Annotated in this window: 89 protein-coding genes, 1 pseudogene and 1 riboswitch; of the genes and pseudogenes, 57 read left to right on the plus strand and 33 right to left on the minus strand. The window is 72.0% G+C overall.

Going from position 1 to position 106,700, the window contains the following annotated elements; translation table 11 throughout:
- Positions 1-93 precede the first annotated feature (93 nt).
- The 3 genes and pseudogenes from AB0O21_RS26105 to AB0O21_RS26115 all read left to right on the plus strand — a co-directional run.
- A pseudogene (locus AB0O21_RS26105) lies at positions 94-609 on the plus strand (DNA-processing protein DprA); the annotation flags it as partial.
- A gap of 209 nt (positions 610-818) precedes the next feature.
- Entirely contained in the window at positions 819-1,655 is an 837-nt protein-coding gene (whiG, locus tag AB0O21_RS26110; protein WP_365174636.1) for an RNA polymerase sigma factor WhiG, read from the plus strand.
- Between the two features lie 70 nt (positions 1,656-1,725).
- The gene (locus tag AB0O21_RS26115) at positions 1,726-2,265 is read left to right on the plus strand and encodes a helix-turn-helix domain-containing protein (protein WP_365174824.1); all 540 of its coding nucleotides are present in this window, start codon (positions 1,726-1,728) and stop codon (positions 2,263-2,265) included.
- 97 nt (positions 2,266-2,362) lie between these two features.
- Here the strand turns inward: AB0O21_RS26115 and AB0O21_RS26120 are convergent, their stop codons facing one another.
- Positions 2,363-2,839 carry a M23 family metallopeptidase gene (locus AB0O21_RS26120; RefSeq protein WP_365174638.1) on the minus strand — a complete coding sequence of 159 codons (477 nt, stop codon included), beginning with the start codon at positions 2,837-2,839 and terminating at the stop codon, positions 2,363-2,365.
- A 250-nt stretch (positions 2,840-3,089) separates the two neighbouring features.
- On the opposite strand from AB0O21_RS26120, the gene rpsB reads away from it, so the two are divergent.
- The 9 genes from rpsB to AB0O21_RS26165 all read left to right on the plus strand — a co-directional run bounded on the left by rpsB (position 3,090) and on the right by AB0O21_RS26165 (position 13,026).
- A complete protein-coding gene (gene rpsB, locus AB0O21_RS26125; RefSeq protein ID WP_365174640.1) occupies positions 3,090-3,968 on the plus strand; it encodes a 30S ribosomal protein S2 in 879 nt (292 codons plus the stop codon).
- 135 nt (positions 3,969-4,103) lie between these two features.
- On the plus strand, positions 4,104-4,940 hold the full coding sequence (tsf, locus tag AB0O21_RS26130; protein ID WP_365174642.1) for a translation elongation factor Ts: 837 nt from the start codon (positions 4,104-4,106) through the stop codon (positions 4,938-4,940).
- Between the two features lie 163 nt (positions 4,941-5,103).
- Positions 5,104-5,883 carry a UMP kinase gene (pyrH, locus tag AB0O21_RS26135; RefSeq protein ID WP_365174645.1) on the plus strand — a complete coding sequence of 260 codons (780 nt, stop codon included), beginning with the start codon at positions 5,104-5,106 and terminating at the stop codon, positions 5,881-5,883.
- A 49-nt stretch (positions 5,884-5,932) separates the two neighbouring features.
- Positions 5,933-6,490 carry a ribosome recycling factor gene (frr, locus tag AB0O21_RS26140; RefSeq protein WP_243630638.1) on the plus strand — a complete coding sequence of 186 codons (558 nt, stop codon included), beginning with the start codon at positions 5,933-5,935 and terminating at the stop codon, positions 6,488-6,490.
- Entirely contained in the window at positions 6,490-7,566 is a 1,077-nt protein-coding gene (locus tag AB0O21_RS26145) for a phosphatidate cytidylyltransferase (RefSeq protein WP_365174649.1), read from the plus strand. Before frr ends, AB0O21_RS26145 begins: the two co-directional genes overlap by 1 nt.
- A 209-nt stretch (positions 7,567-7,775) precedes the next feature.
- The gene (rlmN, locus tag AB0O21_RS26150) at positions 7,776-8,888 is read left to right on the plus strand and encodes a 23S rRNA (adenine(2503)-C(2))-methyltransferase RlmN (protein WP_365174651.1); all 1,113 of its coding nucleotides are present in this window, start codon (positions 7,776-7,778) and stop codon (positions 8,886-8,888) included.
- Positions 8,889-8,946: 58 nt separating this feature from the next.
- Positions 8,947-9,056: riboswitch (TPP riboswitch) on the plus strand.
- Between the two features lie 84 nt (positions 9,057-9,140).
- Positions 9,141-10,238: a thiamine ABC transporter substrate-binding protein gene (locus AB0O21_RS26155; RefSeq protein ID WP_365174653.1), complete on the plus strand. Its 1,098-nt coding sequence runs from the start codon at positions 9,141-9,143 to the stop codon at positions 10,236-10,238.
- Positions 10,239-10,381: 143 nt separating this feature from the next.
- Positions 10,382-11,998, plus strand: a complete 1,617-nt coding sequence (locus AB0O21_RS26160) for an iron ABC transporter permease (RefSeq protein WP_365174827.1) — start codon at positions 10,382-10,384, stop codon at positions 11,996-11,998.
- Entirely contained in the window at positions 11,998-13,026 is a 1,029-nt protein-coding gene (locus AB0O21_RS26165) for an ABC transporter ATP-binding protein (RefSeq protein WP_365174656.1), read from the plus strand. The genes AB0O21_RS26160 and AB0O21_RS26165 overlap by 1 nt, the downstream gene beginning before the upstream one ends.
- On the opposite strand, the gene AB0O21_RS26170 is transcribed toward AB0O21_RS26165, so the two are convergent.
- From AB0O21_RS26170 to AB0O21_RS26215, 10 genes are all read right to left on the minus strand, one after another.
- Positions 13,023-14,282 (minus strand): cytochrome P450, encoded by a 1,260-nt coding sequence (locus AB0O21_RS26170; protein WP_365174659.1) that lies wholly within the window; start codon positions 14,280-14,282, stop codon positions 13,023-13,025. The genes AB0O21_RS26165 and AB0O21_RS26170 overlap by 4 nt on opposite strands.
- A gap of 15 nt (positions 14,283-14,297) precedes the next feature.
- Positions 14,298-15,692, minus strand: coding sequence for an FAD-dependent oxidoreductase (locus AB0O21_RS26175; protein WP_365174661.1), 1,395 nt, complete (start codon positions 15,690-15,692; stop codon positions 14,298-14,300).
- Entirely contained in the window at positions 15,682-15,912 is a 231-nt protein-coding gene (locus AB0O21_RS26180; RefSeq protein ID WP_365174663.1) for a ferredoxin, read from the minus strand. Before AB0O21_RS26180 ends, AB0O21_RS26175 begins: the two co-directional genes overlap by 11 nt.
- 160 nt (positions 15,913-16,072) lie before the next feature.
- A complete protein-coding gene (locus AB0O21_RS26185) occupies positions 16,073-16,687 on the minus strand; it encodes a hypothetical protein (RefSeq protein WP_365174666.1) in 615 nt (204 codons plus the stop codon).
- 98 nt (positions 16,688-16,785) lie between these two features.
- Positions 16,786-17,691 (minus strand): hypothetical protein, encoded by a 906-nt coding sequence (locus AB0O21_RS26190; protein ID WP_365174668.1) that lies wholly within the window; start codon positions 17,689-17,691, stop codon positions 16,786-16,788.
- A gap of 85 nt (positions 17,692-17,776) precedes the next feature.
- Positions 17,777-18,877, minus strand: coding sequence for a Rossmann fold nucleotide-binding protein (locus tag AB0O21_RS26195; protein ID WP_365174671.1), 1,101 nt, complete (start codon positions 18,875-18,877; stop codon positions 17,777-17,779).
- A gap of 26 nt (positions 18,878-18,903) precedes the next feature.
- On the minus strand, positions 18,904-19,977 hold the full coding sequence (locus AB0O21_RS26200; protein ID WP_365174674.1) for a hypothetical protein: 1,074 nt from the start codon (positions 19,975-19,977) through the stop codon (positions 18,904-18,906).
- Complete coding sequence (locus AB0O21_RS26205) at positions 19,959-20,735, minus strand: ATP-binding cassette domain-containing protein (RefSeq protein WP_365174676.1); 777 nt, start codon at positions 20,733-20,735, stop codon at positions 19,959-19,961. Before AB0O21_RS26205 ends, AB0O21_RS26200 begins: the two co-directional genes overlap by 19 nt.
- 159 nt (positions 20,736-20,894) lie before the next feature.
- On the minus strand, positions 20,895-22,256 hold the full coding sequence (locus AB0O21_RS26210; RefSeq protein WP_365174679.1) for an aspartate aminotransferase family protein: 1,362 nt from the start codon (positions 22,254-22,256) through the stop codon (positions 20,895-20,897).
- Between the two features lie 3 nt (positions 22,257-22,259).
- Positions 22,260-22,763, minus strand: a complete 504-nt coding sequence (locus tag AB0O21_RS26215; RefSeq protein ID WP_007266859.1) for an Lrp/AsnC family transcriptional regulator — start codon at positions 22,761-22,763, stop codon at positions 22,260-22,262.
- Positions 22,764-22,931: 168 nt separating this feature from the next.
- On the opposite strand from AB0O21_RS26215, the gene AB0O21_RS26220 reads away from it, so the two are divergent.
- From AB0O21_RS26220 to AB0O21_RS26230, 3 genes are all read left to right on the plus strand, one after another.
- Positions 22,932-24,371 carry a gamma-aminobutyraldehyde dehydrogenase gene (locus AB0O21_RS26220; protein ID WP_365174681.1) on the plus strand — a complete coding sequence of 480 codons (1,440 nt, stop codon included), beginning with the start codon at positions 22,932-22,934 and terminating at the stop codon, positions 24,369-24,371.
- A gap of 123 nt (positions 24,372-24,494) precedes the next feature.
- A complete protein-coding gene (locus tag AB0O21_RS26225; RefSeq protein ID WP_365174683.1) occupies positions 24,495-25,673 on the plus strand; it encodes a spermidine/putrescine ABC transporter substrate-binding protein in 1,179 nt (392 codons plus the stop codon).
- 77 nt (positions 25,674-25,750) lie between these two features.
- Positions 25,751-26,215, plus strand: a complete 465-nt coding sequence (locus AB0O21_RS26230) for a hypothetical protein (protein WP_365174686.1) — start codon at positions 25,751-25,753, stop codon at positions 26,213-26,215.
- Here AB0O21_RS26230 and AB0O21_RS26235 read toward each other — a convergent pair whose 3' ends face one another.
- The 5 genes from AB0O21_RS26235 to AB0O21_RS26255 form a co-directional block, all read right to left on the minus strand.
- On the minus strand, positions 26,216-27,403 hold the full coding sequence (locus AB0O21_RS26235; protein ID WP_365174688.1) for a serine hydrolase domain-containing protein: 1,188 nt from the start codon (positions 27,401-27,403) through the stop codon (positions 26,216-26,218).
- 146 nt (positions 27,404-27,549) lie between these two features.
- Positions 27,550-28,221 carry a response regulator transcription factor gene (locus AB0O21_RS26240; RefSeq protein WP_365174690.1) on the minus strand — a complete coding sequence of 224 codons (672 nt, stop codon included), beginning with the start codon at positions 28,219-28,221 and terminating at the stop codon, positions 27,550-27,552.
- On the minus strand, positions 28,218-29,297 hold the full coding sequence (locus AB0O21_RS26245; RefSeq protein ID WP_365174830.1) for a histidine kinase: 1,080 nt from the start codon (positions 29,295-29,297) through the stop codon (positions 28,218-28,220). The genes AB0O21_RS26240 and AB0O21_RS26245 overlap by 4 nt, the downstream gene beginning before the upstream one ends.
- An 86-nt stretch (positions 29,298-29,383) precedes the next feature.
- On the minus strand, positions 29,384-30,073 hold the full coding sequence (locus AB0O21_RS26250) for a glycerophosphodiester phosphodiesterase (RefSeq protein ID WP_365174693.1): 690 nt from the start codon (positions 30,071-30,073) through the stop codon (positions 29,384-29,386).
- A 21-nt stretch (positions 30,074-30,094) separates the two neighbouring features.
- Positions 30,095-31,120, minus strand: a complete 1,026-nt coding sequence (locus AB0O21_RS26255) for an adenosine deaminase (RefSeq protein WP_365174695.1) — start codon at positions 31,118-31,120, stop codon at positions 30,095-30,097.
- Positions 31,121-31,229: 109 nt separating this feature from the next.
- On the opposite strand from AB0O21_RS26255, the gene AB0O21_RS26260 reads away from it, so the two are divergent.
- Entirely contained in the window at positions 31,230-31,895 is a 666-nt protein-coding gene (locus AB0O21_RS26260) for a hypothetical protein (RefSeq protein ID WP_365174697.1), read from the plus strand.
- A 7-nt stretch (positions 31,896-31,902) separates the two neighbouring features.
- Here the strand turns inward: AB0O21_RS26260 and AB0O21_RS26265 are convergent, their stop codons facing one another.
- The 3 genes from AB0O21_RS26265 to AB0O21_RS26275 all read right to left on the minus strand — a co-directional run bounded on the left by AB0O21_RS26265 (position 31,903) and on the right by AB0O21_RS26275 (position 34,899).
- Positions 31,903-33,492: a TROVE domain-containing protein gene (locus AB0O21_RS26265; protein WP_365174699.1), complete on the minus strand. Its 1,590-nt coding sequence runs from the start codon at positions 33,490-33,492 to the stop codon at positions 31,903-31,905.
- A 424-nt stretch (positions 33,493-33,916) separates the two neighbouring features.
- A complete protein-coding gene (locus AB0O21_RS26270) occupies positions 33,917-34,348 on the minus strand; it encodes an NUDIX hydrolase (protein ID WP_365174702.1) in 432 nt (143 codons plus the stop codon).
- Positions 34,345-34,899: an NADAR family protein gene (locus tag AB0O21_RS26275; protein ID WP_365174704.1), complete on the minus strand. Its 555-nt coding sequence runs from the start codon at positions 34,897-34,899 to the stop codon at positions 34,345-34,347. The genes AB0O21_RS26270 and AB0O21_RS26275 overlap by 4 nt, the downstream gene beginning before the upstream one ends.
- A 194-nt stretch (positions 34,900-35,093) precedes the next feature.
- Here AB0O21_RS26275 and AB0O21_RS26280 point away from each other — a divergent pair, with 194 nt between their 5' ends.
- From AB0O21_RS26280 to AB0O21_RS26315, 8 genes are all read left to right on the plus strand, one after another.
- Complete coding sequence (locus AB0O21_RS26280) at positions 35,094-36,608, plus strand: gamma-aminobutyraldehyde dehydrogenase (RefSeq protein WP_365174832.1); 1,515 nt, start codon at positions 35,094-35,096, stop codon at positions 36,606-36,608.
- A gap of 47 nt (positions 36,609-36,655) precedes the next feature.
- Positions 36,656-37,906, plus strand: coding sequence for a spermidine/putrescine ABC transporter substrate-binding protein (locus tag AB0O21_RS26285; RefSeq protein ID WP_365174706.1), 1,251 nt, complete (start codon positions 36,656-36,658; stop codon positions 37,904-37,906).
- A 63-nt stretch (positions 37,907-37,969) separates the two neighbouring features.
- The gene (locus tag AB0O21_RS26290) at positions 37,970-39,118 is read left to right on the plus strand and encodes an ABC transporter ATP-binding protein (RefSeq protein WP_365174708.1); all 1,149 of its coding nucleotides are present in this window, start codon (positions 37,970-37,972) and stop codon (positions 39,116-39,118) included.
- Positions 39,115-40,044 carry an ABC transporter permease gene (locus tag AB0O21_RS26295; protein ID WP_365174710.1) on the plus strand — a complete coding sequence of 310 codons (930 nt, stop codon included), beginning with the start codon at positions 39,115-39,117 and terminating at the stop codon, positions 40,042-40,044. Before AB0O21_RS26290 ends, AB0O21_RS26295 begins: the two co-directional genes overlap by 4 nt.
- Positions 40,044-40,850, plus strand: a complete 807-nt coding sequence (locus AB0O21_RS26300; protein ID WP_365174713.1) for an ABC transporter permease — start codon at positions 40,044-40,046, stop codon at positions 40,848-40,850. Before AB0O21_RS26295 ends, AB0O21_RS26300 begins: the two co-directional genes overlap by 1 nt.
- 23 nt (positions 40,851-40,873) lie before the next feature.
- Positions 40,874-42,292 carry an FAD-dependent oxidoreductase gene (locus AB0O21_RS26305; protein ID WP_365174715.1) on the plus strand — a complete coding sequence of 473 codons (1,419 nt, stop codon included), beginning with the start codon at positions 40,874-40,876 and terminating at the stop codon, positions 42,290-42,292.
- 148 nt (positions 42,293-42,440) lie between these two features.
- On the plus strand, positions 42,441-42,905 hold the full coding sequence (locus AB0O21_RS26310) for a hypothetical protein (RefSeq protein ID WP_365174717.1): 465 nt from the start codon (positions 42,441-42,443) through the stop codon (positions 42,903-42,905).
- Between the two features lie 82 nt (positions 42,906-42,987).
- On the plus strand, positions 42,988-44,775 hold the full coding sequence (locus tag AB0O21_RS26315) for a glycoside hydrolase family 18 protein (protein WP_365174833.1): 1,788 nt from the start codon (positions 42,988-42,990) through the stop codon (positions 44,773-44,775).
- Here the strand turns inward: AB0O21_RS26315 and AB0O21_RS26320 are convergent.
- On the minus strand, positions 44,741-45,319 hold the full coding sequence (locus tag AB0O21_RS26320) for a phosphatase PAP2 family protein (RefSeq protein WP_365174720.1): 579 nt from the start codon (positions 45,317-45,319) through the stop codon (positions 44,741-44,743). The two genes, AB0O21_RS26315 and AB0O21_RS26320, sit on opposite strands and share 35 nt — an antisense overlap.
- Before the next feature lie 346 nt (positions 45,320-45,665).
- Entirely contained in the window at positions 45,666-47,012 is a 1,347-nt protein-coding gene (gene gabT, locus AB0O21_RS26325; protein ID WP_365174722.1) for a 4-aminobutyrate--2-oxoglutarate transaminase, read from the minus strand.
- Between the two features lie 236 nt (positions 47,013-47,248).
- On the opposite strand from gabT, the gene AB0O21_RS26330 reads away from it, so the two are divergent.
- The 3 genes from AB0O21_RS26330 (at position 47,249) to AB0O21_RS26340 (ending at position 53,113) form a co-directional block, all read left to right on the plus strand.
- Positions 47,249-49,582: an ATP/GTP-binding protein gene (locus AB0O21_RS26330; RefSeq protein ID WP_365174724.1), complete on the plus strand. Its 2,334-nt coding sequence runs from the start codon at positions 47,249-47,251 to the stop codon at positions 49,580-49,582.
- A gap of 184 nt (positions 49,583-49,766) precedes the next feature.
- Positions 49,767-51,347 carry a PucR family transcriptional regulator gene (locus AB0O21_RS26335; RefSeq protein WP_365174727.1) on the plus strand — a complete coding sequence of 527 codons (1,581 nt, stop codon included), beginning with the start codon at positions 49,767-49,769 and terminating at the stop codon, positions 51,345-51,347.
- Between the two features lie 320 nt (positions 51,348-51,667).
- Positions 51,668-53,113: an aldehyde dehydrogenase family protein gene (locus AB0O21_RS26340; RefSeq protein ID WP_365174729.1), complete on the plus strand. Its 1,446-nt coding sequence runs from the start codon at positions 51,668-51,670 to the stop codon at positions 53,111-53,113.
- Between the two features lie 144 nt (positions 53,114-53,257).
- Here AB0O21_RS26340 and AB0O21_RS26345 read toward each other — a convergent pair whose 3' ends face one another.
- Complete coding sequence (locus tag AB0O21_RS26345) at positions 53,258-54,625, minus strand: hypothetical protein (protein ID WP_365174732.1); 1,368 nt, start codon at positions 54,623-54,625, stop codon at positions 53,258-53,260.
- Between the two features lie 324 nt (positions 54,626-54,949).
- Between AB0O21_RS26345 and AB0O21_RS26350 the strand changes: the two genes are divergently transcribed.
- From AB0O21_RS26350 to AB0O21_RS26385, 8 genes are all read left to right on the plus strand, one after another.
- Positions 54,950-56,902, plus strand: a complete 1,953-nt coding sequence (locus tag AB0O21_RS26350) for an acyl-CoA dehydrogenase family protein (RefSeq protein ID WP_365174735.1) — start codon at positions 54,950-54,952, stop codon at positions 56,900-56,902.
- Between the two features lie 38 nt (positions 56,903-56,940).
- Positions 56,941-58,311 carry a hypothetical protein gene (locus AB0O21_RS26355; RefSeq protein ID WP_365174737.1) on the plus strand — a complete coding sequence of 457 codons (1,371 nt, stop codon included), beginning with the start codon at positions 56,941-56,943 and terminating at the stop codon, positions 58,309-58,311.
- Positions 58,312-58,331: 20 nt separating this feature from the next.
- Positions 58,332-59,585, plus strand: a complete 1,254-nt coding sequence (dxr, locus tag AB0O21_RS26360; protein ID WP_365174739.1) for a 1-deoxy-D-xylulose-5-phosphate reductoisomerase — start codon at positions 58,332-58,334, stop codon at positions 59,583-59,585.
- Entirely contained in the window at positions 59,582-60,883 is a 1,302-nt protein-coding gene (locus AB0O21_RS26365) for a site-2 protease family protein (protein WP_365174741.1), read from the plus strand. Before dxr ends, AB0O21_RS26365 begins: the two co-directional genes overlap by 4 nt.
- Before the next feature lie 175 nt (positions 60,884-61,058).
- Entirely contained in the window at positions 61,059-62,216 is a 1,158-nt protein-coding gene (gene ispG / locus AB0O21_RS26370; RefSeq protein ID WP_365174744.1) for a flavodoxin-dependent (E)-4-hydroxy-3-methylbut-2-enyl-diphosphate synthase, read from the plus strand.
- Positions 62,217-62,363: 147 nt separating this feature from the next.
- Positions 62,364-63,206 (plus strand): GNAT family N-acetyltransferase, encoded by an 843-nt coding sequence (locus AB0O21_RS26375; RefSeq protein WP_365174835.1) that lies wholly within the window; start codon positions 62,364-62,366, stop codon positions 63,204-63,206.
- Between the two features lie 82 nt (positions 63,207-63,288).
- Positions 63,289-63,831 (plus strand): GNAT family N-acetyltransferase, encoded by a 543-nt coding sequence (locus AB0O21_RS26380; RefSeq protein ID WP_365174747.1) that lies wholly within the window; start codon positions 63,289-63,291, stop codon positions 63,829-63,831.
- A gap of 42 nt (positions 63,832-63,873) precedes the next feature.
- A complete protein-coding gene (locus AB0O21_RS26385; RefSeq protein WP_365174749.1) occupies positions 63,874-65,571 on the plus strand; it encodes a proline--tRNA ligase in 1,698 nt (565 codons plus the stop codon).
- A 196-nt stretch (positions 65,572-65,767) separates the two neighbouring features.
- Here the strand turns inward: AB0O21_RS26385 and AB0O21_RS26390 are convergent, their stop codons facing one another.
- From AB0O21_RS26390 to AB0O21_RS26405, 4 genes are read right to left on the minus strand one after another with little or no spacing between them, the layout of a single operon-like run.
- Positions 65,768-66,793, minus strand: a complete 1,026-nt coding sequence (locus tag AB0O21_RS26390; RefSeq protein ID WP_365174751.1) for a slipin family protein — start codon at positions 66,791-66,793, stop codon at positions 65,768-65,770.
- A gap of 59 nt (positions 66,794-66,852) precedes the next feature.
- A complete protein-coding gene (locus AB0O21_RS26395; protein ID WP_365174753.1) occupies positions 66,853-67,755 on the minus strand; it encodes an aminoglycoside phosphotransferase family protein in 903 nt (300 codons plus the stop codon).
- 16 nt (positions 67,756-67,771) lie between these two features.
- Entirely contained in the window at positions 67,772-68,230 is a 459-nt protein-coding gene (locus AB0O21_RS26400) for a ferritin-like domain-containing protein (RefSeq protein ID WP_365174755.1), read from the minus strand.
- The gene (locus AB0O21_RS26405; protein WP_365174757.1) at positions 68,227-68,814 is read right to left on the minus strand and encodes a hypothetical protein; all 588 of its coding nucleotides are present in this window, start codon (positions 68,812-68,814) and stop codon (positions 68,227-68,229) included. The genes AB0O21_RS26400 and AB0O21_RS26405 overlap by 4 nt, the downstream gene beginning before the upstream one ends.
- Before the next feature lie 114 nt (positions 68,815-68,928).
- Between AB0O21_RS26405 and rimP the strand changes: the two genes are divergently transcribed.
- The 9 genes from rimP (at position 68,929) to AB0O21_RS26450 (ending at position 80,873) form a co-directional block, all read left to right on the plus strand.
- A complete protein-coding gene (gene rimP, locus AB0O21_RS26410) occupies positions 68,929-69,426 on the plus strand; it encodes a ribosome maturation factor RimP (protein WP_365174760.1) in 498 nt (165 codons plus the stop codon).
- 2 nt (positions 69,427-69,428) lie between these two features.
- Positions 69,429-70,454, plus strand: coding sequence for a transcription termination factor NusA (gene nusA, locus AB0O21_RS26415; protein WP_365174762.1), 1,026 nt, complete (start codon positions 69,429-69,431; stop codon positions 70,452-70,454).
- 109 nt (positions 70,455-70,563) lie between these two features.
- On the plus strand, positions 70,564-70,851 hold the full coding sequence (locus tag AB0O21_RS26420) for a YlxR family protein (protein ID WP_365174764.1): 288 nt from the start codon (positions 70,564-70,566) through the stop codon (positions 70,849-70,851).
- A gap of 148 nt (positions 70,852-70,999) precedes the next feature.
- Positions 71,000-74,131, plus strand: coding sequence for a translation initiation factor IF-2 (infB, locus tag AB0O21_RS26425; RefSeq protein ID WP_365174766.1), 3,132 nt, complete (start codon positions 71,000-71,002; stop codon positions 74,129-74,131).
- A 153-nt stretch (positions 74,132-74,284) separates the two neighbouring features.
- A complete protein-coding gene (locus tag AB0O21_RS26430; RefSeq protein ID WP_030651158.1) occupies positions 74,285-74,578 on the plus strand; it encodes a DUF503 domain-containing protein in 294 nt (97 codons plus the stop codon).
- A gap of 28 nt (positions 74,579-74,606) precedes the next feature.
- A complete protein-coding gene (gene rbfA, locus AB0O21_RS26435; RefSeq protein WP_362057031.1) occupies positions 74,607-75,056 on the plus strand; it encodes a 30S ribosome-binding factor RbfA in 450 nt (149 codons plus the stop codon).
- The gene (gene truB, locus AB0O21_RS26440) at positions 75,053-75,961 is read left to right on the plus strand and encodes a tRNA pseudouridine(55) synthase TruB (RefSeq protein WP_365174769.1); all 909 of its coding nucleotides are present in this window, start codon (positions 75,053-75,055) and stop codon (positions 75,959-75,961) included. Before rbfA ends, truB begins: the two co-directional genes overlap by 4 nt.
- A 189-nt stretch (positions 75,962-76,150) precedes the next feature.
- Positions 76,151-79,789: a serine protease gene (locus AB0O21_RS26445; RefSeq protein WP_365174771.1), complete on the plus strand. Its 3,639-nt coding sequence runs from the start codon at positions 76,151-76,153 to the stop codon at positions 79,787-79,789.
- 127 nt (positions 79,790-79,916) lie between these two features.
- Positions 79,917-80,873: a bifunctional riboflavin kinase/FAD synthetase gene (locus AB0O21_RS26450; RefSeq protein ID WP_365174774.1), complete on the plus strand. Its 957-nt coding sequence runs from the start codon at positions 79,917-79,919 to the stop codon at positions 80,871-80,873.
- Between the two features lie 78 nt (positions 80,874-80,951).
- Here AB0O21_RS26450 and AB0O21_RS26455 read toward each other — a convergent pair whose 3' ends face one another.
- The 3 genes from AB0O21_RS26455 to eccE form a co-directional block, all read right to left on the minus strand.
- Positions 80,952-83,915, minus strand: coding sequence for an SCO5717 family growth-regulating ATPase (locus AB0O21_RS26455; protein ID WP_365174777.1), 2,964 nt, complete (start codon positions 83,913-83,915; stop codon positions 80,952-80,954).
- A gap of 188 nt (positions 83,916-84,103) precedes the next feature.
- Positions 84,104-84,802 carry a hypothetical protein gene (locus AB0O21_RS26460; protein ID WP_365174779.1) on the minus strand — a complete coding sequence of 233 codons (699 nt, stop codon included), beginning with the start codon at positions 84,800-84,802 and terminating at the stop codon, positions 84,104-84,106.
- Complete coding sequence (eccE, locus tag AB0O21_RS26465) at positions 84,799-86,070, minus strand: type VII secretion protein EccE (protein ID WP_365174782.1); 1,272 nt, start codon at positions 86,068-86,070, stop codon at positions 84,799-84,801. The genes AB0O21_RS26460 and eccE overlap by 4 nt, the downstream gene beginning before the upstream one ends.
- 179 nt (positions 86,071-86,249) lie before the next feature.
- On the opposite strand from eccE, the gene eccB reads away from it, so the two are divergent.
- The 4 genes from eccB to AB0O21_RS26485 all read left to right on the plus strand — a co-directional run bounded on the left by eccB (position 86,250) and on the right by AB0O21_RS26485 (position 89,882).
- Positions 86,250-87,848 carry a type VII secretion protein EccB gene (eccB, locus tag AB0O21_RS26470; RefSeq protein WP_365174785.1) on the plus strand — a complete coding sequence of 533 codons (1,599 nt, stop codon included), beginning with the start codon at positions 86,250-86,252 and terminating at the stop codon, positions 87,846-87,848.
- Positions 87,849-87,859: 11 nt separating this feature from the next.
- Positions 87,860-89,116: a type VII secretion-associated serine protease mycosin gene (gene mycP, locus AB0O21_RS26475; protein WP_365174787.1), complete on the plus strand. Its 1,257-nt coding sequence runs from the start codon at positions 87,860-87,862 to the stop codon at positions 89,114-89,116.
- 73 nt (positions 89,117-89,189) lie between these two features.
- Positions 89,190-89,528: a WXG100 family type VII secretion target gene (locus tag AB0O21_RS26480; protein WP_365174789.1), complete on the plus strand. Its 339-nt coding sequence runs from the start codon at positions 89,190-89,192 to the stop codon at positions 89,526-89,528.
- Between the two features lie 45 nt (positions 89,529-89,573).
- On the plus strand, positions 89,574-89,882 hold the full coding sequence (locus AB0O21_RS26485; RefSeq protein ID WP_365174791.1) for a WXG100 family type VII secretion target: 309 nt from the start codon (positions 89,574-89,576) through the stop codon (positions 89,880-89,882).
- Positions 89,883-89,956: 74 nt separating this feature from the next.
- Here AB0O21_RS26485 and AB0O21_RS26490 read toward each other — a convergent pair whose 3' ends face one another.
- Positions 89,957-90,202 carry a DUF397 domain-containing protein gene (locus tag AB0O21_RS26490; protein ID WP_365174794.1) on the minus strand — a complete coding sequence of 82 codons (246 nt, stop codon included), beginning with the start codon at positions 90,200-90,202 and terminating at the stop codon, positions 89,957-89,959.
- 76 nt (positions 90,203-90,278) lie between these two features.
- Entirely contained in the window at positions 90,279-94,247 is a 3,969-nt protein-coding gene (gene eccCa, locus AB0O21_RS26495) for a type VII secretion protein EccCa (protein ID WP_365174796.1), read from the minus strand.
- 210 nt (positions 94,248-94,457) lie between these two features.
- Between eccCa and eccD the strand changes: the two genes are divergently transcribed.
- The 6 genes from eccD to AB0O21_RS26525 all read left to right on the plus strand — a co-directional run bounded on the left by eccD (position 94,458) and on the right by AB0O21_RS26525 (position 101,586).
- Positions 94,458-95,975, plus strand: coding sequence for a type VII secretion integral membrane protein EccD (eccD, locus tag AB0O21_RS26500; protein ID WP_365174798.1), 1,518 nt, complete (start codon positions 94,458-94,460; stop codon positions 95,973-95,975).
- A 171-nt stretch (positions 95,976-96,146) separates the two neighbouring features.
- The gene (gene rpsO / locus AB0O21_RS26505) at positions 96,147-96,434 is read left to right on the plus strand and encodes a 30S ribosomal protein S15 (protein WP_365174801.1); all 288 of its coding nucleotides are present in this window, start codon (positions 96,147-96,149) and stop codon (positions 96,432-96,434) included.
- Positions 96,435-96,739: 305 nt separating this feature from the next.
- Entirely contained in the window at positions 96,740-98,962 is a 2,223-nt protein-coding gene (locus AB0O21_RS26510) for a polyribonucleotide nucleotidyltransferase (RefSeq protein WP_365174837.1), read from the plus strand.
- Entirely contained in the window at positions 98,959-100,338 is a 1,380-nt protein-coding gene (locus AB0O21_RS26515) for a pitrilysin family protein (protein ID WP_365174804.1), read from the plus strand. The genes AB0O21_RS26510 and AB0O21_RS26515 overlap by 4 nt, the downstream gene beginning before the upstream one ends.
- A 26-nt stretch (positions 100,339-100,364) precedes the next feature.
- Positions 100,365-101,117, plus strand: a complete 753-nt coding sequence (gene dapB, locus AB0O21_RS26520; RefSeq protein WP_365174806.1) for a 4-hydroxy-tetrahydrodipicolinate reductase — start codon at positions 100,365-100,367, stop codon at positions 101,115-101,117.
- A gap of 16 nt (positions 101,118-101,133) precedes the next feature.
- Entirely contained in the window at positions 101,134-101,586 is a 453-nt protein-coding gene (locus AB0O21_RS26525; protein ID WP_365174809.1) for a hypothetical protein, read from the plus strand.
- Positions 101,587-101,622: 36 nt separating this feature from the next.
- Here the strand turns inward: AB0O21_RS26525 and AB0O21_RS26530 are convergent, their stop codons facing one another.
- Both AB0O21_RS26530 and AB0O21_RS26535 read right to left on the minus strand, forming a co-directional pair.
- Entirely contained in the window at positions 101,623-102,183 is a 561-nt protein-coding gene (locus AB0O21_RS26530; protein ID WP_365174811.1) for a PH domain-containing protein, read from the minus strand.
- A gap of 48 nt (positions 102,184-102,231) precedes the next feature.
- Positions 102,232-102,471: a hypothetical protein gene (locus tag AB0O21_RS26535; protein WP_365174814.1), complete on the minus strand. Its 240-nt coding sequence runs from the start codon at positions 102,469-102,471 to the stop codon at positions 102,232-102,234.
- Between the two features lie 214 nt (positions 102,472-102,685).
- Between AB0O21_RS26535 and thyX the strand changes: the two genes are divergently transcribed.
- From thyX to AB0O21_RS26550, 3 genes are all read left to right on the plus strand, one after another.
- Positions 102,686-103,426, plus strand: a complete 741-nt coding sequence (gene thyX / locus AB0O21_RS26540; protein ID WP_365174817.1) for an FAD-dependent thymidylate synthase — start codon at positions 102,686-102,688, stop codon at positions 103,424-103,426.
- A gap of 200 nt (positions 103,427-103,626) precedes the next feature.
- Positions 103,627-104,526, plus strand: a complete 900-nt coding sequence (gene dapA, locus AB0O21_RS26545) for a 4-hydroxy-tetrahydrodipicolinate synthase (RefSeq protein ID WP_365174819.1) — start codon at positions 103,627-103,629, stop codon at positions 104,524-104,526.
- A 114-nt stretch (positions 104,527-104,640) separates the two neighbouring features.
- The gene (locus AB0O21_RS26550; RefSeq protein WP_365174822.1) at positions 104,641-106,326 is read left to right on the plus strand and encodes a ribonuclease J; all 1,686 of its coding nucleotides are present in this window, start codon (positions 104,641-104,643) and stop codon (positions 106,324-106,326) included.
- Positions 106,327-106,700: the final 374 nt, after the last annotated feature.

The raw sequence follows: 106,700 nt of genomic DNA on the forward strand, positions 1-106,700 counted from the left end.
CCGGCCTTCGCCGCATCTCAGTGATTGCTCTCTCGACTAGTTCCGGCACCAAGCGAGACCTCGAAGGGTTCCCTGCTTGATTTGGTGCAGAGAAGGTTCGTGCTGCGCAACCGGGTCATCGCCGCCCTCACCCGGGGCACCGTCGTCGTGGAGGCCGCCCTCCGCAGCGGGTCACTGGTCACCGCCCGGCAGGCCCAGAAGCTCGGCCGGTTCACCATGGGGGTTCCCGGGCCCGCCACCAGCGGGCTCTCCGCCGGGGTGCACGAGCTGCTGCGCGGGGAGGCCGAGCTGGTCACCGACGCGGCGGAGGTGGCCGAGCTGGTCGGCGCCATGGGCGAGTTGGCCCCCGAGCGGCGCGGACCCCTGCTCGCCCGGGACCTGCTCGACCGCGACACCGCGAGGGTGCTCGAAGCGCTCCCGGCCGGCCGCCCGGTGCGGGTGGCGGAGTTGGCACTTGCCTCCGGCACCGGCACCGATGAAGTCATCGGCAGACTGTACGAACTTCACTCTCTGGGGTTCGTCGAACGGCAGGGCGACGACTGGCAGTTGAGCAGACAAACGGCTGGAGGAGGCACGCAAACCGGTGCCGCTCGGCGAGGCGGTCGTTGACCTGGGGCGTTCCGGTGAAAGAGTGAAAGCGATGAGAGACGCGGTCTTCCCGATGGCAGCTCCCGGGACCGAGTGCCAGGCGCCGGTCCCGGGTCGTCCGCGCGAGTCGGGCCGCGCCTGCGCCCCCGCCCGATCCCGTACTCTTCGCGCACCGCGACACTTCCGTCACGCTACGCTCCCAAGGAATCCCGCTCCGGCAAAGGCGAAGCATGCCCCAGCACACCTCAGGGTCTGACCGCGCTGCGGTGCCCCCCGCTGCCCGCGGCAGCGAGCGGTCCACCGCGCCCTCGTCCCTGGAGGTGCTGTGGCGCTCGTACAAGGCCTCGGGTGACGAGCGGCTGCGGGAGCAGCTGATCCTGCACTACTCGCCGCTGGTCAAGTACGTCGCCGGCCGGGTGAGCGTGGGCCTGCCGCCCAATGTGGAACAGGCCGATTTCGTCTCCTCCGGGGTCTTCGGACTGATCGACGCCATCGAGAAGTTCGACATCGACCGGTCCATCAAGTTCGAGACGTACGCGATCACCCGGATCCGCGGCGCGATGATCGACGAACTCCGGGCCCTGGACTGGATCCCCCGCTCGGTGCGGCAGAAGGCGCGGGCCGTGGAGCGGGCGTACGCCACCCTGGAGGCCCAGCTGCGCCGCACCCCCACGGAGAGCGAGGTCGCGGGGGAGATGGGCATCGGCGTGGAGGACCTCCATGCCGTCTTCAGCCAGTTGTCGCTGGCGAACGTGGTCGCCCTGGAGGAGCTCCTGCACGTCGGGGGCGAGGGCGGTGACCGCCTCTCCCTCATGGACACCCTGGAGGACACCGCCGCCGACAACCCGGTGGAAGTGGCGGAGGACCGCGAGCTCAGGCGCCTGCTGGCACGGGCCATCAACACGCTGCCCGAGCGGGAGAAGACCGTGGTGACCCTCTACTACTACGAGGGCCTCACGCTGGCCGAGATCGGCAACGTGCTGGGAGTCACCGAGAGCCGGGTCAGCCAGATCCACACCAAGTCGGTGCTGCAACTGCGGGCGAAGCTGGCGGACGTGGGTCGGTGAGCTTGCGCCACCTCCGTAGAGTGGACGTGTGCCCAGGATTCGAGCGGCCTCCGTGGCCGAGCACCGGTCGATGCAGCGCGGCGCCCTACTGGACGCCGCGCGCACCCTGTTGTCCGAAGGCGGAACGGAGGCGCTGACCTTCCCCGCCCTCGCGGAGCGGACCGGGCTCGCCCGGTCGTCCGTGTACGAGTACTTCCGCTCCCGTGCGGCCGTGGTCGAAGAGCTGTGCGCGGTGGACTTCCCCGTGTGGGCCGCCGAGATCGAGGCGGCGATGGAGGCCGCCGAGGCGCCGGAGGCGAAGATCGAGGCCTACGTGCGGAGCCAGCTGGGGCTGGTGGGGGACCGGCGCCACCGGGCGGTGGTGGCCATCTCCGCGAGCGAGCTGGACGCCGGGGCGCGGGAGAAGATCCGCGCGGCGCACGGGGGGCTCGTCGCGATGATCGTCGAGGCCTTGGCCGCCCTCGGGCAGCAGGAGCCGAAGCTGGCCGCGATGCTGCTGCAGGGGGTCGTGGATGCGGCTGTGCGGCGGATCGAGCTCGGTGCGGCCGAGGATCCGGCCGTGGTGACGGAGACGGCCGTGGCCATGGCCCTGCGGGGCGTCCGGGGCTGAGGCCGGTTCGTCCGCGGGTGTGCCGGTGGGTGCGGCTCAAGGATCGGGGCTCCGCCCCGGACCCCGCGCCTCACACGCCGGCGGGGCTGGTTCCGTCTCAAAGGCCGGCGGGGCCGGCAGGCAGCAGCCGGGGGCTCGGGCGGGGGAGGAGGGTGAGGGGGTTGAGGTACTCCTCGCCCCTCAGGAGGCCCCAGTGGAGGCAGGGGGCCGGGCAGTGGGAGCCCTCCGTCAGGACCGCCACCACCTGGCCGGCCGTGACCTGCTCCCCCTCCGCGACCAGCGGGCGTACGGGTTCGTAGGTCGTGCGCAGGCCGTTCGGGAGGGTGAGGGACAGGACCCCGCGGCCCGCGACCTGCCCGGCGTAGTGCACCCGGCCCGGGCCCGTCGCGCGGAGCCGCGAGCCCACCGGGGCGGCCAGGTCCACGCCCCGGTGCCCGGCCGCGTACGGCGACGGCGGCGGGTCCCACCAGCGGACCACCGACAGGGGTGCGGGCAGCGGGCGGACCGTGGAAATGGGCCCGGCGCCGGCCGCCTGGGTCAGGGCGAGGAACAGGCTGAGCAGCAAGGTCGTCATGGGCCGTAGCGTCCCGCGCGGAGGCCGCGCCCGGGGGCGGGCTGTGGACGGCCGGGCCGTTGTGGACAACGGCGTCACCCGGCATACCGCCGGGTCCCGTACACTTCTTGTGGCGATCCGGGTCACCGGGTCGACTTCGCACGCCCCAGCACCGGCCCGAAACGGCCAGGTGACAGCGTCTCTCGGTCCCTCAGCGGGGCAGGGCGCGGCGGGGCGTCAGGAACCAAACCGAGAAACCAAGGAGATGGCCATGGCCGTCGTCACGATGCGGGAGCTGCTGGAAAGCGGCGTCCACTTCGGTCACCAGACCCGTCGTTGGAACCCGAAGATGAAGCGCTTCATCTTCACGGAGCGCAACGGCATCTACATCATCGACCTGCTGCAGTCGCTGTCGTACATCGACCGCGCCTACGAGTTCGTGAAGGAGACCGTCGCGCACGGTGGCTCCATCATGTTCGTCGGTACCAAGAAGCAGGCCCAGGAGGCCATCGCCGAGCAGGCGACGCGCGTTGGCATGCCGTACGTCAACCAGCGCTGGCTCGGTGGCATGCTCACCAACTTCTCCACCGTCTACAAGCGCCTCCAGCGTCTGAAGGAGCTTGAGGCGATCGACTTCGAGGACGTCGCCGCCTCGGGTCTCACCAAGAAGGAGCTCCTGGTCCTCTCCCGCGAGAAGGCCAAGCTGGAGAAGACCCTCGGTGGTATCCGCGAGATGTCGAAGGTCCCCAGCGCCGTCTGGATCGTCGACACCAAGAAGGAGCACATCGCCGTCGGTGAGGCGCGCAAGCTCCACATCCCGGTCGTCGCGATCCTCGACACCAACTGCGACCCCGACGAGGTCGACTACAAGATCCCGGGCAACGACGACGCGATCCGCTCCGTCACCCTGCTCACCCGCGTGATCGCCGACGCCGTCGCCGAGGGCCTCATCGCCCGCTCCGGCGCTGCGACCGGTGACTCGAAGCCGGGCGAGAAGGCCGCTGCCGAGCCGCTCGCCGAGTGGGAGCGCGACCTGCTCGAGGGCGACAAGAAGGCCGACGACGCTGCTGAGGCCGCTCCGGCCGAGGCTGCCGCCGAGGCCCCGGCCGCCGAGGCTGAGGCCCCGGCCGCCGACGCCGAGCAGGCCTGACCCTCTGAGAGAGCCCGGCGTTCACGCGCCGGGCACTCGCAGCACGGACGATGACGGCGGGGGAGCCGCGCCAAAAGCGCGGCGCCTCCGCCGTTCACCCGTAGATCTACGACTTCGAGAGAGAATCACAGACTCATGGCGAACTACACCGCCGCTGACGTCAAGAAGCTCCGCGAGCTCACCGGCGCCGGCATGCTGGACTGCAAGAACGCGCTCGTGGACGCCGACGGTGACGTCGACAAGGCCCAGGAAGCCCTCCGCATCAAGGGTCAGAAGGGCGTCGCCAAGCGCGAGGGCCGTTCTGCCGAGAACGGTGCCGTCGTCTCCCTCATCGCCGACGACAACACCTCCGGTGTCATCGTCGAGCTGAAGTGCGAGACGGACTTCGTCGCCAAGGGCGAGAAGTTCCTGGCCGTCGCCAACCAGCTGGCCGCGCACGTCGCCGCGACCTCCCCGGCCGACATCGAGGCGCTGCTCGCGTCCGAGATCGAGCCCGGCAAGACCGTCACCGCCTTCGTCGACGAGGCCAACGCCAACCTCGGCGAGAAGATCGTCCTGGACCGCTTCGCGCAGTTCACCGGCGGTTACGTGTCCGCGTACATGCACCGCACGATGCCCGACCTGCCGTTCCAGATCGGCGTCCTGGTCGAGCTCGACAAGGAGAACGCCGAGGTCGCCCGCGGCGTCGCGCAGCACATCGCCGCGTTCGCCCCGCAGTGGCTGTCCGCCGAGGACGTCCCGGCCGACAAGGTCGAGTCCGAGCGCCGCATCGCCGAAGAGGTCACCCGCGCGGAGGGCAAGCCCGAGGCTGCCATCGCGAAGATCGTCGAGGGTCGCGTCAACGGCTTCTTCAAGGACGCCACGCTGCTCGGCCAGGCCTACGCCCTGGACAACAAGAAGTCCGTGCAGAAGGTTCTGGACGAGGCCGGTGTCACCCTGAAGCGCTTCACGCGCATCAAGGTCGGCATCTGAGTCCGTCCGTACGCGACGGACACCGGACCCCAGGTAGGGTCTGAGGCAGTCGTCCGCGCTCGCGCAGGACGACCGCAGATCTGACGAGGAGGCCATTGCCGTAGAGGGAACCGCAAGGACCCACCGGCAATGGCCTTCTTCGTATGTGCACGAGGAGATCTCCATGAATCAGGGCGTGGACCCCCACACCGCATCCGACGACAAGAGCGACCAGCAGAAGAAGGGCCGCCGCTTCATGCTGAAGCTGTCGGGCGAGGCCTTCTCCGGTGGCGGAGGACTGGGCGTCGACCCCGACGTCGTCCACGCCATCGCGCGTGAGATCGCCGCGGTGGTCCGCGACGGCGCGGAGATCGCCGTCGTCATCGGCGGCGGCAACTTCTTCCGCGGCGCCGAGCTGCAGCAGCGCGGCATGGACCGGGCCCGGTCCGACTACATGGGCATGCTCGGCACGGTCATGAACTGCCTCGCACTCCAGGACTTCCTGGAGAAGGAGGGCATCGACTCCCGCGTGCAGACCGCCATCACCATGGGCCAGGTCGCGGAGCCGTACATCCCGCTGCGCGCCGTGCGGCACCTGGAGAAGGGCCGCGTCGTCATCTTCGGCGCCGGTATGGGCATGCCGTACTTCTCCACCGACACCACGGCCGCCCAGCGCGCCCTGGAGATCGACGCCGAGGCCCTGCTCATGGGCAAGAACGGCGTCGACGGGGTCTACGACTCCGACCCCAAGAAGAACCCGGACGCGGTGAAGTTCGACGCGCTGGAGTACGGCGAGGTCCTCTCCCGGGACCTCAAGGTCGCCGACGCGACGGCGATCACGCTGTGCCGCGACAACAAGCTGCCCATCCTCGTCTTCGAACTGCTCGCCGAGGGCAATATCGCGCGCGCCGTCAAGGGTGAGAAGATCGGCACGCTTGTCAGCGACCAGGGAACCCGGGCCTGAGCGGTCCCGCCCGCCTGAACCATCCATTCAAGACATGCAGGAGCACGTGGTGATCGAAGAAATCCTCCTCGAAGCCGAGGAGAAGATGGAGAAGGCCGTCGTCGTCGCCAAGGAAGACTTCGCCGCGATTCGCACCGGCCGTGCGCACCCGGCGATGTTCAACAAGATCGTGGCGGACTACTACGGCGCCATCACGCCCATCAACCAGCTCGCCTCCTTCGCGGTGCCCGAGCCGCGCATGGCGATCGTGACGCCGTTCGACGCGTCCGCGCTGCGCAACATCGAGCAGGCCATCCGCGACTCCGACCTCGGTGTCAACCCGAGCAACGACGGCCGCATCATCCGGGTGACCTTCCCCGAGCTGACGCAGGACCGCCGCAAGGAGTACATCAAGGTCGCCAAGAACAAGGCCGAGGACTCCAAGGTCTCCATCCGCTCCGTCCGCCGCAAGGCGAAGGACGCCCTTGACAAGCTCGTCAAGGACAAGGAGGCCGGCGAGGACGAGGTGCGCCGCGCGGAGAAGGAGCTCGACGACACCACCGCCAAGTACGTGGCGCAGGTGGACGAGCTGCTCAAGCACAAGGAAGCCGAGCTCCTCGAAGTCTGATGAACGACTCTTCCTGGCAGCCGGAGCCGGTTCCGGCGGGTCCCGCATACGATGCGCAGGCGGGCCCGCACACTCGGCCCATGCCCATCGTGCCCGATGCCGCCGGCCGTGACTTCGACGACCGGGAAGCACGCGATCGGGGGGCCGCCCCGAACGGCGGTCCCCTCTTCCGCGACGAGACACCGCCGCAGGAGCCCATGCCCAGCCCCCCGCCTCCGCCTTCGCAGGCGCCGCAGGACCCCCCGCCCCCGCCGCAGAAGAAGCGCGCGGGGCGGGACCTGCGCGCGGCCATAGGGGTCGGCGTCGGCCTCGGCGCGGTGATCTTCGCCTCGCTGTTCATCGTCAAGGCGGTCTTCGTCGGCGTCGTCGTCGTCGCGGTCGTCGTGGGCCTGTGGGAGCTCACCTCCCGGCTCCAGGAGAAGAAGGGCATCAAGGCCCCGCTGGTCCCGCTCGCGGTGGGCGGCGCGGCCATGGTCATCGCCGGATACGTCCGGGGTGCCGAGGGGGCCTGGGTCGCCATGGCCCTGACGGCCCTCGCGGTCCTGGTCTGGCGGATGACCGAACCTCCCGAGGACTACCTCAAGGACGTCACCGCGGGCGTCTTCGCGGCGTTCTACGTGCCCTTCCTCGCCACGTTCGTCGCGATGCTGCTCACCGCCGACGACGGGCCGCAGCGCGTGGTGACCTTCCTGGTGCTGACCGTGGTCAGCGACACCGGGGCCTACGCGGTCGGCTGGCGCTTCGGCAAGACGAAGCTCGCGCCGCGCATCAGCCCCGGCAAGACGCGCGAGGGGCTCTTCGGCGCGGTGGCCTTCGCCATGGCGGCGGGCGCCCTGTGCATGGAGTTCCTGATCGACGGCGGTTCCTGGTGGCAGGGCCTGCTGCTGGGCCTCGCGGTCGCGGTCAGCGCCACGCTGGGCGACCTCGGCGAGTCGATGATCAAGCGGGACCTGGGCATCAAGGACATGGGCACCCTGCTCCCCGGCCACGGGGGCATCATGGACCGGCTGGACTCCCTCCTGCCGACCGCCCCGGTGGTGTGGCTGCTGCTGGCCGCGTTCGTGGGCACGGGCTGACCGAGCCGCGGAACCCGTCGGCACCGGTCGGCCCCCGCGGAGCGGGTTATCCTAAAAGGCGCGCCACTCGCGAGTGGCGCGCCTTTGCCGTTCTCCGCGACTGCGGGGACGGCCCGTGAGAGGTCTTCCAGGCTCCAGTCGAGCCGCAGTCCGCTCCGCACCGGCGGAGTCGCGCGCCCGGACCTCGCCCCATCGAGGAGTATCCGATCATGGCCCGCCCCGTTCCGGGAGAGCTCACCTTCGTCGCGCCCCGAGGCGCCAAGAAGCCACCGCGGCACCTCGCCGACCTCAGCCCCGCCGAGCGCCGCGAGGCCGTGGCCGCGATCGGCGAGAAGCCCTTCCGGGCCAAGCAGCTCTCCCAGCACTACTTCGCCCGGTACGCGCACGACCCGGCCGAGTGGACCGACATCCCGGCCGCCTCCCGCGAGAAGCTCCAGCAGGAGCTGCTGCCCGAGCTGATGAACGTCGTGCGGCACATCAGCTGCGACGACGACACCACCCGCAAGACCCTGTGGAAGCTGCACGACGGCACGCTCGTCGAGTCCGTGCTGATGCGCTACCCCGACCGGGTCACCATGTGCATCTCCTCGCAGGCCGGCTGCGGCATGAACTGCCCGTTCTGCGCCACCGGCCAGGCCGGTCTCGACCGCAACCTGTCCACCGCCGAGATCGTGCACCAGATCGTCGACGGCATGCGCGCCCTGCGCGACGGTGATGTCCCCGGCGGACCGGCCCGGCTGTCGAACATCGTCTTCATGGGCATGGGCGAGCCGCTGGCCAACTACAAGCGGGTCGTCGGCGCCATCCGCCGGCTCACCGACCCGGAGCCCGACGGCCTCGGCCTGTCGCAGCGCGGCATCACCGTCTCCACCGTCGGCCTGGTCCCGGCCATGCTGCGGTTCGCCGACGAGGGCTTCAAGTGCCGCCTCGCCGTCTCGCTGCACGCGCCGGACGACGAGCTGCGCGACACCCTGGTGCCGGTGAACACCCGCTGGAAGGTCCGCGAGGTCCTCGACGCGGCCTGGGAGTACGCCGAGAAGTCGGGCCGCCGCATCTCCATCGAGTACGCCCTGATCCGCGACATCAACGACCAGGCCTGGCGCGGCGACCTGCTCGGCCGCCTGCTCAAGGGCAAGCGCGTCCACGTCAACCTGATCCCGCTGAACCCGACGCCCGGCTCCAAGTGGACCGCCTCGCGCCCCGAGGACGAGAAGGCCTTCGTGGAGGCCATCGCCCGGCACGGCGTGCCCGTGACCGTACGGGACACCCGCGGCCAGGAGATCGACGGCGCGTGCGGCCAGCTCGCCGCATCGGAGCGTTAGGTTCCGGTTTTGTTCGTCGTGATTCGGCCACGGGGTACCCTGTGGCCGAACCAATTTCATATTCCGACAGGGGAGCGCCACAGCGCTGAGAGTGCGGACACCGTCATCCGCAGACCCTCTGAACCTCGCCCCGGTCATTCGGGGTAGGAAGTTCGGTCACCACTCAAGCTGTTGCGCCCTGCCCGGCGTCCGCTCCCACAGAGCGCCGGGCAGGGCCGCGTCTTCTCCTGGTCATCCCAGGAGGAATCACCAGTGAGCACCACCAAGAAGATCGCGGGCGCCGCGCTCGCGGCCGCGCTGGGCGTCACCACGCTCAGCGCCTGCGGCGGCGGCGCCAAGGACAAGACCGCGGGCGCGAGCGAGAGCGCGAAGCCCAAGACCGTCACGCTCGTCTCCCACGACTCCTTCAACGTGACCGAAGCGGTCCTCAAGGAGTTCGAGCAGGAGAGCGGCTACACGGTCAAGGTCCTGAAGTCCGGCGACGCGGGCGCGGCGCTGAACCAGGAGATCCTCACCAAGGGCTCCCCGCGCGGCGACGTCTTCTTCGGTGTGGACAACACCCTGCTCTCGCGCGCCCTCGACAACGGCATCTTCACCCCGTACGAGGCCAAGGGCCTGGCCGAGGTGAAGCCGGAGTACGTCCTCGACAAGGAGCACCGGGTCACCCCGACCGACTCCGGCGACATCTGCGTCAACTACGACAAGGCGTACTTCGCCGACAAGAAGATCGCCCCGCCGCAGACGCTGGACGACCTGGTCAAGCCGGAGTACAAGAACCTGCTGGTCACCGAGAACGCCGCGACCTCCTCGCCCGGCCTCGGCTTCCTGCTCGCCTCCGTCGGCAAGTACGGCGAGGACGGCTGGAAGGACTACTGGACCAAGCTGAAGGCCAACGGCGTCGAGGTCGTCGACGGCTGGGAGCAGGCCTACAACGAGCGCTTCTCCGGCTCCGCCGGCGGCAAGAAGGCCAAGGGCGACCGCCCGCTGGTCGTCTCCTACGCCTCCAGCCCCCCGGTCGAGGTGCTGTACGGCGAGCCGCAGCCGGCCGAGGCCCCCACGGGCGTCGCGACGGGCACCTGCTTCCGCCAGATCGAGTTCGCGGGTCTGCTGAAGGGAGCGAAGAACGCTGAGGGCGGCAAGGCGCTCGTGGACTTCCTGATCAGCAAGAAGTTCCAGGAGGACATGCCGCTCCAGATGTTCGTGAACCCGGTGACGAAGAACGCTTCCCTGCCGGAGCTGTTCACCAAGCACGGCGTGGTGGTCGAGAAGCCCGAGAACGTGGCTCCGCAGACCATCGCCAAGAACCGTGAGCAGTGGGTCTCGGCATGGACCGCGCTCGTCGTGAAGTAAGCGGTACGAAGGGTCCGGACGCGGCGTCGGGGGGCGCCGCGCCGGTCCCCGCCACCCGCGGGTCCGGCCGTGCGTCCGGCCGCGGAACCATCCGGGAGCCCGGCCGGGAGTCCGGCCGGGCCACGGCCGTGCGGTTCGCGCTGATGGCCGTGCCCCTCGCCTTCTTCGGGCTGTTCTTCGCCTACCCCGTCGCCGCCATCGTCGGGCGCGGTCTCAAGACCGACGCCGGCTGGCAGCTCGGCCGGATCGGCGAGGTGATCACCCGGCCCGACATCGCCGAGGTGCTCTGGTTCACCACCTGGCAGGCGTTCGCCTCCACCGCGCTCACGCTGCTGATCGCGCTCCCCGCCGCGTACGTGTTCGCGCGCTTCGAGTTCCCCGGCAAGCAGCTCCTGCGCGCCGTGGTGACGGTCCCCTTCGTGCTGCCGACCGTGGTCGTCGGCACCGCCTTCCTCTCCCTCGTCGGCCGCGGCGGGCTGCTGGACGAAACGGTGGGGGTCCGGCTCGACACCACCGTCTGGGCGATCCTGCTCGCGCACGTCTTCTTCAACTACGCCGTCGTCGTCCGCACGGTCGGCGGGCTCTGGGCCCAGCTGGATCCGCGTCAGGAGGAGGCCGCCCGGGTGCTGGGCGCCGGACGGTTCACCGCCTGGCGGCGGGTGACGCTGCCGGCGCTGGCCCCGGCGGTGGCCGCCGCCTCGCTGATGGTGTTCCTGTTCACCTTCAGCTCCTTCGGCGTCGTGCTCATCCTCGGCGGGCCCTCGTACTCCACCCTGGAGGTGGAGGTCTACCGGCAGACCGCGCAGCTCCTGGACCTGTCGACGGCCGCCGTACTGACGATGGTCCAGTTCGCCGCGATCGGCGGGATCCTCGCCGTGCACGCCTGGACGGTGCGCAAGCGCGAGACCGCGCTGCGGCTCGTCGACCCGGGCCGCACCACGCACCGGCCGCGCGGCTGGGCGCAGCGCGCGCTGCTGGGCGGGGTGCTGCTGACCGTGGCGCTGCTCATCGTGGCGCCGCTCGCCGTGCTGGTGGAACGCTCCTTCGACGCGCCCGGCGGATACGGCTTCGGCTTCTACCGGGCGCTCCAGGAGGTCGGCGCGGGCGGCGGAACGTTCCTGGTGCCGCCGCTGGAGGCGATCTGGAACTCCCTCCAGTACGCGCTCGCCGCCACCGCGATCGCCCTGGTCATCGGGGGGCTCGCGGCCGCGGCACTGACCCGGCGCGGCGGCCGCTTCGTGCGCGGCTTCGACGCGCTCCTGATGCTGCCGCTCGGGGTGTCCGCCGTGACGGTGGGCTTCGGCTTCCTCATCACCCTGGACGAGCCGCCGCTGGACCTGCGGACCTCGTGGATCCTGGTGCCGCTCGCGCAGGCCCTCGTCGGCGTGCCGTTCGTCGTGCGGACCATGCTGCCCGTGCTGCGGGCGGTGGACGGGAGACTGCGCGAGGCGGCCGCGGTGCTCGGCGCGTCGCCGCTGCGGGCCTGGCGGGAGGTGGACCTGCCGCTGGTGCGGCGCGCGCTGCTGATCGCGGCCGGGTTCGCCTTCGCGGTCTCGCTGGGGGAGTTCGGCGCGACCGTGTTCATCGCGCGGCCGGACCACCCGACGCTGCCGGTGGCCGTGGCGCGGCTGCTGGGGCGGGCCGGTGAGATGAACTACGGGCAGGCGATGGCCCTGAGCACGATCCTGATGCTGGTGTGCGCGGCGTCCCTGCTGGTGCTGGAGCGGCTGCGCCCCGACAAGACCTCCGGAGAGTTCTGATGACGCTGCTTCAGCTGGAAGGGGTGTCGGTCCGCTTCGGTGAGCGCGCGGTCGTGGACGCCGTGGACCTCAAGGTCGCCGAGCACGAGACCGTGTGCGTGCTGGGACCGAGCGGGAGCGGGAAGTCCACGCTGCTGCGGGTCGTCGCCGGCCTCCAGCAGGTGTCCGCGGGACGCGTCCTGCTGGGCGGGGCGGACCAGGCCGGGGTGCCCGTGCACCGGCGGGGCGTCGGCCTGATGTTCCAGGACCACCAGCTGTTCCCGCACCGGGACGTCGGCGGGAACGTCGCGTTCGGCCTGCGGATGCGGGGCCTCGCGCGTGTGTCGTACGGGGCCCACGTCGCGGAGCTGCTGGAGCTGGTCGGGCTCCCCGGAGCCCAGGGCCGGGCGGTGGCCTCGCTGTCCGGCGGCGAGCAGCAGCGGGTCGCGCTGGCCCGGGCGCTGGCGCCGTCGCCGCGGCTGCTGATGCTGGACGAGCCGCTCGGGCAGCTGGACCGGGGGCTGCGGGAGCGGCTCGTGGTGGAGCTGCGCGGACTGTTCTCCCGGCTGGGGACGACCGTACTGGCCGTCACGCACGACCAGGGCGAGGCCTTCGCCCTGGCCGACCGGGTGGTGGTGATGCGGGACGGGCGGATCGCGCAGGCCGGGACTCCGCTGGAGGTCTGGCAGCGGCCCGCCTCGGAGTTCGTGGCCCGGTTCCTCGGCTTCGAGAACGTGGTCCCGGCCACGGTCTCGGGCGGCGCGGCCGCCACCGCGTGGGGCAAGGTCCCGGTCCCGGCCGGCACCCCGGACGGGGCGCACCGGCTGCTGGTCCGCCCCGCGGGGGTCGTGCTGTGCGCGGCCGGCCTGCCCTGCGAGGTGGTCTCTCGCACCTTCCGCGGCACGCACGTCGCCCTGCTGCTGCGCCCGGAGGCCGGGCCGGTGCTGGAGGCGGAGTGCGGGCTGGCCGGGGCGCCCTCGGTGGGCGACCGGGTGGCCGTCACCTTCAGCCCGGCCGAGGTGGTCGTCCTGCCGGGAGAGCCTGCCTAGGCCGGGAGGATCTTGTCGCAGGCGATCGGGAGGTGGCGCGGGCCGCGCAGGACCGCGTTCTGGCGGTACGGGGGCGGATCCTCCAGCAGGCGGGGGTTCTCCAGCCTGCGGGCCAGCTCGCTGAGTGCCAGCGCGGCCTCCAGCCGGGCCAGGGGCGCCCCGAAGCAGCTGTGGATGCCGCTGCCGAGACCCAGGTGCTGGACGTCCGGGCGGTCCGGGTCGAAGCGGTCCGGATCCTTGAACCGCCGGGGGTCGCGGTTGCCGGAGGCCAGGATCAGCCAGAGCGAGGCGCCCTTGGGGATGGTCACCCCCGCCATCTCGATGTCGGCCAGCGGCGTGCGCTGCGGCAGCAGCTGCACCGGGGGCTCGTAGCGCAGCAGCTCCTCCACGATCGGGACGGCCAGCGCCGGATCGGCGCGCAGCCGGTCCAGGGCCTCAGGATGGCGCAGGAGTGTGAGCATGCCGTTCGTGATCAGGTTGACGGTGGTCTCGTGCCCGGCGATCAGCAGCAGCGCCGAGGTGGCGAGCACTTCCATCGTGCTCATGGCGCCGTCCGGGCCCTGCCCGGCCGCCAGCTCCGAGAGCATGTCCCCGGTGGGGTTCTTGCGCCGCTCCTCGATCAGCCCGGCCAGGTACATGCCGAGCTCCATGCGGGAGTCCTGCGTCTTCTTCGCGCGTTCGGTGGGATCGGCGTCCGGATCGGGGTCCAGACTCGCGGCGAGCGTGTCGGCCCAGACGTGGAACTTGGCCTCGTCCTCGCTCGGCACGCCCAGCAGCCGGCAGATCACCGTGACCGGGAAGGGGTACGAGAACTCCTCGACGAGGTCGATCCGCCCCGGGTCGCCCTGCTCGGCGATCGTGTCGATCAGACCGGTGACGATGCCGCCCAGCTCGCCGCGCATGTCGTGGACGCGGTGCGGGGAGTGCGGCGGCCCGAAGGGGCGGTTCGTCATCCGGCGCAGCCGGTCGTGGTCGGGCGGGTCCAGCTTCAGGAAGGACGGCGGCAGGGCGCCGCCCTCGCCCTCTTCCCCGTCCCCCTCGCCCAGCAGGTCGCCGGCGGTCGACGCCAGGTTGCGGGAGTCGGAGCTGATCCGCGGATCGTGCAGCAGGCTCTTGATCTCGTGGTACGTGCTGACGACGTACGGTCCGTCCCCGTCGTGGAACACCGGCCCGCTCTTGCGGAGCTCCTCGTAGAGGGGGTACGGGTTGGCGCGGCTGGAGTAGTCGAGGATCTGCCGCAGGATGCCTTCAGTCATGAGAGGTCCTCGCGCTCAGTTGTGCGCCGGCGTGAACGTCATCCGCCGGTCGGCCGGTGAGTAGCCGCTCAGGGTGATGGTCGGGCCGTGGGTCGGTACCGACGGGTCGGGGAAGTCCGGGTCCAGCGGCGCGTTCCCCTCGCTCCGGCGGTCCACCGTCGCGTAGGGCGGCGGGAACGGGGCGGTCTGTTCGATCTGCTGCTCGTAGAAGTCCAGCCACCGGCACTGGTCGAAGGTGACGGCGCCGATCACGCGCCCCTGGTAGCCGTAGACGCCCACGAACCTGCGCTCGTCGCGAGAGCCCTGGGTGATGAGGAGCTCGGTCCCCATCGAGGGGACCCCGACCGACTTGATGTTCACCCCGAACTGGGAGGACCAGAAGGCCGGAACCCACACGTGGGGGCGCCGGTCCATGCCTTCGCTGAGCATGTTGTGCGCCGCGGTCTCGGCCTGCGCGACGGCGTTGCCCCAGTGCTCCAGCGACAGGAACTGGTAGCCGAAGAGCGCGTGCGGGGAGCGTGCGACGTCACCCGCCACATAGATGTCGTCCGTGACGATGCCCCAGATGTTGAAGGCCCGGCAGCCCGCGTCGCAGGCGATGCCCCGCGGGCCCGCGCCCAGTCCGGAACCGGCCAGCCATTCGGTGTTGCGCTGGGCGCCGAGTCCCACGATCACGACGTCGGTCTCCAGGACGCTGCCGTCCGAGAAGTGGGCGGCCCGTACCTGGCCGGAGGAGTCGCCCTCCAGCCCGGTGACCATGATCCCGGTCCGCAGATCCACCCCGTTCTCGTGGTGCATCCGGGCCGCGACCTCGCCGACCGCTCCGCCCAGGGCCCCGACCAGGGGCGCGGCGCCCCGCTCGGCCACCGTGACCGGGAGGTCCCGCTCGCGGCAGGCGGAGGCGATCTCGGAACCGGTGAACCCGGCGCCGATGACCAGCACCCGGCGCGGTCCGGCGGCGAGCCGCCGCTCCAAGGCCACCCCGTCGTCCCGGGTGCGCAGGGTGAAGACGCCTTCGAGGGCGGCCTCCTCCTCGTTCGGCCACGGCCGGGCCCGTACCCCGGTGGCGATCAGCAGCCGGTCGTACTCCACTTCGTCCCCGTCGGCGAGCTTCACCCGTCTGGCCGCCATGTCCAGACCGGTGGCGGGTACGCCGAGCCGCCATTTGGCGTCGATGTCCCGGCGGCGGGGGAGGGCCGTACGGTCCGCGGTCGCCTTGCCCAGCAGGACCTGCTTGGACAGCGGGGGACGGTCGTACGGCTCGTAGGGCTCGTCGCCGATCATCGTGAGCGATCCGGCGAACCCCTTCTCGCGCATGGTCTCGGCGGCCCGCAGGCCGGCGAGGGAAGCGCCGACGACCACGATGCGGCCTTCGCGCTTGAGCCGCTCAAGGGCTGAGTCACCGCTCACCACTGGCCTCCGCGGTCGTCAGGGACCCGTTCATCGCGTCCAGCAGGATGGCCCGGACGGGGCAGGCGTGGACGGCGCGGACGACGTTCTCGCGGTGCTCCTCGTCGGGCTGCGGGTTGTAAAGGAGTGACTCGTCGCCGTGCATGGCGAAGACGTCCGGGGCGAGGAACGCGCACTGGGCGTAGCCCTGACAGCGGTTGAGGTCCACGACAAGCCTCATGAGGCATCCGCCTTTCGATGGCTCGATCTTCCCCGTCGACCCGAGAACCAGCCCCCGTTCCCCTCCCTCATCCAGCATGCATGCGGGAGCCGGGCACGTCCTGCCGGGCAATGAAAGCGCAGGTCAGAGCAGGAGTACGGGGCCCTGCGGAGCCGACCGCCTAGCGCAGCCGGGTCCGCAGGATGTAGACGCTGACGACGAGGGCCCAGGCCGGGAACACCAGCTCGGACCAGGGCACGCCGGAGCCCACCACGAGCAGGACCAGGCCGACGACGGTGCCCAGCAGGACCAGCGGCTTGGGGAAGACGCCGAACTTGCGCCCGAGCGTCGAGGTCGCGAGGACGAAGACGGCCGCCATCCGCATCGAGTAGGTCGCGAGGACCGTGTACGCGTAGTGGCGGCCGAAGTCGGACGGCGGGTTCTCCGCCAGCACGGTCCCCGCGGCACCGGCGGCGACGAAGAGCGTGGCGACGCAGACGAGCCCGCTGCCGAGGAAGACAGTGGAGAAGAACCTGTCCTCGGCCTCGCCGACGTGCGCGCGCAGTGCGCCCATGAACCACAGGAAGGCGATCCCGGCGAACGGCACGATCTCCAGGGCCAGCCGCACCGCCCAGCGGTCGCCGGCGGCGACCGCGGCCTCGGCGCCGTCCCCCGAGGGGATGGCGAGCCGCATCAGGACGATCGCGGCCGCGAGCAGCACGGCGAACGCGATGCCGGCCGCCCCGGCGGCCCGGGGCGTGTACAGCCGGGCGGCGGTGGTGTCCGTGGGGGCCATGGGGCGCCTCGCTTTCTCCCCCGTCCAGCAAGCGGCAGCTGCCGGGCGTACGCCACCGGGGGAGAGCGAGCGGGTGAAGGGGGCAGGCCCGCCCCCGGCTATCCGACCGCGGCCGGGACCTGGGCTTCCATCTCCGGATCGGAGCCCTCGTGCTTGCCGTACCAGGCGACGGCGACCGCCCCGGTGACGGCGAGGACGAAGCCGAGGACCGCCAGCCAGGCCAGCCCCGGCCGGGAGGCGTCGCCGAGCCACAGGACACCGATCGCGCCGGGCAGGACCGTCTCGCCGACGACCAGTGCGGCCGTGGCGCCGTTCACCGAGCCGATCTGGAGGGCGACCGTGTGCAGGTACATGCCGCCGACGCCCGCCACCAGGATGGCGTAGAGGGCCGGGTCGGCCAGGAACGTGCCGAGGTCGAACGGGTCCACACCGTCCAGGATCCGGACGCCGACGCCCAGCGCGCCGAACCCCAGGCCCGACAGCAGGCCCGCCAGGATCGCGGCCCGGCCGCCGAGCAGGCGTACGGCCACGGTGCCGCCCACCATCAGCAGCAGGGTGATGCCCAGCAGCCACCAGTGCGTGGACATCGGAGCGTGGTGGCCGCCCTCGTGGCCCGCCGCCGTCGCCAGCAGCACCAGCGCCGTGCAGACGACCCCGATCGAGGTCCATTCCTTCCGGCTCAGCCGGATGCCCAGCAGCTTCACGCTCAGCACGGCAGTGATCACCAGGTTGGCGCTGATCACCGTCTGGGAGAGGAAGAGGGGAAGGAGGCGCGCGGCCAGGGCGCCGAGGCCGAAGCCCACGAAGTCCAGGATCGTGCCGACGATGAATTCCCAGGTCATCGCCGCTTTCGCGGTGGACGACAGATTGGGGCCGCCATGGGCGGTCACCCCGGCGGCGGACGGCGACATCCGGGCCGCGCGGCGCGATCCGACGGCTTGCAGCACGGATCCCGTGCCGTAGCAGATGGACGCCGCGACAGCGGTCAGCAGGCCTATGAGCACCAAAGGCTCCGTTCACGTCTGGCAGGTTTTGCGGTACCTCTGCCAGACGTGCGAACGGGCCGCGAAGTTGCCTCCGACGCTCAGTTCATCGAACCATCGACGCGAGGACGTCCGGGACCTCGTCCACCGAGTCGACGATCGCGATCCGCGACTCCATCGAACGGCCGCGCGCCAGTGACTGGAGCAGCGGCCACACCGGGAGGTGTTCCGTCCAGTGGGCCCGGTCGACCAGCACCATCGGCGCCGGCTCGCCCCGCGACTCGTAGTAGTTCGGAGTCGCGCTGTCGAACACCTCCTGGACGGTGCCCGCCGCGCCCGGCAGGAAGACCACGCCCGCGTTGGACCGGGCCAGCAGCCCGTCCTCCCGGGTGGCGTTCGCGAAGTACTTGCCGATGTGCGCGGCGAACGCGTTCGGCGGCTCGTGCCCGTAGAACCAGGTCGGGATGCCCACCGAGTCGCCGCCGCCGGGCCAGCGGTCCCGCACGGCGAACGCCGCCCGGGCCCAGTCGGACACCGACGGCGCGAAGGACGGGGCCTCGGCCAGCATCTCCAGGGCCTCCGGGAGCGCCTCGTCGGCGGCCGGGGCCAGGTAGGCGCCGAGGTTGGCGGCCTCCATCGCGCCCGGGCCGCCGCCGGTGGCCACCGTCAGCCCGGACCGGGTCAGCGCCCGGCCGAGCTCGGCGGCGCCGCCGTACTCCGCGCCGCCGCGGGCCATGGCGTGGCCGCCCATCACGCCCACGACCCGGGCCCCGGCGAGGTGCTCGTCTAGGGCGTCGGAGATCGCGTCGTCGTGGAGGGAGCGCAGCATCGAGGAGAAGATGTCCCCGTCGGCCTTCGTCTCCTGGAACCAGGCGTACGCCTGGGCGTCCGGCGTGGCCTCGTACCCGTCGGGCAGCCCGGCGAAGAGCTCCCCGGGGGTATAGAGCAGGCCCCGGTACGGATCGAAGGGCAGGTCCGGGACGGGCGGGAAGACCAGCGCGCCGTCGGCGCGGACCTTCACGGAGGCGTCGGGCTCCATCGCGCAGCCCAGGAACACGGCCGCCGACGTGTCGGCGGACAGCAGCGCGAAGGTCCGCTCCAGCAGGTTGACCGACTGGATCCGGTAGCCGCTGAGCGAGCCGCGGGCCACGACCCGGTCGAACTCGGCGAGCGTCTCGATCTCGGTGTCGATGTATCCGTTGACCATTCGGCCCACCCTAAGCGCTGCCCGCGTCAGCGGGTCAGAGCCAGCGACGTCAGCTGCGCCACACCCCAGCTGAGCGGTACGCACACGGCCACGAGGGCGGAAGCCCGCAAACTCGCCGCCGTACGCAGGACCTTGGCCGGAGCGCCCAGGTCGGTCAGCGCCGAGCGTTCGGCGGCCCGGCCCTGGCGGGCCTCCACCGCGGATGTGAGAAGGGTCGCGGCCGCGCACACGGCCACCAGCGCGGCGGCCGGCCCGGTCAGCGGGCCGAGCGGGACGAGCAGCCCGCCCCGGTCGCGCAGGGCCAGGGCGGTGAGCGCGCCCGCGCCGACCGCGCACAGCACCCCGAGCGGCGGGCCGAGCCGGGGCGCCTCCTCCTGGAGGGCCCGTCCGGCCAGCAGCCGGAGCGCGCCGGGGCGCACGGCCTGGACGAGGGTGCCGCAGGCGTAGGCGAGTCCCGGTCCGGCGAGGGCGAGGCCGACCGCGGTCAGCGACCATCCGGCGAGCATCCCGGTGCCGCCGCGGCCCGCGTAGGCCTGCACCGCGAGCCCGCAGGCCGTCAGGGTGATGCCCCAGGGGAGCCCGGTCTGGGGGGCCATCGGCGGCCGGGGGCGCAGGGTGAGGGCGGTCGCGGCGGACGCGGTGAGCGGGATCAGGGCCAGCAGGGTGAGGGCGGCGGCCACGGGCAGCGGCTGGTCGGCGTGGAGCAGCCGGGCCCCGGCCCCGTCGAACGGCAGCCCGGCCAGGTCCCCGCGCAGGTGGAGGAAGACGGCGAGGGCGAGGGCGCTGCCGAGGGTGCAGGCGATGGCGGTCGAGATCACCGCGACCAGGATGCGCCGTACGGGTCCGAGCCCCGCGGCGTCGAGGCCTTCGCGGGGCCGGGTGGCGGGGTCGGTGCGGGCCACGGTGACGGCGAAGTGGACGGTGACGGCGAGCGGGAGCAGCGCCCACAGCAGGCGAGGGAACGATCCGGCGGGCCGGGCCACGGCCTCTTCGAGTACGTACAGCAGCAGGAACCCGCTGCCGGCGGAGGCGGCCGCGACGAGGAGCCGGCGCAGCTGGACCGCGGGCCGGGAGCCGCGGGCTAGGCGGAGAGCGAGCACGCGGCCTGGCCCTCCGAGGTCTCGGGGCCGGGGGAGGAGACGGCTGCCGCGGCCCCGGCGGAGCGGCCGTCGACGAGGGCCAGGCGGCGGTCCGCGACGGCGGCGCTCTCCTCGTCGTGGGTGGCGAGGAGCACGGTGATCTCGTGGGAGCGGGCAGCGGTGGTCAGCGTACGGAGCAGCAGGGAGCGCTCGGCCCGGTGCAGCGGGGCCGTGGGCTCGTCGGCGAAGATCACCGCGGGCTCGTTGACGAGCGCCCGCGCCAGGGCCACCCGCTGGGACTCGGCCCGGGTCAGGGCGGCGGGCCGTTTGCGGGCGAAGCCGCCGATGTCGAGGCGGTCCAGCCATTCGCAGGCGGCGTGCTTGGCCGCCCGGTGGGAGGCGCCGGCGAGCAGCAGCGGCAGGGCGGCGTTCTCCCAGACCTTCAGCTCGGGCAGCAGCCGCGGCTCGGGGCCGATCCAGCCGAACCGGTCGCGGCGCAGCCGCTCGCGGGCCAGCGCGCCCATGGTGTGCACGGGGACGCTGTTGAACCACACCTCGCCCTGTTCGGGGCGCAACTGTCCGGAGAGGCAGCGCAGCAGGGTGGTCTTGCCGCAGCCGCGGGGACCGGTCAGCGCCAGGATCTCGCCCTGGCGCACTCCCAGGGAGATCCCGACGAGGCCGGGCGAACCGTTGTGGGAGTAGTGAAGGGACCGTGCCCAGAGCAGATCGTCCTGCGGCGGGGCCTTGTCAGGCCGGGCATTGTCCGGTGGAGCCACCATGGCGTACACCTCCGTCCGGGGGAACGAAGCGGAGCCCTTTCGGTCACTGGCGCCGCACTGAGATGTAAAGAGATGAACGTCTTGGATGCTGACAGCACGCGGCCCGGACCCCCGCGTTCTCACTCGAACGGGGGATCCGGGCCGTGTGGTTCGGACTATTTACAGCTTGGTCCACGCCTCAGTGAGCACCGAGCGCAGGATGCCTTCGATCTCGTTGAAGGTGCCCTGGTCCGCGATCAGCGGCGGGGCCAGCTGGATGACCGGGTCGCCTCGGTCGTCGGCGCGGCAGTACAGGCCGGCGTCGAAGAGGGCCTTGGAGAGGAAGCCGTAGAGCACGCGCTCGGTCTCCTCGTCCGTGAAGGACTCCTTGGTGACCTTGTCCTTGACGAGCTCGATGCCGTAGAAGTAGCCGTTGCCGCGGACGTCGCCGACGATCGGCAGGTCGAGCAGCTTCTCCAGCGTCGAGCGGAAGGCGTCCTCGTTGTCCAGCACGTGCTGGTTGAGGCCTTCCTTGTCGAAGATGTCGAGGTTGGCGATCGCCACCGCCGAGGACACCGGGTGTCCGCCGAAGGTGTAGCCGTGCAGGAAGGTGTTGTCACCCTTGTAGAACGGCTCGGCGATGCGGTCCGAGACGATGCAGGCGCCGATCGGGGAGTAGCCCGAGGTCATGCCCTTGGCGCAGGTGATCATGTCCGGCACGTAGCCGAACTTGTCACACGCGAACATCGTGCCGAGGCGGCCGAAGGCGCAGATCGTCTCGTCGGAGACGAGCAGCACGTCGTACTCGTCGCAGATCTCGCGGACCCGCTGGAAGTACCCGGGCGGCGGCGGGAAGCAGCCACCGGCGTTCTGCACCGGCTCGAGGAAGACGGCGGCGACGGTGTCGGCGCCCTCGAACAGGATCTCCTGCTCGATCTGGTCGGCGCACCAGCGGCCGAAGGCCTCGGGGTCGTCGCCGTAGATCGGGGCGCGGTAGATGTTGGTGTTCGGCACCTTGTGCGCGCCGGGCACCAGCGGCTCGAAGGGGGCCTTCAGGGCCGGCAGACCGGTGATGGACAGGGCGCCCTGCGGGGTGCCGTGGTAGGCGACCGCACGCGAGATGACCTTGTACTTCGTGTGCTTGCCCTGCAGCTTGTAGAACTGCTTGGCGAGCTTCCAGGCAGTCTCGACGGCCTCGCCGCCACCGGTGGTGAAGAAGACCTTGTTCAGGTCGCCCGGGGCGTAGTCCGCCAGGCGCTCGGCGAGCTCGACGGCCTTCGGGTGGGCGTACGACCACACGGGGAAGAAGGCGAGCTGCTGGGCCTGGTTGTAGGCGACCTCGGCCAGTTCCTTGCGGCCGTGGCCGGCGTTGACCACGAACAGGCCGGCGAGGCCGTCGAGGTAGCGCTTGCCCTTGTCGTCGAAGATGTAGGTGCCCTCACCGCGCACGATGGTGGGGACGGGTGCGTTCTCGTACGACGACATGCGGGTGAAGTGCATCCACAGGTGGTCGTACGCGGTCTTGGAGAGGTCCTGGCTCACGGGCTATCGAGTTCCCCACATGTAGGTCTGCTTCTTGAGCTTCAGGTAAACGAAGCTTTCGGTTGATCGCACGCCGGGGAGCGTGCGGATCTTCTTGTTGATCGTTTCAAGCAGGTGGTCGTCGTCCTCGCAGACGATCTCCACCATCAGGTCGAACGATCCGGCGGTCATCACCACGTATTCGCACTCGGCCATGGCGGTCAGTGCGTCGGCCACCGGGTCGAGGTCTCCCTCGACGTTGATGCCGACCATTGCCTGGCGTCGCAGGCCCACGGTGAGCGGGTCGGTGACGGCGACGATCTGCATGACGCCCTGGTCGAGCAGCTTCTGTACGCGCTGGCGTACGGCCGCTTCGGAGAGGCCGACGGCCTTGCCGATCGATGCATAGGGACGGCGACCGTCCTCCTGCAGTTGCTCGATGATCGCCAGGGACACAGCATCGACCGAAGGGGACGGTTGTCTGTTCCTGGAATCTGCGCTTCGACTGACCACGACCTCACTGTGCACGAGGGTCGTCCGTTCCGCAAGGCGGAATCGATGAAATCCGTCGTTTGGCGACCCGGATCTCACTGATTTCGTAGTTGGTGGCGTCTGGGTCTGTCGAAAGCGTCCGCCGAGGGGCTAGGCTTGGGATTCGTCTCAATCGTTGGACATGTGATCAGGAGTGTGGCTGTAGTGACCACCGAACTGCGTCGTCTGCGCAACTACATCGGCGGGGAGTTCAAGGACGCCGCCGACGGGCGGACCACCGAGGTGGTCAACCCGTCCACCGGCGAGGCCTTCGCGACGGCCCCGCTCTCGGGGCAGGCCGACGTCGACGCGGCCATGGCCGCCGCCGCGGCGGCCTTCCCGGGCTGGCGTGACACCACGCCGTCGGAGCGCCAGAAGGCGCTGCTGAAGATCGCGGACGCCTTCGAGGCGCGCGCGGACGAGCTCGTCGCCGCCGAGTCGGAGAACACCGGCAAGCCGCTGGGCCTCACGGCAAGCGAGGAGCTGCCGCCGATGGTGGACCAGATCCGCTTCTTCGCGGGTGCCGCCCGACTGCTGGAAGGCCGTTCGGCCGGCGAGTACATGGACGGGATGACCTCGATCATCCGCCGTGAGCCGGTCGGCGTCGTCGCCCAGGTCGCGCCGTGGAACTACCCGATGATGATGGCCGTGTGGAAGTTCGCCCCGGCCATCGCCGCGGGCAACACCGTGGTGCTCAAGCCCTCGGACACCACTCCGGCCTCCACCGTCCTGATGGCGGAGATCATCGACTCGATCCTGCCCAAGGGCGTCTTCAACGTCGTCTGCGGCGACCGCGAGACCGGCAAGGCCATGGTCGAGCACGACACCCCGGCGATGGCCTCCATCACCGGTTCGGTGCGCGCGGGCATGCAGGTCGCCGAGAGCGCCTCGAAGGACGTCAAGCGCGTCCACCTGGAGCTCGGCGGCAAGGCTCCGGCCGTCGTCTTCGAGGACGCCGACATCGCCAAGGCCGCCGAGGACATCGCGGTCGCGGGTTACTTCAACGCGGGCCAGGACTGCACCGCCGCCTGTCGCGTGCTCGTGCACGAGTCGATCCACGACGAGTTCGTGACCGCGCTCGCCAAGGCCGCCGCCGACACCAAGACCGGCCAGCCGGACGACGAGGACGTGCTGTACGGCCCGCTGAACAACCCGAACCAGCTCAAGCAGGTCGCGGGCTTCATCGAGCGCCTCCCCGCCCACGCCAAGGTCGAGGCGGGCGGCCACCAGGTCGGCGAGAAGGGCTACTTCTACGCCCCGACCGTGGTCTCCGGCCTCAAGCAGGACGACGAGATCATCCAGAACGAGGTCTTCGGCCCCGTCATCACCGTCCAGTCCTTCTCGGACGAGTCCCAGGCCGTGGAGTACGCGAACGGCGTCGAGTTCGCCCTCGCCTCCTCCGTATGGACCAAGGACCACGGCCGCGCGATGCGGATGTCCAAGAACCTCGACTTCGGCTGCGTGTGGATCAACACCCACATCCCGCTCGTCGCCGAGATGCCGCACGGCGGCTTCAAGAAGTCCGGCTACGGCAAGGACCTCTCCGCCTACGGCTTCGAGGACTACACGCGCATCAAGCACGTCATGACCTCGCTCGACGGCTGATCAGTAGCTGGTCAGCGGTTGGTCGGCGGCATCCGCCGCATTGATCACAGCACAGCGCTGAAGGGGCGGGCGGTAGACAACATGTCTATTGCCCGCCCTTTTGCGTTGGCTCAGGCTTTGGCCATGCCTCGACTCGACTTCTCCCGCCGCGACGCGCTGCGCGGCCTCGGTGCCGCGGGCCTGCTCGCCGCCCTCGCCGGCTGCGGCGTGCCCGCCGCGTATGTTCCGGAGGAACAGCGCGCGGGCGCGGACCGCTCCCAGCGGGAGCAGAGCGTGGTCTTCTCCAACTGGCCGCTCTACATCGACGCCGATGACGATGAGGGGGAGAGCCGGCCGACCCTCGATGCCTTCTCGGAGCGGACCGGCATCGCGGTCCGCTACTCCGAGGAGATCAACGACAACGACGAGTTCTTCGGCAAGATCAGCCCCGCCCTGATGAACCGCCAGGAGACCGGCCACGACCTGGTCGTGGTCAGCGACTGGATGGCCGCCCGCTTCGTCCACCTGGGCTGGGCCCAGAAGATGGACCGCTCGGCCCAGTCCAACGTGGCCAGGAACCTGGACCCGCAGCTGCGTTCCCCGGCCTTCGACGAAGGCCGGCTGCACACCGTCCCCTGGCAGTCGGGGATCACGGGCATCGCCTACAACCGCAAGGCCCTGGGCCGGGAGATCAAATCGGTCAAGGACCTGTGGAGCCCGGATCTCGCGGGCAGGGTGACCCTCTTCTCCGGCCTCGACGAGTCCTTCTCCCTGCTGATGCAGGGCAACGGGGTGGACGTCACCCGCTGGACCGAATCCGACTTCCACCGGGTCTGCGACCAGGTCGAGGAACGGGTGCGCACGAAGCACATCCGCCGCTTCACCGGCAACGACTACACCTCCGACCTCAGCAAGGGCGACGTACTGGCCTGCCAGGCCTACTCGGGTGATGCCATCCAGCTCCAGGCCGACAACCCGGACATCGAGTTCGTGGTCCCCGAGGAGGGCGGTGAACTCTGGGCGGAGAGCCTGCTCGTCCCCAACCTCGCCCGCCACAAGGCCAATGCCGAGGCGCTGATCGACCACTACTACGACCCGGAGGTGGCCGCGGCGCTCGCCGCCTCCGTCAACTACGTCTGCCCGGTCCCGGCCGCCCGCGAGGTCCTGGCCGGCTCCGACGACAAGGAGACCGCCGAACTGGCCGAGAACCCGCTGATCTTCCCCGACGACGAGATGCGCAAGAGGCTGGTCGTCGCGCGCGACATCTCCGCGGCCGAGCGCCGCTCCTTCGCGAAGCGCTGGAACGCGATCGTCGGACTCTGACCACGCTCCACCAACGAGATTGAACGCGTTCAGAGATTTGGCTGAACGTGTTCAATTCCAGGTGTACGCTTCCTTCCATGAGCGAGAGAAGCGCCCTTCAGCGGCGTATCCGTGTCTGGCTGGCCCTGTTCCTCATCTGCCTGGTGCTGAGCGGACTCACCGCCTTCCCACTGGTGAGCGAGCTGCGTTGGGCCAATGCCCTGGTGGACAACGAATGGCTCCGCCGGGTGGGCGACGGGTTGGAGCGGGCCGATGCCGAGTACCCCTTCCTCCTCTACGGCACCGACTGGCTCGCCTTCGCCCACCTCGTCATCGCCGTCTTCTTCTACGGCGTCCACCGCGACCCGGTCCGCAACATCTGGATCGTCGAAGCCGGCATGATCGCCTGCGCCGGCGTGATCCCGCTGGCCCTGATCTGCGGACCGATCCGGGGGATACCCGTCTGGTGGAGCGTCATCGACATATCGTTCGGCGTCTTCGGAGTGATCCCGCTGCTGGTGCTCCGCCGCATGATCAAGCGCCTTGAGGCGATGCCCGAGTAGCTACTTGGCGAAGGCCGCCATGATGATGCCGAGCGCCACCGGGTTCATGTCCTCGCCCTTCGCGTTCGTGGAGTTGACCGAGTAGACCACCGTGCGGGAGAGGTCCCGGGTCGCGCCTATCGCGGTGTTGTAACCGTGCCGGCCGCCCGTCTTGCCCCACGCCACCGTGCCGTCCGGCAGGACGAGCTTCGCCAGCCCGGCCGTCAGCGTCGCGGCCTTCCCGTTGGTGAAGTTCTTCACCAACGGCACCGTGAACATCTCCTCCAGCTGCGCCTTCGGCACGATCCGCCCGCTGAACAGGGCGACGGTGAAACGCTCCAGGTCGGCCGTGGTCGAGATGATGTCCCCCGCCGCCCACCGGTCCGAGGAGTTCCACTCGGTCACGTCCCGCAGCTCCCGCGAACCGTCCGGCCGCGGTATCGCCTGGTAGCCCCGGTTGTGCGGACCGTGGATCTTCGTCTGCGTCCGGGCGGGGAACGAGGTCTGACGCAGCCCCAGCGGCTTGAGGATCCGCCGCGCGACCGCCTCCTCGTACGTCGTGCCCGTCACCTTCTCGATGAGCACGCCCAGCACCGTGTAGTTGATGTTGAGGTAGTGCTGGGCCGCGCCCGGGGCGAACTCCGGCTTCTTCGCGAAGGCGTTGGCCAGCTGGTCGTGCGGATCGGTCACGTCGAATCGGTGCTCCCACTGGGCCTCGAACGACTCGCCCGGGCCGTCCGCCGCCGGTATGCCGCTGGTGTAGTTGAGCAGCTGCCGGACGGTGACGGCGCCGTAGGCATCGGGGACCGTCCCGGGCAGGTACCACTGGGCCGGCCTGTCCAGATCCACCCGGCCCTCGGCCGCCAGCTGGAGCACCACGGCCGAGGTGAAGGCCTTGGTCACCGAACCGGCTCGGAACCGGCCCTGGTCGACGGCCTCCCGCCCGGTGACGACGTCCGCGACACCGGAACTGCCCCGCCAGCTGCCGCTCGTACCGCCCACCCGCACCAGCGCGGCCGTCGCGTCCTTGTGCTCCGCGCCGAGACCGGCGATCGCACGCTCCAGCGCCGCCGCGTTCGGCGGGGTCGAGACGATCGGCGCGGCGACCCCCGCGGAGACGGGCACCGGAGCGGCGTGCGCGACGACCGGTCCGGACGCGATGCCCAGGACCAGGGCGGCGGCGATCAGTGTGCGCGTACGAGCCTTCATGATGGGATCCCCCTCAGAGTTCACCGGGCCACCGCGGCCCGATGACTCAATGCTGCAGGTCAGAGGGGTGGTTGAGGATCACCACTGAGAGGGGTCTTTGCCAGTACGACAACTCACCGGCCAGAGGGATACGACACGCCGTCCCCTCACCCCGCAGAGGGAGTACCCGCAGCGATCAGGCCCGTCTCGTACGCGCAGATCACCGCCTGGATCCGGTCCCGCAGCCCCAGCTTCGCCAGCACGTTCCCCACGTGCGACTTCACCGTGTGCTCGCTCACCACCAGCGCCGCCGCGATCTCCGCGTTCGACAGCCCCCGGCCCAGGTGCAGCAGCGTCTCCCGCTCCCGCGCCGTCAGCACCTCCAGCCGGTCCGCCGGAAGCGAGGGAGCGCGCACCGTCGCCGCCGTGTACTCCTCGATCAGCCGCCGCGCCACCGAAGGCGCCAGCAGGGACTCGCCCGCCGCCACCACCCGTACCGCGTGCACCAGATCGTCCCGCCGCACGTCCTTCAGCAGGAAGCCGCTCGCCCCCGCGTGCAGCGCCTCGTACACGTACTCGTCCGAGTCGAAGGTCGTCAGCATCACCGTGCGGCACGCGCTCTCGGCGGAGATCGTCCGGCACGCCTCGATCCCGTCCAGTACCGGCATCCGGATGTCCAGCAGCGCCACATCGGGCGCGAGCCGGCGCACCGCCTCCACCGCCGCCGCGCCGTCCCCGACCTCCGCGACCACCTCGATGTCGTCCTGGACGTCCAGGATCATCGCGAACCCGCTGCGCACCAGCTCCTGGTCGTCGGCGACCACCACACGGATCGTCAAGTCCCCACCTCCTGCGGCGAGGTTACAAGGACCACCCGCACCGCATAGCCGCGCCCGTCCGGCCCCGGCCCGGTCTGCGCGGTCCCGCCGTGTGCCGCCGCCCGCTCGCGGATGCCGATCAGCCCGTGCCCGCCCGAGGAAGAGCCGCCGGGCCCCCGCCCGTCGTCCGTGACCGTCACAGTGAGGGACTCGGCCCCGTACTCCAGGCGTACGTCCACCGCCGAGGCCCCGGCGTGCTTGACCACGTTGGTCAGGGCCTCCTGCACCACCCGGTGCACCGTCGCCTCCAGCGCGGCCGGCAGCTCGCGCACCGAGCCCGTCCGCTCGTATGACACCCGCGGCCCGCTTGCCCGTACCCGCTCCAGCAGCTCCCGCAGCTCGGCGACGCCCGGCTGCGGGCTCCGCGGCGAGGCCTCGGCGGTGCGCAGCACGCCCAGCATCGCGCGCAGCTGGGCCATCGCGTCCCGGCCCGTCTCCGCGATCGCCTCAAAGGCCGCCTCGGCCCGCTCGGGAGCCCGGCGCACGGCCACCGGCCCGGCCTCGGCTTGCACGATCATGATGCTGACCGCGTGCGAGAGGATGTCGTGCATCTCCCGCGCGATCCTGGCCCGTTCACGCGCGGCGGCCTGCTCCGCCTCGATCCGGTTGGCCCGCTCCAGCTCGGCGGCGCGGGCTTCGACGGCCTCGGTGTAGGCCTGCCGCGTGTACTGGAGCCGCCCCAGGGCGTACGCCGCCGCCGAGACGAACAGCGTGAACAGCAGCTCCCGCGCCGTCCCCGTCTTCCAGCCCACCGACAGGGCGACCGCTGCCACGGTGGCCAGCCCCACAGCCACGCGGACCCGGGGGGCGCACTGCAGGGCGACCGTGTAGAAGGCGATGAGGCCCGCGTACGGCAGCGGCTGGCCCGGCCCGTCGAGAGCGACCTTGTAGACCCCGCCGATGAGGACGATCGCCGCGAGTACGGCCACCGGCGCCCGGCGCCGCCAGATCAGCGGCACCACGGCGAGCGTGGTCATCCCGTACGAGCCCCAGGTCGCGGCGGGCAGTTCGGGGGAGCGGGGCACGACGAACGGCATGGTGACGGCCAGCTGCACCAGCAGGGTCAGGCCCAGGTCCTGCAGGCGCGGATCGGCGCCGCGGATCCCGTCCCGGAAGGCACGTATCACCGGCCGAGTTCGGCGCGCACCGCGGCCAGCGCGTCCACCCGGTTCGTGGTGATGGAGTCGACGCCGGCCTTCATGAGCGCCTTCATCGTCATCTTGGTGTCCGCGGTCCACGCCGACACCAGCAGCCCGTCCCGGTGCAGGGCGTCGTTGAGTTCCCGGCTCACCAGCCCGAAGCGGTAGTTGAGCCAGCGCGGCGCCACCGCGTCGATCAGCACCCGGCGCGGAGGCGACAGCGTGGTCCAGGTCAGCGCGATCTCCGCACCCGGATCGGCGGCGCGGACCGCCAGCATCGTGTTGGGGCCCGCGCAGTAGTACGTGCGCTCGCGCGCCCCGCACTCGTGGACCTGGCCCACGACCGTGCGCACCGACTCCGCGGTGGCGCCCGGCAGGTCGATCATCAGCCGGCCGGCCCCGGCCTCCATCAGCGCCTCGCGCAGGGTCGGGATCCCGCCCCCGGTGAGCTCCCGCAACTGCGGGGCCGTGACGGCGTCCAGGCGCACGTCATGGCCCCACAGCCGCTGGAGCGTTTCGTCGTGCAGCAGGACCGGCACCCCGTCACGGGTCAGCCGGACGTCGATCTCGACCGCGTCCGCGCCGCGCGCGAAGGCGGAGCGGATCGAGGCCAGGGTGTTCTCACGGACACGGTAGGGATCGCCGCGGTGGCCGACGGCAGTCAAGGTGCGCATGGCCCCATTGTCGACGGGACGTCAGCGCGCGAGCCAGGCGGAGGTGTACGTGTCGATCTCCGTGCTGAGCTTCCGCTTGCCGGCCTCGTCCAGGAAGGAGGCCTCTACGGCGTTCTTGGCGAGCTGCGCGAGCCCCCGCTCGTCCAGGTCGAGGAGGCGGGCGGCCACCGCGTACTCGTTGTTGAGGTCGGAGCCGAACATCGGCGGGTCGTCGCTGTTGATGCTGACGAGCACGCCCGCCGCCACCATCTCCTTGACCGGGTGCTCGTCGAGGTCGGCCACCGCGCGCGTGGCGATGTTGGAGGTCGGGCAGACCTCCAGCGCGATGCGGTGCTCGGCGAGGTACGCGAGGAGCTCCGGGTCCTGGGTGGCGCTCGTGCCGTGGCCGATGCGCTCGGCGCCCAGCTCGCGGATGGCGTCCCAGATGGTCTCGGGGCCGGTGGTTTCGCCGGCGTGCGGCACGCTGCGCAGGCCGGCCGCCCGGGCCGCGTCGAAGTACGGCTTGAACTGCGGGCGCGGGACGCCGATCTCGGGGCCGCCGAGGCCGAAGGAGACCAGGCCCTCGGGGCGCAGGTCGACGGCGAGGCGGGCGGTTTCGGCGGCGGCTTCCAGGCCGGCCTCGCCGGGGATGTCGAAGCACCAGCGAAGGATGACGCCGAGCTCAGCCTCGGCGGCCTTGCGGGCGTCCTCGATGGCCTCCATGAAGGCCTTCTCGTCGATGCCGCGGCGGGTGGAGGAGTACGGGGTGATGGTCAGCTCGGCGTAGCGGATGTTCTGGCGGGCCATGTCGCGGGCGACCTCGAAGGTCAGCAGCCGGACGTCCTCGGGGGTGCGGATGAGGTCCACGACCGACAGGTAGACCTCGATGAAGTGCGCGAAGTCGGTGAAGGTGAAGTAGTCGGCGAGCGCCTCGGGGTCGGATGGGACCTTCGAGTCGGGGTGCCGGGAGGCGAGCTCGGCGACGATGCGCGGAGACGCCGAGCCGACGTGGTGGACGTGGAGTTCCGCCTTGGGCAGCCCCGCGATGAAGGGGTGCAGGTCGGTCATGGGGATGCCTCCGGAGAACGCTGGTGCGGGCAGGTCTGGATTCATCGTAGGCAGACCGGTGACTGTCGGTGGCTGCGCTTAGCATGGCCGTACGAGAGGGGGGCGCCGCATGACCGAGAACAGTCCCGAGCCGCGGGACCCGTGGGCGCCGCCGGAGCGGCCGGCGGTGGACCTGGGCAAGCCGCACGGCACGCCGGGGGCGCAGGCGGTACCGGGGGAGCACGGCGTGCCGGGCCCGCCGTCCGTGCACGACCAGCCGACGGTGATCGAGATGCCGGGGGCCGAGACCACTCCGACCGTGCCGGTGTCCGGGCCCGCGTCCGCCGCGTACGGGCACCCGGCCCAGCCCGGACCGGGCGCCCACGCCTATCCCGGTCCGGCGCCCGCCCAGCCGACGTACGGGTACCCGGGCCAGCCCGGATACCCGGGCTACGCCGCGTACCAGCCCTACGGGATGCCGAAGAACAACGGCTTCGGCATCACCGCCCTCGTCCTCGGCATCCTCGCCGTCGTCGGCTGCATCACGAGCTTCATAGCCGTGGGCCTCGGCATCGGGGCCGTGGTCTTCGGCGCCCTGGGCAAGGGCAAGGCGAACCGCGGCGAGGCCGACAACGGTGGGATGGCGCTGGCCGGCATCATCCTCGGCGCCATCGGCATCGTCCTCGGCGGCCTCATGCTCGTGATGATGTTCGTCTTGCGGGACCTGGGCCCGCTCGACGACAACTCCCCGTACGAGAGCCCGTACTCGAACTCCCAGAACCACGAGAAGGTCTGACCGGTCCTTACGCGGCCCACGGCCAGTCGGCGTCCCGGCCCGCCTCGATCAGGGACACCATGCGGAAGGCCCCGTCGGTGAGCCCGCCGAAGGTGTGCCGGTTCCCCGCGCCGGACGGCGCGTGGCCCACCCGGTAGCCGGCCAGGTTCCAGGTGTACACCGGGACCGTGCTCGGCACCTGCTGCGTCGGGTCGCCGCCGTAGCCGTACGAGGCGGCCTGCTCGTCGGTGACGATCAGCACCCGGTCGTGGCCCCGGTAGTGCTCCTTCACGGCCTGGGCCGTGTTGGTCCCACCGAGGTCCCCGAAGCGCTCCAGCACTTTGAGCACGGACTCGCCCCGCGTGTACGGGACCACCGCGCTGTTCGTGCCGAACTGCACCAGGTCGGCGTCCTCGGCCCGCAGCGCCAGCGCCGCCCCGAAGACGGCCGCCGCGTCCGCCCGGTTGAGCTCGGAGCGGTCCGAGAGCCGGGACCACATCGACCCGGAGCGGTCGACGAGCACCAGCGTCCGGCCGGGCAGCGCCGGTACGTTGGCCAGCGAGTGCCCGAGCGCCCGCTCCAGCGGGTACGCCCAGCGCAGCGACGGGGCGTGCTGGTAGGCGGCCAGGTAGCGGAAGGGGAACTGCCGGGACCGGGCGACGACCTCCGGGTCGGAGATCTTCGCCGCGACGCCCGCGGCCACCGCGTCCGAGACCCCGGCCTGGTCGAAGTTGCGCAGGTTGCGCAGCAGGGCCATCGCGCCCATGGACGGGATGACCGCCTCCCAGGCGGCCGCGTCCATCGGCCCCTGCAGCCATCCGGCGAGGGCCTCCCAGGTCATGCCCGCCTCCGCGAGGCGCTCCGCGCCGTCCGGGCCGAGGACCACACCGCGCCGCTCCGCCACCGGCAGCTCCATCAGTGCCCGGTGCGCGGCGAGGATGCGGTTGCCCGCAGGGAGCTCCGCGGCCTCCGGGTTGTGCCGGCGGTCGAGGGCGTGCCGGAACAGCTCGCCCTGCCAGGGCTTGGCCGGGTCGGGGGAGGCGTGCACGAGGTTGAGTACGTCACCGAAGCGGTAGGCCTTGGAGGCCGTGTCGTACTTCAGCAGGGAGGTGGCGGAGTAGAGCCGGCGGACCGCGTCGGCGATACCGCGCTTGACGGGCTTGGGCACGTTGCGCCCGTGCGCGGCCGTCCAGTACGCGAGCAGTTCGCCCGGCTCGTCGGGGCGCTGCAGCACCGAGTCCACGACCTGGCGGTTCGAAGGCCCGTCGGTGGCGCCCGCGTCGAGGCGCGCCTTGACGTACTCGGCGGCGCCGACCAGCGACGCCGTCCGCATGTTCGCGTCCCCGCGGAGCCAGCGCAGCAGGCCCGCGGTCCACGCGGGGTCCTCGACGGCGAGCCGGCGCACGAGCGCGGCGAAGCGGTCGTCGCGGTCGCCGCCGCTCTCGTAGAAGGTGCGCTGCGTCACGAAGTTGGCGACGGCGAGCAGGAACAGCTCGGAGCGCGGATCGCGCTCGTACCCGGGGCCGCCCTCGCGGGTGCGGGCGCCGCGGGTCGAGCGTACGGGCGACGCGGGCGCGACGGGCGCCGCCTTGGGCCGGCGCAGGTTGAAGCGAGCCATGGTGAATCCCCCCGAATTCAAAGGAAAGCGGGGGAGGCGTGACGTGAGGGATGCCCGAGGTCGAAGGCGGCGACGGACTGTTGTCGACCGCTCTATCCGACTGAGCTACCGGCCGTGGCCGGGCGGGACTCGAACCCGCGACCTGGCGATCCGGAAGTAGCCGTCGCCTGCGCACCGGGCATCCCCCACGCGTGCCTCCCGAGATCAAGGTGGCTGCGGCCTTGGATTCTTTGCAAAAGAAGGAGCCGCTGCCTGCGCACCGGGAGGTGCGTGACGTAGGTGTCCAGAGGTCGAAGTCGGCGAAACCACAAGGTGCTCTGCCGGCTGAGCTACACCGGCCGAAGCCGGTGACGGGACTCGAACCCGCGACCGCCCGATTATGAGTCGAAGTAGGTCTCGCCTTCGCACCTGGACGAGGATCACGTTAGGCGCCGGGGCCGGGATCCACCACGCAATTACTCAGCAGCGTCGGCACCATGACCGACTCCCCGTCCGTGCCGCGCGACAGCGGGACCCAGATCAGCCCCACCATCCGCGGGCAGTCGCACTCCAGGTCCGCGTCGACCCCGAGCACCGGCTCGCCGGGCGCCACCTCCACACGGAAGCAGGAGGTCCAGCCCGACGGGTACGGAGCCTCGTACGCGGACCGCACGTCCAGGGCGCGCAGCCCCACCTCCTCCGCCACCTCCCGCCGGACGGCGTCCTCGGGCTCCTCGCCCGGCTCCAGGCCGCCGCCCGGCAGTGTCCAGTACTCCGGCCCGTCGTGCCGGCCCGCGGGCCCCAGGCCGCGCTCGCGCACCATGAGCACGCAGCCGTCCCGGATGATCACGGCGGCGACCCGGCGCCGGTCCGTCACGCCTCGCCCCGCAGGAGCCGCTCGCGGGCCTCCATCAGGGCGAAGCCCAGCAGGTTCAGCCCCCGCCAGCGCGCCGGGTCCTGGGCGCGCTCGTCATCGGCCGCGAGCCCGATGCCCCAGATCCGGTCCATAGGGCTGGCCTCGACGAGCACCCGGTTCCCGGTGCCGAGGAGGTACGAGCGCAGCGCCGGGTCGGAGGAGAACTTGTGCACGCTGCCCTCCACCACGATCCCGTACCGCTCGCGCTCCCATATCGCGTTGTCGAAGCCGCGGACGAGCCGCCCGGCCTTCTTCGCCTCGGCCGGGGTCTTCGCCTCCAGGGCCGCACGCTCCGCATCCGGATCCCCGAACAGCCGGGCCTTCCCGGCCATCATCCAGTGCTCCGCCGTGGCATAGCGGACGTCACCCACAGTGAATTCGGAGGGCCACCACTGACTCAGACAGCTCGGACCGAGGCTCCCGTCCGGCCTCGGACGGTGTCCCCAGAAAGGCAGGAACTTGACCCGTTCACCACGGCTGACCTGCTCGGTCAGCTTGTCGATCATCTCCATGCACGCGAGTCTGACAGTCGCCACTGACACTTCGTACGGGATTTCGGGCGTGCCTCGACACATGGTCGACCGATTCCGTCGCGTAATCAAAAGGCAACAACGGAATCACTTGGCCGAGTGGTTCTCCTCTGTCAGGATCGGCACTCAATTCGAGCTGTAGCTCGAACTGTAGCTACGGAGAGCGTGAGAGCGTGATGGGCAACCGCTTCCAGGTCAAAGACCGCTTCGCAGACGGCGCGCAGTACATCGACGGGCAGCTGAGAGCCGGGACCTCCGGCCAGTCACACACCGTGGTCGACCCCGCCACCGGCGACGAGGTCCTCACCTACGAGCTGGCGAGCACGGCGGACGTCGACGAGGCCGTCGCCGCCGCCAAGCGGGCCTTCCCGGCCTGGTCCGGCGCCACCCCGGGCGCGCGCTCGGACGCGCTGCACCGGCTGGCCGCCGTCCTGGCCGAGCAGGCCGAGGACTTCGCGTACGCCGAGTCCCTCCAGTGCGGCAAGCCGATCCGGCTGACCACGGAGTTCGACGTGCCGGGGACCATCGACAACACGGCCTTCTTCGCGGGCGCGGCGCGCCACCTCCAGGGGCAGGCGGCGGCCGAGTACTCCGGGGACCACACCTCCTACGTACGCCGCGAGGCGATCGGGGTCGTGGGCTCCATCGCGCCCTGGAACTATCCGCTCCAGATGGCCGCCTGGAAGATCCTCCCGGCGGTCGCCGCGGGCAACACCATCGTCCTCAAGCCGGCCGAGCTCACCCCGCTGACCTCTCTGATGTTCGCGCAGGCGGCCAAGGAGGCGGGCCTGCCCGACGGCGTGATCAACATCGTCACCGGCGCCGGCCGCACGGCCGGGGAGCACCTGGTCGGCCACCCGGACGTGGTCATGACCTCCTTCACCGGCTCCACCGCCGTCGGCAAGCGGGTCGCCGAGGTCGCCACCGCCACGGTGAAGCGGCTCCACCTGGAGCTCGGCGGCAAGGCGCCCTTCGTGGTCTTCGACGACGCCGACGTGGAGGCCGCCGCGAACGGCGCCGTGGCCGCCTCCCTCATCAACACCGGCCAGGACTGCACGGCCGCGACCCGTGCCTACGTCCAGCGGCCGCTGCACGACGCCTTCGTCGCCCGGGTCGCCGAGCTGATGGAGACCGTCCGCCTCGGCGACCCCTTCGCCGCCACCACCGACCTCGGCCCGCTGGTCTCCCACGCCCAGCGCGACCGCGTCGCCGGTTTCGTCGAGCGGGCCCGCGACTACGCCACCGTCGTGACCGGCGGCGAGATCCCCGGAGGGGACCTGGCCGAGGGTGCGTACTACCGGCCCACCCTGATCACCGGCGCCGCCCAGGACAGCGAAGTGGTCCAGTCCGAGATCTTCGGCCCGGTCCTCGTCGTCCTGCCCTTCGACACCGACGACGAGGGCATCGCGCTGGCCAACGACACCCCGTACGGGCTCGCCGCCTCCGCCTGGAGCCGCGACCTGTACCGGGCGAACCGGGCCACCCGTGAGATCCAGGCGGGCTGCGTCTGGGTCAACGACCACATTCCGATCATCAGCGAAATGCCCCACGGCGGCTACAAGGCCAGTGGTTTCGGCAAGGACATGTCCGTCTACTCCTTCGAGGAGTACACGCAGGTCAAGCACGTGATGTTCGACAACACGGCGGTTGCCGCGAAGGACTGGCACCGCACGATCTTCGGGGACCGATAAGAGATCACCGCCCGACCAGCGGTACACCTCCCGAAAGGGCACAGCGCATGGAGCAGTTCGAGCCCGACCGCCTCTCGGAGGCGCAACTCGCCGCGATGCGGCGCAGCCTCACCAGCGGGCGCGGCGCCCTCACCCGCCGTTCGCTGCTGCGCGCCTCCGGCGTCGGAGCACTCACCCTCGGCGGCCTGTCCACCCTCGCCGCGTGCGGGATCCCGCCCGCCAAGCGCGAGGGGAACGCGGCAGTGGCGTCCGACGACCACTCGGCACAGGAGAAGGAGATCAACTTCTCCAACTGGACCGAGTACATGGACACCAGCGAGGACGAGAAGTCCCGTCCCACCCTGGAGGAGTTCACCAAGCGGACCGGGATCGAGGTCAAGTACACCGAGGACATCAACGACAACGTCGAGTTCTTCGGCAAGATCAAGCCGCAGCTCGCGGCCGGCCAGGACACCGGCCGCGACCTGATCGTGGTCACGGACTGGCTGGCCGCCCGCATCATCCGCCTCGGCTGGGCGCAGAGGCTGGACCCCTCGCACCTCCCACACGCCTTCGCCAACCTGTCCCCGCAGTTCCGCAGCCCCGACTGGGACCCGGGACGGGCGTACAGCTACCCCTGGACCGGCATCTCCACCGTCATCGCCTACAACGAGAAGGCGACGGGCGGAAAGAAGGTCGACTCGGTCACCCAGATGCTCGACGACCCCACCCTCAAGGGCCGCGTCGGCTTCCTCACCGAGATGCGCGACAGCGTCGGCATGACCATGCTCGACCAGGGCAAGGACCCGGCGAACTTCACCGACGCCGACTTCGACGCGGCCATCGGCCGGCTCCAGAAGGGCGTGGACACCAAGCAGATCCGCCGCTTCACCGGCAACGACTACACCTCGGACCTGGACAAGGGCGACCTCGCCGCCTGCCTCGCCTGGGCGGGCGACGTCATCCAGCTCCAGGCCGACAACCCGGACATCAAGTTCGCGATCCCCGCCGCCGGTTACATCACCTCCAGCGACAACCTGCTGGTCCCGGCCAAGGCCCGGCACAAGGCCAACGCGGAGAAGCTCATCGACTACTACTACGAGCTGCCCGTCGCCGCCCAACTGGCCGCCTACATCAGCTACGTGTGCCCCGTCGAGGGGGTCAAGGACGAACTCGCGAAGATCGACCCCGAGCTCGCCGACAACCCGCTGATCGTCCCGGACAAGGCGATGACCGCCAAGTCCCATCCCTTCCGCTCCCTCACCAGCGAGGAAGAGACGGCCTACGAGGAGAAGTTCGCCAAGCTGATCGGCGCGTAGCCGTACGCGCACGCCGCGACCCCCCCTCGTCCTCTTCGCCCCATCCAACCCCGGGACCCATTCATGACTGACACGACCGAGGGCGGCGACGTCCGCCTTTCCGGGATCAGCAAGCACTACGGCTCCTTCACCGCCGTGCACCCGCTGGACCTGACCATCCCCCAGGGCTCCTTCTTCGCCCTGCTCGGCGCCTCGGGCTGCGGCAAGACCACCACCCTGCGCATGATCGCCGGCCTGGAGGAGCCCTCCACCGGGACGGTCCACCTCGGCGACCGCGAGGTCACGCACCTCCCGCCGTACAAGCGCCCGGTCAACACGGTCTTCCAGAGCTACGCGCTGTTCCCGCACCTGAACATCTACGAGAACATCGCCTTCGGCCTGCGCCGCCGCGGGATCAAGTCCGTCAAGAAGCAGGTCGACGAGATGCTGGAACTGGTCCAGCTCGGCGAGCACTCCGGCAAGAAGCCGCACCAGCTCTCCGGCGGCCAGCAGCAGCGCGTCGCCGTGGCCCGCGCCCTGATCAACCACCCGAAGGTGCTCCTCCTCGACGAGCCCCTCGGCGCCCTCGACCTCAAGCTGCGCCGCCAGATGCAGCTGGAGCTCAAGCGGATCCAGACCGAGGTCGGCATCACCTTCGTGCACGTCACGCACGACCAGGAGGAGGCCATGACCATGGCCGACACGGTCGCCGTGATGAACGGCGGCCGCGTCGAGCAGCTGGGCGCCCCCGCCGAGCTGTACGAGAACCCGGGCACCACCTTCGTCGCCAACTTCCTCGGCACCTCCAACCTCATCGAGGCCTCCGTGGAGTCCGCCGGGTCCGAGGTGGTGGTCTCCGCCTCCGGCACGAAGCTCCACCTGCCCGCCGCCCGCTGCGCGACCACGCCCAAGTCCGGCGGGAAGCTGCTGGTCGGGGTGCGCCCGGAGAAGATCTCCCTGGTCCACGCCGACGAGGAGCACTACATAGGCGCCGGCCGCAACAGGATCACCGGCCGGATAGCCGCCACCTCCTTCATCGGCGTCTCCACGCAGTACGTGATCGACAGCCAGGTCTGCCCCGAGCTGGAGGTCTACGCCCAGAACATCGAGCGGGACGCCCGCCTGGTGCCGGGCGCCGAGGTGATATTGCACTGGAACCCGGAGCACACCTTCGGCCTCGACGCCGCACAGGACATCGACGCGGGCATCGAGACCGTCGAGGAGAGCGCGTGACCACCACGACCGCGCCGCCCCAGGCGCCCGCCCCGGCCGAACCCCCGGTGCACAAGCCGTCGGTCCGCAAGCGGCTGGTCCCGTACTGGCTGCTGCTCCCCGGCATCCTGTGGCTGCTGGTCTTCTTCGTGCTGCCGATGGTCTACCAGGCCTCCACCTCGGTGCAGACGGGCTCCCTCGAAGAGGGCTTCCAGGTCACCTGGCACTTCCAGACCTACTGGGACGCCTTCACCGAGTACTACCCGCAGTTCCTGCGCTCCCTGCTGTACGCAGGCACCGCCACCGCGCTGTGCCTGCTGCTCGGGTACCCGCTGGCCTACCTGATCGCCTTCAGGGCCGGCCGCTGGCGCAACCTGCTGCTGGTGCTGGTGATCGCCCCGTTCTTCACCAGCTTCCTGATCCGCACGCTCGCCTGGAAGACGATCCTGGCCGACGGCGGCCCCGTCGTCGCCGTCCTCAACAACATCGGCTTCCTCGACGTCACCAGCTGGCTCGGCATGACCGAGGGCGACCGGGTGCTGGCCACACCGCTCGCCGTGGTCTGCGGTCTGACGTACAACTTCCTCCCCTTCATGATCCTGCCGCTGTACTCCTCGCTGGAGCGCATCGACACCCGCCTCCACGAGGCGGCCGGGGACCTGTACGCGAAGCCCGCCACGGTCTTCCGCAAGGTGACCTTCCCGCTCTCCATGCCGGGCGTGGTCTCCGGGACCCTGCTCACCTTCATCCCGGCGAGCGGCGACTACGTGAACGCCGAACTGCTCGGCTCCACGGACACCCGGATGATCGGCAACGTCATCCAGTCGCAGTACCTGCGGATCCTCGACTACCCGACGGCGGCCGCGCTGTCCTTCATCCTCATGGCCATCGTGCTGATCATGGTCACCATCTACATCCGCCGAGCGGGGACGGAGGACCTGGTCTGATGAGCAATCCCCTCGCCTGGCTGCGGCGCAACTTCGTGGTCATCGCCGGTCTCGGCACGCTCGCCTACATGATCCTGCCGAACGCCGTCGTCACCGTCTTCTCCTTCAACAACCCCACCGGGCGGTTCAACTACGCCTGGCAGGAGTTCTCGCTCGACGCGTGGAAGGACCCGTGCGGGGTCGCCGACATGTGCGGCTCGCTCTCGCTCTCGCTCCAGATCGCCCTGTGGTCCACCCTCGCGGCCACCGCGCTGGGCACCGCGATCGCCTTCGCGCTGGTCCGCTACCGCTTCAAGTCGCGCGGCGCGGTCAACTCGCTGATCTTCCTGCCCATGGCCATGCCGGAGATCGTGATGGCGGCCTCGCTGCTCGCCCTCTTCCTCAACATGGGCATCCAGCTGGGCTTCTGGACGATCCTGATCGCCCACATCATGTTCTGCCTCAGCTTCGTCGTCGCCGCCGTCAAGGCGCGCGTCCTGTCCATGGACCCGCGGCTGGAGGAAGCCGCCCGCGACCTCTACGCGGGCCCAGTGCAGACCTTCGTGCGGGTCACCCTGCCGATCGCCGCACCCGGTATCGCGGCGGGCGCGCTGCTCTCCTTCGCGCTCTCGTTCGACGACTTCATCATCACCAACTTCAACTCGGGCAACACCGTCACCTTCCCCATGTTCGTGTGGGGATCGGCCCAGCGCGGTACGCCTGTACAGATCAACGTCATCGGCACGGCGATGTTCGTCATCGCGGTGCTGGTGGTCCTCGTCGGCCAGATGGCCGGCAACCGCCGCAAGAAGGCACAGCCCAAGTAACACCCCGTAGGGAGTTGGAAGACATGGCCCCAGTCGCCATGCGCAGTGTTGCGAAATCCCTTTCCGAAGCGAAGCCGGTCTCGTACTGGCTGGACGACCCCGGCAAGCCCGCCCCCCAGCCCGCGCTCACCTCGGACGAGAAGTGCGACCTGCTGGTCATCGGCGGCGGCTACAGCGGGCTGTGGACCGCGCTCCTCGCCAAGGAGCGGGACCCGCAGCGGGACGTCGTACTGATCGAGAGCAAGGAGGCGGGCTGGGCCGCCTCCGGCCGCAACGGCGGTTTCTGCGCGGCCTCCCTCACCCACGGCCTCGCCAACGGGCTGGCCCGCTGGCCGGACGAGCTCGCCAAGCTGGAGGAGCTGGGCGCCCGCAACCTCGACGCCATCGAGGAGGCGGTCGCCCGCTACGGCATCGACTGCGACTTCGAGCGCACCGGCGAGATCGACGTGGCCACCGAACCGCACCAGGTCGAGGAGCTCAGGGAACTCCACGAGGCGGCGGAACGCGCCGGTCTCGGCGGCGGCTCGGAGTTCCTCGACCAGGACGCGGTGCGCGCGGAGGTCAACTCCCCGACCTTCCTCGCGGGCGTCTGGGACCGCGACGGCGTCGCGATGATCCACCCGGCCAAGCTCGCCTGGGGCCTCAAGCGGGCCTGCCTGGACCTCGGCGTACGGATCTACGAGAACACCCGCGGCCTGAAGATGGCCTCGGCCGGCCGCGGGATGACCGTCCAGACCCCGTACGGCACGATCCTCGCGCGCCGCGTCGCCCTGGGCACCAACATCTTCCCGTCGCTGGTCAAGCGGATCCGGCCGTTCACGGTCCCGGTGTACGACTACGCGCTGATGACCGAGCCGCTGACCGAGGAGCAGCTGGCCGCCATCGGCTGGAAGAACCGGCAGGGCCTCGGCGACAGCGCCAACCAGTTCCACTACTTCCGGATCACCAAGGACAACCGGATCCTGTGGGGCGGCTACGACGCGATCTACCCCTACCGGGGGAAGCTCGACTCCGAGTACGACCACCGCCCCGAGACCTACCTCAAGCTCGCGGAGCACTTCTTCACGGCGTTCCCGCAGCTGGAGGGGGTGAAGTTCAGCCACGCCTGGGGCGGGGCGATCGACACCTGCTCGCGCTTCTCCGCCTTCTTCGGCACCGCGCACTCCGGGAAGGTCGCCTACGCCGCCGGGTACACCGGGCTCGGGGTGGGCGCCACCCGCTTCGGCGCGGACGTGATGCTGGACCTGCTGGACGGGGTCCCCACCGAGCGGACCCGGCTGGAGATGGTCCGCTCCAAGCCGATGCCGTTCCCGCCGGAGCCCTTCGCGTGGACCGGGATCACGCTCACCAAGTGGTCGCTGGCCCGCGCGGACGCCCGGGGCGGGCGGCGCAACCTCTGGCTCAAGGCGATGGACCGCCTGGGGCTCGGCTTCGACAGCTGAGGCCCCCGCCCCCGCCTCCCCGCCCGCGACGCCGGTCACCGTGTGACCCAGTTCACCACCACGGAGTGGTCGAACCCGCGTCATAGCCGCGCCCGGCCCCGCTCTCCCCAGGTGAGGACCCTCACCGACAGGGAACGGAGGCCGGGCGATGACGATCCCGGGGACCAAGACGGCCGTGGAATGGCTGGTAGCGGTGGCGCCCGACCCCGAGGCCTGCCGGTTCGAGTGGGAGCGCAGTCCCCTCGGGGTGACCCTGCTGCCGGCCGGCCGGCGCTGGGACGTGCTGATCCTGCCCGGGGAACTGGGGCAGGCCACCCTCGACGTGCTGATGCTGCTCCTCGACAAGCCCGGCCCGGTGCTCGCCGACTTCGGCGACTCGCGGCTGGGCTTCTTCGTGCCCCCGGGCACGGCCTCCCGCTGGCTCGGCACGGGCGTACGGGGAGCGGGGCGCGGGACCTGGATCGTGGTCCCGTACCCGGGCCGGGCGACGGGCGGGGTGCGCTGGCTGGTGCTCCCGGACGGGGAGGGGACCCTCACCGACCCGGCGGTGCTGGAGCTCGCGATGCACGAGGCGGCCGCATGCGTGGTGGCGAAGGAGGGCCGGACGTCTTGACAAGGGCATTGGTCTGGACCATCTTGGGCGCCGCTGACACCCTCCATCCCCCCACGCCCCGGAGGCAGTTGTGCGCAGAGCCATGTCCCTACTCGGCGTCGCCGCGCTCGCGGCGGCCGGCTTCCTCACCGCGGGCCCGCCCGCCGCGGCGGCCGACGCCGACCTCGTACGCAACGGCGGCTTCGAGGCCGGCCTCGACGGCTGGAGCTGCTCGGCCGGCAGCGGAGCCACCGTCACCACCCCGGTCCACAACGGAAGTTCCGCCCTCAAGGCCACCCCGGCGGGCCAGGACCACGCCCGCTGCTCCCAGACGGTCACCGTCAAGCCCGACTCGACGTACACGCTGAGCGCCTGGGTACAGGGCGCGTACGTCTACCTCGGCGCGAGCGGCACCGGCACCACCGACGTGTCGACCTGGACGCAGAGCGCGGGCGCCTGGAAACAGCTGACGACCGGCTTCCGCACCGGCCCGTCGACCACCAGCGTGACCGTCTACACGCACGGCTGGTACGGCCAGCCCGCCCACTTCACCGACGACCTCACCCTGCTCGGACCCGACCCGGGCGGCCCCGGGCGGCCCCAGCCGCCCGCCGCCCCGACCGGCCTGACGGCCTCCGCCACCTCCGCAAGCGCGATCTCCCTGTCCTGGACGGCGGTGCCCGGGGCCGCCTCGTACACCGTGTACCGGGACGGCGCCGCGCCCTTCTCCGCCACCTCCGCCTCCGCTGCCGTGACCGGCCTCGCGGCCTCCACCACATACACCTTCCAGGTCGCCGCGGTGAACGCGGCGGGCGAGTCCCCGAAGAGCGCCCCCGTCTCCGCGACCACCACGAGCGGCGGCGGTGGCGGCGGCCTCCCCACGCACGCGCTGGTCGGCTACCTGCACGCGAGCTTCGCCAACGGCTCCGGCTACGTCCGGATGGCCGACGTACCCGCCTCCTGGGACGTCATCAACCTCGCCTTCGGCGAACCGACTTCGGTGACCTCGGGCGACATCCGGTTCCGGCTCTGCCCCGTCGCCGAATGCCCCAACGTCGAATCCCCGGCCGAGTTCAAGGCGGCCATCAAGGCCAAGCAGGCCGCGGGCAAGAAGGTGCTCATCTCGATCGGCGGCCAGAACGGCCAGGTCCAGCTCGGGACCACGGCCGCCCGCGACACCTTCGTCTCCTCCGTCTCGAAGATCATCGACGAGTACGGCCTCGACGGCCTCGACATCGACTTCGAGGGCCACTCCCTCTCCCTCGCCACCGGCGACACCGACTTCCGGGCCCCCACCACCCCCGTCATCGTCAACCTGATCTCCGCCGTGAAGACCCTGAAGGCCAAGTACGGCCCCGGCTTCGTCCTGACCATGGCCCCCGAGACCTTCTTCGTCCAGCTGGGCTACCAGTACTACGGCTCCGGACCCTGGGGCGGCCAGGACCCGCGCGCCGGCGCCTACCTGCCGGTCATCCACGCCCTGCGCGACGACCTCACCCTGCTCCACGTCCAGGACTACAACTCGGGCTCGATCATGGGCCTCGACAACCAGTACCACTCCATGGGCGGCGCCGACTTCCACATCGCCATGACCGACATGCTGCTCACCGGCTTCCCGGTGGCCGGCGACACCACCCGCGTGTTCCCGCCGCTGCGCCCCGAGCAGGTCGCCATCGGCCTGCCGGCCACCACCAACGCGGGCAACGGCCACACCGCGCCCGCCGAGGTGAACAAGGCCTTGAACTGCCTGACGAAGAAGACCGACTGCGGCAGCTACCAGACCCACGGCACCTGGCCCGCCCTGCGCGGCCTGATGACCTGGTCCGTCAACTGGGACCGGTTCGGCGGCTGGGAGTTCAGCCGGAACTTCGACGCGTACTTCGCTGGGTAGCCCAGCGCACACCGAGCAGCAGCGGTACGCACATCAGGACGCTGGCCAGCACGTCCAGCGGCCAGTGGTAGCCCCGCAGGATGAGCCCGGCGGCCGTCGTCCCCGCGAGCGCGAGGGCGGCGGCCATCGGCCACCACTTCCGGCGGACGTACGGCCCCACGAGCAGGGCCGCAGCCCCGTACGCCACGAGGGCGGTCGCGGTGTGCCCCGAGGGGAAGTAACCGGAAGCCCAGGGTTCCAGGGGGCCCGGGCGGCCGGTCCACGCCTTCAGCGGGACGATCAGCGCGGGGACGGCGGCCATGGCCAGTCCCGCGGCCGGCACGCCCAGGCGGTTGCCGCGGCGGGCGGCGTAGGCCATCGCGAGCAGCAGGACGGGGAGCGCGACCGGGACGTTGCCGAGGTCGGAGAGGCGTTGGGTGACCGCGTCGGGCAGGGCGCGCACCACGGCGCGGCTCAAGCGCTCGTCCGGGGACAACAGGGGCCCGGAGACCAGGACCTGCCAGGTGATCAGGGCGAAGAGGAGCCCGCAGAGCGCGGAAACCAACGAGGGGATGGCCGGCCGTCCCGGAACAGGGGGGATGGTTCCGGGACGGCCGCCCGGATCGGGTTGCCGTACGCCCCGGGGGGTTTGGGGCGGCCGGCTGTCCGATCGGTGAGGAGTGTGCGCGAACGCATGCCCAGTGCGGCGCTGGGGAAGCCCGGTACTGGTGTCGCCCCCGGTTTCCCGGGAGCGGGGTGTCTCACTCATCTGCAGAAACCGTACGGCAGCGGAAGGGGGACCGACAGCAAGAACGCGCTCTTGCCATCGGCCCCCCACACCTTCTTCACAGCGTCCGACCGTTACCGCTGGTAGCGACCGGGTGCTGCGATCGGACGTTCTAGACCTTCGATCAGATCTCCGTGCCGATACCGGCGAACGCGGCCTCGATGAGGTCCAGGCCCTCGTTCAGCAGGTCCTCGCCGATGACGATCGGCGGGAGGAAGCGGAGCACGTTGCCGTAGGTGCCGCAGGTGAGGACGAGCAGGCCCTCGGCGTGGCAGGCCTTGGCGAGCGACGCGGCCGCCTCCGGGAACGGGGTCTTGGCGGCCGGGTCCTTCACGAGCTCGATCGCGATCATGGCGCCGCGGCCGCGGATGTCGCCGATGATCTCGTACTTCTCCTGCATCGCGGAGAGGCGGGACTTCATGATGGACTCGATCTTCTTCGCCTTGGCGTTGAGGTCGAGCTCCTTCATGGTCTCGATGGAGCCGAGCGCACCGGCGCACGCCACCGGGTTGCCGCCGTAGGTGCCGCCCAGGCCGCCCGCGTGGGCGGAGTCCATGATCTCGGCGCGGCCGGTCACGGCGGCGAGCGGCAGGCCGCCCGCGATGCCCTTGGCGGTGGTGATCAGGTCGGGGACGATGCCCTCGTCCTCGCACGCGAACCACTGGCCGGTGCGGCAGAAGCCGGACTGGATCTCGTCGGCGACGAAGACGATGCCGTTCTCGTTGGCGAACTTCACGATCGCCGGCAGGAAGCCCTTGGCCGGCTCGATGAAGCCGCCCTCGCCGAGGACCGGCTCGATGATGATCGCGGCGACGTTCTCGGCGCCGATCTGCTTCACGATGTTGTCGATCGCCTGGGCGGCGGCCTCGGGGCCGCAGTTCTCGGCGCCGGTGGGCCAGCGGTAGCCGTAGGCGACCGGGACGCGGTAGACCTCGGGGGCGAACGGGCCGAAGCCCTGCTTGTACGGCATGTTCTTCGAGGTCAGCGCCATCGTCAGGTTCGTACGGCCGTGGTAGCCGTGGTCGAAGACGACGACGGCCTGGCGCTTGGTGTACGCACGGGCGATCTTGACGGCGTTCTCGACGGCCTCGGCGCCGGAGTTGAACAGCGCCGACTTCTTGGCGTGGGTGCCGGGGGTCAGCTCGGCCAGCGCCTCACAGACCTCCACGTAGCCCTCGTACGGGGTGACCATGAAACAGGTGTGGGTGAAGTTCGCGAGCTGCGCGGAGGCGCGGCGCACGACGGCCTCGGCAGAGGCGCCGACGGAGGTCACGGCGATGCCGGAGCCGAAGTCGATCAGGCGGTTGCCGTCGACGTCCTCGATGATGCCGCCGTCCGCGCGGGCCGTGAAGACGGGGAGCACGGAGCCCACGCCGCCGGCCACCGTCTCCAGGCGGCGGGCCTGCAGCTCCTGCGACTTGGGGCCGGGGATCGCGGTGACGAGCTTGCGCTCCTGCGGGACAGCGGTCATAGGGAGCTCCCTGGGGGTGATTTCGGACGCACTTGTGTCTTTGTCCGCAGGCTAGGCCCGGGGGAGGGGGTCCTGCATGCTCCGTTCGGGAGTGGTGCCCGCGTGTCCTTGTCCTTGACGGCCATAGGAGGGATACGGGGCGTGTCTTGTGGATCATGACCGGGTACGGGCCGAAGGCGCGGGCCGGGCACTAGATTGAGCGCCGCAGCACCGGAACTGGCAGGGGGCAGGGGTTCATGGACACCGAGGGCACGCACGAGGCACGCACGACCCGCCCGGGCCAAGTCCCACGCCCCGCGGGCCCCCCGCCGCCCCCCGGGCCCCCGCCGATGCCTCAGCACATGCCGGCCGTCGCCGCCCCGCTGGCCGACTGGCTGCGCACCCCGCGTTCGCGGGCCGAACCGGGCGTCTGGCGGTACGGGCACGTGCCGCGTGCGGGGGACGAGGCGGATACCGTCACCGACCGGTCCCTGCTCAGTGGGGCAGTTATTTCCTTCCTCGCGTGCGTGTTGGTCTGGTCCCTGATCACCAACAACTACATCCCTTACACCGACCTGCCAGTGAAGCTCCTCACCCCGCGGGACTGGTGGAACCTGGACGGCACGCCCGAGATCGGCCCGGGCACCGCTGCTCTGCAGGTGTACATGCTGCTCGTCACCGGGGCGTTGGTGGTGTGGTTCAGTCGCCTCGGCTCCTGGGACCTGGCCTTTGAACGGCTGGTCGCGGCCCGTGGCCCGCGCGCCAGGGCGGTCGGTGCCGCAGTCGGGGCGCTGTTCGTCATGATGCTGATCTGGACCAAGACCGTGCCGGTCCTGAACCTCGTCGGTGGCCACCTGCCCTACGGGGAGATGAGTACGGCGGTGCAGCGGTTGGTCACCGTCCTCGTATACGTGGTGGCCCTGGCGCCGGTCGTCGTCTTCTTCGCCCGGTTGGCCCGCAGCCGCGGCCAGGACCGGCGTCCCGGGGCCGTCACCGCCCCGGTGGCGGAAGCCTCCGCTGCCGACCCCGCAGGCTGGCCGCAGGTGCGGGCCGCCGGGCTCGGAGAGGTGGCCGACCGGTTGGAAGGGGAGGTCGGGGCCGGGCGGATGAATGATGTGGATTACGCGCGGATCCGGCGGGCCTGGGAGTCCGTGCGGGTCGATCCGTCGCGGCGGGCCGCCTTCGAGCAGGCCGTGCGCGGCGGTGGGGCCGCCGCCTGTGCCCATCCCTCCGGGGCGCGGGACCTGCCCGTACGGGCGGCCCGGCACGATCTGCTCGTCCGGCAGGTGCGCCTCGGCACCGTCGAGGACGAGCCGCGCAACCCCTACCCCCGCCGCGGCACCGGCCTCGCCCTCGACCCCGACGTGCTCGGCACCTCCCTCCTCGCCGTCGGGCCTTCCGGCGCCGGGAAGACGGGGCGGCTCGTGCGGCCCGTCGTCGAGTCGCTCGCGCTGCAGGCGCTCGCCGGACAGGCCGCCGTCGTCGCCGTCGGGGCGGCCGGCGCGCAGCTCGGGCCGGACGGGGCGTACGACGTCGTCGTCCGCGTCGGCGACCCCGCATCCGTCTACGACCTCGACCTCTACGGCGGCACCACCGACCCCGACGAGGCCGCCACCCTGCTCGCCGAGGGCTTCGCCGGGGACCTCCCCGGGATCGACGTGCGCCGCGCCGCGACCGCCCTCGCCCAGCTCCTCGGGCCCTTCCGCGCCGCTTACGGCCGCTTCCCCGCCGTGCCCGAGCTGCGCGAGCTGCTCGACCAGGTGCCGGACGCGTTCGGCGCGCTGCGCCGCGAGCTGGCCGACGCCGGGCAGCGGGCGATGCTCCGCGAGCTCGACGCGCGCGAGCGCCAGCACGGGGCCCACGGTGACCCCGGCCCGGCCCTCGCCGACCGGGTGGCGCTGCTGGACCGGCCCGCCTTCGCCGGCTTCTTCGACACCACCGGGCAGGGACGGCCCTTCTCCCTGCGCGCCCTCGAACACCCGATCCGGGTCCGCGTGGACCTGCCCGAGCGCGGGCACGCCGACGCCTCCCGGATGCTGGCCCGGCTGCTGCTCGCCCAGTTCAACGCCGCCGCGGCCGCCCGCACCGACCGCTCCCTCTTCGCGTTCCTCGCCCTCGACGACGCCTCCCGCACCCTGACCGCGGAGACCGTGCGCGGAGTACAGCGGCTGCGCTCCGCGAACGCCGGGGTACTGCTCACGCTGCGCACGCTGGACGACGTACCGGAGGCGCTGCGCACTCCGCTGCTCGGCGCCGTCGGCTGCCGGATGGCCTTCTCCGGGGTCACCACCTGGGACGGCAAGCGCTTCGCCGAGGCCTGGGGCACCGAGTGGGTCGAGACCCGCGACGTCACCCACCGCACCGTCTTCGCCGACCAGCCGCTGACCCGCGCCATCCACGCCTTCCGCAAGCTCGTCACCGGCAAGGCCGTCACCACGGACGCGGTGACCGTGCGCCAGGTCGAGCGGGAACGCTGGTCCGCCTCGGACCTCGCGCACGCCGTGCCGCCGGGGTCCGCCGTGCTGTCGCTGACCTCGGTCCGCGGGGAACGGGCGGCGCCGCTGCTGGTACGGCTGGCCGGATCGGCCTGACCCGCACCCGGACCCGTACGAGGTGGCAGAATCGAGGGGAGCCGTTCATACGGCACGGCGAAAAACCCCTGCGGTCGTTCTGGTGCGCTGTACGCCTCCGCCGTCGGCGCGCCGGCTGCCCGCGGGCAGCCCGCCGCCGGCCCGTTCCTCGCCGTCCCCTCCCGCCAAAGGCCCCTGGTAACCGATGCCGCTCACCCTCGCCTCGCTCGTCCAGCACTCGGCGCTCAAACTCAGCGTCCGGGCGGGGGAGAGCCGCCTCGACACCCCCGTGCGCTGGGCCCACGTCAGCGAGCTCGCCGACCCCGTCCCCTACATGGAGGGCGGGGAGCTGCTGCTGATCACCGCGATGAAGCTGGACGCGGAGGATCCCGAGGAGATGCTCCGCTACGTACGCCGCCTTGCCTCCGCCGGCGTCGTCGGCATCGGCTTCGCCATCGGCGTCAACTACGAGGCGATCCCCGAAGCCCTGGTCGAGGCTGCGCGGACCGAGGACATGCCGCTGCTGGAGGTACCCCGCCGGACCCCCTTCCTCGCGATCAGCAAGGCCGTCTCCGCGGCCCTCGCGGCCGACCAGTACCGGGCCGTGACCGCCGGCTTCGAGGCGCAGCGGGAGCTGACGCGCGCCGCGCTGTCCGCCGACGGGCCGACCGAGCTGCTCGCGAAGCTGGCGGCGCACGTCCAGGGCTGGGCCGCGCTCTACGACACCTCGGGCGCGGTCGTCGCGGCCGCCCCCGACTGGGCCGCCCGCCGCGCCGCCCGCCTCACCCCCGACGTGGAGCGGCTGCGGGACCGGCCCGCGCCCGCCAGCGCGGTGGTCGGCGGCGCGGAGGACCGGGTCGAGCTCCAGTCGCTGGGCACCGGGCGGCGCGCGCGCGGCGCGCTGGCCGTCGGGACCGCCGCCCCGCTGGGCACGGCCGAGCGGTACGCCGTGCACTCCGCCGTCGCCCTCCTCACCCTCACCACCGAGCGCTCCCGCTCCCTGCACGACGCCGAGTCCCGGCTGGGGGCGGCGGTGCTGCGGATGCTGCTGGCGGGGGAGGCGGAGCACGCGCGGTCCGTGGCCGGGGACCTGTACGGGGCGCTGCTGGAAGCCCCCTTCCGGCTGATCGTGGCCGAACCGGCCCTCCCCGGCACCGCCCAGCCGGAGGGCCTCGCGCTGCTGGCCGACGCGGTGGAGTCGGCGGCCGCCCGTACGGGAGAGACGCTGCTGGTGGTGCCCGAGCCGGGCCGGCTCGTGGTGCTGGCCTCCGACGCGGGCTCGGCCGTACAGGCGTGCGTGGACCACGCGGAGGCCCTGGAGGCCCGGCGCGGGCGGGACACGACCGGGCCGGAACCCGACGAACTGGTGGTCGGCCTGTCCGCGGCGGCCGGACCGGGCACCGTCGCGGCCGCCCTGAAACAGGCCGACCAGGCCCTCGCGGTGGCCCGCCGGCGCGGCCGGCCCCTGGTGGAGCACGAGGACATGGCGGCGGGCTCGGTCCTGCCGCTGCTCGCCGACGACGCGGTACGGGCCTTCGCCGACGGCACGCTGCGGGCCCTGCGGGAGCACGACGCGACGGGCCGCGGGGACCTGGTGGCCTCCCTCCAGGCGTGGCTCTCCCGGCACGGCCAGTGGGACGCGGCCGCCGCGGACCTCGGCGTCCACCGGCACACGCTGCGCTACCGGATGAAGCGCGTCGAGGAGATCCTCGGCCGCTCCCTGGAGGACCCGGACGTCCGCATGGAGCTCTGGCTCGCCCTCAAGGCCTCCCCGACCCCCTCGTAGCCCCGGGGCGTGCCGCTGCGCGGGGCCTTCTCCCCGCCCCGCCCTGCCACCGTTCCCCGGGCGCCGCCCGGCCCCCCGCCTCGATCGCCGGCGCGGCTCAAAGACCCGGGTCTCCGCCCCGGACCCCGCTCCTCAAACGCCGGAGGGGCTGATTTCGGCCGGTCCGCAGTCCCCAGCAGGCGACCCGCCGGGACGACAGTGACAAACCGGCGCGGCCACGCCGACAGGTACTACACCCCGGATAAACGCCGAATCGCCGACGGAGTCCTACCTTGGAGGAGACAAGGACCCACCGCACACTCCGAAGGGCCGGGATTCGCATGACTTCCACCCACGCCTTCTGGCTCGCCGGCCGCCAGGCCACCGGCGAGGACAGCTTCGACGTCCACTCCCCGTGGGACGGACGCCTCGTCGGCACCGTCAGCGTGCCGACCGACGCGCAGGTCGAAGAGGCCGTGGCCGCGGCGTACGCCGTGACGGCGGAGTTCTCCGCGACCCCCGCCCACGTACGGGCCGCCGCCCTGGACCACGTGTCCAAGCGGCTCGTCGAGCGCACCGAGGAGATCGCCCAGCTGATCTCCGCCGAGAACGGCAAGCCCATCAAGTGGGCCCGCGGTGAGGTCGGCCGTGCGGTGTCCGTGTTCCGCTTCGCCGCCGAGGAAGCCCGCCGCTTCAACGGCGGAGACGCCCAGCGCCTCGACACCGACGCCGGTGGCGTCGGCCGTCTGGCCCTGACCCGCCGCTTCGTCAAGGGTCCGGTCCTCGGCATCGCGCCGTTCAACTTCCCCCTGAACCTGTGCGCCCACAAGGTGGCCCCCGCCATCGCCGTCGGCGCGCCGATCATCCTCAAGCCCGCCCCGGCCACGCCGCTCTCCGGCCTGATCCTGGGTGAGCTGCTCGCCGAGACCGACCTCCCGGCCGGCTCCTGGTCGGTCCTGCCGGTCGCGAACGACAAGATGCCGGCCCTGGTCAAGGACGAGCGCCTGCCCGTCATCTCCTTCACCGGTTCCGACACCGTCGGCTACGCCATCCAGCAGTCGGTGCCCCACAAGCACTGCACCCTGGAGCTCGGCGGCAACGCCGCGGCCGTCGTCCTGGACGACTGGTCCTCCGACGCCGACCTCGACTGGGCCGCGACCCGTATCGCGACCTTCTCGAACTACCAGGGCGGCCAGTCCTGCATCTCCGTGCAGCGCGTGATCGCCGACGCCTCCGTCTACGACCGCCTCGTCGAGAAGGTCGTCGCGAAGGTCCAGGCGCAGGTCACCGGCGACCCGTCCGACTCCGCCACCGACGTCGGCCCCCTCGTCTCCGAGGACGCCGCCAAGCGTGTCGAGTCCTGGGTCGACGAGGCCGTGTCCGCGGGAGCAAAGCTCCTCACCGGCGGCAAGCGCGAGGGTGCCTCGTACGAGCCCACCGTGATCGCGCACGTCCCGGACGGCGTGAAGCTCGCCACCGAGGAGGTCTTCGGGCCGGTCCTGACGCTGCTGAAGGTCGAGAACACCGACGAGGCCTTCGCCGCCGTCAACGACTCGAAGTTCGGCCTGCAGACGGGCGTCTTCACCCGCAACGTCCAGACCGCGTTCCGCGCCCACCGCGAGCTCGAGGTCGGCGGTGTGATCATCGGCGACGCGCCGTCCTACCGCGCCGACCAGATGCCGTACGGCGGCGTCAAGCAGTCCGGCGTGGGCCGCGAGGGCGTCCGCTACGCGATGGACGACTACACGTACGAGCGGGTCCTGGTCCTGACCGGCCTCGACATCTGATCTCGTACGGCCACAAAGCCGACGGCCGGAGCCTACTGTGCGGGGGCTCCGGCCGTCTTTCTTTTCCACCGGCTCCGAAACGCCGAAACGGCCGTACGAGATGTCGTATGGCCGTTTCGCGTCGGGGCCCGGTGCGGCGGGACCTTATGCGGTGGGGCGGCGGCGCTTGCCGGTGCCCGCGATGAGCGCGGCGCCCATGGCGAGGGCCGCGCCGGCGCCGCCGAGGGCCCACGTGGTGGCCGGGTCGGAGCCGGTGGCGGCGAGCTGGCCGCCGGTCCCGGCGCCCTGGCCGGCGATCGGGGCGGAACCGCCGTCGGGCTTGGGCTGGTTCCCGGTGCCGCCGCCGTCGCCCGGAGCCGGAGCCGGAGCCGGGGCCGGGGTCGGGGTCGGTGCCGGCTCGGTGCCGGGGGCGTGGACAGACGTCTCGGTGTAGATCAGGTTGGACATGATCTCGTCGTCGTAGCTCGCGTCGATGACGAGGACGGCCTTGCCGAGCGGGGCGTCCGTCGCGACCTTGACCCGCAGATGGATGTCGAACTTCGCGTCCTTGCCGACAGCGCGCTCGAAGGCCATTCCGGCGAACCGGCCGGACGGGTCCTTCTCACCTCCGACCCACTTGTCGCCGTCCCAGACCTCGAACTCCACGTGCTTCGCCCGGAGGGTGTCGCCGTCGTTGAAGAAGAAGATCTGGAAGCCGTACCGGTCGAACGCCGCCTTGCCGGTGTTGTCGACGTTCAGCGTGAGGGGCTGCCACACGCCGTCGGCCTTCAGGCCGGCTTCCGACAGGCCCTTGAGCGCCACCTTGGGGCCCTGGTGGTCCGACTTCGGGGCCGCGGTCACCTTGGACGTGTAGCGGACCCGGTCCGCGGTCCCGCCCTCGGCGGTCGTGCTGAGGGAGAACCGGCTGGCGGGGGTGTCCTCGGCGAACTTCATGCGGAGCTTGAGGTCGAAGACCTCGTTCGCCTCGATGTCGACGTCGGCGACGGAGAAGCTGTACGCCTCTTCCGACCCGTACGCCTCGATCGCGTGCCAGCCCCAGGTGCCGGCGCCGTCGGGGGCGTAGACCTCCGTCTGGATGTCCTCCGCCTCCCAGCCGGTCGTGTCGAGGGCGAAGAGGGCGAGCTCGAGCGAGTAGTCGTCGGCCTTCGCCCGGCCCGAGTTGTCGACGTGGAGGGAGAACTCCCGCCAGTCGCTGCCCGCCTTGAACTCCTCGGGAAGCCCGGTCAGCGTCATCGACGGAGCCTGCGCCGCCTTCTGGTCCCCTGCGGCGCCGGGCTTCTCCTCGGCCTTCGGGGCCTGCGGCGCCGGCTGTCCCGCCTCCGGCTGTCCGGTCCCGGGCTGGGCGGCCGGCTCCCCGGCCTCCGGGGCGGTGTCGTCCTTCGGCTCCGAGTCCGGAGTGGTGACGGCCGGGTTCTGCACCTCGTCGGCCATCGCGGGAGTCGCCATGAGCACGGTCGGACCGACCACCGCGGCGGCGGCCACGACGGCCATGCGCTGGAGCTTGAACTTCATGTCAGGGATCCCCCTCATCAGCCCCAGCTGCGCGGTCGCGCATCCCCCCGGGGCACATCAACATCGTTTTGAACAGGCTCAGAGTAATGCCCTCGTAAAGGGTCCGCCCGGGTAAATGCCGTGTGAGCTGCGACGCAGCTCGCTACGCCAGACGGGAAGCCGCTGGGCGGAGAGAAAACGCAGGTCAGCGGCGCTCCATGAGGGCAGCTGCGCGGGGGCTCCGGCCGTCCCCCTTTTCCCGCCCGCCCACAATGGGTACGACTCACAGGTAGCACCGGCCGGTAGGCCGGTCCCACCGACTCCGGCGGCGAGGTGAGCCCGCTCATGTCCGCAACACAGCCCGCACGGCCCGTACCGCCCAAGGTGACCGAGCGCGAGGCACGGCAGGTCGCGGAGGCGGCCAGGGAACAGGACTGGCGCAAGCCCAGCTTCGCCAAGGAACTCTTCCTCGGCCGGTTCCGCCTCGACCTGATCCACCCCCACCCGCTCCCCGCCGACGAGGACGTCCGGCGCGGCGAGGCGTTCCTGGCCCGGCTGCGGGCGTTCTGCGAGAGCGAGATCGACGGCGCACGCATCGAGCGCGAGGCGCGGATCCCCGACGAGACCGTGCGCGGGCTCAAAGAGCTCGGCGCGCTCGGCATGAAGATCGACCCCAAGTACGGGGGCCTCGGCCTGACCCAGGTCTACTACAACAAGGCGCTCGCCCTCGTCGGCTCCGTCAGCCCGGCCATCGGCGCCCTGCTCTCCGCGCACCAGTCCATCGGGGTACCCCAGCCGCTGAAGATGTTCGGCACGCAGGAGCAGAAGGACGCCTACCTGCCGCGCTGCGCGACCACCGCCATCAGCGCCTTCCTGCTCACCGAACCGGACGTGGGCTCGGACCCGGCCCGCCTGGCCACCACGGCGGTCCCGGACGGGGACGACGCGTACGTCCTCGACGGCGTGAAGCTGTGGACCACCAACGGGGTGGTCGCCGACCTGCTCGTGGTCATGGCGAGGGTGCCGAAGTCGGAGGGCCACCGCGGCGGGATCACCGCCTTCGTCGTCGAGGCCGACTCGCCGGGCATCACCGTGGAGCACCGCAACGCCTTCATGGGGCTGCGCGGCCTGGAGAACGGCGTCACCCGCTTCCACCAGGTCAGGGTGCCCGCCGCCCAACGCATCGGCGCCGAGGGCGCCGGCCTCAAGATCGCCCTCACCACCCTGAACACCGGCCGACTGTCCCTGCCCGCGATGTGCGTCGGCGCCGGCAAGTGGTGCCTGAAGATCGCCCGGGAGTGGTCCGGGGAACGCGAGCAGTGGGGCCGCCCGGTCGCCCGGCACGAGGCCGTCGGCGCCAAGATCTCCTTCATCGCCGCCACCACCTTCGCCCTCGAAGCGGTCGTCGACCTCGCCTCCCAGATGGCCGACGAGGACCGCAACGACATCCGCATCGAAGCCGCCCTCGCCAAGCTCTACGGCTCCGAGATGGCCTGCCTGATGGCCGACGAGCTGGTCCAGATCCGCGGCGGCCGCGGCTTCGAGACCGCCGAGTCGCTGGCCGCCCGCGGCGAACGCGCCGTCCCCGCCGAACAGATGCTCCGCGACCTGCGGATCAACCGGATCTTCGAGGGCTCGACGGAGATCATGCACCTGCTGATCGCCCGCGAGGCCGTCGACGCCCACCTGTCGGTGGCGGGCGACCTCATCGACCCGGAGAAGGCGCTCGGCGACAAGGCGAAGGCGGGTGCCCGCGCCGCCGGGTTCTACGCCCGCTGGCTGCCCAAGCTCGCCACCGGACCGGGCCAGGTACCCGGCACCTACCGCGCCTTCCACCCGGCCGGCCACCCCGACCTCGCCACCCACCTGCGCTACGTCGAACGGGGCGCCCGCAAACTCGCCCGCTCCACCTTCTACGCGATGTCGCGCTGGCAGGGCCGGATGGAGACCAAGCAGGGCTTCCTCGGCCGCGTCGTCGACATCGGCGCCGAGCTCTTCGCGATGAGCGCGGCCTGCGTCCGCGCCGAGCACCTGCGGGCCACCGGAGAGCACGGCCGCGAGGCCTACCAGCTCGCCGACGCCTTCTGCGAGCAGTCCCGGCTCCGCGTCGAGGAGCTCTTCGGACGGCTCTGGTCCAACACCGACGACCTCGACCGCAAGGTCGTCGCGGGCGTCCTCACCGGCACCTACACCTGGCTGGAGGAGGGCATCATCGACCCCTCCGGCGACGGCCCCTGGATCGCGGACGCCACCCCCGGCCCCTCCACCCGGAAAAACGTCCACCGCCCCATCCGCTGACCTGCGATCATCGCCGGACGTCGGACAGGCGTACGAGGATGAGTGCGGGTACGGATGTCCGTACGCGCACGAGCACGGGCAAGGCGGTAAGAACGATGCCGACGGCCGACGAGGACCGCACCAGCCGACGGCTGGCCTGGTGCGTGGCACACCTGCTGCGCCACGCACCGGACCACGTCGTCACCGACCTGACGGGCCGGCTCGACGCGCCGACCCGCAAGTACCTGTGCCGCGACGAGTGGCTGTCGGCCTCCACCGTCACCCTCCTGCTGCGCCACGGCAGCCCGGAGGACCGCCAGTACGTCGCCCGCAACCCCCACGTCGTAGGACGGCCCCTGCCCGGGCTGCCCGGACCGGCGCGGTACGCGGCCCGCCCCGGTCCCTCGCCGGAGCTGCTGCTGCAGATCGGCCCCGGACCGTTCTCCACCGACGAGCTGATCGCGCTGCTGCGTCAGTGGCACGGCCGCAGGCTCCGGGTCCCCCTCGCCATGCTGCGGATGAGGCACGTCCCCATCGACGCCGAAGTGCTGCTCGCCGAGCACGCCAGGGACCCGCTGCCGCCGACCGCGGTCGAGGCCCTGCTGCTGGCCGGCGGCCTGCCCAGGCAGGTCTGCCAGGCACTGCTCGACGCCGGGCCGCAGGACACGGCCGGGTACCGCTGGTACCGGCCCGCCGTCCGGGCCGTCCGGATGGGCCTGCTCACCTTCGACGAGCTCGTCGCCCACGTCGCCCCCGCGCACCGCACCCTGCTGCTCGCGCAGCTCCCCGAGACCCGGGGCCTGCGCTGGGCCCTGCCCGAACGTACGGGGATGCGGACGGCCGTTTCCCGCGCGCTGCGCCCCCTGCGGGACGACCCCCGGCTCTGGGCGGAGCTGCTCCGCCGCGCCCCCGGCTTCCCCGGCACCCTGCCGGTGCTCGTGGCCCGGATCGTGCGCGGCACCCTGCCGGAGCCCGCCGGGGACGCGTACGCGTACGTGCCCGGGCTGGCCGCGGCGGTGCGCTCCCTGGCCCCGAAGGCCGCCGAGCCCGTCGGGGGAGTCGAACGCGAACTGGCCCTGGCGAGCCTCGCGGTGCCCATGGAGTCCGGCGAGGAGGACATCCGGTGGGTACGGGACTGCCTGCGCCGAGGGCTGCTCACCGGCGAGGACGTCATCCGGCACAAGGCGCCCGCCTGCTGGGCCCTGGACGAGGACCACTGGCTGGGCGACGTCAGCCACCCCGACCGGCATGACTGGGCCGAGCCCGTGCTTGCCGCGCGGGCCGAGGCCGACCGGCTGTTCGCGCTGGCCATCGGAGCCGATCCGGACGCCTGGTGGCAGGTCGCCCTCACCCTCCCCGACTTCGCCGGAACGCTCCCCCATCTCCTCCTGCGCGTCACCGAAGGGGGCTCCGTGTCCGGCCGCTCCTGAGTTGCGGCAACAATGGGGGCATGAGCGACAGCCCAGCCCCCCTCGCCGACCCGCACCTCCTCTTCGACCCCGCGGCCGGCCGCCGGGACATCGTCATCCTCGGGTCCACCGGCTCCATCGGCACCCAGGCCATCGACCTGGCCCGGCGCCACCCCGACCGGTTCCGCGTGACCGCGCTGTCCGCCGCCGGCGGCCGGGTCGGGCTGCTGGCCGAGCAGGCCCGGCAGCTGCGGGTCGAGAAGGTGGCCGTCGCCCGGGAGGACGTCGTACCGGCCCTCAAGGAAGCGCTGGGCGCCCAGTACGGTCCTGCCGAGCAGCTTCCGGAGATCCTGGCCGGGCCCGACGCGGCGACCGAGCTCGCCGCCTCCGAGTGCCACACCGTCCTCAACGGCATCACCGGTTCCATCGGCCTCGCGCCCACCCTCGCCGCGCTGCGCGCGGGCCGCACCCTGGCCCTTGCCAACAAGGAGTCGCTGATCGTCGGCGGCCCGCTGGTCAAGGCCCTTGCGAAGCCCGGCCAGATCATCCCGGTCGACTCCGAGCACGCGGCCCTTTTCCAGGCCCTCGCCGCCGGCACCCGCGCCGATGTGCAGAAGCTCGTGGTCACCGCCTCGGGCGGGCCCTTCCGCGGCCGCACCCGCGCCGAGCTGGCCGGGGTCACCGTCAAGGACGCCCTCGCCCACCCGACCTGGGCCATGGGCCCCGTCATCACCATCAACTCGGCGACGCTGGTCAACAAGGGGCTGGAGGTCATCGAGGCGCACCTGCTCTACGACATCCCCTTCGACCGCATCGAGGTCGTCGTGCACCCGCAGTCCTACGTGCACTCGATGGTGGAGTTCACGGACGGCTCCACCCTCGCCCAGGCCACCCCGCCGGACATGCGCGGCCCCATCGCGATCGGCCTCGGCTGGCCCCAGCGAATCCCGGACGCGGCCCCCGCCTTCGACTGGACCAAGGCCTCCACCTGGGAGTTCTTCCCGCTGGACACGGAGGCCTTCCCGTCGGTGGGCCTGGCCCGGCACGTGGGCACCCTCGGCGGCACCGCCCCGGCGGTCTTCAACGCGGCCAACGAGGAGTGCGTGGAGGCGTTCCTCGCCGGTCGGCTGCCGTTCACAGCAATCATGGATACGGTCTCTGCCGTGGTCGATGAGCACGGGACGCCGGAGTCGGGAACTTCCCTGACCGTCCAGGACGTCCTTGAAGCGGAGGCCTGGGCCAGGGCCCGGGCGCGGGAGATGGCGGCTCGGGCCGCCGCGGAGGCGCGCGCATGACACAACTGATGACGGTGCTCGGGATCGTGGTCTTCTTCGTCGGGCTCCTGGTCTCCATCGCCTGGCACGAACTGGGGCACCTCTCCACGGCCAAGATCTTCGGCATCCGCGTGCCGCAGTACATGGTGGGCTTCGGCCCGACCCTCTGGTCGCGGAAGAAGGGCGAGACCGAGTACGGGATCAAGGCCATCCCGATGGGCGGCTACATCCGCATGATCGGGATGTTCCCGCCCGGCGAGGACGGCAAGGTCACCGCCCGCTCCACCTCGCCGTTCCGGTCGATGATCGAGGACGCGCGCTCCGCCGCGTACGAGGAGCTCCAGCCCGGCGACGAGGACCGGCTCTTCTACACGCGCAAGCCCTGGAAGCGCGTGATCGTGATGTTCGCCGGCCCGTTCATGAACCTGGTCCTGGCCGTGGCGATCTTCCTCACCACCCTGATGACCTTCGGGCTGAACACCCAGACCACGTCGGTCGAATCGGTCTCGCTCTGCGTCATCCAGCAGAGCGAGAAGCGCGACGACTGCCGCCCCACGGACCCGGCCGCCCCCGCCAAGGCCGCGGGCCTCAAGGCGGGCGACAAGATCGTCGCCTTCAACGGCCGCCGGGTCGACGACTGGTCCACCCTGCAGAAGGACATCCGCGCCACCATCGGCCCCGCCAAGATCACCGTGGAGCGGGCCGGCGAGCGCGTGGACCTCACGGCGAACCTGATCGAGAACAAGGTCGCCAAGACGGACGGCAACGGCAGGTACGTCAAGGATCAGTACGTCACCGCGGGCTTCCTGGGCTTCGCCCCCGCCCGCGGCTACGTTCCGCAGTCCTTCGGCCAGTCCGTCGACCACATGGGCGAGATGATGCAGGCCGGCGTGCAGTCGCTGGTCCAGCTGCCGTCCAAGGTCCCGGACCTGTGGAACGCGGCATTCAACGGCGCCGAGCGCAAGCAGGACAGCCCGATGGGCGTCGTCGGCGCGGCGCGGGTCAGCGGGGAGATCTTCACCCTCGACATCCCGGCCAGCCACATCCTGGTGGTCTTCCTGAACCTGCTGGCCGGCTTCAACCTCTCGCTGTTCCTGTTCAACATGCTGCCGCTGCTCCCGCTCGACGGCGGGCACATCGCCGGCGCCCTGTGGGAGTCGGTCCGGCGCAACGTGGCGCGGGTCTTCCGGCGCCCCGACCCGGGCCCGTTCGACGTGGCGAAGCTGATGCCCGTCGCCTACGTGGTGGCCGGGGTGTTCATCTGCTTCACCCTGCTGGTGATGGTCGCGGACGTGGTGAACCCCATCAAGATCACCTAACTGGTCGGCCTGTACATGACCACGGGGGGAGCCGGGCACGCATCGTGCCCGGCTCCCTACGTTCGGGTGGCACACCCCCCTCTGGTGCGAGGGGCGTGCGGGGATTGCCGTAATCTCGGAGGCTGGAGCCCGCCGAATTCGGGACCTTGATCCACACCTTGGGGTTGCACAGCAGATGACTGCCATCTCTCTCGGAATGCCGGCCGTGCCGACGAAGCTTGCCGACCGCAGGGTCAGCCGCAAGATCCAGGTCGGCTCCGTGGCCGTCGGCGGCGACGCACAGATCTCGGTGCAGTCGATGACCACCACCCGGACCTCCGACATCGGGGCGACGCTCCAGCAGATCGCCGAGCTGACCGCCTCCGGCTGCGACATCGTCCGCGTGGCCTGCCCGACGCAGGACGACGCCGACGCGCTCGCGGTGATCGCCAAGAAGTCGAACATCCCGGTCATCGCCGACATCCACTTCCAGCCCAAGTACGTGTTCGCCGCGATCGACGCCGGCTGCGCCGCCGTCCGCGTCAACCCGGGCAACATCAAGCAGTTCGACGACAAGGTCAAGGAGATCGCGAAGGCCGCGAACGACGCGGGCACCCCGATCCGGATCGGCGTCAACGCGGGCTCCCTCGACGCCCGCCTGCTGAAGAAGTACGGCAAGGCCACCCCCGAGGCGCTGGTCGAGTCCGCGCTGTGGGAGGCCTCCCTCTTCGAGGAGCACGGCTTCAGCGACATCAAGATCTCGGTCAAGCACAACGACCCGGTCGTCATGGTCAACGCCTACCGCCAGCTGGCCGCCGCCTGCGACTACCCGCTGCACCTCGGCGTCACCGAGGCCGGCCCCGCCTTCCAGGGCACCATCAAGTCCGCCGTCGCCTTCGGCGCCCTGCTCTCCGAGGGCATCGGCGACACCATCCGCGTCTCCCTCTCGGCCCCCCCGGCCGAGGAGGTCAAGGTCGGCATCCAGATCCTGGAGTCGCTGAACCTCAAGCCGCGCCGCCTGGAGATCGTCTCCTGCCCGTCCTGCGGCCGCGCCCAGGTGGACGTCTACAAGCTGGCCGAGGAGGTCACGGCGGGCCTGGAGGGCATGGAGGTCCCGCTGCGCGTCGCGGTCATGGGCTGCGTCGTCAACGGCCCCGGCGAGGCCCGCGAGGCCGACCTCGGCGTCGCCTCCGGCAACGGCAAGGGCCAGATCTTCGTGAAGGGCGAGGTCATCAAGACCGTCCCCGAGTCGAAGATCGTCGAGACCCTCATCGAAGAGGCGCTGAAGATCGCCGAGCAGATGGAGAAGGACGGCGTGATGAGCGGCGAGCCCACCGTCGCGATCGGCGTCTGAACCGTCCCGGCTGTTCCCCGCCCCGGCCCCGTTCCCGCAGCTCGCGGGCGGGGCCGGGGCCTTTTCGTGACCCGTGGGACCAGGCATCCTCCGGTCGCGGCGGGTACAGTGCGGAGACCAGCAGACTTGTACGGTGAGGCCCCAGTGTTGACGCAGACCACCACCCGGGTCCTTGAGCCCAGTGATCTCGACGCCGCGCTCGAAGTCCTCGAACGCGAGCCGGTCGAGAACGCCTTCGTCACCTCGCGGGTCCAGGTCGCGGGGCTCGACCCCTGGCGCCTGGGCGGCGAGATGTGGGGCTGGTACGCCGACGGAGAGCTCCGCTCCCTCTGCTACGCCGGAGCCAACCTGGTCCCCGTCTGCGCCGAACCCGACGCCGTGCGCGCCTTCGCCGACCGGGCCCGCCGTACCGGCCGCCGCTGCTCCTCCATCGTCGGCCCCGCCGAGCCCACCCGGCTGCTGTGGCGGCTCCTGGAACCCAGCTGGGGACCGGCCCGCGACGTCCGCTCCCACCAGCCGCTCATGGTCATCGAGCACTCCTCCACCACGGTCGCCCCCGACCCCCGGGTCCGCCGGATCCGCAAGGACGAGATGGACCTGATCATGCCCGCCTGCGTGGCCATGTTCACCGAGGAGGTCGGCATCTCCCCGATGGCCGGCGACGGCGGACTGCTCTACCAGGCCCGCGTCGCCGAGCTCGTCGCCGGCGGCCGCTCCTTCGCCCGCGTCGAGGACGGCAAGGTCGTCTTCAAGGCGGAGATCGGCGCCGCCACCGCCAAGGCCTGCCAGATCCAAGGCGTGTGGGTGGCCCCCGAATTCCGCGGCCGCGGACACTCCGAGACCGGCATGGCCGCCGTCGTCGACTACGCCCTGCGCGACGTCGCACCCGTGGTCAGCCTGTACGTGAACGACTTCAACACCGCGGCGCGGGCCGCCTACCGGCGCGTCGGGTTCAGCGAGGTCGGCGCGTTCATGAGCGTCCTGTTCTGAACGTCCCGAATCGGCCCTGAATCGCCCCGCGGCCCAGGGGCCCGCATTCCGGCCCGCCAGTACCGCGCAGTAAGGTCGCCGCATGCTGCCTTCCGGACTCCGCATCGGCCCCCTCGACCTCGCCGCCCGCGTGGACGAGGCCCTGCGCGTGCAGGCCGTCGCCTTCGGCCTCAGCGAGGAGGAGGTCGGCATCCGGCGCTACATCGTCCAGCGCCACATGACCTGCCCCGGAGCCCGCGCCCTCGGCGCGTTCACCGAGGACGGCGCGCTCACCGGATTCGTCTACGGGATGCCCAACGACCGCGCCCACTGGTGGTCCGGCATCGTCGAGCCCTACCTCCGGGCCGGCGGCCACGAAGCCTGGCTCGACGGCTCCTTCGTGATCACCGAACTGCACGTCCACCCCGGCTTCCAGGGCCACGGCGTCGGCCGCGAACTGATCACCCGCATCACCGACAGCGCCGCCGAACCGCGCTCGATCCTCTCCGCCATCGACACCGAGAGCCCCGCCCGGGGCCTCTACCGGGCCCTCGGCTACCAGGACCTCGCCCGCCAGGTCCATTTCCCGAGCGCGAGCCTCCCGTACGCCGTGATGGGCGCCGAACTGCCCCTGCTGCGCCCGTAAAGCAGTTTCCCCGGCCCGCGGGGCCCCCGGTAGCCTCCCGTCATGTCCACACACCGCAACGTGCAGCGCATGTCCCGCCTCATGGCCAAGACCCTCCGCGAGGACCCGGCGGACGCCGAGACCCTCAGCCACCGGATGCTGGTCCGCGCCGGCTACGTCCGGCGCAGCTCGGCCGGTGTGTGGACCTGGCTGCCGCTCGGCAAGAAGGTCCTCGACAACGTCTCGCGGGTCGTCCGCGAGGAGATGGACGCGATCGGCGCCCAGGAGGTGCTGCTCCCCGCGCTGCTGCCCAAGGAGCCGTACGAGGTCAGCGGCCGCTGGTCGGAGTACGGCGACCTGCTGTTCCGCCTCAGGGACCGCAAGGGCGCCGACTACCTGCTCGGCCCCACCCACGAGGAGATCTTCACCCTGGTCGTGAAGGACCAGTGCACCTCGTACAAGGACCTGCCGGTCATGCTCTACCAGATCCAGACCAAGTACCGGGACGAGGCACGGCCCCGCTCCGGGGTGCTGCGCGGGCGCGAGTTCCAGATGAAGGACTCGTACTCCTTCGACGTCTCCGACGAGGGCCTGGCGGAGTCCTACCGGCTGCACCGCGAGGCGTACGTCCGCATCTTCACCCGCCTCGGCCTGGACCACCGGATCGTGTCGGCGGTGTCCGGGGCGATGGGCGGCTCGGCGTCCGAGGAGTTCCTGGCCCCGGCGGCGGCGGGCGAGGACACCTTCGTGGACTGCCCCGCCTGCGACTACGCGGCGAACACGGAGGCGGTCACCTTCGCGCTCACGCCCGCCGCCGGCGAACACCCGCCGCTGGAGGAGGTCGACACCCCCGACACCCCGACGATCGAGACCCTGGCGGCGCACCTCGGCGTACCCGCCTCGGCGACGCTGAAGAACCTCCTGGTGAAGGTGGACGGCGAGATCACGGCCGTGGGCGTGCCGGGGGACCGCGAGGTGGACCTCGGCAAGCTGGGCGAACACCTGGCCCCGGCGGTCGTGGAGCTCGTGACGGCCGAGGACTTCGTCGACCGCCCCGATCTCGTACGCGGCTACGTGGGCCCGCAGGGCCTGGAGAAGGTCCGCTACCTGGCGGACCCCCGGGTGGCGCCGGGCACGTCCTGGGTGACGGGGGCCAACAAGGCCGACACGCACGCCCGGAACGTGGTCTGCGGGCGCGACTTCGAGGTCGACCGGTACCTGGACGTGGTGGTCGTGGAACCGGGCGACCCGTGCCCGCGCTGCGGCTCCGGGCTGCGCCTCGACCGGGCCATCGAGATCGGCCACATCTTCCAGCTCGGCCGCAAGTACGCGGACGCGTTCGGCCTCGACGTGCTGGGCAGGGAGGGCAAGCCGGTGCGGGTCACCATGGGCTCGTACGGCATCGGCGTCTCCCGGGCGGTGGCCGCGCTGGCCGAGCAGTCGGCGGACGAGCGCGGGCTGTGCTGGCCGGCGGCGGTGGCCCCTGCCGACGTTCACGTGGTGGCCGCGGGCAAGTCGGCCCAGCAGGAGCTGGCCTCTTCGGCGGCCGACGCCCTGGCGGGGGCCGGGTTGCGCGTCCTCCTGGACGACCGCGCGGGCCTGTCCCCGGGGGTGAAGCTCACCGACGCGGAGCTGATCGGCGTCCCGTGGATCCTGGTGGCGGGCCGCCGGTCCGCGGAGTCGGTGGTCGAACTCCAAGACCGCCGCACGGGCCACCGCGAGGAACTCCCCTTGGAGGAGGCCCTGTCCCGCCTGACGTAGCCGCCGTCGTCGTCGTGTGCCGCACCGTTGCCGGGGGCCCCGCCCCGGACCCCGCTCCTCAAACGCCGGCGGGGCTGGGAGATTCAGCCCCGCCGGCGTTTGAGGCAGGGGGTCCCCCCAGCGGTAGCTGGGGGAGGGTCTGGGCGGAGCCCAGGGAACGGTGGAAGGGCGGGTAGGGGACCGCTCCGCGCAGCGGCTACCCAGAGCCCCCGTCCGACGGCCGAGCGTCCGCCCCGTCGTCCGGCGGCGCAGAACCGTCCACGACCTCGAGGCCGAGCCCGGCCTCCTCGGCCGCCGCCCCGCCGAGCGCCGACGGGGCCGCATCGGATCCCTCCACGGCCGGAGGCGAAGCGGCATCCTCCACGCCGGGGACCGCCGCCGCAGACGGGCCGGCATCCTCCACGCCGGGGAGCGTCGCCGTAGGCGGCCCCGCGGCCTCCGCGTCCGGGCCCGTCGCCGGAGTCGGGGCCGCGCGTTCGAGGAAGCGGAGGAGTTCCACCGGGAAGGGGAGGACCAGGGTGGAGTTCTTCTCGGCAGCCACCGCCACCACCGTCTGCAGCAATCGCAGCTGCAGCGCGGCCGGCTGGTCCGACATCACCGCCGCCGCCTCGGCGAGCTTGTGCGAGGCCTGGAGCTCCGCGTCCGCGTTGATCACGCGCGCCCGCCGCTCCCGGTCCGCCTCCGCCTGCCGTGCCATCGACCGCTTCATCGTCTCCGGCAGGGAGACGTCCTTGATCTCGACCCGGTCGATCTGCACGCCCCAGCCCACCGCCGGGCTGTCGATCATCAGCTCCAGGCCCTGGTTGAGCATCTCCCGGTTGGACAGCAGGTCGTCCAGGTCGGACTTGCCGATGATCGACCTCAGCGAGGTCTGCGCCATCTGCGAGACGGCGAAGCGGTAGTCCTCCACCGCTATGATCGCGCTCGCCGGGTCGACGACCTTGAAGTACACGACCGCGTCCACCCGCACCGTGACGTTGTCCCGGGTGATGCCCTCCTGGGCCGGCACCGGCAGCGTCACGATCTGCATGTTCACCTTGTGGATCCGGTCGATCACGGGAACGATCATCGCGAAGCCGGGCGGCCGTATCTCCTGGCGAAGCCTGCCGAAGCGGAAGACCAGGCCCCGCTCGTACTGCTTCACCACCCGGGCCGCCGCGCCCATGTAGACCGCGACGCCCACACCCGCGGCGATCGCCGCTGTCAGCAGTTCTTCGACCATGACGGCCCCCTGCCGCACACGCCGGACATACCTGCACACCTACGTACTTACGGTATGCCCTACAGCCAGGCCGCGAACTCCAGCAACTGCTCAGCGTCCCGGTGCCGCCCCGCCGCCAGCGCCCGGTTGCCCGACTCCACCGCCCGGAACAGCGTCCAGCCCCGCAACCGCTCCCGGTCCACCTCCAGGGCGTCCGCCAGCCGCTGCACCCGCCGCCGGGCGCCCGCCGCACCCGTCGAGGAGGCCACCTGGTCCTCCAGCCGGTCCCGGACCAGCCGCGCCAGGTCGTACGCCCGCTCGCCGACCAGCGGCTCGGGACCCACCGTCAGCCACGGCGCCCGGTCGCCCGCGAGGACCTTGCCCTGCCGGAAGTTCCCGTGCAGCAGCAACTCCTCCGGCGGGACCGCGACGAGCTCCTCCCGCATCGCCAGCGCCGTCCCGGCCAGCTCCTTGACCTCCGCCGGGGCCGCCCGCAGCGCCTCGGACTGCCGCCCGGTGCGCGCGGCCACCGTCTCCCAGCCGTGCCCGGCCGGCGGGGCCACCCACAGCCTGCGCAGCGTGCCGCAGGCCTCCAGCAGCGCCTTCGCCTCCGGCAGCGACCTCAGCGACACCTCCGCGTGCAGCCGCTCCAGCAGCAGCGCCCCGTCCTCCCCGTGGTACCGCGTGTCCAGCACCCGTACGGCCCCGAAACCGCCCCAGTGCGCCAGCGCGGCCAGCTCCAGGTCGGGCCGGGCGTGCGGGGGCGCCAGTTTCAGCGCGGCCGGAGTGCCGTCGGCGTACCGGACGAGGACGACCAGACTGCTCCGGCCGCCCGGGGCCTGCACCCGCTGGGCCTGTACCCCGCGCCGGGACAGCGCGGCCGCGGTGAGCTCGGGCAGCCGCTCCAGCCAGGCCGCGTCCGGCTCCGTCTGCGGCATCTCGCCGAGCGCCCTCACAAGCCGCTGCGGCGGTTCGAAAGCCATGCGTGCGTGGTCCCTTTCAGCTTTGCTTGGCTCGATCCGATCGTTCCGGGAGCCCAGGGAAGGCTACGCCGACACCGCGCCAGCGTGCCGCGCGCACGGCCGCCGCGCTCAGCGCGTCGGCCGCCTCGCGGCGCAGCGGCCCCTGGGCGGCGCGCACCAGGTCGGAGTACGCGCCGGCCACCCGGTCCTCGATCTCGGCGGCCAGCCGCTCCGCGTCGGCGGCGGTGCGCACCTCGAACGGCAGGGCGTACGCGGCCTCCGCGGCCCGGGGCGCGCCGCCCAGCTCCCGCACGGTCCGGGTGAGCGCGTCGCGGCGCGCGAGGTGGGTGCCGTAGGACTCCCGGGCCTGGGTCGCGCGGGCGCCGGAGGTCCGCGCGCCGATCACCCCGTAGCCGTACGCCGCCGCGTGCTCGGCGGCGAGCGCGGCCTGGGCGGCGAGCAGGGCGTTCCCGGCGGGGGAGGGTTCGGGGCTCACGACGCGGCTCCGGGGTTCGAGGTCAGCAGGTGGGCGTGGACGGCGCCGCAGGCGGCCACCGAGGCGAGCAGCCGGGCCAGCTCCCCCGGGGCTCCGGCCAGGTCGATGGTGCGGGCCTCGGACAGCTTGCGCTCCGCGTCCGCGAGGGCGGTCAGCGCGTCGGCGGGCTTCGGCGGCACCGGCTCGGCGCTCGCCGTCGGCGCGGCGGCCCCCACGGCGCCGGACGGGGCGGCGGGGGACGGTGCGGGGGAGCCCGCGGCGGCGGGGGCCAGGGCCGCCGCGTGCGCGGCGACGGCCGCGCGCAGCGGAGCGAGCCGCTCGGCCAGGGCCTGATGGGCCGCGCGCGTGGCGTCGTAACGTTCCAGCAGTCGCTCGCTGTCACGGACGGCCGATTCCCGCATCCGCCGTTCGAGCGGAATCGCGGGGTCTTCCTCGGCGGAGGTGCCGCCGGAGCACCCGGTGAGCAGCGCGGCGCCCGCCGCGCCGGCGGCACCGGCGAGCAGGCTCCTTCGGGAGGGCCTGAGAGGCGGGGTCCAGGGCACGGCGTCGTCCTCGGGGGTGATGGCGGGGCAGGGTGTGATCACGGTACCCGGGGCCCCGTCCACAGGGCGGACGGCAACACCCTCCGCGACCGGATACCCTTTGACCTGACACACGACGGAAACCACAACAGCACACGCGGCCGAGGAGTCACCCGGATGAGCACCACCCAGAGCGACAGGCTGCGCGGACTGCTGGAGCCGCTCGTCGCCGCCAAGGGCCTGGACCTCGAAGAGATCGAGATGTCCCGGGCGGGCAAGCGCCGGATGCTGCGGATCATCGTGGATTCCGACGAGGGCGTGGAGCTGGACGCGTGTGCGGAGCTGAGCCGCGAGGTCTCCGACAAGCTCGATGAGACCGACGTGATGGGCGAGGACGAGTACGTCCTCGAAGTGAGCTCCCCGGGCGCGGACCGCCCGCTGACCGAGCACCGCCACTACGTGCGGGCCGTCGGCCGTCTCGTGAAGTTCCAGCTGGTCGAGAGCGGGGAACTGATCGCCCGCATCCTCGACGTCGACGACGAGGGCATGGACCTCGAAGTTCCGGGTGTGAAGGGCCGCAAGGCGACCGCCCGCCGCATTGCTTTCACCGACATCGCCAAGGCGCGTGTCGAGATCGAGTTCAACCGCAAGGACAAGAAGGAAGAGGAGGCGTAGCCGTGGACATCGACATGAGTGCCCTGCGGGGTCTGGTCCGGGAGAAGGAGATCTCCTTCGACCTGCTCGTCGAGGCGATCGAGTCGGCCCTCCTCATCGCGTACCACCGGACCGAGGGGAGCTTCCGCCGCGCCCGCGTCGTGCTGGACCGCACCAACGGCCACGTGGTCGTGTGGGCGACCGAGGACCCGAGGGACCTCGAAGAGGGCCAGGAGCCGAAGGAGTTCGACGACACCCCGTCGGACTTCGGCCGGATCGCCGCGACGACCGCCAAGCAGGTGATCCTGCAGCGTCTGCGCGACGCCGAGGACGACCTGACCTTCGGCGAGTTCGCCGGCCGGGAGGGCGACGTCATCACCGGCGTCGTGCAGCAGGGCAAGGACCCGAAGAACGTCCTCGTCGACATCGGCAAGCTGGAGGCCATCCTGCCGGTGCAGGAGCAGGTCCCCGGCGAGGAGTACACGCACGGTCTGCGCCTGAAGGCGTACGTCGTGCGCGTGGCGAAGGGTGTCCGCGGTCCGTCCGTGACCCTCTCGCGCACCCACCCCAACCTGGTGAAGAAGCTCTTCTCGCTGGAGGTCCCGGAGATCGCCGACGGCAGCGTCGAGATCTCGGCGATCGCCCGCGAGGCCGGCCACCGTACCAAGATCGCCGTCCGGTCCACCCGCTCGGGCCTGAACCCGAAGGGCGCCTGCATCGGCCCGATGGGCAGCCGCGTGCGCAACGTGATGGCCGAGCTGCACGGCGAGAAGATCGACATCGTCGACTGGTCGGACGACCCGGCGGAGATGGTCGCGAACGCGCTGTCACCCGCCCGGGTGAGCAAGGTCGAGGTCGTCGACTGGGACTCCCGTTCCGCCCGGGTGACCGTGCCCGACTACCAGCTGTCGCTGGCCATCGGCAAGGAGGGCCAGAACGCCCGCCTCGCCGCGCGGCTCACGGGCTGGCGCATCGACATCCGCCCGGACACCGAGCCGGCCCCGGACGCGGACCGCGACCGGGACGACCGGGACCGGGGCGGGGAATAAACCGGTACCGGCCGGGGCTTCCCGGACGGTAGACAGGGAATAACACGACAACGTCCGTTCGATTTTTCGCCTGAAGGGGTGAGGTCGGTACGGGGAGGTAGACTTAGGCGTGTCTGGCCGGACGCAAGCCCGCGCATGCCCCGAACGCACCTGTGTGGGGTGTCGGGAGCGAGCGGCCAAGAGCGATCTGCTGCGCATCGTGGCGATCGAGGACGAATGCGTCCCCGATCCTCGCGGTACGCTGCCCGGCCGGGGTGCCTACGTGCACCCTGCCGTGGTCTGCCTCGACCAGGCGGTCCGCCGCCGCGCGTTCCCCCGGGCCCTCAGGTCCGCAGGGGCGCTCGACACGGCGGAACTGCGCAAAGCCCTGGCCGTCCCGGCCGAGGCGACACCGTAAGACGTAGAACGGCACGGATACCCCGTGCGGTCAGGTACCTCGCGAGTTGGAAGTAGGTCGAGATTGCGATGAGCACTCGATGAGTACGCGATGAGTACGCCCATGAAGTAGCAACGGTCCGGCGTAACCCGGACCTAAAAGGAGCGAAGTGGCTAAGGTCCGGGTATACGAACTCGCAAAGGAGTTCGGAGTTGAGAGCAAGGTCGTCATGGCCAAGCTCCAGGAACTCGGTGAGTTCGTCCGTTCGGCGTCCTCGACGATCGAGGCGCCGGTTGTACGCAAGTTGACTGACGCACTGCAGGGGCCCGGCGGCAACGCCGGCAAGACCGCTGCAAAGCCCGGCGCGCCCCGCAAGGCCGCGCCTGCCAAGCCCGCTGCGCCGTCCCCGGCCGCCGCGGCACGTCCCGCTGCCCCGAAGCCCGGCGCACCGGTGGCTCCCAAGCCCGCCGCCGCCGAGGTTCCGGCCGCCGGCGCCCCGGTGACCCCGGCCGCCCCCGGCCCGCGTCCCGGCCCGAAGGCCCCGGCCGCCCCGAAGCCCGCTCCGGCGGCTCCCGTGGCGACCGAGTTCTCCGCGCCTCCGGCGGCCCCTGCCGCCCCGGCGCGCACCGAGCGTCCCGCCGCGGCTCCCGGTCCCCGTCCGACGCAGCAGCGTCCGGCGGCCCCGGGCCAGGCCGGCGCCCGTCCCGGCGCCCCGCGCCCGGCCGGTGCCACCCCCGGTGCCCAGGCCCCCCGCCCCGCGGGCGGCGCCCAGGCCCCGCGTCCGCAGGGCGCCCGTCCGGCCGGTCCCCGTCCGGGCAACAACCCGTTCACCTCTGGTGGCTCCACCGGCATGGCGCGCCCGCAGGCGCCCCGTCCGGCCGGCGCTCCCCGTCCCGGTGCCCCCGGCGCCGGCGGCGGCCAGGGTGCTCCCCGTCCGCAGGCCGGTCCCGGTGGCGCACACCCCGGTGCCTCTGGGCGGCCTCAGGGTCCCGGCGGCGCCCGTCCGACCCCGGGCGGCATGCCCCGTCCGCAGGGCGGCGCCCCGCGTCCGGGTGGTGCTCCCGGTGGTAACCGTCCGAACCCGGGCATGATGCCGCAGCGTCCCGCTGCCGGCGGTCCCGGTCCCCGTCCCGGTGGCGGCCCCGGCGGCCGTGGTCCCGGTGCCGGTGGCCCGCGTCCCGGTGGCGCCGGTCGTCCCGGCGGCGGCGGCTTCGCCGGCCGTCCGGCCGGTCCGGGCTCCCGTCCCGCGGGCGGCGGCGGCTTCGGCGGCCCGCGTCCGGGTGGCGGCGGCTTCGGCGGCGGTCCGGCCGGTGCCGGCGGCGGCGGTCGTCCCGGCTTCGGTGGTCGTCCCGGTGGTCCCGGTGCCCGTGGTGGCACGCAGGGCGCCTTCGGCCGTCCCGGTGGTCCGGCCCGTCGTGGTCGCAAGTCCAAGCGCCAGCGTCGCCAGGAGTACGAGGCCATGCAGGCCCCGTCCGTCGGCGGCGTGATGCTGCCCCGCGGCCAGGGCGAGACCGTTCGCCTGTCGCGCGGTGCCTCCCTCACCGACTTCGCGGAGAAGATCAACGCCAACCCGGCGTCGCTCGTCGCCGTGATGATGAACCTCGGCGAGATGGTCACTGCCACGCAGTCCGTCTCCGACGAGACGCTCGAGATGCTGGCCGGCGAGATGAACTACGTCGTCCAGATCGTCAGCCCGGAGGAAGAGGACCGCGAGCTCCTCGAGGGCTTCGACATCGAGTTCGGCGAGGACGAGGGCGGCGAGGAGTACCTGCTGCCGCGTCCGCCGGTCGTGACCGTCATGGGTCACGTCGACCACGGTAAGACCCGACTGCTCGACGCCATCCGCAAGACGAACGTCGTTGCGGGCGAGGCCGGCGGCATCACGCAGCACATCGGTGCGTACCAGGTCAGCGCCCAGGTCAACGAAGAAGACCGCAAGATCACCTTCATCGACACCCCGGGTCACGAGGCGTTCACCGCCATGCGTGCCCGTGGTGCCAAGTCGACCGACATCGCGATCCTCGTGGTCGCGGCCAACGACGGCGTCATGCCGCAGACGATCGAGGCGCTCAACCACGCCAAGGCCGCCGGCGTCCCGATCGTCGTCGCGGTCAACAAGATCGACGTCGAGGGTGCCGACCCGGTCAAGGTGCGCGGTCAGCTCACCGAGTTCGGTCTGGTCGCCGAGGAGTACGGCGGCGACACGATGTTCGTCGACATCTCCGCCAAGCAGGGTCTGCACATCGACTCCCTGCTCGAGGCCGTCGTCCTCACCGCCGACGCCTCGCTCGACCTCCGCGCCAACCCCGAGCAGGACGCTCAGGGTATTGCGATCGAGTCCCACCTCGACCGCGGCCGCGGTGCCGTCGCCACCGTCCTCGTCCAGCGCGGTACCCTCCGCGTCGGCGACACGATGGTCGTGGGCGACGCCTACGGCCGAGTGCGCGCCATGCTCGACGACAAGGGCAACAACGTCGAGGAAGCGGGTCCGTCGACCCCCGTCCTGGTCCTGGGTCTCACCAACGTCCCCGGCGCCGGCGACAACTTCCTCGTCGTCGACGAGGACCGCACCGCCCGTCAGATCGCCGAGAAGCGTGCTGCGCGCGAGCGCAACGCCAACTTCGCCAAGCGCGTCCGCCGGGTGTCCCTGGAAGACCTCGACTCGGTCCTCAAGGCCGGTCTGGTCCAGGAACTCAACCTCATCATCAAGGGCGACGCGTCCGGTGCGGTCGAGGCTCTCGAGTCCTCGCTGCTCCAGCTCGACGTCGGCGAAGAGGTCGACATCCGCGTCCTGCACCGCGGTGTGGGTGCGGTCACCGAGTCCGACATCTCGCTGGCGATGGGCTCCGACGCCATCGTCATCGGTTACAACGTCCGTGCGGCCGGCCGTGCCGCGCAGATGGCGGACCGCGAGGGCGTCGACGTTCGCTACTACTCGGTGATCTACCAGGCCATCGAGGAGATCGAGGCGGCCCTGAAGGGTCTCCTCAAGCCGGAGTACGAAGAGGTCGAGCTCGGTACGGCGGAGGTCCGCGAGATCTTCCGCTCGTCCAAGCTGGGCAACATCGCCGGTGTCCTCATCCGGTCCGGCGAGGTCAAGCGCAACACCAAGGCGCGGCTCCTGCGCGATGGCAAGGTCATCGCGGAGAACCTCAACATCTCCGGTCTGCGCCGCTTCAAGGACGACGTCACCGAGATTCGCGAAGGCTTCGAGGGCGGTATCAACCTCGGCAGCTACAACGACATCAAGATCGACGACGTCATCGCGACGTACGAGATGCGCGAGAAGCCCCGCGCGTAAGCGCAAGGCGGTTCGCACCGTGTCGTAACACCGGGGCCGGTCGACGGAATATCCGTCGATCGGCTCCGGCCGTTGCGTGTACGGTTCTGGTGACCCTGCCGAGCGACGGCCGGCAGGCCACCGAACCCGAACCGGCGGGACATCCGGAACTGCATGTACGTGGGGACTCTGTCCTTCGATCTGCTCCTCGGCGACGTCCACTCGCTGAAGGAGAAGCGCTCCGTGGTCCGGCCCATCGTGGCCGAGCTCCAACGCAAGTTCTCCGTGAGCGCGGCTGAAGTGGGCGACCAGGACCTGCACCGCAGGGCCCGTATAGGGGTCGCCCTGGTGAGTGGGGACGCGGGGTTCCTCTCGGACGTACTGGACCGCTGCGAGCGGCTGGTCGCGGCACGTCCGGAAGTGGAGCTGCTGTCCGTACGACGGCGCCTCCACGGTGATGAAGACTGATAGCAAGACATAAGAAGGAGACGGACCAGTGGCCGACAATGCGCGGGCGAAGAAGCTGGCGGACCTCATCCGGGAGGTGGTGGCCGAGAAGCTGCAGCGCGGCGTCAAGGACCCCCGCCTCGGTACGCACGTGACCATCACGGACACCAGGGTCACCGGCGACCTGCGGGAGGCCACGGTCTTCTACACGGTCTACGGCGACGACGAGGACCGGGCCAGCGCGGCAGCGGGCCTGGAAAGCGCCAAGGGCGTACTGCGTTCCGCGGTCGGCCGGGCGGCGGGCACCAAGTTCACGCCCACCCTGACCTTCGTCGCGGACGCCCTCCCGGAGAACGCCAAGACCATCGAGGACCTCCTCGAGAAGGCACGCACCTCCGACGCCCAGGTACGCGAGGTCTCCTCCGGCGCCCAGTACGCCGGTGAAGCCGACCCGTACAAGAAGCCGGGCGACGACGACGAGGACGCAGCCGCGGAATGAGCACCAACGCAGGGAAGACGCCGGACGGCCTGGTCATCGTCGACAAGCCGTCCGGCTTCACTTCGCACGACGTGGTCGCCAAGATGCGCGGGATCGCCAAGACCCGCCGCGTCGGCCACGCCGGCACGCTCGACCCGATGGCGACGGGCGTGCTGGTCCTGGGCGTCGAGAAGGCCACCAAGCTCCTCGGCCACCTCGCGCTCACGGAGAAGGAGTACCTCGGCACGATCCGCCTGGGCCAGGACACCCTGACGGACGACGCCGAGGGCGACATCACCTCCTCCACGGACGCCACCGGGGTCACCCGGGAAGCCGTGGACGCGGGCATCGCGAAGCTCACCGGCGAGATCATGCAGGTCCCGTCCAAGGTCAGCGCCATCAAGATCAAGGGCGTGCGCTCCTACAAGCGCGCCCGCGACGGCGAGGACTTCGAGATCCCGGCCCGGCCGGTCACGATCTCCTCGTTCCAGGTGTACGACATGCGCGACGCCGAGGCCGAGGACGGCACCAAGGTCGTCGACCTCGTCGTCTCCGTCGTCTGCTCCAGCGGTACGTACATTCGCGCGCTCGCCCGTGACCTGGGCGCCGACCTCGGCGTCGGCGGCCACCTGACCGCGCTGCGCCGCACGCGCGTCGGCCCGTACAAGCTCGACCGGGCCCGGACGCTGGACCAGCTCCAGGAGGAGCTGACCGTCATGCCCATCGGCGAGGCTGCCGCGGCCGCCTTCCCCCGCTGGGACCTGGACGCCCGGCGGGCCTCGCTGCTCGCCAACGGCGTGCGGATCGACATGCCGGATGCCTACCCGGCCGGGCAGACCGTGGCGGTCTTCGGACCCGACGGGACGCTGCTCGGACTCGTGGAGAACAAGGCCGGCAAGGCCAAGTCCCTGGCGGTCTTCGCCTGACGTGGAGCGGTGAGCGCACATGCCCTGCCGCTCACCGCTCCACGACCCCCCTCGGGTAGCTCTCTATCCACCCGGACCCCCGTATTCACCCGTCCGAGCAGGCGCTCGGAGTGAATGGTGGGAGCGTAAGGGGGCGCTTTCGCCTCACGAGCTTTCCGGGCTGATCTTCGCCTGCCTACCGTCGTGACCATGGCGGAGCTCGTAAAAATCTGCGATCAGGCCGGGCGGGCGCGCGGCAGCGGGTTCGTCGCCGACGACCGCGGGACGGTGCTCACCAGCCACGAGGCCGTCGAGGGACTGAGCCGGGTGGTCCTGCACGGCTCCGCCGGCCGGACCTGGCCCGCCGGGGCGCAGGACGTCACCGTGCTGCCGGGGACCGCGCTGGCGCTCGTCCGCACGGACGGGCTCGGGGTGCGGCCGCTGCCCGTCGCGGTGCGCGAGGTGATCGAGCAGGGGACGTACGTACAGGTCCCCGCGCGCGGGTGGCGGCAGGCGCGGGTACTGGGCCTGCACGCCCTGGTGGTGGAACTGGCGATCGGCACCGACGGCCGCGACGCGCTGCGGCAGGGCGGCGAGGCGTGCGGGGGCCCGGTCCTCGACGCACGGACCGGAGCGGTGCTCGCGGTCCTGGGCAACGGCTCCGCGGTGGCCCTGCGAGCGGCGGCCGCGACCGACCCCGGCGGCCCATTGGCCGCGCTGCTGGACCGCAACGCGGCGACGGTACCCGCCTACGGCGCGGACCTGAACCTCGCAGGCGCCCTGGAACTCACCAGGACGACCCTCACCGCGACCGAGCCCTCCGTGGACCGGCCGGCCACCGCCGCCGCACTGGACGCCTTCACCGCCGGGGAGCACCCCGTCCTGGCCCTCACCGGAAACCCCGGCACGGGCCGCACGACGGCCCTCGCCGCCCTGGCCGCCCGCCGGGCCCGCGGACCCCGCCCGGCCCCCACCCTCTGGCTGCGCGGCGCGGACCTCCACGCGGAGGACGGCTCCCTGGCCGAGGCCATGACGCGTGCGCTGGCAACGGCGGCCGGTTCGGACGGGGTCGGGGGTGTGCCGGGGCGCTCCCCGCAGGACACCGAACTGGGCCCCCCTCGGCCCTCCGACCCCTGGAAACGTTCGGTGTCCGAGGAGACGCCCCGGCGCGCCACCGGCCCCGGCGGAACCGGCCACCCCGCCCCAGCCCCCGCCCCGGCCGCGGCCCCCGGCCCCGGCGGAAGCACCCCGGCCCCGCCCGCCGGTGACGGCCTCGCCGAAGCCGTGGCCCGAGCGGCCGCCGCCGCCGGCCGCGGGCTGCTCGTCGTGCTCGACGCGCCCGAGGAGATGCCGCCCGGGCTCGCGCACCGCCTCGGCCCCTGGACCGCAGCCACCACCGCGTGGCTGCGCGGAGCCGGCGCCCGGCTGGTCATCGCCGCGCGGCCCGAGTACTGGGAGTCGGCCGGCGCGCTCCATCCGCCCGGGGCCCTGCACACCCCGGCCCGCCCCGCCCGCCGCCTGCCGCCCGCGCTCGCGCTCGGCGACTTCACCCCTGCCGAGGCCGAGACCGCCCGCGCCCGCCTCGGCATCCCCGCCGGCGCCGTCCGCGAGGCCGACGCCCGGCACCCGCTCACCCTGCGCCTGCTCGCCGGGATCCGCGCCGCCGGGGTCACCGCGGGGCGGCCCGGCCGGGACGAGGTCTTCGCCGCCCACCTGGACCTGGTGTGCCTGCGGGTGGCCGTCCGCATCGCCGCGACGGGCGGCGGGGTCCACGGCCCCGGCGTGCGGCGGCTCGCCGCCAGGGTGGCGGGCCGGGTGCACGAGGCGGCCCGCCGCTGCCTGGGGCCCGGGCAGGGGCAGCTGGACCGGGCCGGGTTCGAGGAGCTGTTCCCCTGGCGCACCGGCTGGGCCTCCGCCGTGCTCACCGAGGGCCTGCTGGTGCCCGCCGGGTCCGGCTACCGCTTCGCCCACGAGGAGCTGTCCGACTGGCTCCAGGCCGGCCACCTGGACGTGCCGGGGGCGCTCCGCGCCCTCGTCCACGAGCCCGCCGGTCCGGGCCTGCCCGTGCCCCGGCACCGCATCGGCCCGGTCCTGGAGGCGCTGCGCAGGCTCGCTCCGGATCGGCTGCACAGCGAGCTCACCCGCCTGGTGGAGGCCCTGAACGCCTTCGCCGAGCACCGGCCCGGCGGGGTCGGGGTGGTTCCGCCGGGGCCGGCGGCGCGCCGGGGCGTCTCCTCGGACACCGAACGTTTCCAGGGGTCGGTGGGCCGAGGAGGGCCCAGCTCGGTGTCCTGCGGGGATCGCCCCGACACGCCCCCGACCCTGTCGGAACCGGCAGGCGGGGCGTCCGGGGGCCGGGCGAGGCCGTGTCCGGCGCCCCTAGCGGAGAGCCCCACCGCACCCCCGACCCCGTCGGATCCGGGCTGGTGGGCGGCCCGGCTGCTCAGGGAGGCCCTCCTCACGGCGCCCGACGCCTACCCGTACCTGCCCGTCCTGCACGCGCTCGCCGAGCACATCGCGCGCGCCGGGCCCGGGGAGTTCGGGGGCTGGTTCTGGAACCGGCTGCGGCTGCCCGAGCCCGAGCGGCTCGACCTGCTGCGCCGGCTGCTGCCCGCCGACCCCGCCGAGGCGGTCCCCGGCGACCGCTACCTGGACGCCGCCGCCCGCCGCCTCGCGCGGGACCCGCAGCAGGTCCAGCCGCTGCTCTGCGCCTGGTTCACCGACGGCCGCCGGCTCCGCGGCCGGCCCGGCGCCACCGTCGCCGGAGCCGCGCAGGCCCTGCTGCACACGCACCGCCGGCTCGCCCTGGACGACCTCACCGAGCAGCTCGTCACGGCCGCGCACCCGCGCGCCGACGAGCTGCTCGCCGTACTCGCCGAGGAGGAGCCCTCCGCCATGTGCCGGGCCGTGGACCGCTGGGCCCACGACGAACGCCCCGGGCGGCGCGTCGCCGCGGCCGCGTACGGGCTCGCCACCGCCCCCCACGTGCGCACGCCCGCCGACCGCGACCTGCTGCGCTACGCCGCCCAGGCACTGCTCGCCCGCCCCGCGGACGCGGCCCTGCACGGCAGCGCCCTCGCCACGCTGCTGCGCGACCCGCAGACCCGCGGCCGCTACCTGCCCGACGCCCTGGCCTGCTTCCGCGACCCCGAGCACGGCTCCCGGCTGCCCGCGGCGGCGCTGGTCGCGGCCCTGCCCGTACTGCCGGACCCGGACGCGGTGTTCGCCGCCCTGCGGGCGCGGGCCGACGGGGAGGTGGTGCGGGCCCTGGCCGCGCTGACCACGCCGGGGCTGGCCCGGCGCGCGGCCGAGCTCGTACGGGAGCACCTGGCGCGGCACCCCGAGGACGCACCGCACGCCGCCGCCTTTGTCGACCTCCGCCTGAAGCAGGGCCCGGCCGCGGGCCCCGCCGTGCGCCCGCTCGTGCTGGACCTGCTGCGGACCGCCCCGGCCGGGGTCCGGGCCGAGCTGGCCGCCGTACTGGCCGCGCCGGGCGGGGAGCCCTCGTACGGGCTGCGGGGCGAGCTGGCGGACGTACTGCTGCGCGAGGAGGCCGACCCGCTGGTGCTCGACGCCTTTCTCGGGTCCATTGCGGCCGGGGCCGCGGCCCGGGCGGAGGGCCGGACGCGGGAGCTGCTGCGCCGCACGGGGCGGCAGCTGCTCGGGGCCCCGGGCGGGGCGGCGGTGTTCGAGCGCCGGACGGTGGAGCTGGCCCGGACCGCGCCGGCGTTCGGGACGCTCGTGGCCCGCTGGCTGGCGCAGTCGGGCGCGGAGGCGGCGGCCCTGCTGGGGCCGAGCGCGCGCCGGACGGTGGAGACGCTCAGCAGAGCCGCCCAGGATGTGACGTGACGATCTGACATGGCAGTTGTCGCTCCCAGACGCCGATGCGGGGCACCGGGCAGCGGCATGGCAGTCTTAGACCTGTCATCGGCATTCACATACAAGGCCTAATGGGTTCGGGCGAGGAGCGGTCACAGTGCAGCGCTGGCGTGGCTTGGAGGACATCCCCCAGGACTGGGGACGCAGCGTCGTCACCATCGGCTCCTACGACGGTGTGCACCGGGGTCATCAGCTGATCATCGGACGGGCGGTGGCGAAGGCCCGCGCGCTCGGCGTCCCGTCGGTCGTGGTCACCTTCGACCCGCACCCGAGCGAGGTCGTCCGCCCGGGCAGCCACCCGCCGATCCTGGCCCCGTACGACCGGCGTGCCGAACTGATGGCCGGGCTGGGCGTGGACGCGCTGCTGATCCTGCCGTTCACGGCGGAGTTCTCGCAGCTGTCCCCGGCCGATTTCATCGTGAAGGTGCTCGTCGACAAGCTGCACGCGCGGGCCGTCATCGAGGGGCCGAACTTCCGCTTCGGCCACCGGGCCGCCGGGAACGTCGACTTCCTGCGCGAGCTGGGCTCCACGTACGACTACGAGGTCGACGTCGTGGACCTGGTCGAGCGGGGCGAGGCGGGCGGCGGCGTGCCGTTCTCCTCGACGCTCGCGCGCAAGCTCGTCGCCGAGGGCGACATGGACGGCGCGGCCGAGATCCTGGGCCGGCCGCACCGGGTCGAGGGCGTGGTGGTGCGCGGTGCGCAGCGCGGGCGCGAGCTCGGCTACCCGACGGCGAACGTCGAGACCGCGCCGCACACCGCGATCCCGGCGGACGGGGTGTACGCGGGGTGGCTGACGGCGGCCGGCGAGCGGATGCCCGCGGCGATCTCGGTGGGGACGAACGTGCAGTTCGACGCCACGGAGCGGACGGTCGAGGCCTACGCGATCGACCGGATCGGGCTGGACCTGTACGGGATGCGGGTGGCGGTCGACTTCCTCGCGTACGTGCGGGGCATGGCGAAGTTCGAGTCGCTCGACGGGCTGCTGGAGGCGATCGCGGACGACGTGAAGCGGGCGCGGGTGCTGACGGACGCGTACGACGCGCAGCGCTGACGGCGCCGCCGCCGCTGGGTGGACGTGAACGGCTGAGGGCCCGCACCGGTTGGTGCGGGCCCTCAGCCGTTCGGTCGCTCAGCCGAGGCGCGGATCGCGCGGGGGCTGCTGGGGAGCCGGGGGCTGCTGCCAGGGCTGGCCGGGCTGCGGGTACGGCTGGCCGTAGGGCTGCTGGGGGGCCTGCAGCGGTTGGGGCTGTTGCGGCTGCTGGTACGGCGACGGGCCCTGGGGCTGGCCGTACGGCTGCTGCTGGGGCTGCTGGGGCTGCTGGGGCTGCGGGGCTTGCTGGGGCTGCTGAGCGCCCCAGTGGCCGTGGGCGGACTGCTGCTGGGCCCGGACGAAGTCCTCGGCCACGAGCGCGGAGAGGTTGAAGTACGCCTCGCGCGTCTTGGGCCGCATCATGTCGAGGTCGACCTCGGCGCCGGCCGAGAGGTGCTCGTCGAAGGGCACGACCACGACTCCGCGGCAGCGGGTCTCGAAGTGCTGCACGATGTCTTCGATCTTGATCATCTTGGCCGTCTCGCGGACCCCGGAGATGACCGTGATCGAGCGGGAGACGAGGTCGGAGTACCCGTGCGCGGAGAGCCAGTCGAGGGTGGTGCTGGCACTGCTGGCGCCGTCCACGGACGGGGTCGAGATGATGATCAGCTGGTCGGCCAGGTCCAGGACCCCGCGCATGGCGGAGTAGAGGAGCCCGGTGCCCGAGTCGGTGAGGATGATCGGGTACTGGCGGCCGACCGTCTCGATGACGCGGCGGTAGTCCTCGTCGTTGAAGGTCGTCGAGACGGCCGGGTCCACGTCGTTGGCGATGATCTCCAGACCGGAGGGCGCCTGCGAGGTGAACCGGCGGATGTCCATGTACGAGTTCAGGTACGGGATCGCCTGGACCAGGTCCCGGATCGTGGCGCCGGTCTCGCGGCGGACGCGGCGGCCGAGGGTTCCGGCGTCGGGGTTCGCGTCGATGGCCAGGATCTTGTCCTGGCGCTCGGTGGCGAGGGTGGCGCCGAGGGCGGTGGTGGTCGTGGTCTTGCCGACGCCGCCCTTCAGGCTGATGACGGCGATGCGGTAGCAGGACATGACCGGCGTGCGGATCAGGTCCAGCTTGCGCTGGCGCTCCGCTTCGGCCGCCTTGCCGCCGAAGCGGAAGCGGTTGCCGCCGCCGGCGGCGTTGGCGCTCTTCGGCTTCTGCTTGTTGCGCAGCAGGCGGTCCGAGGACAGCTCGACGGCGGCGGTGTAGCCGAGCGGGGCCCCGCCGGCGGTCTGGCCGGAGGAGTAGCGGGGGTCCTGGGGCTGCGGCGGCAACTGGTGCTGGGGCGCGGGCCACTGGGCGCCGGAGCGGGGGTCGTACTGCGGGGTCGCCTGCGGGGTCGCCTGCGGCTGGGCCTGCGGGGGCTGCTGCGGCTGCGCCTGCGGCGGCGGGAAGGCGTAGCCGCCCCCGGTGGCGAAGGCGGGCGGCAGCTGCGGCAGTTCACTGCCGGGCCCCGCGGCCGGGGCCTGGTCGGCGCCGGGAGCGGCCGGCAGCGAGGGAACCCCGTCGGCGGGGGTGTCGTGCCGCCCGCCCACGGGCGCGGCGGCCAGGGGATGCGGGGTCGCCGGTGCCGGCACGGGGTACGCGTGGGCATCCGGCGCCGACGGCGGGGCCGGGTACGGCGGCAGCGCTTCGGCCGGAGCGGTGGGCGCGTCGGGCGCGGGCGCGCCGGCGAAGGGCGGCAGGGCCGGTGCGGGTACGGGGTACACGGGGAGGGCCTCGGCGGGGGCCGTGGGTGCGTCGTGCGCGGGCACGCTGCTCACGGGGGCCGGCGGGAGGGCCGGTGCCGGGTACGCCGGGACGGCGTCGGCCGGGGTGGTGGGGGCGTCCGGTGTGGGCGCGTTGCTCTCGGGGGTCGGCGGGAGGGCCGGTACGGGGAGGGCCTCGGCGGGGGCCGTGGGTGCGGCATCGACGGGGGTCGCTGGGAGGGCGTCGTGCGCGGGCAGGCTGCTCACGGGGGCCGGCGGGAGGGCCGGTGCCGGGAACGCCGGGAAGGCCTCGGCGGGGGCCGTGGGTGCGTCCGGTGCGGGCAGGCCGCTCACGGGGGCCGGCGGGAGGGCCGGTGCCGGGTACGCCGGGACGGCGTCGGCCGGGGCGGTGGGGGCGTCCGGTGCGGGCGCGCTGCTCTCGGGAGCCGATGGGGCGGTCAACGCCGGGTATGCGGGGAGGGCGTCGGCCGGGGTGGTGGGTGCGTCCGGTGTGGGCGCGCTGCTCTCGGGGATCGGCGGGAGGGCCGGTGCCGGGAACGCCGGGAAGGCCTCGGCGGCGGCCGTGGGTGCGTCCGGTGCGGGCAGGGTGCTCTCGGGGGTCGGGGTGAGGGCCGGTGCCGGGTATGCCGACAGGGGTTCGGGTGTGGGCGCGTTGTCCACGGGGGCCGGCGGGGCGGCGTCGGGTTCGGGCGCGTTGCTCGCGGGGGCCGGCGGGGTGGCGGGTGCCGGGTACGCCGGGTAGGCCGGGAGGGCCTCGGCCGGGGCGGTGGGTGCGTCCGGTGCGGGCAGGCTGCTCTCGGGGGTCGGGGTGAGGGCCGGGGCCGGGTATGCCGAAAGGGGTTCGGGTGTGGGCGCGTTGTCCATGGCGGCCGGCCGGGTGGCCGGGTACGCCGGGTATGCCGGGAGGGCGTCGGCCGGGGCCGTGGGGGCGTCCGGGGCGGGCGCGTTGGTCACGGGGGCCGGCGGGACGGGCTGTGCCAGGTAGGCCGGAAGGGCTGCTGCGCTCGGGGAGCCGCCCAGCGGGACCGGCGGCGCGGGCACCGCGTCGGGGGCCGGGCGGGGGGCCGGCGGGCGCACGCGCATCGTCGGGGGAGAGACCACCTCCGACTCCGACGGACGGTGCGGCTCGAAGCCGCTGCCCTCGGGCAGCCCCGGCACCGCGGCCGGGCTCGCACCCTGCGTGTACCAGGCCGGCGGGGTGTAGTCGATGGTGAACTCGCCCGTCTGCTCGGGCTCCGCGTCGGACTGATCGTCCGTCGGGACGTCCCACGTCCCGCCGCGCCTCTCGTTCCGATCGCCGCTCACTGGTCCTCCTGGTCTGTCGAACACTGGTCCGGCGCCCACATCGACGCGCGCCCGTGCCAAGCCTAATCGCGGCCCGTCGCCCCTGTCCGCCCCGGTCGGCCCGGTCCTGCCCGGTCAGGCACGGTATGGGGGCCGCCCCCGGTCAAACGGAGGCGCCGAACGTCGGCCGGTCGGCGTTCCGCCGGCGGTCAGTCGATGCGCCGGGCCCCGCCCAGCAGGCCCGTCTCGGCTTCCGTCCCCTGCGTCATGACGAACCGCCGGTCCCGTGGCGTACACCACAGCGTGACCCCGTCGCCCAGCGTCGGCAGTGAATTCACCGCCCCTTGCGGAAGGTTCATCAACCGGCCGATCTGGTCCGCCTCGTCCGGTGACACCCGCTGCACGCCCACCAGCGCGGACTGCCGCAGCAGCCGCGGCGCCGTCGGGCTCAGGTACGGCAGCAGGGTCAGCACCGACTGCCAGGCCCCGGCCGCCACGCGCCCGCGCGGCGGCCGCATCCCGCAGTCGCGGACCACCAGCACCGGGCTGCCCGCGGAAGCGCCCTGCGGCGGGACCCGGCCCACATCGTGCAGGGTCACGCACGGCTGCCCGCCGCCCGCGGCCCGGGCCAGCCCGGACCACACGGGCGCGCGCCCGGTCTCCACCGCGACCCGCGCACCCGTGGCCGCCGCCCGCAGCGCCAGCACCTGCGCCGTCCACAGGCCGCCGATCAGCGTCACCTCGTAGGGCGTCGGCCGGTTGATGCCGAGCACCGCCGGCTTCCCCCCGGCGTCCACGCCGATGACGACCCCGTCGTCCCCCACGGGCAGCGCCAGCGCCTCCAGATCGGCGGCGGCCACCAGGTGCCGCTCCCGGCGCGGGCCTACCAGCCCGAATCCGCCCCTCATCGCGCCCCTCCCAGCGGGAGCGAAGCCAGCAGCCCCGGCACCTGTTCCCGGTCGAGCCGGACGAGGCCGGCCTTCACGCCCCGCGCCGTCCGCTCCAACTCCCGGCGAGCCGCGACGAGTTCCTCATCGCTGCGTCCTGTCACCCGTACGTGTCCGGTCAGGGTCACGCCCTGTCGCCCGGCGGAGGCCATCGTGAGGCTGAAGGTGGTCGCGAGCGCGGGCAGCGAGGTCAGCAGTGCCACGAACTGCGGCAGCCCCGCCCCCGAGCCGCCCAGCTGCGGCCAGCGCGCCAGCCAGTACGTCGTGTGCCGCCGGTCGTCAACGCGCCAGGCCCGCGGGGTCTCCTCCGTGCGCCGCGCGGTGCCGGCCGACCGGCCCGCCTGGGTGATCGCCATCGGGTTCGCGCACGAGGAGGTGGCCAGCGCCGCCGTCAGCTCCTGCTCGGTCAGCACGGTGGCCTTGAACCCGGCCCCGGCCAGCCGGCTCGCCAGCTGGTCCGCCGCCCGCACCACGCACCGCTGCGCGCCCGCCGGACCGCCCCCGCGCGCGGTGACCGCCTCGGGGCACAGCTCGGGGTCGAGCTTGAGGGCGATCCAGGTCAGCCGCACCGCCGGCGTCCCGGTCCGGGCCTGTAGCGGCGCGTAGTTGAGCGTGGCCGTCGACCGGGCCGGCAGGTGCGGGGCCGGAGCCGGCTGGGTGTGCTGCACCAGTTGCGCGGACTCCAGCCGGATGCCGTCCACTTCGAGGACGTCCCGTACGAGTCCCAGCGGCAGCGGCCGCTCCGACCGGTCGGGCCGCAGCGCGGTGGCGTCCGCGTCCACCCGGACGACCGCGGTCAGGAAGGTGCCGTCGCCGACCATCCCGACGGGCCGCCGGTCGCGGCCGCCGAAGGAGAGCGTCCGCAGCGCCGGCTCCGCCTCGACGAGGGGGGCCAGCCCGGGCTCGGTTCCCGCGCGCACGGCCGTCGAAGCCGTCCGGCGCCGCCGCGCCCGCAGCGCGAGCGCGCTGCCGAGCCATTCCGGCAGGGAGCGCTGGTGGCGGCGTACGACCGCGAGCACCACCAGCACCAGGGCCAGGGCGCCGGCGGGAACCAGCAGCACCGGCTCCACCGCCCGCGCCGCCAACAAAACGGCCGCGGCGACCTGGAGCAGTACGAGCTGTTGCAGTCGGAACGGTCCGAAACGGCCGGGACCCGACTGCGGATGCGGCGTCACGCCGCCGCGCACGGGTGCGGCCGTGCCGGTGCGCGGCGGCGTCGCGGTGGCCATCACTCGCGCGGCTCCCCTTTCCGGGGTCGCGCCCCGAGCATCCCGGAACCGTGCGGCAGCCCCACTCGGCCAGGGCCCTGCCTACGGTCCGTCAGGAGGCATAGTAGGTGCCCGGTCCGACCATCCAAGCCCGGAGACCGTACCCACCGACCGGGCCGTGCGGGGAGAAACAGGCGTTCATGGCATCACGGCGTGATGAGCTCAACGCGTACACCTTTGCGAAGCGGCGCACGGTGGCGGCGTTCCTGCAGCCTTCGGCCACGGGGACCGAGGAGGGCGCCCCGAGCCCGCTGCGCGCCGTTCTGCCGGGGCTGGTCGCGGGTGCGCTGGTGCTCGCGGGATTCGGCGCCTGGGGCATGTTCCGGCCGACGGCCCCCGTGGGCTGGGACAAGCCCGGTGTCCAGGTCGTCGTCGGCAAGCACTCGACGACCCGGTACGTGGTCCTGACGACGAAGGTGAACGGCAGGAAGCAGCCCCGGCTGCACCCGGTGCTGAACCTCGCCTCCGCCCGGCTCCTGCTCGAACCCGCCGAGTCCGGCAAGGTCGCCACCGTCACCGTCGGCGACGACGTCCTCGACAGCGGCAAGGTGCCGCGCGGGCCCGTCATCGGCATCCCGTACGCCCCCGACCGGCTCCCCTCCGAGGAGGACGCGGCCAAGGCCAAGCGCTGGGCCGTCTGCCAGCAGCCGGGCGGCAACGGCAAGGGCGTGCAGACCGCGACCTTCGTGCTCGCCGACCGCGAGGCCGTCCGCATGGACGACGAGCGGGGGCTCACCGACTCACAGGCGCTGTACGTGCAGAGCACCGGCGCGGGCAAGGAGCGCTACCTCGTCGACGGGACGGGCACGAAGTACGAGTTCCCGGAGGGCACCCCGGGCGCCGGGACGATGACCGACGCGCTGGTCGGTGCCGGCGCCACCCCGCAGCAGGTCACCGAGCAGTGGCTGGCCACCCTCGGCTCCGGTGACGAGCTGGCCTTCCCGCAACTGCCCGCCAAGGCCGGGCCGCCCGCCGGAGTCAGGGGCCTGGCCACCGCCGACGACAGGGTCGGCATGGTGCTCAAGGCCATGACCGGCTCCGGCGCCCAGCACTACGTGGTGCTGCCCGGGAGGGTCGCGCAGGTCTCGGAGTTCGTCGCCTGGCTGCTGATCTCCGCCCCCGCCACCAACGGCCTCGGCATGCACGGCAAGGCCCGGGAGGTGGACCTCCAGGCACTGGACTCCGACGCGGCCCCGTTCGCCGGGGACACCAGGTGGCCGCGCAAGAGGGTCGAGCCCGTCAACCAGACGGCCCCGGCAGCTCCCGGCCACGCGGCGGGCCCCGGCCGCGGCAAGGGCCGCGACACCGTCTGCAACGTCCTGCACTCCGTCGATGCCGAGGGCAACCAGACCCTGAGCACCTGGGCCGGCACCGCCTTCCCCGTCGACATCACGGCCGGCGGCACCAGCTCCTACGTCACCCCGGGCTCCGGACTGCTCTACACCCAGGTCCAGGGGAAGCAGACGACGGCCGGCGGCTCGCTCTTCCTCGTCACCGACACCGGCCTGCGGTACGCCGTGCAGGCCAACGGCGACAGCGACGCCGAGAAGTCGAGGATCGGCGCGCCCGACCAGCAGCCGCAGGACGCCGCGGACCACCGTCCCGAGGCGAGCCAGGCACAGATCCGGCTGGGCTACAGAAGAGTGACCCCGGCCCTGGTGCCCATGGCCTGGTCGGAGTTGCTCGCCAAGGGCCCCCGCCTGGACACCAACTCCGCCCGCCAGCCGCAGGGTTCGTGAGGAAACCGCCCATGCCATGCACCCGCCGCCGTCGCGCGCCCCTCCTCACCACGGCCCTCGTCCTCCTCGCGGCCTGCGCCGCACCCGCGGCCGCCGCGCAGCAGCCCCCGTACACCTCGCGCATCGACGGCGCCGGCGAGTGCTCCTTCCCCATGAAGGAGCAGATCGCCGACCGCCCCTGGGCCCTCCAGCGCCTGCTCCTCGACGAGCTCTGGGCGCAGACCAAGGGCAAGGACAAGAAGGGCCGCAGCGTCCGGGTGGCCGTCATCGACACCGGAGTGGACCGGGTGAACCCGCAGCTCGCCGACGCCGTCGACGCCAGTGCCGGCAAGGACTTCGTCGACCCTGGGGGAGACGGAACGAACGACACCATCGGCCACGGCACCAAGGTCGCCGGGCTGATCGCGGCCCGCCCCCAGCAGGGCACCGGCTTCGTCGGCCTGGCCCCGGAGGCCACGATCATCCCGATCCGGCAGCACGACGGGCAGGGCGCGGGCAAGGTGCTGTCCCTGAGCCAGGCCATCGACCACGCGGTGACCCAGGGCGCCCAGGTCGTCAACATCTCCCAGGACACCGACCTGCCGATGTCCCCGGACTCCGAACTCGGCAGGTCGGTCCGGAACGCGATCGACCACGGGGCCGTGGTCGTGGCCTCCGCGGGCAACGACGGCATGAGCGGAGAGAAGCGCAAGACCTACCCCGCCGCCTTCCCGGGCGTGCTCGCCGTGGGCGCCTCGGACCGCAGCAACGAGCGGGCCGCCTTCTCCCAGCCCGGCGACTTCGTCGGGGTCGCTGCGCCCGGCGTCGACATGGTCTCCACCGTCCCCGGCTTCGGCCAGTGCATCGACAACGGCACGAGCTTCTCCGCCCCGTACGTGGCCGGCGTCGCCGCCCTGCTGCGTGCCGAGCACGAGGAGTGGAGCGCGCAGCAGATCGTCTGGCAGATCCAGAACACCGCCGAACGTTCCGTCAACGGCCGTGACGACTACGTCGGTTGGGGCATCGTCGACCCCGTGCGCGCCCTCAGCCAGGACCGCGAGGCCCCCCGGGCGCCGGTACCCGACCCCGGCCCGCCGCCGGCGGCGGCCCCGGAGGCGGCGGAACTGGAGACGGGCGAGACGGCGCAGGGGCGCGAGGAGCGCCTCGGCGCGTACGCGCTCGGCGTCGGCGCGGTCCTCATCGCCGTCATCGCGGGTACCGCGACCGTCGTGCGGGAGGCACGCAACCGCACGAAGCGGCGGCGATCTCCGGCCCCTCCTGGCCGATAACCGCCCCGGGAGTGTCCGCTCCGCCACCTGGTTCGTTGGTCCTGCCGGCGAATTGAGAAGTGAGGAGCCTCGCATGAGCAGCAACTTCGGACTCGCGGACGATCCCGTCCTCCAGGCCAAGGTCAAGATCTCCGAAACGGCCGAGGCCGTCACCGCGCAGGCCCGCGAGCTGGCCGACATCCTCGCCACCGTGGGCGCCGGCTGGACCGGAGTCGGCGCCCAGGGGTTCGTCAACGCCCAGACGGTGGTCAACGAGGACCACGACCAGATCCGCCGGCTGCTCGGGGTGCTGCACAACGCGGTGGCCCAGACCAAGAACCTGAGCAACGCCCAGGACGACGACGTACGCGCGGCCTTCCGCGCCGTCCAGTCCGGCGCGGGCGGCAGCCGCTCGGGCCTCGACTCCATCTGACGCACGCCGTTCCCGGCGAGCCCGCCCAGCACCGAGGAGAAGCACATGGCTGCCACTGACGGCCACACCAAGATCACGTACGAGTCCGTCCAGCAGATGGCCAACCGCATCCGCAAGGTCTCCGAGAAGATCGTCGAGGACCTGGCCGCGATGGACCAGGCCCTCAAGGTCGTCACGGACACCTGGGACGGCGAGGCCCACGCCGCGTACGTCCAGCTCCAGGCCAAGTACAAGGGCCGGGCGGACCACATGAAGCACCAGCTGGAGCAGGTCGCCCAGCTCATCGAGCGCGGCAAGGCCGACTACCGCGCCACCGACGTGAAGGCCTCGCGCCTGTTCACCGAGGCCTTCTGAACCCGGTACGCGCGAAGGGGCGCCGCCCGCACCGGGCCCGCCCCTCCGACGTCTCCACGGCCCCGCCGGGCCGCTCAGGGGTGATGGCGGTCCAGGTCGAACTCGCCGTCCCTGGCGCCCAGTACGAAGGCCTCCCACTCGGCCGCCGTGTACCGCAGCACCGTGTCCCGGTCCAGCGAGGACCGCATGGCCACCGCGCCCTCCGGCAGCCGGGCGATCTCGACCCGCTCCTCCTCCGGGCTGGTCCCGGGCGGGCCCTCCCACTCCACGCCGCTGATGTCGAGCGCGTACAGCTCGTCCTTCTCCTGCTGGGTGCCCATGTGCGGCCTTTCCCCTCGGTGGCGCGTTCTTCACCGCCGATTATCGGCGCTGCGCCGCCCGAGGGGACGGGATTCCTCACATCCCCGGCATCCGCCCGAGCTGCACCAGCGACGTACCCCGCCTGCGCGAGGCGTAGAAGGCCCGGCCCGGCGGCATCGGACGCGGCCGGACGCTGCCGACCAGGTCGCCCTCGGACGGATCGCCGGACAGGACGACGCCCTGCGCGCCCAGCTCCTTGATCCGCTGCATGAACGGCTCGTACAGCGAGCGCGAGGCACCCGCCGAGTTACGCGCGATGACGAACCGCACGCCCGTGTCCCGGGCGAACGGCAGGAACTCCACCAGCGGGGCGAGGGGGTTGCCCTGGCTCGTCGCCACCAGGTCGAAGTCGTCGATGACGATGAACACGTCCGGGCCCGTCCACCAGCTGCGGTCCCGCAGCTGCCGCGGAGTCACGTCGGCCGGCGGCTGCCGGCGCGAGAACACCCCGCCCAGCGCCTCCATGTGCGTCTGCAGGGAGCTCGCCGTCGGCGCGTACTCCAGCAGGTGCTCCTCCGGCAGCGCCCCCAGCAGGCTCCGCCGGTAGTCGCCCACGACCAGGCGCGCCTGGTCCGGGGTGTAGCGCTGCGCGATCTGCCGGGCGATGAGCCGCAGCAGGTTCGTCTTGCCCGACTCGCTCTCGCCGAAGACGAGGAGGAAGGGGTCGGACTCGAAGTCGACGAACACCGGCTCCAGATCGGTCTCGTCGATGCCGATCGCGAGCCCGCGCCGCGGGTACTCCCCGCCCTTGGGCAGCTCGTCGGAGCGGAGCAGCCGCGGCAGCAGCCGTACGCCGGGAGCCGCGGCCCCCGCGCAGTTCTGCCGCACGGCCCGCACGAAGGCCGCGGTGGCCTCCGACAGGCCGTCCGCCTCGTGCGAGCCGTCGATCCGCGGCAGCGCGCCCAGGAAGTGCAGCTTCTCCGCGACCTGACCGCGCCCGGGCATCCCCGCCGGGACGTTCGCGGCGACCTTCCGGTCGAACTCGGAGTCCATGACGTCGCCGAGCCGCAGCTCCAGCCGGCCCAGCAGCTGGTCCTTGAGCGCGGGCCGCACCTCCATGTACCGGGCCGCGGTGATCACCACGTGGATGCCGTAGCCCAGACCGCGGGCCGCGACGTCCGTGACGACCTGCTCCAGGCCCTCGTACTCGCCCCGGAAACCGCCCCAGCCGTCGATGACGAGGAACACGTCGCCCCACGGCTCGCCGGGCAGGTCGCCCGCCGCGCGCCGGCGCCGGTAGGTGCCGATCGAGTCGATGTCGTTCGCCCGGAAGAACTCCTCGCGGCGGCCCAGGATCCCCGCCACCTCCGAGACCGTGCGCCGCACCCGCTCCGGGTCCAGCCGCGAGGCGATCCCGCCCACGTGCGGCAGCCCGGCGACCGCCGACAGACCGCCGCCGCCGAAGTCCAGCCCGTAGAACTGCACCTCGCGCGGGGTGTGCGTGAGCGCGAACGCCGAGATCAGCGTCCGCATCAGCGTCGACTTCCCCGACTGCGGACCGCCGACCACCAGCATGTGGCCCGCCGCACCCGAGAAGTCCCGGTACAGCACCTCGCGCCGCTGCTCGAACGGCTTGTCGACGAGGCCGAGGGGTACGACGAGCCCGCCGGGCCGCGTGTACCCCTGCGCGTGCAGCCCGCGCTCCGCGCCCGGCGCCAGGGCCGGCAGCAGCTGGTCCAGCGCCGGCGCCCGGTCGAGCGGCGGCAGCCACACCTGGTGCGCCGGCACCCCCTGCCCCTCCAGCCGGCCCACGATCACGTCCAGCACCGTGTCCGCGAGCGCGTCGTCCTCCCGCGGCGCCTGCTGCGCCGCCGGGTACGCCGGGTCCGGGGCCGCGTACACCACCGGCACCGGCGCCGCCGTGAACAGCGCGGGCCGCCGCTCCACCGGGAACGCGCCCGCCGACGGGTCCGGCCCGCCCGAGCGGTGGGGGCCCGAGACGTACGCCGCCTTGAAGCGGGTCATCTCGTCCGTACCGAACTTCAAGTAGCCCGAACCGGGCACCGACGGCAGGTGGTAGGCGTCCGGCACACCGATCGCGGTCCGCGACTCCGCCGCCGAGAAGGTCCGCAGACCGATCCGGTACGACAGGTACGTGTCCAGGCCGCGCAGCTTGCCCTCCTCCAGCCGCTGCGAGGCCAGCAGCAGGTGCACGCCCAGCGAACGGCCGATGCGGCCGATCTGGATGAACATGTCGATGAAGTCCGGCTTCGCGGTCAGCAGCTCGCTGAACTCGTCGATGACCAGCACCAGCGAGGCCAGCGGCTCCAGCGGGGCGCCGGCCGCGCGGGCCTTCTCGTAGTCGTGGACGTTCGCGTAGTTGCCCGCGGAGCGCAGCAGCTCCTGCCGGCGCTGCAGCTCGCCGCGGATCGAGTCGCCCATCCGGTCCACGAGCGTGAGGTCGTCCGCCAGGTTGGTGATGACGGCCGCGACGTGCGGCAGCTGCCCCATGCCGGTGAAGGTCGCACCGCCCTTGAAGTCGGCGAGTACGAAGTTCAGCGTCTCCGAGGTGTGCGTGACGGCCAGCCCCAGCACCAGCGTGCGCAGCAGCTCCGACTTGCCGGAACCGGTCGCGCCCACGCACAGGCCGTGCGGGCCCATGCCCTCCTGCGCCGCCTCCTTCAGGTCCAGCATCACCGGGGCGCCGTCCTCGCCGACACCGATCGGCACGCGCAGCCGCTCACCGGCCGACCGCGGCCGCCAGGTCCGCGCCACGTCGACGCAGGCCGCGTCGCCCAGGTTCAGCAGGTCCGTGAAGTCCAGGTTGGCGAGCAGCGGCTCGTCCTCGTCCCCGCCGCCGGTCCGCAGCGGCGCCAGCTGCCGGGCCAGGGCCTCCGCCGCCGGCAGCGACAGGGTGTCCGGGACGCCCTCGTAGGCCACGCCCGCACCCGACTCCAGCCGCAGCCGGCCCGGCCGCACCACGACCGACAGCCCGCCCCGCGCCTCGGCCGGCTCGCCCGCGACCACCTCGACGACGGTCACGCCCTGCAGCCCCTCGGCCGCCGCGAACGCCGAGTCCGGCGGCACCAGGGCACCGCGGGGCGAGTCGCGGTCCAGCACCACCACCAGGTGCGGCTGGTCCAGCAGCGGGGGCACCTCGCGGCCGAACCGCGGCCGCCCCTCCAGCCGGGACCCCAGCAGCCCCTCCAGCTCCGCGAGATCATCGCCGAACAGCCGCTTCGTACCGGCCCCGTCGACCTGGCCCGGCACCTGCGCGTGCGGCAGCCACTTCGTCCAGTCCCACGCGGCCACCGCCCCAGGCGCCGCCACCACGGCCACCACCAGGTCGTCGGGGGAGTGCAGCGTCGCCAGCTGCGCCACCAGCGCCCGGGCCGTACCGCGCGCCGACTCGGGCTCCCCGGACACCGCCACGTGGTAGAACGCCCGCATCGACACCGCCACGGGCAGCCCGTCCAGCGCGGAGTGCACCGCCAGGAAGCGCTGCATCGCGCCCGCCGTCAACGGCTCCAGCTCGTCCACCGGGGCCGTGTCCGGAGCCACCAGCGGCGTCGCCAGCCGCTGGGAGCCGAGGCCGATCCGCGCCTGGGCGAAGTCCGCGTCGCCGACCCGGCGCTCCCACAGCCGCGAGCCCCCGGCCACCACCGACCACAACTGATCGGGGGCCGGGTGCAGGTACAGCTGCGCGTCGCGCTGCGCCCGCGCGGTCCGGCGTACCCGGCGGCGCGTCCGCGCCAGGTATCTGAGGTAGTCCCGGCGGACATCGGCCATCTGCCCCTGCGTACCGCGCCGGTGGCGCACCAGCTGGGCGATGACCAGGCCCACGGTCGACGCCAGCATCAGCACGCCCATGATCCGCATGACGGGACCCGGCGCCAGGAAGAAGAACACGACCGACGAGCCCATGCCGAGCATCGGCAGGACCTGCATCAGCACGCCCTCCTGCCGGCCGCGCGGGAGTTCCGGAGGCGCCTCCAACAGCAGCTCGTCCGAAGGGACTTCGGGCGGCAGGGACCGCGGCGGGCGCTTGACGACGATCTGGCTCACCAGAGCATCCATCTCTCGGGCACGGACGGGACACCGCAGCCGGCGCCCCCAACTCCCGGGCACGGAGCAGGTCTTCTCCGCGCGACCGCGATCCTATGCGTCCGACGGTCCGTCACACGCCCGGTATGGTGGCGCGCCCAATGCCCGTCAGGGCATGCGCTCCGCGAACCGCCCGTCGTCGCCCCAGGCGTCAACCAGGAGGTCACACAGGTGAGTACGGCCGCAACGACGGGCTTCCGCAGGGTCACCGTCGTGGCCCCGGACAGCCGTATCGACGTCGCCCTTCCGGAGGACATCGCCGTCGCCGACGTCTGTCCCGAACTGCTGCGCCTCACCGGCCAGACCCAGCCCGTCGGCGCCCCCACCGGCTTCCACCTCGTACGCCGCTCCGGCACGGTCCTCGACGGCGCGCGCACCCTCGCCGCCCAGCAGGTCCTCGACGGAGAAGTGCTCAGCCTGCGCCCCTTCGCCGAGTCCCTGCCGCCCGCGGTCTTCGACGACGTCTCCGACGCCATCGCCTCCGCCGTCGTGCGCGACCGGCGCCGCTGGAGCGACGACATGCTGCGCGGCGCGGGCCTGGCCGGCGCCGCACTGCTCCTCGTCACGCTGGGCTTCGTCCTCTGGTACGCCGACCCGGTCCGCCACGACACGAGCGGACTGCCCGGCGTCATCGCCGGCGTCCTCGGCATCCTGCTCACCGCCGTCGCCGGGGTCCGCGCCCGCGTCTACAGCGACCGCGGCTCCGCCGTCGCGCTCGGCCTCAGCGCGCTGCCGCACCTGCTGATCGCCGGCTCCGCGATCGCCGCCCCGGCCGCCGGCCAGGGCCCCGGCCGGCTCCAGTTCCTCCTCGGCTGCGTCTGCGTCATGGTCGCCTCCGTCGCCCTGGTCGCGCTCACCCCCAGCGGGGACGCCCCCTTCGTCGCGGCCGCCCTCGCCGCCGCCACCGGCACCCTCGCCGCCTTCGCGGCCATCGCCACCGGGGCCTCCGCCGCCCGGACCGCCGCGGTCTGCGCCCCCGTCGCCATCGGCCTGGTCGCCTACCTCCCCGGCCTCTCCGCCCGCGTCGCCCGGCTGCCCATCGGCTACGCGCCCCCGAGCAGCGCCGCAGACGAGTACACCGAGCCCACGGCGACCCCGGACCGCTACGACACCGACCCGTACGGTGACCCGCCCGGCGCGGACGGCACCGGGCAGGGCGCCCCGCTCGACGCCGGGGCCATCGCCGCACAGGCCCGCCGCGGCCACGAGATGCTGCTGGGCCTGGTCGCCGGCTGCGCGGCGGTCGCCGTCGGGTCCGCCGCCGTCCTCGCCTTCTCCGGCGACACCGGGGGCCGCCTGCTGGCCCTCGCCACCGGCCTCGCCATGCTGCTGCGCGCCCGGATCTTCCGGCGCACCTCGCAGGTGGTCTGCGCCCTGACCGCGGGCCTGGCCGCCGTCGCCCTGCTGATCCTGGGCCTGGCCCTGCACACGCCGGCCGCCCTCCCCGAAGCCGTGGCAGCCGCCCACGGCCGCGGCGGCACGGACGTCCGTACGATCTGGCTGACCGCTGCCGTCGCCGCCGGAGCGGCCCTCCTCACCGGAATTGCGCTTGTCATCCCCCGCACGGGCCTGTCACCCTTCTGGGGAAGGCTGCTCGACCTCACCGAGGCGGCGGTCCTGCTCAGCCTGTGCCCGCTGGCCCTGGCCGTGCTGGACGTCTACTCCCGGGCCCGCTCTCTCACCAGCTGAGACGCCGCGACCCGGCAGCCTGGTACGCTGTGTGACGGCCGTTTGTGTACGCGCTCCCGGAATCCTCTGGAAGCTGCGCTCAGCGGACCCCGCCTCCCGAGTTACGGAAGATCCCCAGAGAATTCGACCTGGGGCACTCGGTGGCAACGAAGACCTAAACGAGGAGTACGCGTGCCGCTCGACGCCGCTACGAAGAAGCAGATCATCGCAGAGTTTGGTGCCAAGGAGGGCGACACCGGCTCCCCCGAGGTCCAGGTCGCGATGCTGTCCCGCCGCATCTCGGACCTGACCGAGCACCTCAAGACCCACAAGCACGACCACCACTCCCGTCGTGGTCTGCTGATCCTGGTCGGCCAGCGTCGCCGCCTGCTGCAGTACCTGGCCAAGAAGGACATCCAGCGCTTCCGTGCGCTGGTCGAGCGCCTCGGCATCCGCCGCGGTGCGGCCGGCGCCAAGTAAAGCGCTGTGGAGGGAGCGGTTCCCACATCCGGGGGCCGCTCCCTTTGCTGTACGTGCGGACCGGACCGGACCCTTTGTAGTCTGGAACGGACGCCCGTGTGCGTCTGAGGAAGACGTGCACAACTGAAGAGGAGGAGCGCCCTCCCTACGCCGCCGGTCCTCGGTAGTGGCACCCGGAATGCCCCCGCGGGCACCGAACCGGATGCTTCGATCGAAGACCGGCCCCCAGGCCAGGCGCGCTTCTCCGCAACCGTCCACCGCCACACGGGCGGCGGACGGAGACGACGAAAATGGAGAAAACGCTAGTGGAGAACGAGACCCACTACGCCGAGGCCGTCATTGACAACGGTTCCTTCGGCACCCGCACCATCCGCTTCGAGACGGGCCGTCTGGCCCGCCAGGCCGCCGGCTCCGCCGTTGCCTACCTGGACGACGACACGATGGTCCTCTCCGCGACCACCGCGTCGAAGAAGCCCAAGGACCAGCTCGACTTCTTCCCCCTGACGGTGGACGTCGAGGAGCGCCAGTACGCGGCCGGCAAGATCCCCGGCTCGTTCTTCCGCCGCGAGGGCCGCCCCTCCGAGGACGCGATCCTCACCTGCCGCCTGATCGACCGCCCGCTGCGCCCGTCCTTCAAGAAGGGCCTGCGCAACGAGATCCAGGTCGTCGCCACCATCATGGCGCTCAACCCGGACCACCTGTACGACGTCATCGCGATCAACGCCGCGTCCGCGTCCACCCAGCTGGCCGGCCTGCCCTTCTCCGGCCCGATCGGCGGCGTCCGCGTCGCGCTGATCCGCGGCCAGTGGGTGGCCTTCCCGACGCACACCGAGCTCGAGGACGCCGTCTTCGACATGGTCGTCGCGGGCCGCGTCCTGGAGGACGGCGACGTCGCGATCATGATGGTCGAGGCCGAGGCCACCGAGAAGACCATCGCCCTCGTCAAGGGCGGCGCCCAGGCGCCGACCGAGGAGATCGTCGCCGCGGGTCTCGACGCCGCGAAGCCGTTCATCAAGGTCCTCTGCAAGGCCCAGGCCGACCTGGCCGCCAAGGCCGCCAAGCCCGAGGGCGAGTTCCCGGTCTTCCTGGACTACCAGGACGACGTGTACGAGGCCCTCGCGGCCGCCGTCAAGGGTGACCTCTCCCAGGCGCTGACCATCGCGGGCAAGCAGGACCGCGAGGCCGAGCTGGACCGCGTCAAGGAGATCGCCGCCGAGAAGCTCCTCCCGGCCTTCGAGGGCCGCGAGAAGGAGATCTCCGCCGCCTACCGCAGCCTGACCAAGGCCCTGGTGCGCGAGCGCGTCATCAAGGACAAGGTCCGCATCGACGGCCGCGGGATCACGGACATCCGTACCCTCGCCGCCGAGGTCGAGGCCATCCCGCGCGTGCACGGCTCGGCGCTGTTCGAGCGTGGCGAGACCCAGATCCTGGGCGTCACCACCCTCAACATGCTCCGCATGGAGCAGCAGCTGGACACCCTCTCCCCGGTGACCCGCAAGCGCTACATGCACAACTACAACTTCCCGCCGTACTCCGTCGGCGAGACCGGCCGCGTCGGTTCGCCGAAGCGCCGCGAGATCGGCCACGGCGCGCTCGCCGAGCGCGCGATCGTGCCGGTCCTCCCGACCCGCGAGGAGTTCCCCTACGCGATCCGCCAGGTGTCCGAGGCCCTCGGCTCCAACGGTTCGACGTCCATGGGCTCGGTCTGCGCCTCCACCATGTCGCTGCTGAACGCCGGTGTGCCGCTCAAGGCCCCCGTCGCCGGTATCGCCATGGGCCTGATCTCCCAGGAGATCGACGGCAAGACGCACTACGTCGCCCTCACCGACATCCTCGGTGCGGAGGACGCCTTCGGCGACATGGACTTCAAGGTCGCCGGCACCAAGGAGTTCGTCACCGCGCTCCAGCTGGACACCAAGCTCGACGGCATCCCGGCCTCCGTCCTGGCCGCGGCCCTCAAGCAGGCCCGCGACGCCCGCCTCCACATCCTCGACGTGATGATGGAAGCGATCGACACGCCGGACGCGATGTCCCCCTTCGCCCCGCGGATCATCACCGTCAAGATCCCGGTGGACAAGATCGGTGAGGTCATCGGCCCCAAGGGCAAGATGATCAACCAGATCCAGGAGGACACCGGCGCCGAGATCACGATCGAGGACGACGGCACCATCTACATCGGTGCCTCCGACGGCCCGGCGGCCGAGGCCGCCCGCGCCACGATCAACTCGATCGCCAACCCGACCATGCCGGAGGTCGGCGAGCGCTACCTGGGTACGGTCGTCAAGACCACCACCTTCGGTGCCTTCGTCTCCCTGATGCCCGGCAAGGACGGCCTGCTGCACATCTCGCAGATCCGCAAGCTCGCCGGTGGCAAGCGCGTGGAGAACGTCGAGGACGTGCTCGCGGTCGGCACCAAGGTCCAGGTGGAGATCGCCGAGATCGACCAGCGCGGCAAGCTCTCCCTGATCCCCGTGATCGACGGCGAGGCCGCCGGTGACGACGCTGACAAGGACGACTCCGACAAGTGACGTCGCGTAGTTCCCGTGTGACGGCCCGCCCCTCTTCGGAGGGGCGGGCCGTCGCCCGTACCCAAACCCTCCTCAAGGGCAGCAACGGCATCGGCACCGTCCGGCGCACCGTCCTCCCCGGCGGTCTGCGCGTGGTCACCGAGACACTGCCCTCGGTCCGCTCCGCCACCTTCGGCATCTGGGCCAATGTGGGCTCCCGCGACGAGACCCCGTCGCTGGCCGGCAGCACGCACTACCTGGAGCACCTCCTCTTCAAGGGCACGCGACTGCGCAGCGCCCTCGACATCTCCTCCGCGATCGACGCGGTCGGCGGCGAGATGAACGCCTTCACGGCGAAGGAGTACACCTGCTACTACGCGCGGGTGCTCGACACCGACCTGCCGCTGGCCATCGACGTCGTGTGCGACATGCTCACCGGCTCGCTGATCCGCGAGGAGGACGTCGACGCCGAGCGCGGGGTCATCCTCGAAGAGATCGCGATGACCGAGGACGACCCGGGCGACATGGTCCACGACCTGTTCGCGCACACCATGTACGGGGACACCCCGCTGGGCCGCCCCGTCCTCGGCACCGTCGACACGATCAACGCGCTCACCGCCGACCGGATCCGCCGCTTCTACAAGAAGCACTACGACCCCCGCCACCTGGTGGTCGCCGCGGCCGGCAACGTCGACCACAACAAGGTCGTCCGCCAGGTCCGCGCCGCCTTCGAGAAGGCCGGCGCGCTGAAGCACACCGACGCCGAGCCGATCGGCCCGCGCACCGGCGCCAAGCGCATCCGCACCTCCGGCCGCGTCGACCTGGTCAACCGCAAGACCGAGCAGGCCCACGTGGTCCTCGGCATGCCGGGCCTGGCCCGCACCGACGAGCGCCGCTGGGCGCTGGGCGTGCTGAACACCGCGCTGGGCGGCGGCATGTCCTCGCGCCTGTTCCAGGAGGTGCGGGAGAAGCGCGGCCTGGCCTACAGCGTGTACTCGTACACCTCGGGCTTCGCCGACACCGGCCTCTTCGGCGTGTACGCGGGCTGCCGCCCCAACCAGGTCCACGACGTGCTCCGGATCTGCCGCGACGAGCTCGACAAGGTGGCCTCCGACGGGCTCGCCGACGAAGAGATCAAGCGGGCCGTCGGCCAGCTCTCCGGCTCCACCGTCCTCGGCCTGGAGGACACCGGCGCGATCATGAACCGGATCGGCAAGAGCGAGCTGTGCTGGGGCGACCAGATGTCGGTCGACGACATGCTGGCCCGCATCGCCGCGGTGACCCCGGACGACGTCCGGTCGGTCGCACAGGATGTACTGGCCCAGCGGCCCTCACTCGCGGTGATCGGCCCGCTGAAGGAGAAGCAGGCGGCCCGCCTCGACGAAGCGGTCGCCTAATTCCGTACGGACGTAAGGGAAGCAATATGAGCAAGCTGCGCGTGGCGGTCCTCGGCGCTCAGGGCCGCATCGGCTCCGAGGCGGTCAAGGCCGTCGAGGCCGCCGAAGACATGGAGCTGGTGGCCGCGCTCGGCCGCGGCGACAAGCTGGAGACGCTGGCCGAGGCCGGCGCCGAGGTCGCCGTCGAGCTGACCACCCCCGCCTCGGTGATGGAGAACCTGGAGTTCCTCATCCGCCACGGCATCCACGGAGTGGTCGGCACGACCGGCTGGAACGAGGACCGCCTCGCGCAGCTGAACACCTGGCTCGCCGCTTCCCCGAAGACCGGGGTGCTCATCGCCCCGAACTTCTCCATCGGCGCCGTCCTCACCATGAAGTTCGCCGCCCAGGCCGCCCGCTACTTCGAGTCCGTCGAGGTCGTCGAGCTGCACCACCCGAACAAGGTCGACGCGCCCTCCGGCACCGCGACCCGTACGGCGCAGCTCATCGCGGCCGCCCGCGCCGAGGCCGGCCTCGGCGCGCAGCCCGACGCCACCGCCACCGCCCTCGACGGCGCGCGCGGCGCGGACGTCGACGGCGTCCCGGTGCACGCCGTCCGCCTGCGGGGCCTGCTGGCCCACCAGGAGGTGCTCCTCGGCGGCGAGGGCGAGACGCTGACCATCCGTCACGACTCCCTGCACCACAGCAGCTTCATGCCGGGCATCCTGCTCGGCGCGCGCCGCGTGACGCAGACCCCGGGCCTCACCTTCGGCCTGGAACACTTCCTCGACCTGGGCTGACCGGACTGATTCCACGATGCGCGCGAAGATCACGTACTTCCTCACGGCCGCCGTCCTGGTCGTCTACTTCGTCCTGGCCGGCAGCCGGGGCCTGATGCTGATCCAGCACGGGACCTGGCTCTCCGTCACCTTCGGGGTGGCCGTGCTGATCCTGCCGGTCATCGGCGTCTGGTTCCTCTGGCAGAACACCCGGTTCGTCACCAAGGCCAACCAGCTCGCGACCGAGCTGGAGGCCGAGGGCGGCCTGCCCGTCGACGAGCTGGAACGCGACCAGTACGGCCGGATCCTGCGGGACTCCGCCGACGAGGTCTTCGCGCGCCGCAGGGCCGAGACCGAGGACGCGCCGGGGGACTGGCGCAACTGGTTCCGGCTCGCCGTCGCCTACCGCGACGCCCGCGACACCCCGCGGGCCCGCACGGCCATGCAGCGCGCCATCGCCCTGCATGACGAGAAGCCCGTACAGGCCTGACCTGTACGGGCTTCCCGCGCGGGCTCCGCTACGACGTCACACGGCGACGGGCCGGTACTCGTCGGCCCAGGCCCCGACGGTGTCGGCGGCCCGGTCGAAGGCCTCGGCCCGCGACAGGAAGTCGGCGTTGTGGTCGGTCAGCAGCACCGGCAGCTCCGCGCCGTCACGCGCGGCCGCCGTCAGCGCCTGCCCCTGTACGGTCCGCGGCAGCCCGAGCAAGCGGACCGGCTGCTGGACCGTACGCAGCTCGACGATCTCGCTCCAGGCAACCGAGCGCGTCCCGAAGAACCCCACGCGGCGCAGCCCCGCACGGCTCACCCACACGCCCATCTGCAGCATCCGCAGCGCCGACCCGACCACCGAGAGGGCGGCGACCAGGCACACCGCCGCCCCGGCCCACGCGCCCACGAAGGCGATGATCATCGTGGCCAGCAGCATGAAGGCGGACACCAGGAGCAGCACCGCGGAGATCGCCACCCGCCAGGGGCCGGGCCGGTAGGGGCGCCGCCAGCGGTCGTGGTCGACATGGGCCAGTACCGCGTCGGCATCGTCGTCCGCGTCGGACACGCCGTCGGCCGTCAGGAAGGGCAGGGGCACGGCTGGACCTCACTCACATGCACGTTCGGTTGGGCTGTGCCCGTGAGGCTACCGCCCCTCGGAGGCCTGCGACTGCTGCGACTTCTCGGGCGCCTTGCTCGGCTGCAGTGCCGGCATGCCGAAGAGCAGCGAGCCGACGAGCCCCGCCACCACGGTCAGACCGACCAGACTACGGGCGGCCAACTGGCTCTTGCTCAGACTCTCGCGCGGCGGCGGAGTGACGTTGCTGCGGAATCGGTCGGCCTCGGCGACGAAGGCGAACGGGACGGGTTCGCGCCGGCGGAACATCAGGGTGAGCCTCCTCGGGACGGGTGGTGTGCGCTCTCCTGGATAGACGTACGAACCGCACAATCGGTGCCGGATTTCGGGACATTAACCAAATTTCATGTCGGAGCGTCAGCTGTTCGCCCGTCCGGGCCGCCCCCGCTGCCTGCGCGGAGAGCCGCGCGGAGCGCCGTAGAGTGGGCGCGCCCCATGAAAGACCCGTTCGGAAGGACCTCCGGTGCGCGAGACCGCCGCTTCAGATCTGAAACCCAGCTTCCGCAGCGATGTGACGGTGGAGCTGGTGAAGCACACCGCCACCGACTCCGACGTGCTGTGGGCCGCCCGTGTCTCCACGGCCGGCGAGCAGTCCCTCGACGAGCTGCAGAAGGATCCGGAGCGCTCCAAGGGCCTCATCAACTACCTGATGCGCGACCGCCACGGCAGCCCCTTCGAGCACAACTCGATGACCTTCTTCATCAGTGCCCCGATCTTCGTGTTCCGCGAGTTCATGCGCCACCGCGTGGGCTGGTCCTACAACGAGGAATCGGGCCGCTACAGGGAGCTGGAGCCGGTCTTCTACGTCCCGGACGCCGAGCGCAAGCTCGTCCAGGAGGGCCGCCCGGGCAAGTACGTCTTCGTCGAGGGCACCGAGGCGCAGCAGGAGCTGACCGGCCGGGTCATGGAGGACTCGTACCGGCAGGCCTACGAGGCCTACCAGGAGATGCTCGCGGCCGGCGTGGCCCGCGAGGTTGCCCGTTCGGTCCTGCCGGTCGGCCTCTTCTCGTCGATGTACGCCACCTGCAACGCGCGCTCGCTCATGCACTTCCTCGGCCTGCGCACCCAGCACGAGCTCGCGACGGTGCCGTCCTTCCCGCAGCGGGAGATCGAGATGGTCGGCGAGAAGATGGAGCAGCACTGGGCGAAGCTCATGCCGCTCACGTACGCGGCCTTCAACAACAACGGCCGCGTCGCCCCGTAAGGGCCGGTGTGCCCGTCGCGCACACATGTGCTGAGCTAAGTCCGAAGTGTCCGTATTGCGACGCTTCGTAAAGTTCATCTAGGCTGATCAAACGGACCCGGCACTGCTTGAACCCCCGAGCAGGCAGTGCCGGCGTCCAACACCCTGTTGACGTCCCCCGAGGGGACACCGCGAGCATGGCAGCGAGTAGCGTGTTACCCATGGCTCCGATCTCGACTCCGCAGACCCCCTTCGGGCGGGTCCTCACCGCCATGATCACGCCGTTTACGGCGGATGGCGCACTCGACCTCGACGGCGCGCAGCAGCTCGCCGTCCACTTGGTGGACGCAGGCAACGACGGCCTGATCATCAACGGCACCACCGGTGAGTCGCCGACCACCACCGACGCGGAGAAAAACGACCTCGTACGAGCCGTGCTCGAAGCCGTCGGAGACCGCGCCCACGTGGTCGCCGGCATCGGTACCAACGACACCCGCCACACCCTCGAGCTGGCCCGCCAGGCCGAGCGCACCGGCGCCCACGGCCTGCTCGCCGTCACCCCGTACTACAGCAAGCCGCCGCAGGAGGGCCTCTTCCGGCACTTCACGGCGATCGCCGACGCCACCGAGCTGCCGGTGATGCTCTACGACATCCCCGGCCGCAGCGGCGTCCCGATCGAGACGGAAACCCTCGTCCGGCTGGCCGAGCACCCCCGTATCGTCGCCAACAAGGACGCCAAGGGCGACCTCGGCCGCGCCAGCTGGGCCATCGCGCAGAGCGGCCTCGCCTGGTACTCCGGCGACGACATGCTGAACCTGCCCCTCCTGTCCGTCGGCGCGGTCGGCTTCGTCTCCGTGGTCGGCCACGTGGTCAGCCCCGACCTGCGCGCCATGCTGGAGGCCCACCTGGGCGGGGACGTCCAGAAGGCCGCCGAGATCCACCAGAAGCTGCTCCCCGTCTTCACCGGCATGTTCCGCACCCAGGGCGTGATGACCACCAAGGCCGCCCTGAACCTGCAGGGCCTGCCGGCGGGCCCGCTACGACTCCCGCTGATCGAGCTGACCCCCGAAGAGACGGCCCAGCTCAAGATCGATCTTGCCGCGGGCGGGGTACAGCTCTGACAACAGACTTCACAACTGAATAAGCAAGACCACAACAGACATAAGCAAGTGCACGAACGACATGCGCGCCACGTGCCTTCCGAGGTACGTGGCGTGTGTGGTGAGGAGAGACTTTTGAGCCATCCGCATCCTGAACTCGGTCCGCCGCCGAAGCTCCCCAAGGGCGGCCTCCGGGTCACCCCCCTGGGTGGCCTCGGTGAGATCGGCCGCAACATGACCGTCTTCGAGTTCGACGGTCGCCTCCTGATCGTCGACTGCGGCGTCCTCTTCCCCGAAGACGAGCAGCCGGGCATCGACCTGATCCTTCCGGACTTCTCGTCCATCCGGGACCGGCTCGACGACATCGAGGGCATCGTCCTCACGCACGGTCACGAGGACCACATCGGCGCCGTCCCGTACCTCCTGCGGGAGAAGCCGGACATCCCGCTGATCGGCTCCAAGCTGACGCTGGCCCTCATCGAGGCGAAGCTCCAGGAGCACCGCATCCGCCCCTACACCCTGGAGGTGAAGGAAGGCGAGCGCGAGAACCTCGGCCCCTTCGACTGCGAGTTCATCGCGGTCAACCACTCCATCCCGGACGCGCTGGCCGTCGCCATCCGCACGGGCGCGGGCATGGTCGTCGCCACCGGCGACTTCAAGATGGACCAGCTCCCGCTGGACGGCCGCCTCACCGACCTCCACGCCTTCGCGCGCCTGAGTGAGGAGGGCATCGACCTCCTCCTCTCGGACTCCACGAACGCCGAGGTCCCGGGCTTCGTCCCGCCGGAGCGCGACATCTCGAACGCCATCCGCGGCGTCTTCGCGAGCGCCCAGAAGCGGATCATCGTGGCCTCCTTCGCCAGCCACGTGCACCGCATCCAGCAGATCCTCGACGCCGCCCACGAGTACGGCCGTCGCGTCGCCTTCGTCGGCCGCTCGATGGTCCGCAACATGGGCATCGCCCGCGACCTGGGCTACCTCCGGGTCCCGGCCGGCCTCGTCGTCGACGTCAAGACCCTCGACGACCTGCCGGACGACGAGGTCGTGCTGGTCTGCACGGGCTCCCAGGGCGAGCCGATGGCGGCCCTGTCCCGCATGGCCAACCGCGACCACCAGATCCGCATCGTCCCCGGCGACACGGTGATCCTGGCGTCCTCGCTCATCCCCGGCAACGAGAACGCGGTCTACCGCGTGATCAACGGCCTGACCCGCTGGGGCGCCAATGTCGTCCACAAGGGCAACGCCAAGGTCCACGTCTCGGGCCACGCCTCCGCCGGCGAGCTGCTGTACTTCTACAACATCTGCAAGCCGCGGAACCTGATGCCGGTCCACGGCGAATGGCGCCACCTGCGCGCCAACGCCGAGCTCGGCGCCATGACGGGCGTTCCGAAGGACCGCATCGTCATCGCCGAGGACGGCGTGGTCGTCGACCTCATCGACGGCAAGGCCCGGATCTCCGGCAAGGTCCAGGCCGGCTACGTGTACGTGGACGGCCTCTCGGTCGGCGACGTCACCGAGGCCTCGCTCAAGGACCGCAAGATCCTCGGCGACGAGGGCATCATCTCGGTCTACGTCGTGGTGGACAGCAGCACGGGCAAGGTCGTCAGCGGCCCGAACATCCAGGCCAGGGGCTCGGGCATCGATGACTCCGCCTTCGGCCCGGTGGTCGCCAAGATCGAAGAGGCCATCGCCCGCGCGGCCTCCGACGGCGTGGCCGAGCCGCACCAGATCCAGCAGCTCATCCGCCGCACGATGGGCAAGTGGGTCTCGGACAGCTACCGCCGCCGCCCGATGATCCTCCCGGTCGTCGTCGAGGTCTGACCCTCGCCGTAACGACATCACTGGAGCGGGGCAACCGGATTTGCATCCGGGGGCCCCGCTCCAGTACGTTTACGTCTCCACCCCAGCACAACAGCCGGGCACACATGTGTGTCCGGTCGAGTCATGCGGGCGGGTGGGAATCCAGACCTGGGGAAACCTGATAAAGTCTGGTTCTCCCGAAAGGGAAAGGCCCCCCGAAGGCCATCGGAATTCCAATCCGGTCGGAAACGACTGAGAAAAGGTTCTGATAGAGTCGGACTCGCCGGAAAGGGAAACGCGAAAGCGAAAACCTGGAAAGCACCGAGGAAGTCGGACACGAAAGAGTCTGATAGAGTCGGAAACGCAAGACAGCAGAACGAAAGCCCGGAGGAAAG

The organism is Streptomyces sp. NPDC091371 (genome assembly GCF_040684275.1).
Taxonomy (GTDB): Bacteria; Actinomycetota; Actinomycetes; order Streptomycetales; family Streptomycetaceae; genus Streptomyces.

Bases quoted from the DNA above. Each gene is read 5' to 3' on its own strand.
- pyrH (WP_365174645.1), top strand. From the start codon at position 5,104: ATGAATCAGGGCGTGGACCCCCACACCGCATCCGACGACAAGAGCGAC.
- mycP (WP_365174787.1), top strand. From the start codon at position 87,860: ATGCCATGCACCCGCCGCCGTCGCGCGCCCCTCCTCACCACGGCCCTC.
- AB0O21_RS26300 (WP_365174713.1), top strand. From the start codon at position 40,044: ATGAGCAATCCCCTCGCCTGGCTGCGGCGCAACTTCGTGGTCATCGCC.
- rlmN (WP_365174651.1), top strand. From the start codon at position 7,776: ATGGCCCGCCCCGTTCCGGGAGAGCTCACCTTCGTCGCGCCCCGAGGC.
- AB0O21_RS26535 (WP_365174814.1), bottom strand. From the start codon at position 102,471: ATGTTCCGCCGGCGCGAACCCGTCCCGTTCGCCTTCGTCGCCGAGGCC.
- AB0O21_RS26390 (WP_365174751.1), bottom strand. From the start codon at position 66,793: ATGGTCGAAGAACTGCTGACAGCGGCGATCGCCGCGGGTGTGGGCGTC.
- AB0O21_RS26205 (WP_365174676.1), bottom strand. From the start codon at position 20,735: ATGGTGGCTCCACCGGACAATGCCCGGCCTGACAAGGCCCCGCCGCAG.
- AB0O21_RS26285 (WP_365174706.1), top strand. From the start codon at position 36,656: ATGGAGCAGTTCGAGCCCGACCGCCTCTCGGAGGCGCAACTCGCCGCG.
- AB0O21_RS26305 (WP_365174715.1), top strand. From the start codon at position 40,874: ATGGCCCCAGTCGCCATGCGCAGTGTTGCGAAATCCCTTTCCGAAGCG.
- AB0O21_RS26380 (WP_365174747.1), top strand. From the start codon at position 63,289: ATGCTGCCTTCCGGACTCCGCATCGGCCCCCTCGACCTCGCCGCCCGC.
- AB0O21_RS26160 (WP_365174827.1), top strand. From the start codon at position 10,382: ATGGCCGTGCCCCTCGCCTTCTTCGGGCTGTTCTTCGCCTACCCCGTC.
- rimP (WP_365174760.1), top strand. From the start codon at position 68,929: ATGAGCACCACCCAGAGCGACAGGCTGCGCGGACTGCTGGAGCCGCTC.
- AB0O21_RS26345 (WP_365174732.1), bottom strand. From the start codon at position 54,625: ATGAAGTTCAAGCTCCAGCGCATGGCCGTCGTGGCCGCCGCCGCGGTG.
- AB0O21_RS26480 (WP_365174789.1), top strand. From the start codon at position 89,190: ATGAGCAGCAACTTCGGACTCGCGGACGATCCCGTCCTCCAGGCCAAG.
- AB0O21_RS26280 (WP_365174832.1), top strand. From the start codon at position 35,094: ATGGGCAACCGCTTCCAGGTCAAAGACCGCTTCGCAGACGGCGCGCAG.
- whiG (WP_365174636.1), top strand. From the start codon at position 819: ATGCCCCAGCACACCTCAGGGTCTGACCGCGCTGCGGTGCCCCCCGCT.
- AB0O21_RS26250 (WP_365174693.1), bottom strand. From the start codon at position 30,073: ATGCGCACCTTGACTGCCGTCGGCCACCGCGGCGATCCCTACCGTGTC.
- AB0O21_RS26120 (WP_365174638.1), bottom strand. From the start codon at position 2,839: ATGACGACCTTGCTGCTCAGCCTGTTCCTCGCCCTGACCCAGGCGGCC.
- dapB (WP_365174806.1), top strand. From the start codon at position 100,365: ATGAGCAAGCTGCGCGTGGCGGTCCTCGGCGCTCAGGGCCGCATCGGC.
- AB0O21_RS26445 (WP_365174771.1), top strand. From the start codon at position 76,151: ATGGCGGAGCTCGTAAAAATCTGCGATCAGGCCGGGCGGGCGCGCGGC.
- AB0O21_RS26115 (WP_365174824.1), top strand. From the start codon at position 1,726: ATGCAGCGCGGCGCCCTACTGGACGCCGCGCGCACCCTGTTGTCCGAA.
- ispG (WP_365174744.1), top strand. From the start codon at position 61,059: ATGACTGCCATCTCTCTCGGAATGCCGGCCGTGCCGACGAAGCTTGCC.
- AB0O21_RS26385 (WP_365174749.1), top strand. From the start codon at position 63,874: ATGTCCACACACCGCAACGTGCAGCGCATGTCCCGCCTCATGGCCAAG.
- AB0O21_RS26355 (WP_365174737.1), top strand. From the start codon at position 56,941: ATGAGTGCGGGTACGGATGTCCGTACGCGCACGAGCACGGGCAAGGCG.
- AB0O21_RS26170 (WP_365174659.1), bottom strand. From the start codon at position 14,282: ATGACTGAAGGCATCCTGCGGCAGATCCTCGACTACTCCAGCCGCGCC.
- AB0O21_RS26310 (WP_365174717.1), top strand. From the start codon at position 42,441: ATGACGATCCCGGGGACCAAGACGGCCGTGGAATGGCTGGTAGCGGTG.
- dapA (WP_365174819.1), top strand. From the start codon at position 103,627: ATGGCTCCGATCTCGACTCCGCAGACCCCCTTCGGGCGGGTCCTCACC.
- AB0O21_RS26255 (WP_365174695.1), bottom strand. From the start codon at position 31,120: ATGACCGACCTGCACCCCTTCATCGCGGGGCTGCCCAAGGCGGAACTC.
- AB0O21_RS26330 (WP_365174724.1), top strand. From the start codon at position 47,249: ATGGACACCGAGGGCACGCACGAGGCACGCACGACCCGCCCGGGCCAA.
- AB0O21_RS26180 (WP_365174663.1), bottom strand. From the start codon at position 15,912: ATGAGGCTTGTCGTGGACCTCAACCGCTGTCAGGGCTACGCCCAGTGC.
- AB0O21_RS26275 (WP_365174704.1), bottom strand. From the start codon at position 34,899: ATGGAGATGATCGACAAGCTGACCGAGCAGGTCAGCCGTGGTGAACGG.
- AB0O21_RS26460 (WP_365174779.1), bottom strand. From the start codon at position 84,802: ATGAGGGGCGGATTCGGGCTGGTAGGCCCGCGCCGGGAGCGGCACCTG.
- AB0O21_RS26260 (WP_365174697.1), top strand. From the start codon at position 31,230: ATGACCGAGAACAGTCCCGAGCCGCGGGACCCGTGGGCGCCGCCGGAG.
- AB0O21_RS26485 (WP_365174791.1), top strand. From the start codon at position 89,574: ATGGCTGCCACTGACGGCCACACCAAGATCACGTACGAGTCCGTCCAG.
- AB0O21_RS26395 (WP_365174753.1), bottom strand. From the start codon at position 67,755: ATGGCTTTCGAACCGCCGCAGCGGCTTGTGAGGGCGCTCGGCGAGATG.
- dxr (WP_365174739.1), top strand. From the start codon at position 58,332: ATGAGCGACAGCCCAGCCCCCCTCGCCGACCCGCACCTCCTCTTCGAC.
- AB0O21_RS26195 (WP_365174671.1), bottom strand. From the start codon at position 18,877: ATGGTCAACGGATACATCGACACCGAGATCGAGACGCTCGCCGAGTTC.
- AB0O21_RS26340 (WP_365174729.1), top strand. From the start codon at position 51,668: ATGACTTCCACCCACGCCTTCTGGCTCGCCGGCCGCCAGGCCACCGGC.
- AB0O21_RS26430 (WP_030651158.1), top strand. From the start codon at position 74,285: ATGTACGTGGGGACTCTGTCCTTCGATCTGCTCCTCGGCGACGTCCAC.
- AB0O21_RS26265 (WP_365174699.1), bottom strand. From the start codon at position 33,492: ATGGCTCGCTTCAACCTGCGCCGGCCCAAGGCGGCGCCCGTCGCGCCC.
- AB0O21_RS26525 (WP_365174809.1), top strand. From the start codon at position 101,134: ATGCGCGCGAAGATCACGTACTTCCTCACGGCCGCCGTCCTGGTCGTC.
- AB0O21_RS26165 (WP_365174656.1), top strand. From the start codon at position 11,998: ATGACGCTGCTTCAGCTGGAAGGGGTGTCGGTCCGCTTCGGTGAGCGC.
- AB0O21_RS26185 (WP_365174666.1), bottom strand. From the start codon at position 16,687: ATGGCCCCCACGGACACCACCGCCGCCCGGCTGTACACGCCCCGGGCC.
- AB0O21_RS26490 (WP_365174794.1), bottom strand. From the start codon at position 90,202: ATGGGCACCCAGCAGGAGAAGGACGAGCTGTACGCGCTCGACATCAGC.
- AB0O21_RS26225 (WP_365174683.1), top strand. From the start codon at position 24,495: ATGCCTCGACTCGACTTCTCCCGCCGCGACGCGCTGCGCGGCCTCGGT.
- eccE (WP_365174782.1), bottom strand. From the start codon at position 86,070: ATGGCCACCGCGACGCCGCCGCGCACCGGCACGGCCGCACCCGTGCGC.
- eccB (WP_365174785.1), top strand. From the start codon at position 86,250: ATGGCATCACGGCGTGATGAGCTCAACGCGTACACCTTTGCGAAGCGG.
- rpsB (WP_365174640.1), top strand. From the start codon at position 3,090: ATGGCCGTCGTCACGATGCGGGAGCTGCTGGAAAGCGGCGTCCACTTC.
- AB0O21_RS26365 (WP_365174741.1), top strand. From the start codon at position 59,582: ATGACACAACTGATGACGGTGCTCGGGATCGTGGTCTTCTTCGTCGGG.
- tsf (WP_365174642.1), top strand. From the start codon at position 4,104: ATGGCGAACTACACCGCCGCTGACGTCAAGAAGCTCCGCGAGCTCACC.
- truB (WP_365174769.1), top strand. From the start codon at position 75,053: ATGAGCACCAACGCAGGGAAGACGCCGGACGGCCTGGTCATCGTCGAC.
- gabT (WP_365174722.1), bottom strand. From the start codon at position 47,012: ATGACCGCTGTCCCGCAGGAGCGCAAGCTCGTCACCGCGATCCCCGGC.
- AB0O21_RS26335 (WP_365174727.1), top strand. From the start codon at position 49,767: ATGCCGCTCACCCTCGCCTCGCTCGTCCAGCACTCGGCGCTCAAACTC.
- AB0O21_RS26245 (WP_365174830.1), bottom strand. From the start codon at position 29,297: ATGCCGTTCGTCGTGCCCCGCTCCCCCGAACTGCCCGCCGCGACCTGG.
- AB0O21_RS26145 (WP_365174649.1), top strand. From the start codon at position 6,490: ATGAACGACTCTTCCTGGCAGCCGGAGCCGGTTCCGGCGGGTCCCGCA.
- AB0O21_RS26235 (WP_365174688.1), bottom strand. From the start codon at position 27,403: ATGAAGGCTCGTACGCGCACACTGATCGCCGCCGCCCTGGTCCTGGGC.
- AB0O21_RS26315 (WP_365174833.1), top strand. From the start codon at position 42,988: ATGTCCCTACTCGGCGTCGCCGCGCTCGCGGCGGCCGGCTTCCTCACC.
- AB0O21_RS26230 (WP_365174686.1), top strand. From the start codon at position 25,751: ATGAGCGAGAGAAGCGCCCTTCAGCGGCGTATCCGTGTCTGGCTGGCC.
- AB0O21_RS26350 (WP_365174735.1), top strand. From the start codon at position 54,950: ATGTCCGCAACACAGCCCGCACGGCCCGTACCGCCCAAGGTGACCGAG.
- AB0O21_RS26290 (WP_365174708.1), top strand. From the start codon at position 37,970: ATGACTGACACGACCGAGGGCGGCGACGTCCGCCTTTCCGGGATCAGC.